This window comes from Clostridium manihotivorum (assembly GCF_004015185.1).
In the GTDB taxonomy this organism is placed as follows: domain Bacteria; phylum Bacillota; class Clostridia; order Clostridiales; family Clostridiaceae; genus Clostridium_AR; species Clostridium_AR manihotivorum.
Genome location: NZ_CP025746.1, coordinates 3,748,233 through 3,863,575, shown reverse-complemented (window position 1 = coordinate 3,863,575; position 115,343 = coordinate 3,748,233). Strand labels below are relative to the sequence as shown.

The window sequence follows — 115,343 nt, the reverse complement described above, 5'->3', positions numbered from 1 at the left end:
AGATAATTTATAAATCTATAAGTAAGTTCAAAAAGCTTATAGAAGGTAAAAAAATATCAATTTATTATGAAATAGAAGATAAGTTGCCAAATATAGTTGGAGACAGTGAAAAAATATCCTGGGTTCTTAATAACATAATTTCTAATGCAATTAGATACACTGAGAAAGGTTCTATAACTGTTGGGGCTTATAAAGATGATAGTAATGTATTTATATACGTTAAGGATACTGGTAGAGGTATACCAAAGGAATTTATTGAAAAGATCTTTGAAAAATTTGTTAGAGTTGAGGGGTTTGAGGTTATGCCAGAGAGCACAGGCTTAGGACTTGCTATCGCAAAGGATATTGTTAAAGCCCACGGTGGAGATATATGGTGTGAAAGTGAGCTTGAAAAAGGAAGTAAGTTTATATTCTGTCTACCAGTAAGAGATACAGAGGATATAGGTTAAAAGAAATTTGTAATATAATTTTATTTCTTAATATACTCTAAATTGCCAAAAACTAAATTTATTGTGGTGGGTCAAGTATTTATTAGACAAATATATGTGTTTTTTAGTTAATAAAGGAGCAATAATGAAAAAAGTTCTAATTATAGATGATACGAAAAATATAAGAAATATGCTAAGGACTTGTTTGGAAATAAGAGATTACCAGGTAGTATTAGCGGAAAATGGAGCAAAGGCTTTAGAAATCATAGAAAGTCAAGGAGAGATAATAGATCTTATCTTTTTAGATATAAGAATGCCTGGCATCAGTGGTACTGAAGTGCTAAAAGAATTAAGAGGTAAAAATATAAACTGTGCTGTTATAATAATGACAGCCTTTGCAACAGTAAAAAATGCCATAGACTGCACTAAACTTGGAGCATTTGCTTATCTTCAAAAGCCATTTTCACCTGAAAGAGTTAACTCTGTCATAGATGAATTCGAAGATAGCAACAAAGCTAATAAAGATGATATAAATTGTGAAAAGATTGATCTTATTGAAGAAGTATATATAAAAGCTGCTAAAGAACAAATAGATATTGGTAGTTATGATGAAGCTTTTAGTAATTTAAAAAAAGCTTTAGCTATAAATCCCTATAATAAAGAAATTTATAAACTAATTAGTAAGGTTAATGAAGGTATAGGTGATTTGGAACAAGCTGTAAGGTTTAATAGTATATATGATATGTTTAAATGAATTATATTGAGCTAGGTTTAGAGGTATGTATGAGTAGTATTAAAAAAGGAAGATTAAAGATATATCTTGGTTATGCACCTGGAGTAGGGAAAACCTATACCATGCTAAAGGATGCCAATGAAATGCTCAAGGCAGGGGAAGACATTATTATTGGATATCTAGAAACTCACGGAAGGCTTGATACAGAAGAACAAATAAATGACCTGCCTATGGTACCAAGGAAAAAGATACAATATAGAGATAAGATATTTGAGGAATTGGATAAAGAGAAGATTATAGAAATAAATCCTAGGTATGTATTAATAGACGAGCTTGCTCATACTAATGTTCCTAGTAGCAAAAATACTAAAAGATATGAAGATATTGAGGAGATTTTAGAGTACGGAATAAATGTAATATCAACTTTAAATATTCAGCATTTAGAGAGCTTGAATGATGTGGTTGAAAGAATAACAGAGATAAGTATTAATGAAACAATACCTGATTATGTATTAAACTCTGCTGATGAAATAGTATTTGTAGATTTAACTCCAGATGCATTAATAAATAGGCTAGCTAGAGGGAAAATATACAATACCGAAATAATAGGTAGAGCCTTAAATAATTTCTTTAGAAAAGGTAATCTTACGGCTCTTAGAGAAATGGCACTAATTGAAGCATCTATGGGGACTAGTAAATACCTTAATGAAGGTATTAACCAGTTTTTTGGAGAAAAAGCAATAAAAAGGGACAAGGTAGTTGTATGCGTAAGCTCCAATCCTAAAGCTATAAATTTAATTAGAAGAGGAGCACGGATCTCTAAGGCTCTTAAATGTGATTTTATAGTAGTAGCTGTAGAATGTACTCATAGGTTTGCTCCAGGGATTAGTGAAAAAGATATAGAAATATTGGAGAAATATAGAAAGTTAACTATATCTGTTGGAGGAAGTTTTAAAATGCTTAAAGGTAATAGCATCTCCAAGGAATTAAGCAAATTTATTAAATCAATTGATGCAACTCAGGTTATAATTGGGAAAAGCAAAAGAACAAAGCTTCAGACTATCCTTAGAGGATCAACAATAAGCAAGCTTCTTAAATATTCAAGAAATGTAGAGTACCATATAATACCTTACTAAAATTCAATTTTATTAGCAAAAAGGTTCATATGTTTAGCGAAAGTTCTAATAACTTTAAGAAATGAAATATATAGGTATCATTTACGAAAACTCAATTTATGTATGTTTGGTAAATCCGGCTTCTGTGGATAAGATGATCCAGGATTCTGTGGATCATCATGCATATATAAATTAATAGTTAAAGCTGTTTCCCTATAGCGCTTGCTATATGAATAGATAAGCAGAAAATTAAAATTTAAGAGGTAATAGAATGTGCAGTAAGTTTATAAGAACAAGTCCGGAGTTAGCTTTAAAGATTGCTGAAGGTTCCTATCGTGGGAAATTGAAGATATTTTTAGGCTATGCTCCAGGAGTAGGAAAAACTTATTCTATGCTAAATGAAGCAAAAAGAAGGATAAAATATGGGCAGAATGTTGTCATAGGATATCTAGAAACTCAAAATAGAGCAGATACAGAAAAAAATAAGGAAGGAATTGAGCAGGTTCCTTTAAAGGAGATTAAATACAAAGGTAAGATATTTTATGAGCCTGATGTAGATAGAATAATACAGTTAAAACCTGAGGTTGTTTTGATAGATGAGTTAGCACATAGTAATCCACCGTCGTCAAAGAATAAAAAAAGATACCAGGATGTGCTAGAGATTCTCAGTGCTGGTATAAATGTTATAACCACTCTTAATGTGCAACATATAGAAAGCTTAAACTTTTTAACTACTAATATTACTAGGGTAGATGTTTCGGAGTTGGTTCCTTATGAGGTTATAGACAAAGCAGATGAGGTTATAGTGGTTGACTTACCACCAGAAGAACTAATAAAAAGATTTAGGGAAGGAAAAGTATTCAAGGAATACTACAACAGTAGAATTGAAAACTATTATAATAAGAATACTCTAAATGCTTTAAGAAGTATTTGCTTAAAAGCAGTAGCTGAGGAGGTTGATACAGATTTATATAATTATATGAAACAAAAAAATATAAATTTAAATTGGCATGTGGCAGAGAGAATAATGGTGATAATAGATTCAGAAGCTGCTTCTAGGAAATTAGTTGTTAGAGGAGAAAAGATGGCAGAAAGATTTAATTCTGAAATATTTGTTATTTATATAAGAGAAACTAACCTATTTAATCTAGGTAGTAGCAAGCTATCTCAACTAGAGCTTAGGCTAAAAACAATATCTGAAAGGGTAGGAGCCAAGTTTTTAGTTGTTGAGAGTAAGTCTTACATTAAGTCATTATGTAAATATATAAGTGAGAATTATATTACATTCGTAATTATAGGAAATAATATTTCGTTCAAGAAAAGATTTAGAAGTTATTTTAGAATGAAGATGCTTACAAGACTTATAAAAAATACAGAAGGTGTAGAATTTCATATAATCCCTAACTAAAGCTGTACCACTTCAATCAGAACACTATTTATAAAAGCTCCTCTGGGTTTTGAGAGGAGCTTTTATAAATATGAACTTAAGTATGAAGTGGTACATATAAAGATGTACCACTTGAATCCATAATAATAAAAAATAATTTGATTCGACAATATTCATGGGAATTTTTATTCAATATATCTTATAATAACCATGATGCACATTTTATGAATTAATATTCATTATAAAACTAAAGAGGATGGTATTTATTAGGGGGATTTAACCATGGGTAGTGGCTTTTTTAATGATGTAGAAAATATGGGACAACTTATAAAGAGAATTGGTATTGGAATATTACTGATATTAGTCTGTTTGTTATATTTATTTGGTATAGAGTTAATGGTAGATAAGCTTGTGGTAAACAATAGGCAAGCCCAAAGCTTCTTAATTTCTAATACTTTTTTAAACACGGCTATATATTCAGTGATTCCTGCAATAGTCATACTAACCCTGGTTTTGTATTTTGTTATTTTACGACTTTCCAAAAGATATGTGGTATATGAAATAAGCTTTGGAACAATAAATGAGATACCTTCAAAGAGTAAGATTGGTTCTTTTAGATACAATGTATGTTTTCTTATGATATTTGTATTTTTATCCACAGCGTTTCTTTATAGCATAAAAAATTATTATGAACTCTCACCTAACAAGATAATAAGGCATAATATCATTCAATCAAAAGAGATAACATATAGTTATAATGATATCGTATCTTGTGATATAAAAGCTAAGACAAGAGGGAGAGGTTATACAGATTTGGTGTATAATATAAATCTTAAAGATGGTAAGTCTTTTAATGCGGCTAGCACCATTTATAATGAAGGTGGTAGGTTAGATGCAATACAGGTTCTTAATGATATAATTACAGAAAAAAAGATTAAGAAGAATGTAGATAAGAATCATTATTATGGGCTTCTAGATGGTAAAAGTGAAAATGATTTAAAGATATATGAGAAAATATTTTCTGAATAAAGATAATGAAGAGGAAGTTAAAACAACTTCCTTTTTATTTTACTTATAGATGTACTACTTCTATCAAAAATCTATAAGATATTTTGATGAAAGTGGCTTATTTGTCTAGTGGATTAAGTGGAATATAATTCAATTCTGCTGGAGATAAAGCTAGTATTTTAATAACCTTATTTTTTGGCTGAACTGATATATATTTAAGGATAATGAAAAATTAGATTTATTAGTTAGAAACTTTACTACTGAATAAGTGAATACCACTTAAACCTATTATGAATGCAATAGTTGAGGATATGATGTCCCATCCAACAGGGATACCAGGAAATACTGCAATGAGAGAACCTAATACAAAACCGATTATTAGCATGTAGGCTTTGTTTGGATACTTATTTAAAAACTTTTCTATAAGTTTAGTGGAGGCTAGTGTACCAACTAATATTCCAAGGCCTATTGGAAGTAGAAAAGCGATATTTTGTGTGTTTATAGCTTTTAAAGTGGTTTCATATAAGCCTAAGGTTAAGAGCATAAAAGAAGCACTGATGCCTGGCAATATAAGTGCTATGGCAATTACTATTCCAGATATAAAAAGAAATAATAAATTTGAAGTTTCTTTACCTGAGGCCATTGTGCTAACTGTGTTTGGATCAGAGCCTAATAGAAAAACTATAGCAAATCCTAACAGAAGAAAAATAAAATCAGCTGTAGATTTTTTCACTTTTGTATTAGCTTTATTGTACAGCACTGGTAATCCACCAATTATAATGCCAATAAAAAGATATTGCATCATAGTAGGGTATCTACCTATAATGGTTTCTAATAATTTGCTTAAAAGACCTATCCCTATAAGTCCACCTAAACCAACCTGTAGCAAAAATAAGGAATGTTTTTTCCAGTCCGTAAAAAATGAACCCATGGCATGTATTAAATCATCATATATTCCTAAGATGATTGCCATAGTTCCTCCGCTAACTCCAGGTACTACCGTGGCTATTCCTATAAAGACACCCTTCAATATACTACTTAAATACTTCATTAAAACACTCCTTATAAAAAATATTTAATATGTTATTAAAGGTTTATATTAAACCTTTAAACAAATAGATTATACGATATACTTTGACTGTATGAAATAAGTTTTACGTAAATTTAACAAAGTAATTATTGGCTGGCATACTCAGCTAAGGTTGACATTAGAAATTTTTAAGAGTAAACTTTTAAAAGTGAACGGAGGTTTTCTAATGCAATATCAAAAGGATGAAATAAGAAAAAGCATAATAGAAGAGGCTATTAAGGAATTCGATTGTAAGGGATATAAATCGGCTTCAGTAAGAAATATAGCTAAGAATGCTGGTACTTCTGTGGGAAATATATATAAATACTTTGAAAGTAAAGAAGAGCTATATGAGAGTGTTATTGGTTCCGTTTACCACAAAGTTATGGATTATATAAGTCAGTTCAAAAAAGTAGAGCTAAATGATAAGGCTGAAGATATTTTTTATGATCTTTTGGAAAAGATAATGGAGATATTTGATGACAATAGACTTGAACTATCAATTCTTCTTAATAAAAGTGAAGGCTCAAAATATGAAAACTGTAAAACAACTTTTATAGATTTCATAACTAGAATTGTAACAGAAGTAATGGAATATGAACTTTCGCTTCAAAATAGGAAAATAAAAGATAATTTTATAATATATCTTCTTTCTTATAGCTTAGTTGAAAGTATAGCAATTATTTTGAAAGAAAAAAGTGAAAGTTATGTGGTTAGAAAGCTTATACTTGATCTGATTGACTTATTTTTCAAAGATGTTTTATCAAAACTTGAGTATGTAGAAATTTGTAGGGAACCTTTATAAAAAGTATAAATTAATAGTTGAAGTTGGTTCCCTATAATATGAAAATTATATAATATGCTTAAGTAAAGATGCCAGGAAAATGCAAAAGATGAAACTTTATATCAATGTATTAGAAGATCAAATTTGTTACTCTTATAGTATCCTTAAAGAAGGTTATTTTACCGAAGTTTTAAGTTAAAAGAGAACAAAGGTTCACAAATGAACATGGAGGGAATTCAATGGGGAATTTTATTGAGTTAAAGAATGTAAAAAAAAGTTATACCATGGGCGAAGTTGTTATTAAAGCAGTAGATGATGTTTCTTTCTCTATTGGAAAAGGAGAATTCGTCATTGTACTCGGTGCAAGTGGAGCTGGAAAGTCAACTATACTTAATCTTTTAGGTGGGATGGATCAGGTTACTGAAGGTCAAATTTTTGTTGATGGCAATGAGATAAGTAAATATAACACCAAAATGCTTACAAAGTATAGAAGAGAAGATATTGGTTTTGTATTTCAATTTTATAATTTGGTTCAAAATCTAAATGCGGTAGAGAATGTAGAACTAGCTGTGGAGATATGTAAAGAACCTATGAATCCAGTAGAAGTACTTAAAAACGTAGGTCTTGAACACAGAATTAACAATTTTCCTTCTCAGTTATCTGGAGGAGAACAGCAAAGAGTTTCTATTGCAAGAGCTTTAGCTAAGAATCCTAAATTGCTCCTTTGTGATGAACCTACAGGAGCTTTAGACTATAACACTGGTAAGTCAATATTAAAGCTTCTTTCTGACACCTCTAAGAAATATAATATGACTGTTATAGTTATCACTCATAACACTGCTATTGCACCTATAGCAGATAAGATAATAACTGTTAAAAGCGGGAAGGTTGAAAGTGTTAAGAAAAATGAGAATCCAGTACCAATAGAAAGTATCGAGTGGTAAATTATGAAGAAAACATTTTTTAAAAACTTATTTAGAGATATTAAAAAGACCCTTTCAAGATTCTTGTCTATAGTAGTAATTATAGCAGTAGGAGTAGCTTTTTATGCAGGTGTAAGAGCTACTAGCCCAGATATGAAAACATCGGCAGATGTATACCTAAATGATACTAACTTCATGGATTTTAAACTTATATCTACCTTGGGTCTTACAAAGGGAGATTTGGATGAAGTAAAGAAGCAAAAGGGAGTAATTGATGCTGAGGGAGCATACTCAATTGATGCTGTTATTGAAAAAGACAATCATGAACTAGTGTTAAACATAAATACTCTTCCTAAGGAAAATTCTATAAATAGCATACTTCTTACTAGTGGTAGAAGACCAACTAGTGCAAATGAAACTATTGTGGAAGAGAACTTCTTAAAGGAATATAAGTTTAAGCTAGGAGATAAAATTAAATTTGCTTCAGGTAACGATACAAATATTGAAGATAATCTAAAAAATGCTGAATTTGAAATCGTAGGGACCGCTAAGTCTCCAATGTACATTTCTGGTCAAAGGCAACTGAGCTCAGTGGGGAACGGCTCTGTAAAAGGCTTTGTGTACATATTGCCAGAAGTGTTTAAGAGTGAAGTATTTACTGAGATTTATGTAAAAGCAGATAAGGAAGTAGGCAAAAACAGTCTCTTAGATAACGACAAATATAAAGCTGATGTTGCTGATATGGATAAAAACTTTAAGGAGCTTGGAGTAGAGAGAAGTAAGGTTAGATATGCCGAAGTTATGAACTCTGCGGAAGATAAGTTGAAAGAAGCAGAAGATAAGCTTAACAGCTCCAAGAAGGAAGCAGCAGATAAATTTGCAGATGCTCATAAGAAGCTTGATGATGGAAGAAATAAACTTGAGCAAGGTAAGGTAGAGCTTAATAAAAATCAAGATATATATAATAAAAAGATTGCAGATGGACAAAAGCAGCTATCAGATGGGAAAAAAGCTATTAGTACTGGTGAAGCAAAGCTAAATGCTAGTGCTGCTGACATAGAAAATGGAAAGAATGCAATAGCTTCTGGCAGAAAGCAGCTAGATGAAGGCGAAGCTAAAATTGTTGCTGGAAAAAACCAGGCAGCAGCTTCTATAGCTTCTTCACTGGAAGCACAGCTTGCCACTTTAAAAACGAGCTTAGATAAAGACCCAAATAATGTGGCACTTTTAGCTCAATACAATGGGCTTAATCAAGCTTATAACACTCAAGTTAAAGGAAAAGATTTTGATTCAATCTACAACTTCCTTATTACCAGTGGTATGCTAAGTCAAATACCAAATTCACAAGCTCTAACTGGAAGCAAAACTCAGTTTGATGCTGGTATGAAAGAAATCTCAAGTAAAAGAAATGAAATCTCTGCTAAGGAGAGAACCCTTCTTGCGGGAGAGCAGCAGCTTATAGCAGGAAGAAAAGAACTTGAAGCTAATAAGATAAAAATATCTAAAGCAGAAGCGGATTTAGAAAAAGGTAAGACAGAAGGTATTACAAAGATAAATGATGCTAAAAAGAAGCTTGAAGATGGGGAAAAAGAGCTAAATGATAATGCTGCAAAGCTAAAGGAAGAAGAAGATAAAGCAAATACCAAGATAAAAGAAGGGGAAGAGGAGATTCAAAAGAATAGAGATAAATTGAAGGATATAAAAAATCCTGAATGGTATGTTCTTGGAAGGTCTCAGAATGTGGGATACGAAAATTACAGGCAAGACAGTGATAGAATCGATAACATAGGAAAAGCCTTTCCACTTATATTTTTCTTAGTAGCTGCACTTGTAAGTCTTACAACTATGACAAGAATGGTGCAGGAAAATAGAATTGAGATTGGTACCTTTAAGGCTTTAGGCTATTCAAGAGCCTCAATAGTTGCACATTACTTGATATATTCACTATCTGCCAGTTTAATGGGAAGTATTATTGGAATATCCTTTGGTTTCAGATTATTTCCTCCACTAATTATGAAAGCATATACCTCACTTTATGCTATACCTAAGGCAATAGCGCCATTTAATTTTAAGTTAGCTATTGAAGCATGCTTAGTAGCAATACTATTCACAACAATAGCGGCAGTTGCCGCCACTTTAGGTGAACTAAGGGAAGTTCCAGCATCACTTTTAAGACCAAAGCCGACTAAGTCAGGTAAGAAAATATTGCTTGAAAGAATTGCTTTCTTCTGGAAAAGATTAAGCTTTACGAGGAAGGTAACTGCAAGAAATATATTTAGATATAAGCAGAGATTTTTTATGACGGTAATTGGCATATCGGCTTGTACAGGACTTATGATAACTGGATATGGACTTAAGGATGGAATCATAGGTGCTGTTGAGAAGCAGTTCAATGAAATCTATATTTATGATATGCAAACTTCCTTGACTCAAAATATAGATAATAGCGAAAAGCAGAGCATAGAAAATAAAGTTATGAGTAATAGCAATATCAAATCTATTTTATTCACTTATTCTAAGAATGCGACAGTTAATAAGACTGATGCTTCTAAAGAAGATGCATATTTAGTGGTACCTGATAAGCCTTCTGAGTTAAATAACTATGTGAAGTTATCTATGAAGGAAAAGAAACTAGAACTTAAAGATGATGGAGTTATAATAACTGAAAAGCTATCTAAGCTTGTTAACAAAAAGGTAGGAGACACTATAGAAATAAGTGTCAACGATAAAGTTATAAAAGCTAAGATTTCAGATATAACAGAACACTACGTGCAACATTATATTTATATGAGTCCTAAGTATTATAGAAACCTTACGGGGGAAGATACAAAGTATAGCTCATTCTATGGACGTGTGAAAGATAAATCTCAAGAAAGTCAAAACAAAATAGCTGAAAGTTTTTCTAACATAGATAAGTTGGGGGCAACAAGTTTTAAGAGCAATACACATCTTGATTTTAACAAGAGTATGGATAGTATAAATTCAGTAGTTTTACTGCTTATTGCTTCAGCTGGAGTTCTTGCGTTTGTGGTAATCTATAATCTTACTAATATAAATATAAATGAAAGAAGAAGAGAGCTTGCAACCATTAAGCTTTTAGGCTTTTATAACCCAGAACTAGCAGCATATATATACAGAGAAAATATGATTTTAACGATTATAGGAAGTTTAGTAGGTATTGGAGTAGGTATATTTATAAACAGTTTTGTGGTATCTACTGCTGAAACCAATGTAATAATGTTTTTAAGAACTATAAAGCCTGTTTACTTTTTATATTCAATTCTGTTAACAATTCTTTTCTCTGTTATAGTAAATCTAGCTATGTATAAGAGATTTGACAAAATCGATATGATTGAATCTTTAAAGAATGCGGAATAAAATTGTTAACTAATTATTCTTAAATTAGTAATACTGTGTTAATAATCTGCTTATATAATAAAATTAATAAATCGATCGACCACACTTACAAATAAAAGAAAGCAGTTGGATTCCCCCATCCAGCTGCTTTTTGCTTTATACCAGATTATAAAAAATTGATGTTAAACTTCTGTATTATGAAAACTTTACTTATAAAACTTTTTATATTTCAAACCACTTTTATATGAAAACTCCCATAAGGTGGTACTTAATTATTTGCTAATGTACTCTTATACTATTGTTATAGATAGCTATATACAAGTATAAGGAGTGAGATTTAAATGAAAATTGGAGTTTTAATGGGTGGAATATCATCAGAAAGAGAAATTTCTCTTTTATCTGGAAATGAAGTGGTGAATAATTTAGATAAAAATAAATATGAGGTTGTTCCAATAATAATAGATTCTAAGGTTGAAATTTATGATAAAGTTAAAGATATAGACTTTGCATTTATAGCTCTCCATGGGGCCTTTGGGGAAGATGGTACTGTACAGGCTTTGCTTGAAGGAATGGGAATACCTTATTCTGGTTGTAATGTGCTAACCAGTGCCTTATGCATGAACAAGAAACAAGCAAAGAGAGTAATGCGAGATGGTGGCTTAACAGTAGCAAAGGAGATAAGCATAAAAAATAATTGTTATGATATAGAAAGTCTAGAGAGTTTAGGTTATCCTATGGTTGTTAAGCCAAACTCAGGTGGTTCTAGTATTGGCACCTTTATAGTAAGAGAAAGAGTAGAACTGGAAAAAGCCATTAAAGAAGCTTTTAAGTTTGATAATGAGTTATTAGTAGAGGAGTATATAAAGGGAGAGGAGTACACTATACCTTTATTAAATGGTCAGGTCTTTCCTATACTTCAGATTAAAGCAAGCAGTACTTTTTTTGATTACAAATCAAAATATTTCGATGAGAAAACTAAAGAAGAAGTAGTAAAGCTTTCTCCAGAGTTACAAGGTAAGATGGAAGTTATAGGGAAGAAATGTTGGGATATATTTGATTGCAAAGCTTATGTAAGAGTTGATATTATAGTAAGTAGTGGTATTCCATATGTCTTAGAATTAAATACTGCTCCAGGAATGACAAAAGGTTCCTTATTTCCAAGAAGTGCAAAAGGTGCCAATATGGAGTATAGTGAGCTTTTAGACAAAATAATAGAATACTCATTAGTTTAGAAGGTGGGATATATTTGATTTTTTCATTCTTTGATTTTAATAAAGAAGAACCAATTTATATACAGATTGAAAAGCATATAAAAGAAAGCATAATCAGGGGGCTGCTTCAAAAGGGAAGTAAGCTCCCTTCTACCCGTGAAGTAAGTGAAATATTAAAAATAAGCAGAAGTACAGTGGTGACAGCTTATGAAAATTTAGAAAGCGAAGGTATCATAGAAAGTATTAAGGGAAAAGGCACTTTTGTCAATACTATAGCTAAAGTTAAAGAGGAAGACTTTGATATAAAGTGGGATTCTAGAATAAATACCTATGCTAGTACCTGTGAAGATTTAGATATAATAAAAACGGAACTTCCATGGGAAAGAGGTATGATTTCCTTTAAGAGCATTGCTCCAGATGAAACTTTGTTTGATATTGAAGAATTTAAAAGAGCTTTTTTAAATACTTGGTCTTTTCAAGGAGAAAAAATCTTGAATTATGGGTATGCTCAAGGTTATAAACCGCTTATAGAGTATTTGCTAGAATATATGGCCAATAAAGGTGTAGATATAAAGGGCAAGGATATCTTAATAACAAATGGATTTACAGAAGCTTTCGATATACTTATAAATTCTTTAACGGAGCCTGGGGATACAATAATATGTGAAAATCCAACTCATAATACAGCTTTAAAAATAATGAGGGCTCATGGACTAAACATTGTAGGAGTTGATATGACAGAAGAAGGTATGGATCTTGTAAAGCTTGAGAATTTGCTTAAAAGTAATAAACCAAAGTTAGGGTTTATAATACCTTCCTACCACAATCCTACAGGTATAGTGATGAAGGGAGAACATAGAAGAAATGTTCTAGAAATATTTAAAAGATATTCTGTACCTCTTATAGAGGATGGTTTCAATGAAGAACTTCTATATTCAAGTTCTCATGTTCCTCCATTGGCAAGCTTATGTGGAAGGGGAAATGGAGTTATTTATGTTGGAAGTCTATCTAAAATACTTTTTCCAGGTCTTAGAATAGGTTGGATTCTTGCAGATAAGAAATTACTTGGTACTTTGGAGAGTGTGAAAAGAGCAAGGAATATTCACAGCTCATTTTTAGATCAAGCACTTCTATACAACTATATGAAAAGCGGAGCCTTTAATAAATATCTAAAAAAGGTTAGAAAGCACTATAGAGAAAAATATAGCTTTACTTCTGCAGAAGTAATGAAAAACATCCCAAATGAGTTTATAATGGGAGAAGGTGGCTTGCATATATTTGTAAAACTTAAAGGCATTGACTCTAGAAAAGTTTTAGAAGGCTGCTATAAGAGAGGTGTGGTTTTTACTCCAGGAGATATATTCTATACAGATGGTAGTGGAAAAGACACCTTGAGAATAGGATTTTCTAAGGTAAGACTTGAGGATATTGAAAGTGGTATAAGAATTATCGGTGAAGAAGTTAAGAAAATCGCTGATAAGTAAGTTCTATTTATATGTAGCTAGAGGTCTTGTTGAGTAAATTTAAATATGAGAGGTAATTATTATGGTGAATATCTTAGTTTTGTGTGCTGGAGGAATGACTTCAAGTCTTTTTGTAAGCAAGATTGTAAGTGAAGCTAATAAGCTTGGATATAATTCTACTATGGAGATATTAAGTAACAAGCATAAAGAAGACTTAGATGATAAAGCTATTAGATTTTATTATGGAGGTGCAAGCCTAAATAAAGTTAATATAAAGGCTCAGGAAGAGTTTTATAAGACTGTTAAATTTGTATTTCTAGCACCGCAGGTAAAGTATGCTTTCAATGACATCAGTGAAGCTTTGAAAATATATGATATACCTTGCAAGGTTATTGACTCCATGGCATTTGGTAGAATGAATGGAAAGTGGGTAATTGATACCCTTGTTGATTGTAGAATATTAGCAGTATAAATTTTGAAAGTAACAGAGAGGAAAAGAATGGACATAGATATAAGAGAAAAACCTAACAAGGTTACAGAAGTAATTGAGTGCTTTTATTACATTGCAAATGAAGAAAATATAAACAGTAGCCGTGCGGAAACCTTAGAAAAGTACAACCTTACCAATAATACTACTTTGAAAAGAATGCATGGGGAAATAGAAAAGTATTTGCAAACCTTTAAAAAGAAATGTACTATAGAGGCTTATGAATTAGATTTGTTTTTTAAAGGTTTTTATGATAAAAATGATAGCAAGCATATTGCTGGTTTACTTGTAAATACTGAAGCAGATGAAGATTTATTAGTGTATAAAGAGAGTATCATTAATAAAAATGAAGAAGAAGTAAAAAGCGAAATCTTTAAAAATATTGTAAATGTATTAGAAGATGCGGAATACGATAATTCAGATGATTTACCTTTAAAAGTTGATAAGGTAGTAGAATATCTTAATAATAAGAATATAAGCAGTGAAGAAAAATGGAAGCTAATAGTAGTATTAAATGACGCTAAAAGTTATATCATAAGGTTAATTGATATAATACTTTCTAATATTCAAGCATATGAGGTTTCGGTAAAAAATGTTTTAACTTTATCAGATAAAGTTGTATTAGAGCTTAAGGATAAAATAAAGCAAGATGATAAGTATATATGTAATCTTATTAGTATAAATATGGACGGCTTAAAGAAAATTATAGTATATCCTGCTATAGCCAACCAATATAGTGTTACTGCAAAGTTTCATGAAGAGAGTTTGTATATTTACTTTGGAGCTATGTTTGAAGTTATGGTTAACCTAACTTCAAAAAGCAAAGATTCCAAGAATAAGGTACAGAACATACTAAGAATATTAAGCGATAAGAGCAAGCTTGAGATATTACAGCTTTTAAAGCAAAAGGAATATTACGGCATAGAAATAGCAGAGAAGCTAAACCTTACTACAGCTACTGTATCCTATCATATGAATAACCTGCTGCTATACGGGTTTATTTATGTAGAGAAAGTAGAAAATAGGGTTTATTATAGATTGAATAAAGATAATATTTTAGAGTTTTTAAAGGATTTAGAAGGAATTTTATTAAAATAATGAAAAGCCAGTGAATAGAGTATTTTGTCTGATTTATGTCAAATTAGATAAAATACTTTATTTATTTTTATGCTTTTATAATAAATAATTAATAATAAGTTGAAGTTAGATATCAATCTAATATCAGTTGACGTTTATCAAATGTTAACTTATAATATAAATAGAAAAAAATAGAAAATGCATTACGGCCGTAACTTTGTGAGTAATAGAATTAAAATATTAGATGATAATCTAATGTTAGGCGTTAATTATATAATTAGGCCATGGTGTAAATAGAATATAGGGGGCTATTATGGAAACAGCACTAGAAAAGAAAATCGGCTATAAACTTGTACTGAAAGAAAAGTCTTATATGCTTTATGGAATTTCAAATTTAATTTCTAGATTTGGGGATTCGATAGATACTATTGCATATGGATGGATGGTATATCAGATTACAGGATCTACAACTTTACTTGCCACTATTTTTGGGGTGAATGCAATCCCTACTATAATATTCCAGCCTTTTTCTGGAGTACTGGTAGAGTATAGAAAGAAGAAACATATAATTTTTATATGCAATATGGGAAGAGGAGTAATGGTGTCTATAACCGCGTTGCTTTTCTATTTTAATTTATTGCTACCTATACATTTGTTTATAATAACTTTCTTAAACTCAACATTTGAAGCTTTTCAGAGTCCAGCTAGTACTGCATCAATACCATATATTTTAGATAAAGAGATGTATTCTTATGGAATGTCGCTTAGTTCTACAGCTTCAAGAATTACTGAAATGATAGGACTTGCTGTTGCAGGAGGAATCATAGCGGTAATAGGTATATCTGGGGCTATCCTATTAGATGCTATAACCTTTTATGTATGTGGGAGCTTAATACTTTTAGTTAAATATAAAGGGGAAGAGATTAAGAAGGATAAGATTGCCTTAGATGGTTATTTTAAAGATTTGAAAGGCGGTTTCGTATATTTAAAGAGTAACAGGTTAATATTTAACATCTGTTTATTTGGTGCTTTAGTTAATATTCTGCTTATTCCAATTAATACTTTAGTTGTGGCTTACGTTAAAGATGTATTAAAGAAGGGAGTAGAAGTAGTTTCTGTAATTCAATTCACTAGTACCATAGGATTAGCCTTAGGAACTGTTATATACCCGAAAGTAAAAGAAAAAGTTAAGGGCATATATTTAGTAATAGTATCAGGTATACTAATAGGTATAGTTTATATACTATACTTCATTGTAGGACAGCTAAAAGTTCAGGTTGCAATCTATCCAGCGTTAGTACTAATCGGCTTGCTTCTAGGAATATCTGCAGGTATATTCTTAATGACAATTAATGTTGCCTTTATGGAAAAGATTGAAAAAGATTATTTGGGTAGGGTAGCAGGAGTATTTAATTCTCTTGCAATGGCAGCTACGCCTTTAGGATCTCTTACAGTAGGAGGGTTGTGCATATTTTTAAATACCTCTAAGTTATTTCTAGTATTTGGGATGTTAACTATAGCTTTGTTTTTATTACAAAAATTCAATAAAAGTTTAGCTAAACTATAATTCTTCGCTAATAAACTTCAAGTAGTATCAACAGATATAACTTGAAGTTTATTTTATTTATTTTCATATGGAAAAGCTGTATTTCCTTTTATTTTATTTAACTTAATTTTATCTAGCGAATTTATTTTTATATTTATTGCTCTATTTGTGTAATAAAATTAAAAAAAAGTAACTATTCAGCTATAGTATATAATTTTATTTTTGATAAAATTTTAGATATGACAAATAGGGGTATCAAAATTCTTAATACCCCTTAAATAATCTTAGCTAAGCTAAGGTCGGATCAACTGGATTTTCTGTAAATGTAGATTTTATACACTTAAGTGCATTCATCCCTTGCTTTCGCACCGTGTATACATATCCACGAATACAAGCAAATGATTTAGCGCCACTACCACTTCTAAAGGTTCCAGAGATTTTTTGTTTAACCTTAGCCATTCGCAGATCTCGTTCTGCTAGATTATTGTCAAAAGGTATATCAAAGTCATACATGAAAGCAAGTATCTGTTCTCTATAAGTACTTAATCTATTTAATAAGTTAAGGCTAGTACTTTTCTTTGCTTTCTTTTTAGCGTAAGACTCACTATTAGCAATATAATCTTCTTTGAAGCCATCATTTAAGATTTGAGTATATCTTTCTTCGAAGGCTTCTATTTTATCTAAGGTTAAAGCATTAGCAATGTTCCAATTTAAATCTACTTCTTTCTTTATCTCAGTTAGTAGATTTTTCATTGGTTCAGCCCATGATTGTTTTTCTAGCTCAGAGATACCATTTAGTTCTCTGAGAATATGGGCGTTACACAGAGAGTGATCGCAATCTGTGTATTGAAGATATGTTTTCCAGCAGTCATGGACTGCTGTTCCGATGAAATTGGGTAAAATGCCTATAGAGTCAACAGCTTCTTTACCACGCTTTTCATGAGCTTCATAATATGTGTACTTATCATTTGAAGCAACATGTAGCCATTTGCGCTTTTTATCTATAGCCACTCCTGTTTCATCAAAATGTACAGCACCTTTAGAATTAATTAATGATGCTTTTATATTTTCTTCAATAGATTTCAAATTTTCATGGCAATAATCATTAAAATTAACCATTGATCCTTGACTTAAATTTATATCAAATAAATCTGAGATTAACTCTGCACCACGTTTATACGGAATCAATTGGTATTGAGTTAAATAAACAGATACAGCCTTTATCTTTTCTCCATATTGTACTGTATTTGTTATTCCCTCTGGGAATTTACCGGTGTTTTTTCTTCTACATCTTGGGCACTTTTTAATTTCTGCTCTATGTTCAACAACTTTAACTTTTATATCTGGGATATCAACTACTTGACGAATAATATTTCTTTCCGCTTTTACATCCTGTAAGGATGTTCCGCATATATCACACGTATCTACACTGTGTGTGATTATTTCGTCAGGATTATCACTAAGTTCAAGAGTCTTTCCTTCATGACCTTCTTGACCACCAGGATTTTTATCGGTCTTTACTCTTAAGCTTTTAGTTTTCTTTTTAAAACCATCAGATGATGGTGGCTTACTGCTGTTATTACTATTTTTATTAGTCTGGTTTTCTAGTGACTTAACACGATTTGAAAGAGATTTATTATCTTTTGATAGTGTCTCTATTTGAGAATTCAAACTTTTGATTTCGTTAGTAAGTTCTCTAATAACACTCATGACTTGAGTTAATCCTTGATTATATATTTCAATTATTTTTCCTTCGCTCATGGACATCACCGCCTTATCATTAGTTTTTTTCAAGACATGCTATATAATATCAAAAACTAAAGATAATAGAAATGGTTTTACGAAAATTAATTTTATATATGTTGCAAGATGAAAATTTCGATATGATATTTAGGTAAGAACATCCATTAATATAAGATAACTAAAATATCCAAACTAGAATATAAAATAAAAATTATAGCGAGGTTTTAAATATGGATATTTTGATTCTTAATAAGATTGCTGGGCATGAAGATGATATAAACGAGTTAAAATCAGCTTTAAAAAAGACTAAAAACACAAGGTTATATAAAAGATATTCTGTTTTACTTAAGCATTTTGATGGATTTACAAATAGAAAAATAGCTGAAATGGAGAATCTAGAAGAACATACTGTTTCTACATATATAAAAAATTATAAATCAAAAGGAATAGATGGATTAAATATTGGCCACGGCGGCGGAGCGCAAAAGAAAATCAATTCACTTCAAGAGAAGCTCATTGTAGAAACTATAACTACAAAAACTCCAGAAGATGTAGGCTTCGAATCTAAAATGAATTGGACTATTGAATTAGTGAGGCAATGGGTTATTAAAGAATTTAATATAAATATGTCACATAGAGGAATAGCATATGTACTTCATAGATTAAATTTAAGTTATACTAGACCTACTTACGTCTTAGCGAAAGCTGATAAAGAAAAAGCAAGAAATTTTTAAAAGTGACTTTAAAGCTTTAAAAAAAATGCCTCAATGGCTTAGTTGATACCATCTTATTTGAAGATGAATCAATGATTAGAGATTATCAAGCAATTCAAAAGAGCTGGTTTATAAGAGGACAACAAAGGAAAATTCCTACGTTCGGTAAAAATGCAGGTGTTAAACTTATGGGAATATTGGATTACGAGACTGGTAACGTATATTGCGAGGAACATGAAAGATATGACGCTAAGATATTTAATGACTTTTTAGAAAACGTACTTAAGCAGTATCCAAAAGGAAAAATTGTTGTGGTATTAGACAATGCTAAGATTCATCATGCAAAGCTGATTCAGCCATTTCTTAATAGAGTTAAAGATAGGCTTGAATTGATGTTTTTACCACCGTATAGTCCAGAAATGAATCTTATAGAGGGGTTATGGGGATGGCTAAAGGCATCTGTTATTAACAATGTCTTTTATAAATCTCTGCCACAAGTTAGAACTGCAATTCAAAAGTTTATAAGTAACATAAATAAGGTTCCTACTCAAACAATAGACAGGCTATGTGTTAGATTGTAGAAACCAATTTGCAATATATATATAATATTTATCAAATTATTTGAATAGCTGAATAGTTACAAAAAAAAAGCATATACATAATATTTACACTTTTGAAATATAGATGTAAAATGAAAAGTGAATATACAAATTATGTAAAAGAATTATGAGAAAACAAGTTGTTTCAATTTCAAATAATAGTATATCTTTAGTGTTTAAGTTAGGAGATTCAAGATGAGAAAGAAGAGGAAAAGATATAGAATAAAAATTGGAAGGTTAGCCTTTAGTTTGTCCGTAATATCAATTTTTATGTTACTTGCTATAAGTGGTATACTTTCTTTATTTAAAAATAAAGATGATAAGATTAGCGAAAACACTCTTTTAGTAAAATCAAAACAGAATTTTGTAGTATGTATAGATCCAGGACATGGAGCCTATGATAAGGGAACTAAAAGTGCTGATGGTATACTAGAAAAAGATGTAGTTCTTAAGGTAGGTTTAAAAGTTGGACAAATATTGGAGAAGAATAATATTAAAGTTGTATATACAAGAAAAGATGATAAGACTATATTAGGCTCAAATGACAAAGAAGATTTAAAGAAAAGAGTTGAAATTTCTCATGATAGTAATGCTGACGTTTTTGTGTCCATTCACTGTAATAGCTTTAAAGACTCTTCAGTACGAGGAATTGAGCTTTGGTGCAATGAACCTAATACAAAAGATGAAATGTTAGCAAAAAATATACAAGATGAGCTTTACAAATTAAAGTATACTGAAAAACGTGATATAAAATATAAAAGTAATTCCCCGTTGTATGTATTAAAGAACAATGATGCAATTTCAGCTTTAGTTGAGATAGGATACCTGACTAATGAAAAAGATTGTAAATTTATAACTTCTAATGATGGACAGGCTAAGTGTGCAGAAGCTATAGCAAAAGCTATTTTAAATTTAAAAAAAGAATTAAAAAGGTAAGGGTATATAAAGACTTTGCTATAATACGGTGTTGAAGTTGGTTGCCTATATATAAGATATTTTAACTCACCATAGGACTAATGCAAATAAAAGTGCAATAGTGTTAGCCAAGCAATGTGAAAGCAGTTAATTATTAGATACATTATCATGCAACCATCAATAGCTAGGTTTGATAAACTCAATTGGCTTGTAGTAGCTTTTTTTATTCGGTGATTTAATATTAATATTAAGGCACCAGGCAACGTTAATTTGAGAAGTATGGCTTCAAAAGGTTTTGTAACTAATGGCGATATAATAGAATTTCCCTCATAAAAGTAGCCGCTATTAATTAAAATCAATGTAAAAAATATATCTGTAACATTTAGTAAATATATGATTATCAGTTTTATTTTAATGGAAGAGAGGGTATAGTTTTTTAAGAATTTTCCCATAAATGCCTCCTTAAAATACGAAAAATTAGAATTTAGCCATATAATTCATGTATATTCTAGATATGTAAAAACAATTAAACATAAATTACAATGCTGATTTAATTTATATGTCATTATCATATTAGTATGCATATAAATGGGAAAAATATAAGTGAACAAATTTTAAATAATAAGTAAAAATATATAGCTTTGATCTGAAAGTAGATATAGCATACCCTGTACAAGCACTTAATCCAATAATTATTCTTAATCATAAACATATGAACTATAGCTATAAAATCAATAAATAAACTTGAGCTTGAAAATAGTTCATCAATAGAATAAAATATAAACTAAATAAAATGAGCCTAAGTAATTATTTGGAATTAGATGCATGATTGCATGATATGGTTCATTCATAAATTTACAGTATAATAGGAGAAATATTATGATAAAACATATTGTTATGTGGAAATTAAAAGAATCTGCAGAAGGAAATGATAAAAAAACAAACGCTGAGAAAATTAAATTAGGTTTAGAAGCTCTGAAAGATAAAATTCCTCAAATACAAGGTATTGAAGTTGGTATAAATAATAATCCTTCCAATGCATATGATGTAGTACTATATTCTGAATTTAAGAGTTTTGAAGATTTAGATATATACCAAAATCATGCTGAACATCTAAAGGTTGCTGGATTTGTTGGCGCTGTAAAGGAAGATAGGACCTGCGTGGATTACGAAGTTTAATATTTCGTTTGTCAAAGAACTTTACTATGTTAAAAAATGCAAATAAATAAAAAGATCACTGAAAGTTATTTTCTTCAGTGATCTTTTTATTCTTTAGGAATCTCATATGAAAGCAAAGTATAATGAAAAACACATTGCCTTCTCGTAGCCTAAGAAATTTTAAATCTGTTTGTGTGCTCATGAAGCTCTTTTGCTATTTCATTTAATTGAGAAGCAGTGCTAAGAACTTGTTCCATGTTGGCACTTTGCTCTTCTAAAGAAGCTGAAATCTCTTCAGTATTTGCAGCGGATTCTTCAGTTACAGCTGCTATTTCCTCAATGGTATTCACAACATTTTCTTTCTTTTCGTTGACAGTATTAATACTTAAAATAAGTCTATCTACTTTGCTTAATATATTATCAACATTTTCCTTAATTGAATGAAAAGTACTGCCAGTTTCTTCTGAAACTTGTCCGGTTTTATGTATCATGTTTGATGCCTCTGTCATGTATTCTTGTGTTTCAGATATCATTGATTGAAAATCTGTTATTATTTTTTCAATCTCTTTTGTTGATTGTTCAGTTTCAGTTGCCAATTTCTTTATTTCATTAGCTACCACTGCAAAGCCCCTGCCGGCTTCACCTGCTCTTGCTGACTCAATAGAGGCATTAAGAGCTAATAGATTTATTTGACTGGCTATGTCATTAATGGTGTTCGTGATATTGCTTATATGATTCGATTGATCCTTTAAATTGCTTATTCTCATAGCTACTTTATCAGAAACAACTTCATTTTCTTTAATAGTGTCTACAAGTTTGTTAATATTTTCAATACCAGTATCATTTGATTTTTTTGTTTTATCAATATAAGTTTTTATTGTTGATGTAGAATCACCTATATCATTAATTTGAGCTGCCAAGTGCTCTAATTTTTCAGTACCCTGTAAGGTGCTGCTAGACAACTCATTTGATGAATTTGCAATTCCATTAACTGCACTGGTTATTGACTCTATTGTGCAGGCATTTTGCTCAACAATTCTATTCATGTCCTCTGAACGAATCTCTACTTTATCTGAACTCTCTACAATAGATGTTATAAGTGTTTTTAGCTCAGTTCGCATATGCGAAACTGCATCTGACATTTGTTTTAATTCATCAGTTCCTTTAATTTTGCTTAACTGAGCATATGCCTTTTCATCAAGAGTAAAGTCGAAATTGGCTGTTCTTTCAAGAATGTGATTTACGACTCTAATGTTCTTAGTCAAAACGTAAGTTATAAAAGATGCAAAGCACATACTTAAAATAACTATTGGTATAGCTATTGCAAATATAGTACTTAAGTGGTCTTTACTTACGTATCCATTAATCACTAGATACATATAAGTTATTGTAAATACACTGCTTATTGCCACTGCACCAAAAGAAAACATGAGTTTTTTTCTAATTGAAGATTTCATTTTATTACCACCTTGCCATAATTTTAATGTAATGTAATAATTGATAAAAAACTTTAACCTCCTATTCATAAGAATTTATACTCTCTGCATATTATACAACTAAAATTTGTCAACTTTCAACAAAATATTTAATATGGCTGTTGCTTTTTTAATATTAAGAAATACTGAAAACTCTATTAAAATATAATCAGGCTTAAATTACATAGAAGTGATAAATTTGCGCTAAAATTGATAATGTGATATTATATTATTATGAAAAATGATAAAAAGACATTTTAATATATTAAAAATTAATAAGGTAGGTGGTTTGTTGAAAAATAAATATTTTGTAATACTTATCAAATTTATATTCATAACATTGGGAGCAGTACTAGCTGCTATTGGACTTGAAATCTTTCTAATACCTAACAATCTTATAGATGGTGGAGTTGTTGGTATATCTATTATGATGAGTCATATCACTGGTATTCAGCTAGGTATATTTACTTTTATATTAAACATACCCTTTTTTATCTTAGGATATAAACATATAGGGAAAACCTTCACAATAGCAACTTTATACGCAGTAATCTGTTTATCTTTCTCTGTTGGATTTCTTCATCCTATTCCAGGAATAACTAAAGATATATTATTGGCAGCTGTTTTTGGTGGAGTTATTATGGGAACCGGAGTTGGTCTTATAATCAGAAACGGTGGATCTTTAGATGGTACAGAAATAGCAGCTATTATCTTAGATAAAAGAATAAGCTTTTCTATAGGTGAGATAGTAATGTTTTTCAATCTTTTTATCCTTGGTGTATCTGGATTGATTTTCGGATTTGATAGGGCAATGTATTCATTAATAGCTTATTTTATAGCCTTTAAGGTAATTGATGTGATAGTAGAAGGACTAGATGAGTCAAAGGCTGTTACTATAATATCTGAGAGGCATAGCGATATAACAGAGGCAATTGTGGACAGGCTAGGACGTGGTGTTACTTTGCTTGATGGTAAAGGTGGTTATAAGGGTATTGAAACCAATGTAATATATGTTGTAGTTTCCAGGCTAGAAATAGCTAAAGTAAAATCTATTGTACAGGGATTTGATGAGAATGCTTTAATAACAATAGGTAGCGTAGAAGTAGCAGGTAAGAGATATAAAAAGAAAGCAATTCATTAAAAGGATTTAAATTCTTCTAATTCCATTAAGATACCTAAATATAATATTAAAAACTATACAAAATAGTATTACAAAGAAACACAAAACATATTTATTTAGGAGGGATTTACAATGGCAAGAAATAATAGAACCTTAGTTCCACAAGCTAAACAAGGGTTAAATAATTTAAAACAAGAATCTGCAAAAGAAGTTGGTGTAAATCTAAAGCAAGGATATAATGGAGATTTAACATCTAGAGAAAATGGATCTGTAGGCGGAAATATGGTAAAAAAAATGATCCAAAGTTATGAAGATGGATTAAAATAATTAATTTGTAAGTATAATAATTTAATAGAATAGATATTGATAAACCACTTGGTATTCTAATTTACTAACAATGAAGTATATAAAACTTTGTTAGTGGATATTAAAATGAACTAAGTGGTTTATTGATTTTAATTTTATTTTTGTGGTGTTAAGGTACTTTGTTGAAATTAAGTAGTGAATAATCAGATGCTAAAATGAACCTGTACAAAGAATTAAAAAGTAAAAATGTTTTTAAATAAAATACTCGTAAATGAGCAATATTATAATATAATAATCTAAGTTGGTGATTAATGTTAGTAAAAACAATAAACTATGTGTTATAGTGTAAATATGATATACTAATTTATACCATAATAAAAAAGTAATACTTCTATTAGAAGTTTACATACGTAAAATAAAAATCTGATTTTAAAAGAAGGATAAGAGGTAGATAAGATGACTATTATAGTTTTTTCAACTAATGACGAAGGTGTAAGTGTTGAACTAACAACTGAAAAGATAAATAAAGCTTTGGATAAGTTTAATGAAGATGCAGAAAACTATTTTGTTGAAATTTGGGAAGAGGACGAAGTTAAACTTGGAGAAATAGTTTTTGATTATGAATCAGAAGAGGATGATTCTGAAAAGTTTTATTACTTTGTAGAGGAAGAGAATGAAACTAAATTTAGTACATTTGAAGAATTAAGTGAATATATATTAAAAAGACTAAAGGCATAATACATGCCTTTTTTCTTTTCGTGCATTTTTATACCATTAATAAAGGAATTAAGTTTAGTGAGGCAAAAAGTGGAAAAAAGTTTTAGAATAATTAATATTTTTCTCCTTAAAATACTATATATGAAAGGAGTGATTATTAATGAGAATAAAAGAAGGAACAATACCAACAATTATAGGTAGTGTAGTAGTTGCCGGAACCGCAGCTTTAAGAGCAAATGAACTTAGAAAACATGGGATGAGAAAAAAAGAAATATTACCTATGGCAGAGACTGCTCTTTTAGGTTTTGGTTTAGCTCACGTGGTTTTAGGAACTATAGATTTAGTTCAACATCATAGATAATAAAAGGAGAACCTATTGGTTCTCTATTTTTCAGTGTATAGTAATCTACTAAAAAAGTACTAAAGATATCACCAAATTATAATGAAAAAGCTATGTTAGATTGCTTTTAATAAAAAGTATAAATAAATTTTTAAATAAGGAGTGTTTTTTATGAAAGTAAAATTTAAGGGAAATGACGTAGAACTTAAGGGAAAACAATTTGCAGTTAATGAAACTATTCCTGACTTTACTGTAACAGATCCCAATATGAATTCTTTAAGTTTTAAGGATACAACAGGTGTAAGAATATTATTAGCAGTTCCATCGATAGATACATCAGTATGTGATCTTGAAGTTGCTACTTTTAATGACAAGGTAAAGGATCTACCTAATATCACCTGTTATACCATATCTATGGATTTACCATTTGCTCAAGCAAGATGGTGTGCTGCTAAGGGTATTGAAAATGTTAAAATATATTCAGATTATAAAGATAGAAGTTTTGCAGATGTAAGTGGTACTTATATAAAAGAACTAGGTTTATTAACTAGGGCTGCTTTTGTTATCGATTCTGGTAACAGAATTGTATATGCAGATTACATGGAGGAAGTATCTAGTCAGCCAAACTTCGATCAAGTATTAGAAGCTGCTAAAAATGCAAAATAAATTTTAAAAGTAAGACTTAAGAGAATATTTTGTTAAGGTATTTTAAGTAAGGCAAATTATAGTAAATATAATTGCCTTATTTTCATTTTTATTGCCTAAGGTGAATATATTTATAAAAAAACAAAGGGGGATAAATTGATGGATAAGTTAGCTAGTATTATTATTTTAGCTGCGGTAGCAGAAGCATTATGGGAAACAATAAAGATGGTATTTGATCATGGAAAGGTGGATTTCAATAAACTTGGAGCGATAATGGTTGGGATTTTGTTATGTCTACTAACAGGGGCAGATATATTGAGCTTAATTGGATTTTCTCCAAAGATAAGTTATGTTGGACAAGTATTGACGGGACTACTTATATCTAGAGGTGCCAATTTCACCCACGATTTACTGACAAGCATATATAATCTTCAGCAAAATACCAGAAATGAAAATACTAATACTAATAAACAGTAGGATGTTAAAATATTATATATATATTCATTTTATGCTAACAATAAAGTATAATAAACTTTGGATATTACACATATCTTTTTTTGAATTTAGTAACTTATTATTCGTAAATTTTATAAATGCTCAGAAGAGTAAAGATTATATACGAGAATAAGTATAATATACGACTTAGGAGGAAAAATGAAAAAGGTAGCAATAGTATTTAATGGTGGAACAATATCAATGAAGGTTGACCCAAGAATAAAAGCAGCAGTACCTGGTCTTACAGGAGAAGAAATAATGTCGATGGTAACAGGTATAGAGAGTTTTGCACAAATAGAATCTTATACATTCTCCAGTTTACCAGGTCCGCATATGACTCCTGATATTATGTTGAATTTATCAGAATATGTGCAAAAAATTATAGATAGAGAAGATATAAGCGGTGTGGTAGTAACTCATGGAACAGATTCTCTTGAAGAAACTGCATATTTACTTGACTTAACTATAGATTCAGAAAAACCAGTTGTAGTAACAGGTGCAATGAGAAGCAGCTCTGAGCTTGGTTATGATGGTCCCTCAAACCTTGCAGCATCAATATGTACTGCAGCCTCAGAAGAAGCTAAAAACAGAGGCGTGCTGGTATGTTTTAATGGAGAGCTAAACAGTGCCTCTGAAGTAACAAAAGTAAATACAATGGCACTAAATGCTTTTAGAACTCCAAACTTTGGACCTATAGGGATAGTTGATAATAATAGAGTAATATTTTATAGAGAAGTTAATAAAGAAGATTCTATAAAAATAGATAAAATAAGCGGAGAAGTGACTTTACTAAAATGCTTTGCAGGTATGGATTCTAGATTGATTGATTTTTCAATAGCTAATGGTGATAAGGGTATCGTAATAGAGGCAATGGGGAGAGGAAATGTACCTCCAGCTATGGTGGATGGAATCAAGAGGGCTATTGATAAAGGGCTAGCTGTAGTTATTGTGTCTAGATGTTTTGAAGGAAGAGTATTTGAATCTTATGGTTACCACGGAGGCGGAAAAGAACTTAGAGATCTAGGGGTAATATTCGGTGATAATATGCCTGGACAGAAGGCAAGAATAAAATTGATAATTGCATTAAGTTATACTAATGACTTGAAATACATTAAAAATGTATTTGAGAGAGATTTATACAAATAAAGTGAATTATAAAAAATAAAAATAAAAAATAATTCGGATGTATTGACAACGATAATTGACGAATATATAATAATATTCGTGCTTATTGCTCGTATAATTTTGACGATATGGGTCGAAAGTTTCTACCAGGTACCGTAAATATCTGACTATGAGGAATCAGAAGTTGTATTACATCAATATGATGTCGCTTTGGTTCTTCACCTTTGCGGCTTTTATTTTTTAGGAGGAAGGTTTTTATGCAAAATATAAAAGCTAAACAAAGAACACTAGCAATATTGGATAACAAAAATGTAGACTATAAGAAAGAAATTGTAGCAGGAATTACTACTTTCTTAGCTATGGCTTACATAATCGCAGTTAATCCGGACATACTTAGTAAATCAGGAATGCCTGTTGGAGCATTAGTAACAGCAACTTGCCTTACAGCTGGATTAACATCAATCTTCATGGGAGTTTACGCAAACTTACCTATAGGACTTGCTTCTGGTATGGGATTAAATGCTTTTTTTGCTTTCACTGTATGTGGTAAGATGGGAATCTCATGGCAGGTAGCATTAACAGCAGTTTTTGTTGAAGGACTTATATTTATAGTATTATCACTATTCAGCGTTCGTGAGGCTGTAGTAAATGCTATACCTCATAACTTAAAGCTTGCAGTAACTGGTGGTATAGGTTTATTCATAGCATTTGTAGGTATGCTCAATTCAGGACTTGTAGTAAAAGATGCTTCTACAACCGTTGCTTTAGGAAGATTTACAACACCTTCAGTAGCTATAACATGTCTTGGAATTTTAATTATAGTAGTATTAGAAAAGAAAAAGGTAAAAGGCGCTATGCTTTGGGGAATATTAGGTGGAACCCTAATAGGATGGGCATATGCACTTTATGATACAGCTGGTGCTGCAGCATTTGGTATTTATCTACCTAATGGAATATTTAAATTCGAATCTCTAGCGCCAATAGCAGGAAAGGTTGATTTTTCATTCCTTTCAGATACTTCAAAAATACTTACATTTGTAGGTGTTGCACTAACATTCTTATTTGTTGATTTCTTTGATACAGTAGGTACTTTGGTAGGTGTTGCTACAAGAGCTAAACTAATTGATAAAGAAGGTAAAGTTCCTAATGCAGGAAGAGCTTTATTAGTTGATGCTGTTGGTACAACAGGTGGAGCTTTAGTTGGAGTTTCTGCAATAACTGCTTATATAGAAAGTGCTACTGGAATTGAGGAAGGTGGAAGAACAGGGGTTACTGCAGTAGTAACTGGAATATTATTCTTATTAGCTATGTTCTTATCGCCAATATTTGTAGCAGTTCCTTCTTGTGCAACTGCTCCAGCATTAATATATGTAGGGTATTTGATGATGGGTACAGTTAAAGATATTGACTTTGGAGATATTACTGAAGCTGTTCCAGCATTTTTAACAATAAGTATGATGCCATTTACTTACTCAATTGGTGATGGCTTAATGATAGGAATTTTATCCTATGTAGCAATTAATTTAATATCCAACCTAATTTCAAAAGAAAAGAAGAAGATTTCTCCAGTAATGTATGTTTTAGCAGTTATCTTCATATTGAAATTAGTATTATAATAGCTTCCTTCAATTTATTATAGCCTTGCTGGTTTATCCAGCAGGGCCTTTTTTAATTTGTAGGAAATCATTTTTTTCTTAGCTCAACCTATCAATATCAACACTTTAGAGTGCTATTTAGGGTAAATAGTGAAAAAATAACATTATGCCGTCTTAAGGAAATTTTTACTTTTAAGGCTAATGAAAAATTAATTTTTTTAAATGTTAACAATTTGTGAACAAAGTATTGACTTTTGATTGTATCATTATATACAATATATATAGTCTCAATCTGGTATTGTTTTAGGAGGATTGACTATGATTAAAAGTATGACTGGTTTTGGTAGAGCTTCAAGTGATGAAGACAGCGCGAGAAGTTTTTCTTTAGAAATGAAGAGTGTTAATCACAGATATTTGGATATAAATATTAGAATGCCAAAGTCTATGATACCGCTTGAGGAGAAAATTAGAAGAATTGTAGGTGAAAGATTAAATAGAGGTAAAGTTGACATCTTTTTAAACTACAAAAATTACGGACAATTTGATACTGTTGCTAAATTAAATACAGAATTAGCAGATAGTTATGTAAATTGTTTAAAGCAAATTAAGGATCGATATTCATTAAAAGATGAATTAAGTTTGAATTTAATATCTAAGTTTCCAGATGTAATAGTGTTAGAAGAACAAGAAGAAAACTTGGAAGAAATTTGGAATGAATTGATGCCTTTAGTGAATAGAGCCTTAGATACCATAATAGATATGAGAGAAACTGAAGGACAAAAGCTTTACGAGGATATTATAATTAAATCAAAAGATATCGAAGAAAATGTAAAGAAGATTGAAAAGAAATGTCCAGAAGTACTTAAAGCTTACAAAGAAAAATTAAAAGAGAAACTCCAAGGAATATTAGAAAATATAGAGCTAGATGAAAATAGACTTGCCATGGAAGTAGCTATATTTGCAGATAAGTCCACAATTGATGAAGAAATAACAAGGTTGTACAGCCACATAAATCAGTTGAGAGGTACTCTTTTACTTAAGGAACCAATAGGTAGAAGACTTGACTTTATTGTGCAAGAAATGAATAGAGAAGCTAATACTATAGCATCTAAGTCTACCGATTTGGAGATTACTAATTTAGTTATCAATATTAAAAATATGATAGAGAAAATAAGAGAACAGATCCAAAATATCGAGTAGGAGGAATAATATGAGTATCAAATTGATCAACATTGGTTTTGGAAATATAGTTTCAGCTAATAGACTTGTTGCAATAGTTAGCCCAGAATCAGCACCTATTAAGAGAATAATTCAAGAGGCTAGGGACAGAGGTATGTTAATTGACGCTACATATGGTAGAAGAACAAGAGCAGTTATCATTACAGATAGCGATCATGTTATTTTATCAGCAGTTCAACCTGAAACAGTTGCACATAGATTATCTACAAAAGATGATGATGTAGAAGAGGTTGATGAATAATGCAACAACACGATAGAGGAATACTTATAGTGATATCTGGACCTTCAGGAGCTGGAAAAGGAACCATTTGTAAAGCATTGGTTGAAAAGAATGAAAATCTTTTTATTTCAGTTTCTGCTACAACAAGAAATCCTAGAGTAGGTGAAGTAGAAGGAATAAACTACTATTTTATAAGTAGAGAAGAGTTTTTAAAACGAGTAGAAAATGATGATTTCTTGGAATGGGCTGAGGTTTATGGTAACTATTATGGAACACCGAAATCAACAGTAGATCAAATGTTAGACCAAGGCATAAATGTAATCCTTGAGATTGATATCCAAGGCGCTTTAAAAGTAAAAGAAAACGCCAAGGATGGTGTTTTCGTATTTATACTTCCTCCTTCAATGGAAGAACTAAAACAAAGGATTATTAAAAGAGGAAGTGAAACTCAAGAATCTTTAATGACAAGATTTAAGTCAGCGTATCAAGAAATAAACTATGTATCAAAATACAACTATGCAGTGGTTAATGATACTGTTGAAGAAGCAGTTATGAAAATTGAAAGTATTATATTAGCTGAAAAATGCAGAGTTGATAGAATTAAAGAGACAATAATAGAATCAAAGGAGGGTTTAATTCATGAGCAACTCTATGATTAATCCATCAATAGTAGACTTATTACAAAAGGTAGACAATAGATATTCATTAGTAATAGTAACATCAAAAAGAGCTAGACAAATAATAGATGGTGCAGAACCATATGTAAAGGTAGACTCAAACAAGCCTTTAACAGTATCTATCAATGAAGTAAATGATGGATTTGTTAAATATGAGCAAGTAAAGGAAGGCCTAAAATAGAATGACTAAAAAGTGTGTTGTTGTTGGCGTTACTGGAGGTATTGCAGTATATAAAGCTTTAGATGTTATAAGTACTTTAAGAAAGAAAGATATAGAAGTACATGTAATAATGACTAAGTCAGCAACTGAGTTTGTAACACCACTTTCATTTCAATCTCTCAGTCAAAACATGGTTGTTACAGATATGTTTGCAGAACCTAAAGCTTGGGAAATTCAGCATATTTCTTTAGCAAAAAGAGCAGATTTAATGCTAATAGTTCCTGCTACAGCTAATGTAATAGGTAAAGTAGCAAATGGAATCGCTGATGATATGCTTACTACCACAATAATGGCTACAAAGGCTCCAGTTGTTTTTGCTCCTGCTATGAATACAAATATGTATGAAAATGTCATAGTTCAAGAAAATATTAGCAAACTTAAAAGATTAGGCTTTGACTTTATCGAACCAGCTAGTGGAAGACTTGCTTGTGGTGACACAGGTCAAGGAAAGCTTGCTGATACTAAGTTAATTGCAGAATATACTGTAAGCAGATTAAATGATCAAAAGGATCTTGTTAATAAAAAAGTTTTAGTAACTGCAGGTCCTACGGTTTCGGATATTGATCCAGTTAGATATATAACTAACAGATCTTCAGGTAAGATGGGATTTGCTATAGCTGAAGAAGCAAGAGATAGAGGTGCAGAGGTAGTTTTAGTAACTGGACCAACAGATCTTGAAGCACCATTTGGGATGAAGGTAATAAAAGTTAGAACAAATCAAGAGATGATGGAAGCTGTTCTTGATGATTTTGATTCTTCAGATATTGTTATAAAATCTGCTGCAGTTGCGGATTATAAACCAAAGCAATATCATGAAAATAAAATCAAGAAAGCAGAAGGAGATCTTTCTATAGAGTTTGTTAGAGATAATGATATTTTAAAAACTTTAGGTGAGCGTAAGAAAGATCAGGTATTAGTAGGCTTTGCAGCGGAAAGTAATGATCTGATAGATAATGCTCAAGGAAAACTTAAAAGAAAGAACTTAGATTTCATAGTCGCAAATGATATTTCAAAATCTGAAACTGGTTTTGCATCAGATGATAATATTGTTACTATAATTTCTTCAAAGGGTGAAAAAGTTACCTTAGAAAAAATGAGTAAAAAAGAAGTGGCAAGAAATTTGTTTGATATAATAGAAAAGCGCTAAGGCGCTTTTTTTACTATATAGGAAAGTATAGAATTTCTTTTTAACTAAACCTATATATTTAAAAGCTTAGAATAGCTTTTAAATATATAGAGTTAAGAGAAATTATAATCTAAGGGTGATGATATTGAGTTTATTTGCAGGTGTAATTGTAAATAGCGATGCCTTGAAGGTAGATAAGTTATTTACATATGAGGTACCAGATAAATTAAGTGCTCTTATTGAAAAAGGGCATAGGGTTAGGGTTCCCTTTGGAAAGGGTAACAAGACCATTGAAGCTTTTGTCATGGAGCTTTTTAGTGAGTTCCAAGGAGAGTTTACAAGGATAAAAGCTATTTCCGAAATATGTGATGATAGCCCATTACTTACAGAAGATGATTTTAGTTTGATAAATTTTATGAGAGAAAAATATTTGTGTAAGTACATAGAAGCTATAAGAGTTATAATACCCACAGGAATCATGAAGGGTAATAAAATAAAAACTAAGAAAGTTATTAGTTATAATGGGGCTGAACTTTATGGGAAGTTCAATAAACCAAATTATGAAGAAGTGCTTCAATTAATTAAGAACAACAGTGGCATTTATACTAAAAGTGAACTTATTGAAAAATACAATGTCTCAGCATATATAATAGGAAAATTAATAGAAAATAAATTTGTTTCTGTTGAGGATGAGCAAGTTAACAGGATAAATACAAGAAAATATGAAACTTATTCATCAAAGGTTTTGAACGAAGAACAGAGAAGTGCAGTAGAAACAATTTTAAATAGTGAAAATAAATTGATATTACTTAAGGGTGTTACAGGTAGTGGAAAAACAGAAGTATACATGAATTTAGTAAGTAATATGCTAAATGAAGAAAAAGCTTCATTGATTCTAGTGCCTGAAATTGCCCTTACTCCTCAGATGATTGAGCGCTTTAAGGGCAGATTTGGCAGGAATGTTGCAGTTTTTCATAGCAGACTTTCTGATGGAGAAAGATTTGATGAATGGTTCAGAGTAAAGACTGGAGACGTGAAACTTGTTATTGGAGCAAGGTCTGCCATATTCCTTCCTTTTAAGGATTTGGGGCTTATAGTAATAGATGAGGAGCATGAAGGCACCTATAAGTCAGAACAAAATCCAAAGTATCATACTAGGGAAGTTGCGGAGTTTAAAAGTAATCTAACAGGCTGCACTGTAGTTTATGGTTCTGCAACTCCAAGTATAGAGAGTTATTATAGGACATTAAAGGGTGAAATGAAGCTTGTGGAATTAAAGAACAGAGTTGATCATTCAAGGCTGCCTATAATGGAAGTAATTGATATGAGGGAAGAGCTTACTAACAATAACAAAAGTATGTTCAGTAAGAAGCTATACAATGCTATAGAGGATAGATTACTAAAGAAGGAACAAATTATTATTTTCCTAAATAGGAGAGGACACTCCACCTTTGTTTCCTGTAGAAAATGCGGATATGTTTTTAAATGTCCACATTGTGATATAGCAATGACTTACCATACCAATGGGTATTTAGTATGCCATTATTGTGGTACAGCAAAAAAGCAAGTTAATGAATGTCCCTCTTGTAAGAGTAAATATGTTAAGTACTTTGGGGCAGGAACTGAAAAGCTAGAAATTGAAATAAAAAGAATGTTTCCAAAAGCAAGAGTTTTAAGAATGGATGTGGATACAACAAGAAAGAAAAATTCGCATGAAGAGATTTATAACTCTTTCAAAAATGGTGAAGCAGATATTCTAGTAGGAACTCAGATGATATCTAAGGGATTAGATTTTCCTAATGTAACTTTAGTAGGAGTAATTACCGCAGATATATCACTAAACCTTCCGGATTTTAGGTCTAGCGAAAGAACATATCAACTTATAACTCAAGTGGGAGGTAGAGCTGGTAGAGGCAGTAAAGAAGGCTATGTGCTTGTTCAAAGTTACAATCCTGAACATTATAGTCTTAGTTATGCTAAAAACAATGATTATGAAGGATTTTTTGCAGAGGAAATAAAGCTTAGAAAATCTATGAACTACCCTCCATACGCTAATATAATGGTGATTAATATGAGTTCAAAAGATCAGCTTGGCCTCCAGAAGCACAGTGAAAATATTGGAGTAAACATAAAAAAAATGCTACAGTATAATGATAAGGTGGATGTTATGGGACCCTGTCCGTGTATAATATCTAAAATAAATGAGATGTATAGATGGCAGATTTTGATAAAAGGTAATTTTGATGCAACATTAGCGCATAATATAAAAGATATGGTTTATGATTTATCAAATGCAGTTTATAATGAAATAAGAATCAGTATGGATGTTAATCCAAATAACTTAATTTAGGAGTGATAGCTTTGGCATTAAGAAATATAAGAACAATAGGCGATGAAATACTAAGAAAAAGATGTAGAGAAGTTGATGTGATAAATGATAGAATTAAAACATTGGCTAATGATATGATAGAAACTATGTATTCAGAAGACGGTGTTGGGCTTGCAGCACCTCAGGTTGGAATATTAAAGAGAATTTTTGTAGTCGATGTATATGATGATTATGGACCAAGAGTTTTTATAAATCCAGAAATAATAGAAACTGAAGGCGAACAAATTGATATGGAAGGATGTCTAAGCATACCAGGAGAGCAGTCAGAGGTTACTAGACCAAATAAAGTAAAGGTAAAAGCCTTAAATTTGGAAGGAAAAGAATTTGTACTAGAAGCAGAAGGTTTGCTTGCAAGGGCAATTTGTCACGAAAATGATCATCTTAATGGAGTGCTTTTTGTAGATTATTCTAAGTAGTAAGGAGAGAATTAAAGTATGAATATAGTTTTTATGGGAACTCCAGAATTTGCAGTTCCATCACTAAAGGCCTTAATATCAGAATTTGGTGTTAAGGCAGTATTTACCCAACCTGATAGACCTAAAGGAAGAGGTAAGAAACTAGCTATGTCTGCAGTGAAAGAGGTAGCGGTAGAAAATAATATACCTGTATATCAGCCAATAAGAATTAAGAATGAACCAGAAACTATAGAGGCATTAAGAGCTATGGAGCCTGATTTCATAGTGGTTGTAGCCTTTGGGCAAATATTACCGAAATCTGTTTTAGATATACCAAAGTATGGGTGTATAAATCTTCACGGTTCTTTACTTCCAAAATACAGAGGTTCTGCACCTATACAATGGTCTGTGATAAATGGAGAAAAAGTAACAGGCAATACTACTATGCTTATGGATGTTGGTGTAGACACTGGTGATATGCTTTTAACAAATAGTGTAGAAATAACTGATGATATGACCTCTGGAGAACTATACGATATACTAATGGAGACTGGTGGAAAGCTTTTAGTTGATACAATAAATGGTTTAGTTAATAACACTATATCACCGGTAAAACAAGATGAAAGTAAATCCTGCCATGCTCCAATGCTAGATAAAAATCTAGCTAATATTGATTGGAGCAAGGGGGCAATAGAAATTCATAATCTAGTAAGGGGGCTTAATCCATGGCCTATAGCTTATACACAATACATGGATAAGCAAATGAAGATTTATGAAACTAAAGTGATAGAAAAAGATAGTGCAAAAACCCCAGGAACCATTCTTTCAGTTAGTAAAGCAGGGGTTGAAGTATCCACAGGAAAAAATGTTTTACTTATAAAGAAAGTTCAATTTCCTAATGGAAAGCCATTGTATATAGAACAGTATATAAATGGTAATTCTTTCGAAATAGGATATATATTTAATAAATAATATATTTGGCTGTTAATAAATTAAAGAGGGTAAAGTGTTTAGCGGTACAATATGATAAAGGGAGTGAATGTTTATGTTTTACTTTGATTCAACTTTTTTATTATTAGTTCCTGCAATGTTAATATCTTTTTATGCTCAGTCTAAAATTTCATCAACTTTTAACAAATACAGCAAAGTTAGAAGTTATAATGGATATACTGGAGCGCAAGTTGCTAGGATGATTTTGGATGATTCTGGACTTCACAATGTACCTATAGAACTAGTTTCTGGTAAGTTATCAGATCACTATGACCCTAAAAGTAAGGTTTTGAGATTATCTCAAGATGTTTATTACAATGATTCCGTTGCATCTATAGGAGTAGCGGCTCATGAAGTTGGGCATGCAATACAACATAAGGATTTGTATTCACCATTAATTATAAGAAATGCCATAGTTCCAGCTGTAAATATAGGATCTAATTTTTCTTGGATACTTTTCTTTGCTGGAATGTTACTGGGCATTAGACCACTTATAACTTTTGGTATAGTATTATTCTCTGCAGTAGTTATATTTCAACTTATAACATTACCAGTTGAGTTTAATGCTTCAAGCAGAGCTTTAAAAATCTTAAGTAGCAGAAATATACTCTATCCTGACGAAGTTAAAGGTGCTAAGAGTGTTCTTAGTGCAGCAGCTATGACTTATGTTGCAGCTACTCTTATGGCTATTTCTCAGCTAATAAGGCTTATAGCTATCAGTAACGATAGAGACAGATAAATTGAGGTAAAAGATGAATAGCAGAAAAATAATAAAAGATATACTTGATAGTATTTTCTATAAGGGAGCTTATTCAAACATAGAATTGAATAAACGCCTTAATGAAAGTGATTTAAATGATAAAGATAAGGGACTTGTCACTGAGGTTGTTTATGGAACAGTAAAGTATAAGAAGACTATTGACTATATAATTACTACTTTAGTGGCTGATTTTAATAAAATAGACAAAAGAATACTAAACATTTTGAGAAGTGCAATATATCAAATAAAATATCTTGATAGAGTACCAGACTTTGCTGTAGTAAATGAGGCAGTTAATCTAGGGAAAAAGATATCTATAAACTCATCAAAATTCATAAATGGAGTGCTTAGAAACTTTATAAGAAATAAAGATGCCGAAATCAAAAGTAATATAAGCGATATAGAGTATCTATCTATTGAATATTCTTTTGAACCTTGGATGGTTAAGTTGTTTTATGAGCAATATGGTAAAGAAAATTGTATAAAGATATTAAATGGACTAAACTCAACTCCAAGTGTTACAGTTAGAGTGAATGCAGTAAAATCAGATTTTGATGAAGTTTTTGATGAGTTAGAAGTACAAGGATATACGGTAGAAGAAGGAAGTATGTGTCCAGAAGCTATTAATATAATTAAGGGAAAAAGTATAGAAAACAACCCTTTATTTTCAGAAGGTAAAATAACTGTTCAGGATGAAAGTGCTATGTTAGTAGCTCCACTGTTAGAACTTGAAGGTGCCCCTAAGGTATTGGACCTATGCAGTGCTCCTGGAGGGAAAACAACACACATAGCAGAAATATTAGAAAATAAAGGCTTGGTAGTTGGTTGTGATATATATGAGCATAAACTTCAGCTCGTTAATGAAAACAAATTAAGATTAGGGATAAATAATATAGAAACGAAGCTTTTAGATGCCGCTAAATACAATAGTGAATATAGAGAGTGGGCAGATAGGATTTTAGTGGATGCTCCATGCTCTGGACTTGGAATAATAAGAAAAAAACCAGAAATTAAATGGACAAAATCTCAAAAGGATCTTAATGACTTAATAAATATTCAAAGGGATATATTAAAAAATGCCTGGCTCTATTTAAAACCAGATGGAATTATGGTATATTCTACGTGTACATTGAATAAAAAGGAAAATGAAGAAAATATTAAATGGCTTAGAGAAAATTTTAAAGATGTTCAACTTGAGAAAATCTATCTAGGCGATAGTGATAATCTGATGTACAACGAAGATGGCTCAGTTACAATATTACCTAATGAGTTTTTAGATGGCTTCTATATTGCTAAGCTTAGAAAATTAAGTAGGTGAAACAATGGATAATATTTTAAACTTAACATTAGATGAATTGAAATTGTGGATGAAGGACAATAATGAGGGTCAATTTAGGGCTAAACAAATCATGGAATGGATATATAAGAAACATACCTTCGAATTTGAAGCTATGACTAATGTATCTAAAAGTCTTATATTTAAGCTAAAAGATAACTTCTATATAGGATTGCCACAAGTAAAAGAGATTTATGTATCAAAAAATGATGATACAAAGAAAATCCTATTAGAGCTTAATGACGGAAATCTAATTGAAGCTGTTCTTATGAAATATAAACACGGGAACTCAATCTGTGTATCTACACAGGTTGGATGTAGGATGGGGTGTAAGTTCTGCGCTTCAACTCTCAATGGTATGGTAAGAAACTTGTCTTCAGGAGAAATTATATCTGAAATATTAATAGGAGAAAAGATTTTAGGTGAAAGAATATCTAATGTAGTTTTGATGGGAAGCGGTGAACCCTTTGATAACTTTGACAATGTAATGAAATTCATAGAAGTTGTTAATGCAGAATATAGTTTAAATATTGGGCAAAGACATATAACAGTTTCTACTTGTGGGTTAGTGCCAAAGATAAAAGAGTTTGCAGATAAAAATACCCAAATTACTCTTGCTATTTCTTTGCATGCCTTCAGTGACGAGAAAAGAAAACAAATAATGCCAATAGCCAACAAGTATTCAATTAAAGAAATTTTAGATTCCTGTGACTATTACATAAATAAAACAAAGAGAAGAGTCACTTTCGAATATTCTTTGGTTAAGGATGTCAATGATTCTAAAGAAGATGCTAAGTCATTAGCTGGGTTATTAAAAAACATGCTTTGTCATGTTAACTTGATTCCAGTAAATGAGGTAGTGGAGAACTCATTTAAAAGATCATCTAAGAAAACAATTGATGAATTTGAGAGCATTTTAAAAAGCTATGGTATTGAGGTAACTGTAAGGAGAGAGATGGGAACGGATATAAATGCCGCATGCGGTCAATTGAGAAGAAGCTATATCGAGTCCCAAGATAAATAGGGGGAAGATTCTATGGTGAGCATTAAAACAGACGTGGGTAACAAAAGAAGTTTAAATGAGGATTTTGCTAGTTATTATGAGGGTGATAGCTATAAGATTTATGTGGTCACAGATGGAATGGGTGGCCACAATGCTGGTGAAGTAGCAAGCAAAATGGCTGCTGAAGGCTTGATTTCCTATTTCACTGAAAACTATGGTACAATAGACGAAGATAAAATTTTAAAGGCTTCTATCGAATACGTAAATAAGAGTTTGTATCAATACTCTTTAAGTGATACCACTTTTAGTGGTATGGGCACTACTTTAACTGCCTGCTTTGCCACTAAAGATTTAATACAGATAGCCAATGTTGGAGATAGCTGCTGCTTAGGGATAGTGGATGACAATATTATTAAAATAACAAGAGATCATTCTTTAGTTCAAGAACTTCTGGATTCAGGGTCTATAAGTGAGGAAGAAGCTAAGCATCATCCTAGAAAAAACGTGATCACTAGAGCTATGGGAACCAGTTTGAGTGTTGAAGTAGATATATTTGATATTACAGCTTCAGGCTTCCATACCTTAATTTTATGTTCTGATGGTCTTACTAATGAAGTTACAAATGAAGAGATAAAAGATTTGATCAAGTCCAGATCTAATTATGATGAAGCTTGCACTGCTCTAGTTGATCTAGCAAAAGATAGAGGGGGAAAAGACAATATAACTGTAATGATTTTTGGAGGAGAGAGATAGCATGGTAGGTAAGGTTTTAGGAGAAAGGTATGAAATCCTTGAAAAGATAGGCGAGGGGGGTATGTCCTACGTCTACAAAGCAAAATGCCATAAATTGAAAAGATATGTAGCAGTAAAAGTTCTAAAAGATTCATTTACAAATAATGAAGAAATAGTAGAAAAGTTTAAAAGAGAAGCTACTGCCATTGCAAATTTGATTAATCCTAATATTGTAAATATCTTAGATGTAGGTACACAAGATAATATACACTATATAGTGATGGAATATGTAAAAGGTAAAAATCTTAAGGAAATAATTAATGAGCATGGAAAATTTGCTTATGAAACTGCTATAAGTATAGCATCTAAGGTTGCAAATGCACTTGATTGTGCTCATAAGAATAATATAATACATAGGGATATAAAACCTCAGAATATATTAGTGACAGAAGAAGGAATTGTTAAAGTCACTGACTTTGGTATTGCTAAGTCAACAGACTCATCAACAATTGCTTATACCAATAGTGTTATGGGATCTGCACATTATTTTTCGCCTGAGCAGGCAAAAGGTAGCTATGTAGATTGCCGAACAGATTTATATTCTTTAGGTGTTGTTCTATATGAAATGGTAACTGGAAGAGTTCCTTTTGACGGTGATTCACCAGTAACAGTTGCTTTGAAGCATATACAAGAACCGGTGATTCCACCTAAAAATATGAATAGTAAGATACCAGATAGTTTAAATGCCCTTATTTTAAAGGCTGTTGAAAAAGAGCCTATAAAAAGATATCAAAGTGCTAAGGAAATTATTGCTGATCTAGAAAAGGTAAAAGAAAATCCTAACGCAGTTATAAATGCTCCTGTTGATTCTTTAGACGATGATCATACTAGAATAATGGAGCCAGTAACAGCAGAAGTTATAAAGCAGGCGGCACTTAAGAATAAAGCCAAAGCTCAAAGCAAAGTTTATGATGAAGATGAAGAAAATGAAGACGATGATGATTATTATGATGATGACGAAGACGATGATGAGAAGCTAACACCTAAGCAGAAAAAGCAAAGAGTGATAAATAGAGTCTTATTAGGTCTTGCTTTTGTTTTAATAGTTGTTGTGGCAATTGCTTCTGCTTCAATGTTCTTCGGAAATAAGATTGGTGCCAAGGAACCTGCTAAACCTGCAGTTACTCAGGTTGATGTACCACAAGTTGTTGGAATGACAAAAGATGATGCTAAAAAAGCTATAGAAAATAGTGGATTAGTATATGTTGAAGATGGTCAGCAAAATAGTGATAAGCCTGAAGGAACTGTAATACAAACAACTCCTGCTTTTGGAGAAAAGGCAAATAAAGATGATAAGGTTAAAGTTGTATTAAGTGCTGGTCCAGCGACAATAAAAGTACCTGATTTAACTTCGAAGCCAATGTCATTAGATGAGGCGAAGAAAGCTATAGTAGGAGCTGGTTTTTCTGTAGGAAATATAAGCCAAGATAATAGTAATACTATAGAGAAGGGGAAAGTTATAAGTCAAACACCATCGGCTAATTCTGACGCCAAAAAAGATTCTTCTATAGATATAGTGGTAAGTATAGGTGTTAAACTTACAAAGGTTCCAGATTTAGTCTCAACTGGAAGTATGAAGGTTGACGATGCTAAAGTTTTGATAGAAGCTAAGAATTTGAAAATGGAAGCTGTGGAACAGTCTACAGATAATTATGATTTGAAAAATAAAGATGGTTTTATCGTTGCTCAGAGCATAGCTAAAGATAGCGATGTACCTGAAGGTACAACTATAAAAGTTTATTATTCTAAATATAATCCAAAACCTATAGATGTTCAAAAGGAAATATCAGGAAGGACAAGAGATTTTGTAGAAAATCAGTGGCCTAATAGAACAAAAGTTTCTTATACTTTTGATGATAAAACACAACCAAAGGACTCTGTAGTAGTTGGTGTAAGTCCAGCTCAAGTAAATCCTGGTGATAGTGTAACAATTACTCTAAAGCCAGCAAATAATCCAGCTCAATAACAATTTTGGTGCCAGTATATTCTGGCACCATTGCATTTTTATCAAAAAAATGCTTATTATATATATAGAATATATTTTATTTGGAGGTTCTATGACTGGTACAATAATTAAAGGTATAGGTGGTTTCTATTACATAAAAACAGAAGATGATATAGTTGAATGTAAAGCAAGAGGCAAGTTCAGACATAATGATCTTAAACCGATGGTTGGAGACAAGGTTGAAATTGAGGTTACTAATGGAAAAGGTGTTATAAACTCAATATATGAAAGAACTTCGGAGCTTATAAGACCTACTGTGTCAAATGTAACTCAAGCATATGTGGTTTTTGCTATTAAAAATCCAGATATTAATTTTGATCTGCTTAATAGATTTTTAGTATTGTGTGAACATAACAACATAAAAGCTATAGTTTGCTTAAATAAAGTGGATTTATGTAGTGAAGAGGAAAAAAGTGAGATAAAGAACAATATAAACAATTTAGGTTATGAGGTTTTATTTATCAATGCTAAAGGACAGATGGGACTTGATGTTTTAAGGGATAGACTTTCTGATAATGTCACAGTTTTATGTGGCCCTTCTGGTGCTGGAAAATCAACTTTGATAAATGCTTTTCTTGAAAGAGTGCATATGGAAACTGGTGAAATAAGTGAAAAGCTTAAAAGAGGAAAGCATACTACAAGACATAGTGAACTAATACCTTTACAGCATGGCTTTTTAGTAGATACTCCAGGTTTTTCTAGCTTGGATCTAGATTTTATAGAAAAGGATGATTTAAAATATTGTTTTCCTGAATTTATGGATTATAATGATAAGTGTAAGTTTACAGGATGCAACCATTATAAGGAGCCTAGCTGCGCTGTAAAAGATGCAGTTGCTGAGGGAATTATTAGTAAACTTAGATATGATTTTTATGTAAGATCATTAGAAGACATAATGAGGAGGAAAGTTAAATGGTAGTATTATCGCCATCAATCTTAGCGGCAGACTTTACAAAACTTGGAGAGCAAGTGAGAAGAGTAGATGAAGCAGGAGCTGAGTTTATTCATATAGATGTCATGGACGGGGTTTTTGTACCTAATATATCCTTTGGATTTCCAATAATAAAAGCAATAAGACCTATAACTAAAAAGGTTTTTGATGTTCATCTTATGATACATGAAGCAGGAAGATATATTGATGAATTTGTATCATCTGGCGCTGACATAATAACAATTCACTATGAGACAGATAGACATCTAGATAGAACTATTTCTTATATAAAAAGCAAAGGTGTAAAGGCTGGTATCTCATTAAATCCAGCAACACCAGTAGAGTTAATCAAGCATCTAATACCTATGCTGGATATGGTACTTATAATGTCCGTTAATCCAGGCTTTGGAGGGCAGAAGTTTATAGATTATAGCATAGATAAGATAAAGGAAGTTAAGGAATTATCTGAAAGATATAATAAAGACCTTCTTATAGAAGTGGATGGTGGCATAGATAAGTATAATATAAAGAGTGTTGTAGAAGCTGGTGCAAATGTTATAGTGGCTGGATCTTCTGTGTTCAGTGGTGGTAATATAGAGAGTAACTTAGCTGAACTAAAGAAGGAGCTGTAGGGATGAAAGCTGTTATAGTTGCAGGAGGAAATGCGCCAAGTAAGGATTTGTTTTTTAAAGAGATTAAGGATGCAAATATATTAATCGCTGCCGATAGTGGCATTAATACCTTTTATAATTATGATATTACTCCTAATATAATCTTAGGTGATTTTGATTCTGCTGACTCTGAGGCTCTAAATTACTATGGTCAGATAAAAAGGATTACCTTTAAACCAGAAAAAGATTTTACTGATAGTGAGCTAGCTTTTAATAATGTATTAGAGCTTGGTGCCACTGAAGTTGTCCTATTAGGATGTACTGGTACTAGGTTAGATCATACCATTGCTAATTTAGGATTACTAAAAAGGGGTTTAGAGAGAAATATAACTACATCCATTAAAGATGAAAATAATTATATTTTTCTAGTTTCACAAAATACTACTCTTTACGGAGTGCCGGGACAAACTATATCTTTCCAGGCCTTTGGAGGAAGTGTAAATGATTTTAATATATACAATGCCAAGTATCCTCTATATGATTATAATCTGACTTTGGGAGATGGCAGAACTGTTTCAAATGAGTTTCAGAAAGATCCTATAGAAATTTCATTTACCTCTGGTATAGTTATGGTTATGTATAGTAATGATTAGTGTAAGCTTTTGCAAAGTGAAATGAAGAACGTATAAGATTTCTACTTTAACTATTAACTTACCCATGTTTTTTCAATTTTAATTTAAATATGGTAATTTAATGGTTCCTAAATTTAAATAAAAATATAGTAAATTAGTAGTCACCAATAAATTGCCTTTTGCATACTATATATTAAAGCAGTTTATTGGTGGCTTTTTATATTTATTTAGGGGGGATTTTAAATGAGGATAGTAGCAATAAAACTACCTAAGTTCTTATCTATATTCTTTAGAATATTTATAAGGAAAGACAGAAAACATACATAAGAAAAGAGATGGCTCATGCAAGTTGTGCATGTTGATGTAAAAAAAAGCTGAAGTAATTTACTTCAGCTTTTTCTTTTATACATTTACCTTAAAATAAAAAGCGTGCATTAAGCACGCTTTTTAGGTAAAAAAAATGCAATTGCTAATACAACTGCATTTCACAAGATTCTTAAACTGCTCTTTGAACCTTACCTGAACGTAAGCATCTAGTACAAACGTGAACAGTTTTTGGTGTTCCGTTAACTACAGCTTTAACTTTTTTTATGTTAGGAGCCCATTTTCTCTTGCTTTGTCTGTGTGAGTGGCTGTATTGTACTCCTGATATTACACCCTTGTTGCAGATTTCGCATTTTCTTGACATTTACAACACCTCCTTAACTCTGAAGATTGTGATCTTCAATAGGACATATAATATATTATCACAAGATGTATAATTTATGCAAGATAAAAATGATATTTATGAGTAAAATATTATTGAGTATTTTTTACTCTATAGAAAGTATAAAATTCTATGAAAGGCAGATGCGCAAAAAAGTGGCTGAAGAAAGTCGCTTCAGCCACTTTTTTATCTCAAGAAGGTTATATATAAGAAAAAAATTGTAGGAATTACTGAAGTTTTATTTAAGCTTGTAAATTAATTTTATTATCTATTCTGAACAATTGTAACCGGTAGTACAAATAAATATGGCGGTTTCACTAAACTATAGTATGTTAATTTTATCAAAATAAATATACTATAGCTAAAAATAGCATATCAGCCTAGAAAATTATGAGTATTGAATAATCTTCCTATTTAATATAGAATATACTTAACGGAAATTAGCAAGGAGGAATTTAATTATGTTAGGAATATCAAATGAGCTTGGAAATATATCATATTCTGATGAAGTTATTGCAAAAGTAGTTGGACTTTCAACTATGGAATGTTACGGCGTAGTTGGGATGGTTTCTAAGAACGCTACTGATGGATTTTGGGAATTGATAAGAGTTGAAAATCTAAGCAAGGGTGTTAAGATAAATTTAAAAGAAGATAAATTAAATATAGAGTTATTCGTTATGGTTGAGTACGGTACAAAGATATCTGTTATTGCAAATAATATAATTCAAAAAGTTAGATATAATGTTGAAAATTATACTGGAATTAAGGTATCATCAATTACTGTTAACGTGCAAGCTGTGAGAGTCTAGGAGGGCAAACTAATGAATTATATTAGAATCAATGGTGAGAATTTTTACAACATGGTTATTAACGCCAGCAATAAGTTGGAAGAACAAAGTGAATATGTAAATTCATTAAATGTTTTTCCTGTTCCAGATGGAGATACTGGAACTAATATGTCAATGACTTTTAAAGCTGCTGTTAAGGAGATAGAAACTTTAAAGGGAGCTTCTTTAGGCGAGATTTCAAAAAAGTTAGCAAAAGGGGCTTTGATGGGTGCTAGAGGAAACTCTGGTGTTATTTTATCTCAAATACTTAGAGGTATATCAAAAGGACTAGACAATAAGGTTGAAGCAGATGCAAAAGAATTTGCTAATGCTTTAGCAGAAGGCGCTAAGTCAGCTTATAAAGCGGTTATGAGACCAACAGAAGGTACTATACTTACTATAATAAGAGCAGCTTCAGAGGCAGCAGCAGAGTCTAATGCCAAAGATATAACTGGATTAATGGATCAGGTTTGTAAGCATAGTAAAGTAATGTTAGACAAAACTCCTGAAATGCTTCCTGCTCTTAAGAAAGCTAAAGTGGTAGATTCAGGTGGAATGGGACTTCTTATAATACTACAAGGTATGTATGAAGCCTTAGACAAGAATTTAGAAGTTACGATAAAAGATTTCAAGCCTGCTTCAACAGGAGTGTCAGCAGCTAATAATTTGGAAGAGCATGATATCAAATTTGGTTATTGTACAGAGTTTATAATTGTAGGAGATAGTTCAAAAGCTAATCAGTTTAAAGCTGATATAGAGCATTTTGGAGATTCAATGATAGTTGTTGGTTATGAAGATGTAATAAAAGTTCATATCCATACTAATGATCCTGGTGCAGTACTTTCTAAAGCAGTTAAGTTAGGTGAATTGTCGAAAATAAAAATCGATAATATGAGAGAAGAGCATAAACATCTTCTTGTAGAGAAAGAATATGAAGCTTCAAATGAAGATTCTGTAGCTGTTGAAGAAGAAGTAGAAGAAAAGAAAAAGTATGCATTTATATCTGTTGCTATGGGTGAAGGTATAAAGAATATATTTAAGGATTTAGGAGTTGACCATGTAATTGAAGGTGGTCAAACTATGAATCCTAGCACGCAAGACATACTAGAGTGTATAGAAAAACTTAATGCAGAACATATTTTTGTATTCCCAAATAATAAAAATATAATAATGGCTGCTAATCAAGCGGCAGAGATTTCTGAAAAGCATATAGTAGTTATTCCAACAAAAACTATACCTCAAGGTATAACAGCTATAACTATGTTCAATCCAGAAGCAGAGGTAGAAGAAAATATCGAAGAGCTAACAAGCTCTGTAGATTTTGTTAAATCAGCTTCTGTAACCTATGCTGTTAGAGATACAGAGATGGATGGAATTGAAATAAAAGAAGGAAATATACTAGGCTTAATTGAAAGCAAGATTAAAAATGTGGGCAGTGATGTATATGAAGTAACTGCGGAACTTCTAAATCAAATGGTTGATAAGGATAGCGAGCTTATAACTCTATTCTACGGCAAAGAATGTGATGAAAAGCAAGTTGAAGCTTTTGTTTCAGAGGTAGAGAAAAAGTACAGTGATTTAGATGTTCAATGTTATGCTGGAGAACAGCCATTATATTACTTCTTAATATCTGTAGAATAAAATATAAGAAAGCCGTACATATACTATTTAGTCATAGAACATTATTTTCTATAGTTGCAGCATATATATTTCAATTAAAGAAATAGTATATGTGGTTACAGTGTTATTTTAAGAAAGAGTACTTTCTATTAGAAAAGCGACATAGTCGCTTTTCTTTTTAACTTTTGTTTTGGGTGATAAATATGGATATATATAGTGAAATTAAAAACTTAAAAGGTGTTGGACCAAAGTTAGAAGAAAAACTTAATAAATGCGGTGTTTTTACTTTGCTTGATCTACTTCTTTATTTTCCTAGAGATTATGAGTTCGTAGACGGTAACCCTGAAATTAGCGATATCTCTGAAGAATTAAAACAGATAATAAGTTGCAAAGTAGTTTCTTTTGATAGAGATATAAGAACGAAAAATGGAAAAAAACTTACCTCTATAAATTTAAAATACTCTGATACAAAGGTTATGGCAAAGTGGTTTAATCAGCCTTATATAAAAAATAATTTTAAAATAGGTGAAAGTTATAATTTAATGGGTAAATACAAAAAGGTTGCTAGTCACCTTGAGGTAATAAATCCTACAATAGTGTTTAGAGATGCAAGTGATAACGAAATTCTTCCGGTATACCCACTTAAGGGAGATATTACTAGTAGCGTGATTTCTAAGCTAGTTAACAGTATACTTTGCTCAATAGTTGTAAGTGAGAATCTGCCACAATATCTGTTAGAAAAATATAATTTGATTTCTTTAGATGAAGCTATAAGGAATATACATTTCCCTTCAACAAAGGAAAAGCTAAAAGACGCTATAACTAGACTGAAGTTTCAGGAGCTATTTACTTATTCAGTAAAGTTAATGATGCTTAAAAATCATTTAAAGAAAGGCAATTGCGGAATTAAATTTACAATGAGCCCAGAATTAGGCGATTTAAAGAAAGCTTTACCCTATGAACTTACTTCTGCACAAAGTAGAGTGGTTAGGGAAATACTGCTAGATCAAAAGTCTAGTATCCCTATGAATAGATTGGTTCAAGGTGATGTTGGAAGTGGAAAGACTGTTGTTGCATTCATATCTATTTTTAATGTATATAAAAATGGTTATCAAGCTGCAATGATGGCACCTACAGAAATTTTGGCTTCTCAGCATTATGCGGAAGCAAAAAAGTTACTGGAAGGCTTTGATATTGATATTGAGCTTCTTACTGGAAGTACACCAAATAAGGAGAAGATAAGGATTAAAGAAAAAATTTCTTCAGGATTGCCTATTGTAGTTATAGGAACTCATGCTATAATACAGGAGGATGTAAATTTTACAAATTTAGGCTTAGTTGTTACTGATGAACAACACAGGTTTGGTGTGGAACAAAGAAGCAAACTTATTAACAAAGGAAAAGAGCCAGATGTACTTGTTATGACTGCAACGCCTATTCCAAGAACTTTAGCTCTTTACCTATATAGTGATTTAGATGTTTCTATTATAGATGAACTTCCACCTGGAAGAAAAAAGATTGAGACTTTATTCTTTCAGGAAAACTCAAGGCAACAGGTATACAATCTTGCATTAGGTGAAATAGAAAAGGGAAGACAAGTTTATATAGTTTGTCCTCTAATAGAAGAAGATGAAGATGGAAAACTGAATTCTGTAGATAAAATTTATAATGAATTGGCAGAAGGTGCTTTTAAAAATTATAATATTGAAAAGCTTCATGGTAAGATGGCGCCTAAGGATAAGGAGTATATAATCAATAGGTTTAAGGAAGGTCATCTGGAGGCTATAATTTCAACTACTGTAATTGAAGTAGGAGTGAATGTGCCTAATGCAAGCGTTATGATTATTGAAAACTGCGAGAGATTTGGATTAAGTCAATTGCATCAACTTAGAGGGAGAGTTGGAAGAGGACAATATCAATCCTACTGTCTGCTTGTTGGAAATGCAAAAAATAATGTGACTAAAAAAAGAATGATGATTATGACTGAAAGTAACGATGGATTTTATATAGCTGAGCAGGATCTTAAGTTAAGAGGATCTGGTGAAATGTTTGGATTAAGACAAAGCGGTGATTCTGGACTTATATTATCAGATATAATAGAAGATATTAATATTTTAAAATGTGCTAGTGAAGAAGCTAAGAGGATATTAAATAGCTCTGATACAAAAAATATAAAATTGATTTCGGAGATAAGCAAAAATCTATCTAGAAGCTCTAAGTATATCTGTTTTAACTAGGGTTCATTGTTATGAGTCAGTGTTTTAAATTATAAATCCAAGTAATTGTTCATTTATTATAGATATTCAAGTTATTATTAGTAAATCAACTATTAACTTATTTAGTTAGGGTGAAACTCAAATATCTATATTAAAAAACTTTGAAAATAATGAGCTATATGATAAAATTTACTTAATTTAGGGAGGACATACAAATGAGAATTATATCAGGAAAAGCAAAGGGACGAAAATTATTATCACCACCTACATATGAAACAAGACCTACTCTAGACAGAGTTAAGGAGGCTATGTTTAGTAGTATTCAATTTTATATACCTGACGCGGTTGTAATAGATGTATTTGCCGGAACAGGAAGTTTGGGGTTAGAGGCTGCTAGTAGAGGGGCTAAAGAATGTTATCTAGTAGATAAGAGTCCTGTAACGTATCCAGTTTTAAGAGAGAATATTCAGAACTTAAAATTTGAAGATTTTTGTTTTTCTTTAAACATGGATGCTTATAGTGCCTTAAACTCAATGGCTGATAAAGGAAAAGTGTTTAATCTCATATTTATAGATCCACCTTACCTAAAGAATATGATTCCAGGTGCGATAAAGATAATAGAGGAAAGAAATTTATTGGATCCAGAAGGAATTATTGTTACTAAGATTGATACTAGTGAAGAGATATATCAAGGAAGTACAAAAATCAAGCTAACTAATGAAAGAAAATATGGAAATACAACAGTATGCTTCTATAAATATAAGGAGGACTAAAATGAAAATTGCCGTATACCCTGGAAGCTTCGACCCAGTAACCAATGGACATCTTGATATCATTGCTAGAGGGGCTAAGGTTTTTGATGAAGTAATTGTAGTGGTTTTGGTTAATGTTGATAAAAAAGGGTTATTCAAAATCGACGAGAGAGTAGAACTGATTAAAAGAGTTACTAAGGATTATCCTAATGTAAAAGTTCAATCTTTTAATGGCTTGCTAGTTGACTTTATGAGACAAAAGAAGGCTACAGTAATATTAAAGGGACTAAGAGCTGTATCTGATTTTGAATATGAATTCCAAATGGCACTTATGAATAATAAACTTGACCCAGAAGTAGAAACTTTATTTATGATGACAAATGCAGAATACTCATACCTAAGCAGTTCTGCTGTAAAGCAAGTTGCTAAGTTTGGAGGCTGTATACGTGGTTTAGTTCCAGATGAAATTATTGTTGATATTATTAGTAGAATAAAGGGGGAATAAGGGTGAGTAAGATGGAGGTTAATGTTATTGAGCTTCTAGAATATCTCCAAGATATTGTTGAAAGTGCTGCTAAGGTACCTATAACAGGTAAAGTTGTAATTGATAAAAAAGAAGTATTGGAAGTTGTAGATCAAGTTATTAATTATCTACCGGATGAATTCAAAAAGGCTCAATGGGTCATGACAGAAAGAGAGAGAATCTTAGGAGAAGCTCAAAAAGAGTATGAAGCAGTTAAGAAACAAACTATGGATCTCTTGAAAAAACAAGTTGAAAATCATGATATTGTTAAAGAAGCCAATCTAAGAGCACAAGAAATAATAGCCTCAGCTCAAAGAGAAGCTAAGGCTATTAGGATTGGCGCAAGAGACTATGCTGACGAGATTTTAAGTCAATTAGAGAAAGAAATAGATGTAAAGACAAATGAAATATTGACTGTAATAAAAACCAATGTTGAAGCTCTAGCTACCAATATGAATAATGATATGGCAAAGGCATCAACTACAATAAGGGAAAATATTAAGGAGCTACGTAGCATCAAATAAGCTTTCTATGCTAAGACTTATTATAGTTATAATCATAAATATTAAGTAAGGTATCCAAAACTGCGTGTAATTAATGCTGTTGTTTGAGCTGAATGTAGGAATAGAGTTTATAAATAAAATACATATAATTAGTGTGATTAGTACTCCAATTAACCCTTGCAAAACTTTAGTTATAAAGTATCGTTTTACTGAAACTTTATATTTATAAAAGAAGGCATGGGTCTGTGCGATTATAGAGAAACCTCCGAAACAGCAGAAAAAACTTATAAGGCATAATTTTATTGTCATAGTTAAAGAACTACTAGTAATTATATTGCAACCGTTAGTAAGATCTAGGCTCCCTAATAATAAGGCAGACAGAAAATCTCTATTGATATTAAAATTTAATGTATTACTTGAAATAATGCTTGTTATGGCATTATTTTTTATTATAGAGATTAAGACTGCAAATATGATGACGTATCCGCCTACCATTAGGGTGCCGTTAATTGCATCATTTATGGATAGCTTAAAAGCTTCTCCAATATTTATAGGAGAGTGTTTAATCTTTAAATCAAATTTTCTTGTTTTTGTTTTATTTCTTGATAAAAGGCCTATTATGAAGAATGATAAATAATTTGCTGCTAGTATTATATATCCGTAGTAGATATTGTTTAACATTGAACTTGCTACTGAGCCTAGGATAAATATTGGTCCTGCATTAGAAGCTATGTTTAAAAGCCTTTTAAACTCAGATTCATCAATATATCCATTGGAGTATAGTTCTGCACTGTATTTTGCCCCTAAGGGATAACCACATAGCATGCTTGCTACAATGGCAAAACTGCAGTTTTTACTTAATCTAAGTGGCTTGCAGAGTATGGGGCCAAGCAGTTTTGAGTAAATAGCTATACCGTCAAAGGCAATGAGAAGGTTACATATTACTAAAAAAGGAAAAAGTGATGGTAATACAGCTTTTATAAAAAGTTCAGCACCTTGTAGGGCTGAATCCATACAACTTCTTGGATTTACCACAAAGTAAAAAATTAGAATAGTTAATGAAAAAGTTATGAAAATGCTTGTCCTACTAAAATGCAGCTTTGATAGAGTATAAAGTAATAATGCTGAGGCTGTGATTAATAAAAATATACTATACATGAGATCCCCCCTTATCTCATATATAGTATATTTTTTTTATTTTTATTCTATTTATAATTGGTTTATTTAATGAAAGTATTTAAATGTTTTCCACAAATGGACTTATTAAATAGTCAGAATTAAACTTTACACTAGGGTTTATCAATGAGTAAATATTTGTGGCATTGATATCTATTTGTAGCATTGTGTCTTCAATTTTTTTAGGTACTTTACTTATTATATTTATGTCAGAAGCTTTTTTTATTTCTTTTATAATCTTAGCGCCTGTTTTGTTTAGCGCAAGTACTCTCAAATAGTTAGGTTTAGTAAGTCTTAGAGTGCCGGTATCATAGTGTTCAAAGCCTAAGAAATATTGGCAAAGTAGCCTTGAAAGTCTAGTGTATGTATAACGTTTGCTTTTTACCTTCATGATCAGTTCATCGATAGAATATACGCTGTTAATTTCTTTTAAAAACTTATTGTCCAATCCCTCTCCGCTATCAGGAAGCTTTGAAAAAGAGTTAGGAGAAGTTAGAAGCTTATATTTTATATAAGACAGAAAATCATTACTAGATGGAAATTTGTCAACTGAAGCAAATGAGTCAATAATAATATTAACTGATGGTTCGGGCATATATTGATATAGTTCATTTAAATCTAAATTTGAGTATAGCAACTCTCTTATTGCTGTTGCACTAGCCAAGTTGCTTGATAGATCTTTATCGTTATAGGAAGAACCAATACGTTTTACTGTTAAAGGTTTAATTGAACTTTTCGATTTAATCATACTCTTGCAATATTCTATAGCTAATATGTTATTTGAAGAGGACAAGAGCTTTTCTAATTGTTCAGTTGAAAACTTGATATCTGTGTAATGATTAAAATATTCAATAAGACTTAATGATCTAGCTTTTACAAAAGAGTTGCCAGATGATAAGTACTTTTTTAAAATTTCCTTAAAAATAGCTGGTTCATCACATAAAATCTCAGCTATACTTCTTATTAGTTTCGTATCTCCAGCTTCACTTCCGAAGCAAAGTGAATTAACTACAGAAGTTTGAGTTAAAATATCTACTGCGCCTTTTGCAAAAAATTCTGCTGAAGATACAGCAAATACTGTTGGCAGTTCAACTACTAAATCTACTCCGTTAAGAACTGCCATTCTTGCTCTAGTCCATTTGTCCAATATAGCTGGAAGACCTCTTTGAACAAAATTGCCGCTCATGACACAAATTATGCCTTCTGCACCAGTTAACCTTTTAGTTTCTTCAAGATGAAGTTTGTGGCCGTTATGGAAAGGGTTATATTCTGTTATAATTCCTGCAATATTCATATTAGACCGTCCTTAATTAAATTATAAATATATAATACAACAATAATAGGATAGAATACATAAAGATTGTTATTTTTTTAAAATTCAGATAATTAATAATTATTCAAATATAAGAATAACTATGTTTTTGGCTTTATATGTTGAAATTAACTGGTGTTTAGGAGTATATTAGTATATGTAGATATTATCCGTTCGACTGAAAGGAGAAATGAACATGGAACTTATGAAGCAAATATGGGATATGGCACAAAAAGATATAAAGAAAATTGTGCTACCTGAGGGTGATGAGGAAAGAACACTCGTTGCATCTCAAAAGATTAGAGAAAATGGATTAGCAGAGGTAACTTTAGTAGGGTCTGAATCAGTTATCAGACAAAAGGCTGCAGATTTAGGAGTTGACTTAACTGGAGTAAATGTGGCTGACCCAGATACTTCAGATAAGCTTGGAATTTATATAAATGAATTTTATGAGCTTAGAAAAAGCAAAGGTATGACTCTTGAGAAAGCGGAAAAAATAGTTAGAGATCCATTGTATTTTGGTACAATGATGGTTAAGGTTGGAGACGCAGATGGAATGGTTTCAGGTGCTGTTCATACAACTGGAGATCTTTTAAGACCAGGTCTTCAAATTATAAAGACTGCACCAGGAGTATCAGTTGTATCAAGTTTCTTTATAATGATGGTACCTGGTTCTAAATATGGTGAACAAGGAATGCTATTATTCTCAGACTGTGCAGTTAACCCTAACCCAAATGTGGATCAACTTGCAGCGATAGCTATTGCAACTGCTGATACAGCAAAGAAATTATGTAAGATAGATCCTAAGGTAGCAATGCTATCATTCTCAACTATGGGTTCAGCTGACCATGAGGTTGTAGATAAGGTAAGAATGGCAACTGAAAAAGCTAAGGAATTAAGACCAGATCTTTTAATAGATGGAGAAATGCAATTAGATGCAGCTATAGTTGAAAAAGTTGCAAGCCAAAAGGCACCTAATAGTGATGTAGCTGGTAAAGCTAATGTTCTTATATTCCCAGATCTTCAAGCTGGAAATATAGGTTATAAACTTGTTCAAAGATTTGCAAATGCAGAAGCAATAGGACCAATCTGTCAAGGATTTGATAAGCCAATCAATGACTTATCAAGAGGTTGTAGTTCAGAAGATATTGTAAATGTAGTTGCACTTACTGCAGTTCAAGCTCAAACAAGATAAATAGGACATTTTAGTCATTTTAGGAGGAATAGAAATGAACATACTAGTAATTAATTGTGGAAGCTCATCTTTAAAATATCAATTAATAGATATGACTAAAGAAGAGGTTCTAGCTAAGGGACTTGTTGAAAGAATAGGAATAGAAGGCTCTATATTAACTCAAAAGGTTGAAGGTAGAGATAAATATGTAATTGAACAAAAAATGGCTGACCATAAGGATGCTATAAAGTTGGTTTTAGAAGCGCTTGTAGATAAAGAGAATGGCGTATTAAAGTCAATGGATGAGATATCAGCAGTTGGTCATAGAGTAGTTCATGGTGGAGAAAAGTACTCTAGTTCAGTGCTTATAAACGATGAAGTTATGAAGTACTTAGAAGAGTGTGTAAAATTGGCTCCACTTCATAACCCACCTAATATAATAGGAATAGAGGCGTGTAAGGCTTTAATGCCTAATACTCCAATGGCAGTTGTTTTTGATACAGCATTCCATCAAACAATGCCTGAATCATCATACCTTTATGCATTACCTTATGAATTATATAAGGAACACAATATAAGAAAGTATGGTTTCCATGGTACTTCTCATAAATATGTATCTGCTAAGGTTGCAGAAGTAATTGGAAAAGATCTATCTGAATTAAAGATAGTTACATGTCATTTAGGAAATGGATCAAGTTTAACTGCAATTAAAAATGGTAAATCAATAGATACATCAATGGGCTTTACGCCATTAGAAGGTGTTGCGATGGGAACAAGATCAGGAGATCTTGATCCTGCTGTGGTAACATTTATTATGGAAGAACTTGGCTATACTGTTGAACAAACAAACGAACTACTTAACAAAAAATCAGGAGTATTTGGCATATCTGGAGTAAGTAGTGACTTTAGAGATATTGAAACTGCAGCTGAAAATGGGAATGCAAGAGCACAGTTAGCTTTAGAGATATTCCGTTACAGAGTAAAGAAATATATAGGCTCATATGCTGCTGCTATGGGTGGCCTAGATGTAGTTGTATTTACTGCTGGAGTAGGTGAAAATGATCCGTTCACTAGAGAAGCATGCTGCAAAGGCTTGGAATTCCTAGGAATTGAAATAGATACTGCAAAGAATAACGTAAGAGGAAAAATTGCAGAAATAAGCAAGGAAAACTCAAGAGTTAAGGTGTTTGTAATACCTACAGATGAAGAAATGATGATAGCTAAAGATACACTTGAGTTAGTTAGAAAATAAAAAATAAAGTTCTTGACTTTTAAAAGTCATGTTTATATAATAAATTGTGTTGTCAGTAAAAATTACTAATTCTGCTGTAAGAATGGCTTGTCCATTCTTAAGCATGATGTGGAGTTGTACATATGATACTACAATTTTCAGATTTAATCAGCAAGAGAGAAAGAGTTAAAGCAATAGACTATGCCTTCGAGATGGGAAGTGTTGACCATGAAGGAGAGAAAATTAAAGCTATTGAGCCTGTAAAGGTAAAGGGTAAATTTTCTTTCGATGAAGGATTGTTAGAGTTGAACGTAGATGTAGATACTGTTTTAGATCTTTCTTGTTCAAGGTGCTTAGAAATCTTCTCATATCCAATACACATTAGTGTTAATGAGAGATTTACAAATAATTTATCAGATGAAGATGATGATTCTATCTTCGTTGATGGTGATACTATTGATATCACTGAAATAATTGCTAACAATATTATATCAGCCTTGCCTATAAAAAGACTTTGCAGTGAAAACTGTAAAGGACTGTGTCAGCAATGTGGAACGAACCTAAACAAAAAGCAATGTAGCTGTGACAACAACGAAATTGACATTAGATTAGCTAAATTGAATGATTTGTTTAGCAAATAAGGAGGTGTAATTATGGGAAATCCTGCTAGAAAAACATACAGAGCAAAGAGAGATTCAAGAAGAGCTCAAACTTTTAAGTTAAGCATACCTGGTATTGTTGAATGTCCACAATGCCATGAAATGAAATTAGCTCACAGAGTTTGTAAGAGCTGTGGATATTACAAGGGTAAAGAAGTAGTTGCTTCAGAACAATAAAGAAAGTCAATTGACTTTCTTTTCTTTATATACAATGAAAAAAACAAAATAGCTTTGTCAATATTGTTAAAGTCAACTTGCTGTATACATTATAGTTCATATCCTATTTCAGTTATTTGATTTTAATATTGTCCTAATGTATCCAAATAATTATAAGTGAAAATAAAATTATTTTAAATATTTAAGTAGAGAAATATAATTTTTGAGTAATATATAAAATTTTTAATTTACAAAGGGGTGATAAGATGAGAATAGCTATAGATGGTATGGGTGGAGATAATGCTCCTTCAGCTATTGTGGAAGGTTGTGTTATGGCACTTAAAGAATTCAACGATGTTGAGATTGTAATAACCGGCCCAGAAGACTTGCTAACAAGCGAATTCAGCAAATATGACTATGATAAGTCAAGAGTTGCAATATTAAATGCTACTGAAGTAATTAGTACAAATGAGCATCCAGTTATGGCTTTAAGAAAGAAAAAGGATTCAAGCTTGAATAAAGCTTTGAAACTTGTAAAAGATAAAGAATGTGATGCGGTTATTTCAAGTGGAAGTACTGGAGCTTTTTTAGCTGGTTGTACCTTAGTTATAGGAAGAATAAAAGGTATTGAAAGACCTGCTTTATCTCCAATAATGCCTGGAATGAAAGGCCCGTTCGTGGTAGTTGATGCTGGAGCAAATGTGGATTGTAAGCCTCAATACTTAAAACAGTTTGCTATAATGGGTAAAGTATATTATGAAAATGTAATAAATGTTCCCAATCCTACTGTTGCTTTAGTAAACATAGGAGCTGAGGAAGAAAAAGGAAATGAATTAACGAAAGAAACTTATAAGCTTTTGAAAAATTCTAACCTTAACTTTGTAGGTAATATAGAGCCAAGAGATATAACTGATGGCAATGTTAATGTAGTAGTATGTGATGGATTTGTAGGAAATACTGTTCTCAAAATGTATGAAGGCGTTGCATCAAATTTACTTGGAACTATCAAAACTGCATTACTTTCATCCTTAGTTACAAAAATAGGAGCATTGTTTATAATGCCAGTAATTAAGACTTTAAAGAATAAGTTTGACTATAAAGAATATGGTGGAGCGCCATTTTTAGGCGTTGATGGTATTTGTATAAAAGCACATGGAAGTTCTGATGCGAGAGCATTTAAGAATGCTATAAAACAATCTAGGATTTTCTATTTAAACGATACCCTTTCCAAGCTGAAAATTGAATTAGAAAATAATACTGATGATGAAAAATAAAAAAAATCAAATTAAATAATATTTTATTATAAATAATGCTTAGAGAGATATTGACGATGTAACGTATATATAATATTATCTAAGTAGATAAATTTTGGAGGTGCATTAAAGTGTTTGAAAGAATAAAAGGAATTATAGCAGATAAACTTAGTGTGAATGAGGATGATATTACACTTGAGGCTTCATTTATAGAGGATTTAGGAGCAGATTCATTAGATATAGTTGAACTTATTATGGCTTTAGAAGATGAACTAGAAATGGAAATCCCAGATGATGTAGCAGAAGGCTTTGTTACAGTTGGCGATGTAGTAGAGTATCTTAAAGAACATAGTGAAGAGTAATATATCCCGCCTAATGCGGGATTTTATTTTACTCTTAAGGAAATAATAAAATTAAGTTTATTCTTGAATGTGTTAAACACTTTATCTAGAAAATTAACATACTGAAGAATAAACCTTAAGGAGTTGAAATTTGTTAAATGTACGAGTTTAATATTGAAAAGATTGAAAGCAAACTTAATATTTATTTTGATAATAAGAAATTGCTTGAAACTGCATTAACTCATAGTTCTTATGCTAATCAGTATAAGGGCATAGATTATAACGAGAGGCTTGAGTTCTTAGGTGATTCGGTACTTCAGATCTGTATATCAGAATATCTGTTTAATAATTGTAAAGATAAGTCTGAAGGAGAGCTTACAAAGATGAGAGCGCTCATAGTTTGTGAAAACTCCCTTTATGAGGTAGCCAAGATTCTTGGCTTAGGAGATCTTATAAGGATGAGCAAAGGTGAAGAACTTACTGGAGGTAGAGAGAGAATCTCTATACAAGCAGACTGCTTAGAGGCTTTACTTGCTGCCATATATTTAGATAAAGGTTTGGAATATGCCCGCGGATTTATAATTGAGAATTTTGAACATGTTATTGCAGATGCAATAAATGATAAGATAGTGTTAGATTTTAAAACAAAGCTCCAAGAAAAACTTCAAGAAAATGGAGAGGTCAATATAAATTACGAGTTGATTAAATATGAAGGCCCACCACATAGAAGAAAGTTTTATACTAAGGTTTTGATTGGTGATAAAACAATAGGCGAAGGCGAGGGCTTTAGTAAGAAGGAAGCTGAACAACAATCTGCTAAAAAGGCGCTAAATTTCTTGGAGGGCAAAGATGAGTAAAAATTATTATATAATCCCTATATTTGTTCCTCACTTAGGCTGTCCTCATAATTGCGTGTTTTGCAACCAAAACAAAATCTCAGGTGAAGAGGGCGTAGTAGATAGTAGCTATGTAGAAAATACAGTAGAAGAATATTTGCAGACTATCAATAAAGTTGATTCAACAGTTGAAATTTCTTTCTTTGGAGGTACATTTACAGCAATCCCTTTATGGAAGCAAAAAGAACTTTTAGAAGTTGCTCGTGAATATAAAGACCTAGGAAAAATAAAATATATAAGGCTTTCTACAAGACCTGACTACATAGATGAAGATATTTTAAATCATCTAAAGGAATACAAGGTTGACATTATAGAACTTGGAGTGCAATCCTTAGATGAGGAAGTATTAAGAAAATCAGCTAGAGGACATTCGGAAGAAGATGTAGAAAGAGCATCAAAGCTTATAAAAGAATTTGGGTTTACTTTAGGTCATCAAGTTATGTTAGGGCTACCAGGCGATACCTTTGAAAAGGATATTTATACTGCAAAAAAATCAATTGATATGAAACCGGATATCTGCAGAATATATCCTGCATTAGTTATTAAAGATACTCCAATGGAAGAAATGCTGAAAAGAGAAGAATATAAGCCATATACATTAAATGAAGCAGTTGAAGTAGCTAAGAAAATATATAGCTTATATATTGAAAACAACGTTAATGTAATTAGAGTAGGTCTTCAGCCTACTGAAAATATTAACAGTGGTGGAGATATAATTGAAGGACCTTTTCATCCAGCGTTTAGAGAACTAGTTGAAGGTAGTATTTTGAATGAGCATATATATGATATATTAAGTAAGAAGAATGGTGAAGCTGTTATAAGAGTAAATAATAGATATATATCAAGGTTATATGCTAATAAAAAACAGTTTTTTAATGAATTAAGAAGTAAATTAAATGGTATTAATATAAAGGTTGTAATAGATAATAATTTACCGATAGGCCAGATAAATATAGATACCAATAATGATACGGAAGTAATTTCTATTTAGATTAACCTTAGAGGCCACTCTAAGGTTTTCTTTTTCCCTACCATTGATATTTTACTTTATTTACTATAAACTAATATAGAATAAGGAGTGGGTAATATGAAGAAGAAAACAAGAAGGACAATAACAAATGTCGTGATGTTTATTATTATTTTATCATTTATTATGGGATTATTTTATCAGTTCGTAGGAAGATAAGGAGTGGACATATGTTTCTAAAGTCTCTTGAGATTAGGGGATTTAAGTCATTTGCAGATAAAACAGAATTAAAATTTAAAAAAGGTGTTACAGCAGTGGTTGGTCCTAATGGAAGTGGTAAAAGCAATATTTCTGATGCTGTAAGATGGGTTTTAGGAGAGCAAAGCATTAAAACGCTAAGAGGCGGTAAGATGGAAGATGTTATATTTGCTGGTACACAATTTAGAAAGCCCGTTGGACTTGCTCAGGTTTCGCTTACCTTAGATAATACTGATGGAGAACTCCCTATCGAGTATAATGACGTTACTGTAACTAGAAGAATATACAGGTCTGGAGAAGCGGAATATTTAATAAATAATTCCCAATGCAGATTGAAAGATATAACTACCTTGTTTATGGATACAGGTATAGGTAAAGAAGGATACTCACTTATTGGACAAGGTAAAATTGAAGCTATACTTAGTGGTCGTCCTGAAGAGAGAAGAGCTCTGTTGGAAGAGGCTGCTGGTATAGTCAAATTCAAATCTAGAAAACATGAAGCTGAGAAAAAGCTAGAAAATACTGAACAAAACTTAATAAGAATTAACGATATTCTATCTACTTATGAGGAAAGAATAGAGCCCTTGAGGATAGAAAGTGAGAAGGCTGCAAAATTTATTGAACTTTCCAATGACTTAAAAGGAAAAGAAATTTCGCTTGTCGTAAGGCATATAGAAAAGTTTGATGAAACAATAAACCTTCAAGGAAATAAGATAGATAATCTAATAAGTGAAAATGAAAAGCTTAAACTTGAATTGGGTGAAGTTAAAAATAAGACAGCTAGTTTAAATAATCAATTAGAAAAGCTAGAAAGTTTGTCTAGCGAAGATAGAGAATTGTATTATAAAAATAAGGAAGCTTCTGGCGAACTTCAAAAGCAGATAGATATTTTAGAGGAAAGAGTTAAAAATATTGAGTTAAATATAGATAACAATGCTAAAGAGATAAATAGCTTATCTGAAAAGGTACTTTCAATTGAAAAAGAAAAAGAAGAACATGTAGCCTATTTAAATGAGAAGCTAAATGAGCAGAAAACTATAGATGAGGAAACAAAAGCTTTAGAAAAAGAACTTTCAGAACTTTCTAATATGCTAAGATCAAAGGAAGATAAGATAAAACTATTAAGAGATGAGGAGTTTGAAAATATTCAAGCAGCTTCAGAACTTAAAAATAGTAGAACAATGCTTGCTAGCCAAATAAAAGCATTAGAAGAATCAATAGATAATTTACATAACAACAGTTCCAATCTGGAAAGTTCTCTTAAGATAAATGTATCTACTAAGCTTATGCTTGAAGAAAAGGTGCTAGCTCTTAAGGAAGAGATTGAAAGATTAGAATATACAGTTAAGGAAAATAATAAAGCTATAGGTATACTTTTAAGTAAGAATACTAAAAATGATGGGAGACTTAAAGCTTTAAATGCTGAAAAAAGCAAACTTGAAGCTAATAAGACCATACTATCTAATTTAGAAAAGCAGTATGAGGGATACAATAAATCAGTTAAGATATTGATGGAACATATCGATAAGGGGTACTTAGGAAACAACTTTTCTAGTTGCTCAGTAATTGGTGAAATTATTTCTGTTGATAAGTTATACGAAACTGCAATTGAAATAGCTTTGGGTAGTTCGATATCTAATGTTGTTACTGAAGATGAAAACAGTGCAAAGAGACTTATTGAGTATTTGAAAGAAAAGAAACTTGGAAGAGCTACCTTTTTGCCTTTAACCATAATAAGAGGTACTAAGCTTCAGCTTGATAGAAGAATTACTGAAGCAGAAGGTTACATAGGAATTGCTTCAGACTTACTTTCTTATGATAAGAAGTATGAGAAAGCAATTAATTATGTATTAGGTAGAACTATTATATGTAAGGATATGAATAGTGCCCTTAGTATTTCTAAAATAAGTGGATACTCTCATAAAATTGTAACTTTACAAGGCGAAATTATTAATCCAGGTGGATCTTTGACTGGTGGAAGCGTGTATCATAAACATACAAGCATAATAAGCAGAAAAAGAGAAATTGAAGATATTACAAATGAACTTTTAAAGGTTGAAGCTTCAATAGAAGAACTTTTATCGCTTATATCTCAGGGAAGAGAAGAGATAAAGAAATTGGATGAAGGTAATCTAAATCTTAAAGATGAAAGTCATTTTAAAAGTATTGAAATAGCGAAGTTAGATAGCGAAATCGATAATATAGAAAAGGATACCTTAAAGCTTAGAAATAATATAAAAATTGCTCAAAGTGAAAGACTAAATATCGAAACAAGATTAAATAATTACAAGAAGGAATTAGAAAATAGTAATTCAAAAAGTGCATCTTTGGATGAAAAATTAATATCCTATAGGGAACAATTTGAGCTTATTTCTAAGGAAGCTGATGAATTAACTTTAAAGACAAATGAGCAGAAGGAACTATTAACAGGTAAAAAGATTATAAAAGCTAAGATAGATGAGTCTATATCAAATGTAAGAAGAGAAGCAGACAGATTAGTTGGTGAAGTTAAAGAGGTAAGAAATAAAATAACTTCTTTAGAAGAATTAAATAAGAATAATATAGTTATAAAAGACAAATCTATATTGAATATTGAAGAAAATAGGAATAATATTGTTATCTATAGTAAGAGTATTGAAGAATTAGAAAATAAATTTAAGGAATATAATGTAGAAAAGATTAAGATTAAAGATAATATAAAGTTATACGAAGGAAACGTAGAAAATCTTACTATTGATATAAATAAAAAGGAAGAAGAAATACATAAATCAGAACTTGTAAAAGCTAAGCAAGAGGTTGAAAAAGAAAATTTATTATTAAAACTTAACGACGAAATGAATCTCACCTTTGCTGAGGCGGTAGATTTGGCTGATAAGGAATTTGACGAAGCTTTATTTAGTAGTGAAGTATCTAAATTAAAGTCAGCAATAAATAGATTGGGTACTGTTAATGTAAGTGCTATTGAAGAGTACAAAGAATTGTCGGAGAAGTATCGATTTATGTCCACAGAAAGAGAAGACCTGGAAAAAGGAAAAGTTGAGCTTATTTCTGTAATTGATGAGATGACAGAAAAAATGAAGGAAGTCTTTAAGGAAAACTTTGTTATCCTTAATGAAAACTTCAATAAGACCTTTATAGAGCTTTTTAAAGGTGGAAGTGCTGAGCTAATTTTATCAGATGGTGATGAACTTACTGCTAATATTGATATAAATGTTCAACCACCAGGTAAAAAACTTCAAAATATTAATTTGATGTCAGGTGGAGAAAAGGTGCTTTCAGCTATCGCATTGCTATTCGCAATACTTAAAATGAAACCTACGCCATTCTGTATCTTAGATGAAATTGAGGCGGCGCTTGATGATGCGAATGTATATAGATATGCAGAGTTTTTACAAAAGTTTTCTTCTAACATTCAGTTTATCGTTATAACTCATAGAAAAGGAACTATGGAAGCTAGTGATATAATGTACGGTGTTACTATGGAAGAAAGAGGAGTATCAAAAGTGGTATCAGTAGATTTAACAAATTAGGAGGCATTTTTATGTTTGGAGGATTATTTGACAAATTAAAATCAGGACTTAGTAAGACAAGAGATGTACTTACTGATAGGATTACAGAAGTATTAAACTTGGCGGTAACAATTGATGAAGATCTTTATGATGAATTGGAGGAAATACTGATAACCTCAGATATTGGTATGGATACTACTGTAGAAATAATTGATAGACTTAAAGCTAGGATAAAAGCAGAAAAAATTAAAGATCCTACAGAAGTTAAGCCATGCTTAAAAAGTGTTATTGGTGATATGCTAAAAGAAGGAGAAAAAGAAGAGAATCTTGATAATAAGCAAAAAGTAATGCTTGTTATTGGGGTAAATGGTGTTGGAAAGACAACTTCTATAGGTAAGCTTGCATCAAAATATAATAATGAAGGAAAAAAGGTTATTTTAGCTGCTGCTGATACCTTTAGAGCAGCAGCAGCTGATCAACTTGAAATATGGAGTGAAAGAGCAGGCGTTGATATTGTTAGACATCAGGAAGGTTCAGATCCTGCTGCAGTAGTATATGATGGAATCCAAGCTGCGAAGTCAAGAAATATGGATATTCTTATTTGTGATACAGCAGGAAGACTTCATAATAAGAAAAATCTAATGAATGAACTTTCTAAAATTAATAGAATAATAGATAGAGAGTTTGCAGAAGCATCAAAGGAAACACTGCTTGTTTTAGATGCCACTACTGGACAAAATGCAGTAATTCAAGCAAAACAATTTATGGAGGCTTGCCCTATAGATGGTATAGTATTAACTAAATTAGATGGTACTGCTAAGGGTGGGGTTGTTATTTCTATAAAAAATTCACTTAACATTCCTGTAAAGTATATTGGGGTAGGTGAAGGCGTAGAGGATCTTCAAGAATTTGATCCTCAAGGCTTTGCAGATGCGTTATTTTAAAAAATAAAATACTGTTAAGTAAAAATACTTGACAGTACTATTTTCTTCTGATAATATATTCTTTGTGAGTAAGGTGATTATATGAATGATAGATTTGAAATTTCTTTGCTTTTAGATTATTACATGGAATTATTAACTGAGAAACAACAGGATATAATGAATATGTATTATAACGATGATTTTTCATTAGCAGAGATTGCTGAGATTAACAATACAAGTCGTCAAGCTATTCATGACTTGATAAAAAGATGCGATAAAACGCTTATAAGTTATGAAGAAAAATTAAAGCTTTTGGAAAAAAGCAATATAAGAAAAACAAAGAAGAATGAAATTGTTGAAAAACTTACTAACGAATATATGTTGTCAAAAGAATTAGTAGATGATATAGATGAAATGCTAGAAGAAATTATTAATTCGTAGGAGGGGTAACATGGCAGCTTTTGAAGGTTTAGCGTCTAAACTGCAAGATACGCTTAAAAAGCTTAGAGGAAAAGGTAAACTAACTGAAAAAGATATAAAAGAAGCCATGAGAGAGGTAAAGCTCGCATTACTAGAAGCTGATGTAAACTTTAAGGTTGTTAAGAAGTTCGTAGCAACTGTCAGTGAAAAATGCGTAGGATCTGAAGTTTTAGAAAGCCTTACACCAGGACAACAAGTTATAAAGATCGTTAATGATGAGCTTACTAATTTAATGGGAACCACTGAAAGTAAATTAAATTATGCAGACAATGGTCCTACAGTTTTCATGATGGCTGGACTCCAAGGTGCTGGTAAAACCACAATGTGTGGAAAACTAGCTCTTCATATGAGAAAGAAGAATAAAAAACCATTATTGATAGCCTGTGATATTTATAGACCAGCTGCAATAAAACAACTTGAAGTTGTTGGTAAGCAAATTGATATACCTGTTTTCTCCATGGGAGATAAAGTTCCAGCAGTGGATATTGCAAAAGCTGGTATAGCTCATGCCAAGGAACATGGTTACAATTTAGTTATTATAGATACTGCAGGTAGACTACATATAGATGAAGAACTTATGCAGGAACTTAAAGATATAAAAACAGCAGTAAATCCTAATGAGATTTTACTTGTTGTAGACTCTATGACAGGACAAGACGCAGTAAATGTTGCTGAAACTTTTAATGCTTCACTAGATGTCACAGGAACAATACTTACAAAGCTTGATGGTGATACAAGAGGTGGTGCTGCTCTTTCAATAAGAAGCATTACTGAAAAACCAATAAAGTTTGCAGGTGTTGGAGAAAAGATGAATGATATAGAAGTATTCCACCCTGATAGAATGGCTTCAAGAATCCTAGGTATGGGTGATGTGTTATCACTTATAGAAAAAGCTCAAGCTGCTATAGATGAAAAGGAAGCAAAAGAGCTCAGTGAAAGAATGATGAATCAAGAGTTTAATTTTAACGATTTCTTAACTGCTATGGATCAGATGAAAAAGCTAGGGCCTATGACTAAAATGCTAGAAATGGTTCCAGGGGTTAATAGTAAAATGTTAGAAGGTTTAGATCTTGGGGATACTGAAAAGCAGTTGGCTAAAACTAAAGCTATGATTCAATCGATGACAGCTAAGGAAAGAAAAAATCCTAATTTAGTGTCGGGATCTTCTTCAAGAAAGAAGAGAATAGCCGTTGGTTCTGGTTCTACTATTCAAGAAATAAATAAGCTTTTAAAAAGTTTTGAAATGATGAAAAAGCAAATGAAGCAATTTAAATCAATGCAAAAAGGTGCTAAAAAAGGACTGTTTGGTAAAATGCCTTTCTTTAGCTAGAATATATATTATCCTTTAAAGGAGGTGAAATTAATGGCAGTAAAGATAAGACTAAGAAGAATGGGATCTAAAAAAGCTCCTTTCTACAGAGTAATAGTAGCTGATTCAAGAAGTCCAAGAGACGGAAGATTCATCGAAGAAATAGGATATTACAATCCAATCACTCAACCTGAAGCAGAAGTTAAGATAGATGCTGAAAAGGCTGCAAAGTGGTTAAACAACGGTGCTCAACCTACTGATATAGTTAAAAAGCTTTTTGTTAAAGCTGGAATAAACAAGTAAAACTTTTAGGAGGTGAATTCTGCTTAGGATTCTCCTAAAGCAGAAGTTTATGAAGACACTAGTAGAAGTTATTGCTAAATCACTTGTTGACGACCCAGATTCTGTTCAGGTTAATGAGATAGCCGGTGAACAATCTATAATAATTGAACTCAAGGTTGCTCCTGAGGATATGGGGAAAGTTATAGGAAAGCAAGGCAGAATTGCTAAAGCTATAAGAACAGTAGTTAAAGCTGCAGCTGTTAAAGACAATAAAAGAGTTGTAGTTGAGATCATTTAATAAGAGTTAGGGTTTCCTAGCTCTTTTTCCACATACTCTTAAAATGTTTTGTTGAGGTGAGCTTATGAAGGATTTTTTAAAAGTAGGTCAGATAGTTAACACTCATGGTATAAAAGGAGAAGTTAAGGTGTTTCCTTTAACTGATGATGTAACAAGATTTGATGATTTAAAAGAAATTTTAATTGATGATAAAGAAGCAGAGATTGAATGGGTGAAATATCAGAAGGATAGAGTAATCATTAAGATAAAAGGCGTAGATTCAATGAATGACGCCGAAAAGCTTAAGCAAAGATATATAAAGGTTTCAAGAGAACATGCAGTGGAGCTTCCAGAGGATACATATTTTATATCAGATCTTATTGGGTGTAAGGTTTACGATACAGAAGGTTTTAATTATGGAGATGTATACGATGTTTTGCAAACTGGTAGTAACGATGTATATTGGGTAAAAGGTAATAAAGAAATCTTAGTACCTGTACTTAAAGAAATTGTGCTAGATATAAATGTTAAAGATAAAAAAATTGTTATTAAACCTTCAGGAGAATGGCAAGATGAAGATTAGTATTCTTACCCTTTTTCCAGAGATGTTCAATGTATTTGAGCATAGTATAATAGGAAGAGCAAGGAACAATGGTATCCTAGATATTAATACTGTTAATATCAGAGATTATTCTACCAACAAACACAAAAAGGTAGACGACTATCCTTATGGTGGTGGTGCTGGGATGGTTATGAGTGCTCAACCAGTAGTAGACTCTATTAAAGCTGTAAAGCAAAATGAGAACTCAAAAGTTATATTTTTAGGACCTAGAGGGAAGACCTTCAATCAGGAGATAGCAAAGGAATTATCAAAGCTTGATGAGCTTATTTTTGTTTGTGGCCATTACGAAGGAATTGATGAAAGAGCTTATAAGTATTTTGATATGGAGTTATCTCTAGGGGACTTTGTGCTTACTGGCGGTGAAATGGCGGCCATTCCTATAGTTGATAGTATATGTAGGTTAATACCAGGAGTATTAAGCAGTGAAGAGAGCTTTACCGAGGAATCCTTCTATAGTGGACTTTTAGAACATCCCCAGTACACTAGACCTGAAGTATTTGAGGGAGAAGCTGTTCCTAGTGTACTTTTATCAGGTCATCACGAGAACATTAGGAAGTATAGAAGACAAATATCTCTTGCAATAACAAAAGAAAGAAGACCGGATTTGTTTAAGTGTGTCAAATTAAGCAAAGAAGATATAAAGCTTCTTAAAGATTATGAAAAACATATTGATTAAATAAATTAGTTATGTTAAAATTACCATTGTGCTAGTACGGGCGGTCCTCTGTCATATTATCATATGGTAAGAACGTCACAATTAACTAAGGAGGGAATGCACATGAACGAAATATTAAGAGCAATAGAACAAGAACAAATCAGAACTGATTTACCTCAATTTAACGTAGGTGACACTGTTAAGGTTCACGTAAAAGTTAAAGAAGGTACAAGAGAAAGAATACAAACTTTTGAAGGTACTGTAATAAAGAGACAAAATGGTGGATTAAGAGAAACTTTCACTGCAAGAAGAATAGCTTACGGTGTTGGTGTTGAAAGAACTTTCCCACTAAATGCTCCAATCATAGAAAAGATTGAAGTTACAAGAAGAGGTAAGGTAAGAAGAGCTAAGTTATTCTACCTAAGAAGCAGAGTAGGTAAGGCAGCTAAGGTTAAAGAAATAATCTAATACTTAAATTAAAAGACAGGGGCTAATTTAGCTCCGTTTTTTATTCTGCAATAAATTATATTTTTGATAAAGCGTATATAAGTATTGGTAGATAGTTTAAATTAATATATGGATAAAGAATAATTACGTCACATGCCAGATTTTCCATATGTAAATTCGTAAAACCTGGCAGATGAGCAAAGAAATTCGTTGAATAATGTCGCTTAAGCGGCTTTTTTATCATATATTAAAATTACATTTTAGATAAATGTATGGATAAGTATGAATAATAGAATTAATAATAGAATTATCAATAATAACGTAAGCAAAATTATAAAGTGGAAGAACATATTGCATATGGAGTTTTATATATAAAAAAGGCAGATGAGCAAAACCACTAATAAAAGACAGATATATGATTTCTTACATAAATTTTAGAGAAAACGAAATGCATATTTTACGGTAATATTTATAAGAAAGGGATGATTTTATGGCTATAAATTGGTTTCCAGGGCATATGGTAAAAACCAAAAGAGAAATAAAAGAAAATCTAAAATTAGTTGATGCAGTTATTGAAATAAGAGATGCCAGAATACCTAAATCTAGTGCTAATCCTGATATAGATGAGTTGTGTAAAGATAAGCCAAGATTAATATTACTTAATAAAAGTGATTTGACTGACAGCAAGGTTACGAGGGCTTGGATTAATTCACTAAAAAGCGAATCTATTAGGGCCATTGAAGTAAACTGTTTAAAGGGTGATGGAATAAAGAATATTAAACCAGCATTAATGGAACTACTCAAGGAGAAGCATGAAAGGTTAAAAGCAAAAGGCCTTGCAAAAATAATTACAAGAGTCATGGTAGTAGGTATTCCTAATGTAGGAAAATCAACCTTTATCAACAAGATGGCAAGAAATAACATAGCTAAGACTGGTGACAGACCAGGTGTTACTAAAAATAAGCAGTGGATAAAGACTTCTATAGGGATAGAGCTTCTTGATACTCCTGGTGTTCTTTGGCCAAAGTTTGAAGATGAAGAAGTAGCTTTAAATTTAGCTTTTACTGGAGCTATTAAGGATGAAATTATGGACACAGAAGAGCTTTCTCTAAAGCTTGTTGAAAGATTACAGAATACTAATCCTGAATTATTAAAAACAAGATATAAGTTAGACGAAGTAGCAGAGGAACCTATTGAAACACTTAATAGAATCGCTAGAAAAAGAGGTGCTATTGTTTCAGGAGGAGAAATAGATTATAACAGAATTGCTGCAATTATATTAGACGAGTTTAGAGGTGGAAAGATAGGTAATATTTCTTTAGAGACGCCTTGGAAAGAGGAAGATGTTGAAGGATAAAATTATCTATCTAAAAGAGAAATTGTCCGAGTTGAGCTTTAATGAGATTAAAGAACTAACTTCCACGATTACAATAAGTTTGAGTAAAAAGGAGGAGCTAGTAGAGTTAATTACTATTCTTTCTATGGACAAGAGGAAAAATGTTCTAGCTCTAGCTAAAAGAATTGAAAATGCGTTACTTAGAGAAGAAGCAGAGTTTAATAGAGTTAGAGAAATGTATTTGTTTGACAAAAGCTTCAGCAAGTTCAGATATGTTGCAGGAGTTGATGAGGTGGGGAGAGGTCCTTTGGCTGGTCCTATAGTTGGAGCTGCCGTAATACTAGATCTAAACAATCTTAATGATGTTATTCTTGGTATTAAAGATTCTAAAGCTTTAAGTGAGCAAAAAAGAGAAGAGCTAGATGTTATTATTAGAGAAAAAGCAATAGCTTTTAGTATTTCTGTTTGCACTAACAAAGAAATTGATACATTAGGGATTGCTCACTGTAATAATAAGATTTTTTTAGATGCATGTAGGACACTTCCTGTAGAACCTCAACTTGTTCTTTCTGATGGATATCCAGTTAGAAATCTAAATAAGCCTAACAAGTATATTATTAAAGGTGATGCTAAGAGTGCCTCTATAGCCTGTGCTTCAATCATTGCAAAAGTTTTTAGAGATAAACTTATGAAGGAATATGATGCTATATACCCTGGGTATGGCTTTAATGATAACGTTGGGTATGGAACTCAAAAACATATTGATGCTATACATAACATAGGTACTTGTGAGATTCATAGAATGTCTTTTCTTAATAATATTTTAAGTAAATAGAAAGCAGCGTAGAAGCTTGCTGTCATAATTTTGAGCAAAAACCTCCTTTTTCGAAAGGAGGTTTTTTTAATGAATATTATATTAGTGTTTTATTTACATAATAAAAAACTCTACAACTGCCACTATTACTATATATTTATATGATTCTATAAATATATATTTGTATGGTGACTATTAACTTTAACAAATTATTTATGAAATTAAGTGCCTATTTTTAAGTATAAATAAACTTTACTTTTTAGATATTTTAAAAGCTGTACTTCAACATAGCCTATTTTTAATAAAATCGTATTTATAAATAATATAGTTTTATTATTTTATAAAATATTGTAAAAGTCATCTAAATGCATCCTTGACTACATTTATTTCCGAAGATGTATTTTGATAATTTAAGTATACCTCTACTACATCAAATCGAATATTTATATCATACAAATAATTTTTTAAAATGTAAAATTGACACACTTTTTTGATTTTATTTGCTTTGGTTATTGATATTGCTTCAATGGGACTACCATAATCTGAAGTATATCTAGTTTTAACTTCTATAAAGCATAATATATCTTTATCCCATCCTATTATATCAATCTCTCCGTTTCTGGAGTTAAAGTTTCTTTCTAGTATTTTATAACCATCTTTAATGAGAAATTCTGCTGCTATATCTTCTCCGGTAGAACCGATTGATTTATTAAAGTTTTTCATAATAAATACCTCTAATTTATTAGTATATCTTTATTCTTGACAAGAAAATAAAAAAAGTTTGCTAAAGCGACTTTCTTTGTTTTTTTGCACATCTGTCATTTCTAAAATATAATTTTTCAAAGAATAAAAAAATGTTATTTAATAGAAAAATGGTCAATAATGACTAAAGAGGTGATAGCAGTGGCTACTAAAATAATAAGTGCTTCTTTCAACGGAATTGATGGAGAAGTTGTATATGTAGAAGTGGATATTAACAAAGGGTTGCCTTCATTTTCTATAGTAGGTCTTCCTGATATATCAGTAAAGGAATCAAAAGAGAGAGTTCGATCTGCCATAATAAATAGTGGATTTAAGTTTCCGCTTGGAAGAGTTGTCATTAACTTAGCGCCGGCAGATATAAAAAAGATAGGTACTTTACTAGACTTGCCAATTGCTGTAGCTATTCTGCTTGAGAGTGGTCAGATTGTCATGGCTGATACTAGTAAGTATATGTTAGTTGGAGAGTTATCTTTAAGCGGCGAGGTAAAAGCGGTGAATGGATGTTTACCTATTATAATAGAAGGAAAAAATCATAGAATAAATAACTATATTATACCAGAGCAAAATGTTGAAGAAACAATGCTGATTAAGAACAATAACATATTTACTTTTGCTAACCTAAAACAAGTGGCAGATTTCTTAATTTATGAAGATCAGTATCCAATAAAACTTACGAAATATGAAAAAATAACTTCTAATCATAATATAAAAGAAAACTTTAGTGATGTATTTGGAAATGAATCAGCAAAAAGAGCTTTAGAAATTGCTGCTGCTTCAAATCATAATATCATTTTATATGGACCAGCAGGATCTGGTAAAACTATGTTAGCAAGGAGATTACCATCTATTTTACCTGATTTAAGCTATGAAGAGTGTCTTGAAGTTACAAAGATATATAGTGTATCTGGCAACCTGAAGGACAAATCAGGAGTAATTAGTTATAGACCCTTCAGAAATCCTCATCATACTACACCTAAGAATACACTTATAGGTGGTGGTAGGGAGCTTACTATTGGTGAAATCAGTCTAGCCCATAGAGGAGTTTTGTTTTTGGATGAGTTATTGGAATTTGATAGAAGGATCTTAGAATGCTTAAGGGAACCCCTAGAAGATAAAGTTATAAGAATATCTAGACTTTCAGGCAAGGTAAGTTATCCTGCTGATTTCATTTTTATTTCAGCTATGAATACATGTCCATGTGGTAAAAGCAATGGAATTGACGGTGGAAGCTGTATATGCACTGATATAGAGAAACATAAGTATAGAAAGAGGCTTTCAAAAGCTATAGCTGATAGAATTGATTTGTATGTGCAAGTTGCTCAAGTGCCTTTCGATCAGCTGATGAAGGAAACTAAGAGAGAGAGTTCTGAAATCATTAAAGAAAGAGTAGAAAAAGCTAGAAAGATACAAAAAGATAGGTATAGTGAACTTGGAATACTTTTTAATTCTCAATTAGATCATAGTGATATAAAAAAATACATTAAACTAGATTGTGCTTGTATAAGTTTATTAGAACAAATATATGATAAATATCATATAAGTACAAGAGGATTAGATAAAATCTTAAAGGTATCAAGAACAATTGCTGATCTAAACAATCAGCAAGATATTAATAAGGCTACAATTGTTGAAGCATTAAACTATAGAAAATTTTTTGATGGAGAAATTATATAAAGGAGAAATAAATTTTGGATTTTTATAAGATTTGGTTTTCAATGCTCCCTGTTAGTGATAACATTAAGTTAAATTTGCTTAATGAGTACGAATCTGAAGAAAATATATTTAGAAATAAAGCTATATTTTCTCAAAGAAAATTTGTGAATAAGAACTTACTAAGTAGAGTTTCGGCTGATGATGCAAAAAGACTTTCAGAATATATGGTGAAAAATAAAATAAAGCTAATAACCTATAAAGAGTCCCGATATCCAACACTTTTAAGTCATATAAATTGTCCTCCTTATAGCCTTTTTTACAAAGGGGATATTGACATTTTAAATAAAAAGATTACTATAGCAATAGTAGGCTCTAGAAAATGTACCGGTTATGGAAGAGAAGCAACTAAGCTTATATGTAAGCAATTAAGCTCTTTTGATACATGTATAGTTAGTGGCGGTGCCTATGGCATAGATTCAGAAGCTCATAAAAGAACTTTGGAGAACAAAGGAGTCACCTGTGCAGTATTTGGTTGTGGTATAGATGTCATATATCCGGCTTATAATAAAATATTATATGAGAATATAGAGAATAATGGATGTATTGTCTCAGAGTTTCTGCCTGGAACTAGACCCTCACCATATAATTTTCCTAGAAGAAATAGGATAATTAGTGGATTATCTAAAGCAATTATAGTTGTAGAGGCTAACGAGAAAAGTGGTTCACTAATTACTGCCGACGTTGGATTAAATCAAGGTAGAGATGTATATGCAGTACCAGGCTCAATTTTTTCGCCTCAAAGTAAAGGAACGAATCAACTCATAGGAGAACATTATGAGGTAATTGCTTATGACATAGATAAATTGCTTGATAAACTGGGTTTATGTAGGAAGAAAAATAAAAAAATTAATGATAGCCTGAAAGCCCAGATTATGAGGTTATTAGATGATAAACCTATACATATCGATGAAATTATAAGAAACACAGATATTGACACCTCAACAATTTATGAGTTATTATTTGAAATGCAATTTAATAATGAAATTATGTGTATTTTAGGAAATTATTATGTTAAAAATAATTAAGACTAAGGGGGTGAACACTCCTAAGTTTTTAAGGAGTAAAAAATGGGTCAAAATCTTGTAATAGTAGAATCGCCTGCTAAGGCAAAAACAATAAGTAAATACTTAGGTAAAAATTATGTGGTTGAAGCATCAATGGGACATATTAGGGATTTGCCTAAGAGTCAACTTGGAGTTGATGTGGAAAACAATTATAATCCCAAATATATAACTATAAGAGGAAAAGGTGATCTTTTAGATAAGCTTAAAAAGCTTGCTAAAAAAAGTGATAAAATATTTTTGGCAACTGACCCTGATAGAGAAGGGGAAGCTATTTCTTGGCACCTTGCAAATATTTTAAAGATTCCAGATAAAGATAAATGTAGAGTTGAGTTTCATGAGATTACAAAGAATGCTGTTAAGACTTCTATAAAGAGCCCAAGAGTTATCAATCAAAACTTAGTTGATGCTCAACAAGCTAGAAGAGTACTTGATAGGCTAGTTGGTTATGAAATAAGCCCAATATTATGGAAAAATGTTAAATGGGGCTTGAGTGCTGGGAGAGTTCAATCTGCTGCTCTTAAACTGATTTGTGATAGAGAAGAAGAAATAAATAAATTTGAATCAAAAGAATATTGGACTGTTGATATTAAACTAGAAAAGAAAGATAAAAAGTTTAATGTGAAGATTGCAACTTTAAAAGGTAAGAAGTTCGAAATTTTCACCGAAGAAGAAGCAAATAAGACAATAGAAGAACTTAAACAGAATGAATTTGTAGTAAGTAAGGTAAAGAAAGGTACAAAGAACAAAAATCCTTTACCTCCATTCACTACAAGTACACTACAACAGGATGCTAGTAGAAAGCTTAATTTTCAAACAAAGAGAACTATGTCTATAGCTCAGCAATTATACGAAGGTATTGAAGTTAAAGGTTATGGAACTGTAGGACTTATAACATATATGAGAACGGATTCTGTTAGAATATCGAAAGAAGCTCAAGATAGTGCACTACAATATATAAACACTAATTACGGTGAAAAATATGCGCCAAAGGTTCCAAGAGTTTATAAGGGAAAGAAGAATATACAAGATGCCCATGAAGCTATAAGACCTTCAGTTATAGATATTACACCAGAAGTTGCAAAGGAAAATCTTTCAGCAGAACAGTACAAACTTTATAAACTTATTTGGGAAAGATTCATAGCAAGTCAAATGGAATCTTGTGTTCTCAACACAAATAGCATTGATATCACAAATGGAGAATATAAATTAAGAGCTAGTGGCTCTACTATAAAGTTTGATGGATTTATGAAAGTTTATGAATATACCACAGAGGAAGATGATGAAAGTGTATTACTTCCTGAAATAGAAGAAAATGAAGCTTTAAGTTATGATAGTATAGTTGGAAAACAACACTTCACTCAACCGCCTGCAAGATATACTGAGGCATCTTTTGTTAAGCTGTTAGAAGAGAAGGGGATTGGTAGACCAAGTACTTACGTACCTACTATTTCAACACTTCTTAGTAGAAAGTATATTCAAAGAGAAAAGAAAAATTTAATGGCTACTGAGCTTGGAATTATAGTAAATACTATAATGAGTGATTACTTTAAGCAAATAGTTGATGCAGACTTTACAGCAGATATGGAAAATAAGCTAGATTATATAGAAGAAGGAAAAGAAGAATGGACAAGAATTGTAGATGAATTCTTCAGTCCTCTTAGTGAAGCTATAGATAAAGCTGAAAAGGAAGTATCTAAAGTAGTAATTGAAGATAAAGTAAGTGATGTAAAGTGTGATAAGTGTGGAAGGATGATGGTAATAAAGCAAGGTAGATTTGGTAGCTTTTTAGCGTGCCCAGGCTATCCTGATTGCCAAAACACTAAACCTATTGTAGAAGAGATTGATGCAAAATGCCCTCTTTGTGGTGGTGGTGTAGTAATTAAGAAAAGTAAAAAAGGTAATAAGTTTTATGGATGTTCAAATTATCCGGAATGTTCTTTTGTAAGCTGGTATGAACCTGCAAAAGAAAATTGCAGTAACTGCGGTTCTCATATGGTTATCAAGTATAATAAAACAAAAGGTAAATTTATGGAGTGTACAAATAAAGAATGCGGTAATAAAGTTCCAATTCAAAACGAAGAAAAGTAGAATTATATGTCGAATTGGCTGAAAAGACTGTTGAAATAAGTGTTTTAGTATGTTAAGATAGACTTGAACAATTTAAACAATTTGAACAATTCAAAAAATTCAAAAAAATGTTTTCGGGGTTTTAATTTAATTATAGTAATGCTTAGTAGATTGCTATTGTGTGTGAGTAAGATGAGCCACTTCCAACATAGAGAAATTAGTATTTCTTTTAAATTAGTTTTTTAGATAATTAAAAAAATATTACATTTTAATAATCAAAGTGGCTCATTTTAAAGGATAGACCCTGTAATATAAACAGCGGTATTATGAGGAGGAATTTAATGTCAACTCTACTTAACAAAACAAGAATGTTAAATAAAATATTACAAAAATCTGGTACAGATCCTGTAGCCTTTGAAGATATTTGTAAATTGCTAAGTGAAGTTTTAGCATGCAACGTGTACATAGCTAGTAGAAAGGGAAAAATACTAGGATATACTTTTTCAGACAGTTTTGAATGTGACATAATGAAGAAAAAGATATTAGATGATAAAAGATTCCCAGAAGAATATAATAATAAGCTGTTGAATATTGGAGATACATTAGCGAACCTTCCAAACAAAGGACAATGTGTTTTTGATGGTGAAGGTGAATGCATGATGTCGGACAAGCTTTCCACCATAGTACCTATAGTAGGAAATAGAGAAAGACTAGGAACATTACTTCTTGCAAGATTTAAAGAACCTTTTACTGATGATGATCTAGTACTTATTGAGTATAGTGCAACTATAGTTGGTTTAGAAATTCTAAGATCTAAGCAAGATGAGATAGAAGATGAGGCTAGAAAAAAAGCTGTTGTTCAATTGGCTATTGGAACACTTTCTTATTCAGAGCTAGAGGCTGTAGAACACATTTTTGATGAACTAGATGGCAGTGAAGGCTTATTGGTTGCTTCAAAAATTGCGGACAAGGTTGGTATAACAAGATCTGTTATAGTAAATGCATTAAGAAAGTTTGAAAGCGCGGGAGTTATTGAATCTCGTTCATTAGGTATGAAGGGAACTCATATAAGAATCTTGAATGAGAAGTTACTTGATGAATTAAAGAAAATAAAATAGTCAATAATTTAAAGGAGGAAATGTCCTCCTTTTTTTACTGCATATAGTGTGATTTTTTGTTATCTATAGTATCCTTTACGGAAACTTAAAATGTTCGGTAATACCGGCTTCTGGGAATTATCGGACATATATATGTTGCAAGATGAAAATTTCGATATGATATTTAGGTAAGAACATCCATTAATATAAGATAACTAAAATATCCAAACTAGAATATAAAATAAAAATTATAGCGAGGTTTTAAATATGGATATTTTGATTCTTAATAAGATTGCTGGGCATGAAGATGATATAAACGAGTTAAAATCAGCTTTAAAAAAGACTAAAAACACAAGGTTATATAAAAGATATTCTGTTTTACTTAAGCATTTTGATGGATTTACAAATAGAAAAATAGCTGAAATGGAGAATCTAGAAGAACATACTGTTTCTACATATATAAAAAATTATAAATCAAAAGGAATAGATGGATTAAATATTGGCCACGGCGGCGGAGCGCAAAAGAAAATCAATTCACTTCAAGAGAAGCTCATTGTAGAAACTATAACTACAAAAACTCCAGAAGATGTAGGCTTCGAATCTAAAATGAATTGGACTATTGAATTAGTGAGGCAATGGGTTATTAAAGAATTTAATATAAATATGTCACATAGAGGAATAGCATATGTACTTCATAGATTAAATTTAAGTTATACTAGACCTACTTACGTCTTAGCGAAAGCTGATAAAGAAAAGCAAGAAATTTTTAAAAGTGACTTTAAAGCTTTAAAAAAAAATGCCTCAATGGCTTAGTTGATACCATCTTATTTGAAGATGAATCAATGATTAGAGATTATCAAGCAATTCAAAAGAGCTGGTTTATAAGAGGACAACAAAGGAAAATTCCTACGTTCGGTAAAAATGCAGGTGTTAAACTTATGGGAATATTGGATTACGAGACTGGTAACGTATATTGCGAGGAACATGAAAGATATGACGCTAAGATATTTAATGACTTTTAGAAAACGTACTTAAGCAGTATCCAAAAGGAAAAATTGTTGTGGTATTAGACAATGCTAAGATTCATCATGCAAAGCTGATTCAGCCATTTCTTAATAGAGTTAAAGATAGGCTTGAATTGATGTTTTTACCACCGTATAGTCCAGAAATGAATCTTATAGAGGGGTTATGGGGATGGCTAAAGGCATCTGTTATTAACAATGTCTTTTATAAATCTCTGCCACAAGTTAGAACTGCAATTCAAAAGTTTATAAGTAACATAAATAAGGTTCCTACTCAAACAATAGACAGGCTATGTGTTAGATTGTAGAAACCAATTTGCAATATATATATATAAATTAATAGTTGAAGTTGGTTCTCTATATATATAAACCTAGCGATATGAAAATTTTAGAGTAGCTGATTAGGGTAAACAGTAAATGATAAGATTTTGTCGTCAGCCAGAATTTTTTCACATATGTCCAGAAAAGACAGATACACAGCAAAGTTACTGAAGAACCTGTCGTTTTAGTGACTTTTTTTCCACATTAATTAATAAATTTACAAATTTATATTGCTTGACATTAAACCTTATGATATACTATCAAAGGTAAGAAAATACACACATTATCTAATTGTAAGAGTGGTGCCCTAATGGGAAGCTCTGAAAATATGATGATAGTGGAGGATACAACCAAATTTAGGAGGGACTTTTATGTCAGTTATTTCAATGAAACAATTATTAGAAGCTGGTGTTCATTTCGGACATCAAACAAGAAGATGGAACCCTAAGATGGCTCCTTATATATTCACAGAAAGAAACGGAATATATATAATAGATCTTCAAAAGACAGTTAAGAAAGTTGAAGAAGCTTATGACTTCATTAAAGAAGTAGCAACAGAAGGAAAAGATATATTATTTGTTGGTACTAAGAAACAAGCACAAGAAGCTATTCAAGAAGAAGGCGTTAGATCAAACATGCACTTCGTTAATAATAGATGGCTTGGTGGTATGCTAACTAACTTTAACACTATAAAGACAAGAATAAATAGATTAGCAGAAATCGAAAAGATGGAAGAAGACGGAACTTTCGACGTTTTACCTAAGAAAGAAGTTACAAACTTAAAGAATGAAATGGAAAAACTAGAAAAGAATCTTGGCGGTATCAGAAACTTAGATGCTACTAACATAGGTGCATTATTCGTTGTTGATCCAAGAAAAGAAAAAAATGCTATATCAGAAGCAAAGATTCTTGGTATACCAGTAGTAGCAATAGTTGATACTAACTGTGATCCAGATGAAGTTGATTATGTTATACCTGGAAATGATGATGCTATAAGAGCTGTAAAACTTATAACTGCAAAAATGGCTGATGCTATTATTGAAGGAAGACAAGGCGAACAATTAGCTGAATAATTATATACTAGGTAGATGAAGATAAACTTCATTTACCTTTTACATTAACATTTTAGGGAGGAATTAGCATGATAACTGCTCAAGCTGTTAAAGAATTAAGAGAAAGAACTGGCGCTGGTATGATGGACTGTAAGAAAGCTCTTACAGAAACAAACGGCGATATGGAAAAGGCTGTAGAAGTATTAAGAGAAAAGGGATTAGCTGCTGCTGCTAAAAAAGCTGGTAGAGTTGCTGCTGAAGGAATAGTTAAAACTTTTATATCAGAAGACAAGAAGAGTGCTGGTATAGTTGAAGTTAACTGTGAAACAGACTTCGTTGCTGCTAATGAAGAATTCGTAGGCTTTGCTGCTAAGTTAGCTGAAATGGCTTCTACTACAACAGTAGCAACTGTTGAAGAATTTGTTGCTCAAAAGTTTAACGAAGAGCAAACTGTACAAGAATTCTTAACTGCATTAATTGCTAAATTAGGCGAAAATATGTCAGTAAGAAGATTCCAAAAGTTCTCAGTTGAAAACGGAATAACTCAAAGCTACATCCATGGTGGTGGTAGAATTGGTGTTGTTGTAGAATTAGGTTGTGAAACTGCTAGCCCAGTTTTAGAAGAAGTAGCTAAGGAACTTTGTATGCAAGTTGCTGCTGCAAATCCTTTATTCTTAGATAAATCTAAAGTTGATACTGAATCTGTAGAAAAAGAAAGAGAAATATACAGAGTTCAAGCTTTAAATGAAGGAAAGCCTGAAAAGATCGTTGACAAGATGGTTGAAGGAAGAATTCAAAAATACTATAAAGAAGTATGTTTAGTTGAACAACCATGGGTTAAAGATGGCGATAAGACTATAACTAAATACTTACAAGAGAAGTCTAAAGAAGTTGGTTCTCCAATCAATATCAATACTTTCGTTAGATATGAAAGAGGAGAAGGTATAGATAAGAAAGAAGAAAACTTTGCAGAAGAAGTTGCAAAGCAAGTTCAAGGGAAATAGAAATACAAAAGAGAACACACCGTGTTCTCTTTTTTTAAAAAAATAAATATATAATACATGGTGGAGGTTGTGTAATGGAAGCTAAATATAGAAGAGTAATACTTAAACTTTCTGGAGAAGCTCTAGCTGGTGACAATGGATTTGGAATCGATTTTAATGTTGCAACAAGAATTGCTAGTGAGATAAAAGAGCTTATCGATATGGGAGTTGAAGTAGGTGCTGTAGTAGGTGGCGGAAACATATGGAGAGGCAGAAGTGGTGAAGGAATGGATAGAACAACTGCTGATTATATGGGTATGCTTGCCACTTGTATAAATGCACTTGCACTTCAAGATTCATTAGAGGGATTAGGTGTGTTAACTAGAGTTCAAACAGCAATAGAAATGAAAGAAGTTGCTGAACCTTTTATAAGAAGAAGAGCGATGAGACATCTTGAAAAAGGTAGAGTTGTAATATTTGCAGCTGGAACAGGTAACCCATACTTCTCAACTGATACAACTGCAGCATTAAGAGCAGCAGAAATTGAAGCTGATGTTATACTACTTGCTAAAAAAGTAGATGGAGTATACGATAAGGATCCTCATAAGTACAATGATGCGAAGAAATATGATACTTTATCATATATTCAAGTACTAGAGCAAGGCCTTCAAGTTATGGATTCGACAGCGACCTCACTATGCATGGATAATAATATTCCAATACTTGTATTCGGCCTAGATGAGCCAGGTAATATTAAAAAAGCCGCATGCGGTGAAAAAATAGGAACTTTAGTTTGCGATAAATAAGGAGGTTTATGATGATTAAGGATATTATAAAGGCTTCTGAAGATAAGATGAAAAAAACTATTGTTGTTTTAGATTCAGAGCTTAAGACTATGAAAGCAGGAAGAGCTAACCCTACTATGCTTGATAGAATTCAAGTTGATTACTATGGAAGCATGTGTCCTCTAAATCAAGTTGCTAATATTTCTGCACCAGAACCAAGAATGCTTGTTATTACTCCTTGGGAAAAACCACTTCTAAAAGAAATAGAGAAGGCTATATTAAAATCAGATTTAGGAATTAATCCTACAAATGATGGTACTATAATAAGGCTTTTAGTTCCAGAACTTACTGAAGAAACTAGAAAGAATTTAGTTAAGAATGTAAAAAAAGCTGGAGAAGAGGCTAAAGTTGCTTTAAGATCAATTAGAAGAGATTCAAATGATAAAATTAAAGCCCTTAAGAAAGATGGAGATGTGTCAGAAGATCAAATCAAGAAGGCTGAGGATGATATACAAAAGGTTACTGATAGCTATGTAAAAGAAATAGATAAAATGGTAGCAGATAAGGAAAAAGAAATTATGACAGTTTAAACCTGCTTCTTTAGCAGGTTTTTTATTCTTTAGGAAACAGGATAACTTAATTTTATAAACCTTTTATAGGAGTGTAGATAGTATGTTTGAGCTCTTTAGAAAAAGAAGAAAAGATATTGATGATAATATCAGTATAGACCATGATAATATTCCAAAACACATTGCAATAATAATGGATGGTAACGGTAGATGGGCTAAACAGAGAAATCTTCCTAGAACAGTTGGTCATAAAGCTGGTGTTGAAACCATAAGAAGAGTAATTAAAGAATGTGATAAATTAGGTGTTAAGTACTTAACGCTATATGCCTTTTCCACTGAAAATTGGAAAAGACCTAAGGATGAAGTTAGTGCATTGATGGATCTTTTAGTTGAATACTTAAAGAAGGAATTTGATGAATTAAATAAAAGTAATGTGGTTATAAATCACATAGGAGATATATCAAAGCTTCCTGATAAATGCAGTAGAGAACTTATAAGCGCATACGAGAAAACTAAAAATAATACTGGAATAGTTCTTAATTTAGCGCTGAACTATGGTGGCAGATCAGAAATAATAGATGGAGTAAAAAAAATAGCACAAGATATTCAAGATGGACGTATTGGAATAGAAGATATTAATGAAAATATTGTTTCGTCATATATGTACACTAAAGATATGCCAGATCCAGATTTAATAATTAGACCAAGTGGAGAGCAAAGATTAAGCAACTTCTTATTATGGCAGTGTGCTTATTCTGAGTTTTGGTATTCAAATATAAATTGGCCTGATTTTTCAGAGTCAGATCTTCATAAGGCTATTTATGATTATCAAAATAGAGACAGAAGGTATGGCGGCATAAAATAACTGAGGTGATATTATGAAATCTAATAATAGATATCTGGGTGCGGTAATAATTGCTCCGATATTAATATTTATATTCTTAGGTGGAGTATATTTAAAATACTTTACTATTCTACTTTCCGCTGTGGGAATGTATGAATTCTATAAGACCATGAAAGCTAAGGATTTTAATCCAATATGGCCAGTAGGCTATGTGCTTTTGATATGCTATTATTTCCTTAATAACGATATTGAAAAGCTGATGTATCTTTTAATAGTAGCTTTATTAGTGTTGCTATGTATTCCGGTTATAAATACAAAATATACATTTATAGATGTGGCGCTTACTATTTTAGGCTTCATGTATGTAGGCGTGTTCTTTAGCTTTATATATCTTATTAATTTGATGCCTAATGGAAAGTTTTTGGTTTGGTTAATCTTTTTAGCTTCTTGGCTTTGCGATACCGTAGCCTATTATACAGGTAAGTATTTAGGGAAAAGAAAACTTTGTCCAAAGGTTAGTCCTAAGAAGACAGTGGCAGGGTCCATAGGAGGGTTATTAGGAAGTACTTTAGCTTTAACGGTTTATGGTTTTGCTATTAACCCATATGTACATACAATTCCTTTATATCATTATATAATAATAGGAATACTATGCGGAGTTTTCTGTCAGTTTGGTGATTTGGTAGCATCATCAATAAAAAGATATGTAGGAATAAAAGATTATAGCAATCTTATACCAGGACATGGAGGAGTACTTGATAGATTTGATAGTATATTATTTGCATCAACCATAATATATTTATATCTTCATATTGTACTTTCAATGTAAAACTTAATATTTAGCAAAGGTCATTTTATTATAGCTTACAATGCATGATTATGTGTTGTAAGCTATTTTTTATTTCTTAAGGAAGTGGAAAAATTAGTGTTTTTATATCTTTTATTAGTTTAAATTTCTAAAACTTAACTGATTAATAAATATTTTAATAATATAAAATTAATCGCATTAATATAATTAAGTAAAGAAATTAAACATGTTAAGAGGAAGCTAAATGTTAAAAGAATATTCTAAACTAATCCAATTGCTTATTTTATTGTTTGTAGTAGTTTTCATATCTTTTGTAATCAAGAATTATTTTAATCCATTTCTTTATATTGTTGTCCTGTATTTGTTGGCCAAGCCTTTACAAAAGTTTTTTTTAAAAGTTACAAATTCATTTAAATTATCTGCAGCTTTTAGTATAATTGTATTAAATTTACTTTTATTTGTTGTTGTTTTTTATTTAAGCAATAATATAATTGTAGTTTTTCAAAAATATGTACTTATAAATATAGACAAGCTACGTTCCTTTTATAATGATTTTTTAAATTTAGTTACGGTTAGTAATAATAATCCTGGGGGGCATATTGGAAACAGTATCATAGACGGTTCCATCATAAAAAAAGGAGCGTTATATACCTCTGAGAGTATTGTATCTTATGTAATAGCTAATATTTGCGTTTATTTTGTTTTAGTAGATGAATTTATGATAAGGAGACTTTTCTATGTCCTTCTGCCAAAAAATATAGTGCTCAATGTTGGACAATCAATAAGCAAATTAAAAAAGCTTGCTGTAATAGAAGTAATGCTTGCTTTATTTAGCACAGTAGAGACATTTTTTGGCTTTATATTTTTTAAGGTACCAGAACCATTTCTGTTAGCTTTAATATGTGGAGCACTTGATATATTACCTTACGTTGGAACTATTATTGTATTTATTCCACTAATAATATACAATATTGTATTAAAGGAATATTTTATAGCCATTGGGCTTGTAATATTATATATCTTAATTCAAATAAATCGAGAAATTCTTGAAACTAAGTTTATTGGAGATAGACTAGATATACATCCTATACTTGCCTTATTGTCAATATATATAGGTGTCAAACTATTTGGTGTTATAGGTATAATATCTGGTCCTCTTTATGTATTACTAGCTAAAAATATAATAATCAGTTCAACTCAGGAGGAATTTACATGAAAAATATAGCTATACTAGGGGCAACTGGTTCTATAGGAACTCAAACTTTAGAGGTGTTGAGATTTCATAAAGATGAATTCAAACTAATTGGGGTTAGTGCAAATAGAAGTGCAGATAGTATTATAACAATAATAAAAGAATTTAATCCGAAGGTAGTGGCTATGACTGACTACGATGCATATAACAAAGTTTTGGATTATTGTACTAAAGAAGGGTATGATATAGAGGTATACTTTGGAATAGAGGGATTAAATAAAGTTGCAACAAACAAAAGTGTTGATACTGTTGTGACTTCAGTAGTTGGTATGATAGGTCTAGAGCCTACTTTAAATGCCATTTGGGCTGGCAAAACTATAGCCTTAGCTAACAAGGAAACCTTGGTGGTAGCTGGTGAGCTAGTTATGGAGGAGGCAAGAAAAAATAACGTTAACATACTTCCGGTTGATTCGGAGCACAGCGCTATATTTCAAAGTCTTCAAGGCAATAGTATGAATAAGATAGATAAAATACTACTTACAGCGTCAGGAGGGCCTTTTAGAGGAAAAGATTTAGAATATTTAGAAAAGGTTTCAGTTGAAGATGCCTTAAAGCATCCTAACTGGTCTATGGGACCTAAAATTACAATTGACTCATCTACACTTATGAATAAAGGACTTGAGGTAATAGAAGCTCACTGGCTCTTTGATTGCGATTATGACAAAATTGAAGTTGTAGTTCATCCTCAGTCGGTGATACATTCTATGGTTCAATATGAAGATGGTGCTATAATTGCTCAGCTTGGAACTCCAGATATGAAGCTTCCTATCCAATACGCATTGAATTACCCAGATAGAAAGAGTAATATAGGAGGAACCTTAGATTTTAAAACTTTGAGTAAAATTACATTTGAAACTCCAGATCTTAAAACTTTTAAATGTTTAGAGCTTGCATTTAGAGCTGGTAGAATAGGTAAGCTTATGCCATGTATACTTAATGCTGCAAATGAAGCATGTGTAAGTTTATTTTTGAATAAAAAGATTAGTTACTTAGAAATTGCGGATATAGTTGAAGAATGTATGAATAATTTTGATTATAATAAGGAAGTAACATTACATAGTGTTAATAATATGGATAAAGAAGTAAGAGACTATGTATTTAATAAGTATGAATAGGAGGAAATGTTGTGTATATAATTTTTGCGATTATAGCATTTAGTTTGTTGATATTGATTCATGAAGTTGGCCATTTTACATTGGCTAAGCTTAATGGTGTAAAGGTAGATGAATTTTCTATAGGAATGGGGCCGAAACTTTTTAGTATAAAAGGAAAAGAAACTGAATACATGATTAAAGCTTTGCCTATAGGTGGATATGTTAAGATGTATGGTGAAGAAGAGACCACCAATGATAGCAGAGGTTTTATGTCAAAATCTCCGTTACAAAGAATATCTATAATATTTGCAGGTGCATTTATGAATTATGTGCTTGCCATAGTTTTATTCAGTATTTTCACTTTTCATTCAGGTTACGCATTACTTACTGTAAATGAAACTGTTAAGGATTCGCCAGCAGCTAAAGCAGGAATGCTTAAAGGTGATGAAATAATTAAGGTAAACAACAAGACCCTGTTAACTAAGGATGACTTAACCTATGAAATAGCAACTTCTAAAGGAAAAGCTGTAGATGTTTTGGTTAAGAGAGGTAATGAGAATAAAGAATTTAGTATAGTTCCTATGAAAAGCGATGAAGGAATGTTGATGATAGGTATTAGTAATCAATATGTGCAGAATCCAAGTATACTTGAAAGTGTTAAGTATAGTTTTAAAGGAACAGCTTCTTGGGTAAAACAGACTTTTTATGCATTGAAGAGTATATTTACTGGTAAAGCTAACCTTAAAACTGATGTTGGTGGACCTGTTACAATTGTTAAAATGACAGGTACAGCTGCCAAAAGTGGAATAATAACACTTATATGGTTTACTGCATATTTAAGCGTACAGCTTGCTGTGTTTAACCTTCTTCCGTTTCCAGCTCTTGATGGAGGATGGATTATTATGTTATTATTTGAACTGATAACAAGAAAGAAAGTTCCGGATAAAGTAGTGGGAGCACTGAACTTTGTAGGATTTTCACTGCTTATGTTATTAATGTTATTGGTTACAGTTAAAGATATATTGTTCCCAGTTAGTTTATAGGAGATGATTATTATGGACAGAATGCAAACGAAGAAAGTAAGAGTGGGAAGTATATATGTAGGCGGAGATGCTCCAGTATCAGTGCAGTCTATGACAAATACAGATACAAGGGATGTAAAGAGTACCGTTGATCAGATAAAAAGACTTGAGGAAGCTGGATGTGATATAGTTAGGTGTGCAGTTCCTGATATGGAAGCTGCCTTAGCTATCAAGGATATAGTTAAAGATATAAATATCCCTTTAGTTGCGGATATTCACTTTGACTACAGATTAGCGCTAGAAGCTATAAAAAATGGTGTTTCTGCATTAAGAATTAATCCAGGTAATATTGGAAGTGCAGATAGAGTTAGAATGGTGGCAGAAGCGGCTAAACTAAGAGAAATACCTATAAGAATAGGAGTGAATTCCGGTTCCCTTGAAAAAGAACTATTGAAGAAATACGGAAGTCCAACTTCGGAGGCTCTAGTTCAAAGCGCATTAGGACATGTGAAAATATTAGAGGATATGGATTTTGATGATATTGTAATTTCTATAAAGTCTGCAGATGTTATAAAGATGATTGATAGTTATAGGCTGATGGCTGAAAAAGTTAATTATCCCCTTCATTTAGGTGTTACAGAAGCAGGAACTATTTGGAGAGGTACCATTAAGTCAAGTATCGGAATAGGAACTTTACTTTCTGAAGGAATTGGAGATACTATCAGGGTGTCTCTTACTGGAGATCCTGTTGAAGAAATAAAAGTAGGTCGTGAAATACTGAAAACCTTTGGCTATGTGAATTCTGGAATCCAATTTATATCATGTCCTACTTGCGGCAGGACAAAAATTGATCTGATTAATATAGCTGAAGAGGTTGAGAGTAAGTTAGCTTCTTGTAAGAAAAATATAAAGGTAGCTATAATGGGATGTGTAGTTAATGGTCCTGGAGAAGCAAAAGAGGCAGATATAGGAATAGCAGGTGGCAATGGTGAAGGGCTTATATTTAAAAAGGGTGAAATAGTTAGAAAAGTAAGCGAAAAAGATCTTGTTACCGAATTGATTAAAGAAATAGAAAATTACTAAAATATAATTATCATGTCTTTGATAAAGATATATATCTTTGAAATAACTTAGAGTTAAATTTGATAATTTATGCGTAATTATATAGATGTTCTAAATATTTATTAGATTATCACTGGTAAAAGGTAATATAAAGTTGGATTTTAGACTAATATAAAATAGTACTTGTAATCCAATAATTACTATGTTATGATTAGAATAGTAGATTATTTACAATGGAGCATGTTAAGAGTGGGCAGAGTAGTCCGCTCTTTCTATTTGTAAACGCAACTTGTTGAAAGTTGCGTTTTTGCTTAATAATCAATACAGATTTATTGATATGGGAATACTAATAAAAATTTGCTAGGTGTTTAAAGGAGGATAGATATGAAAAAAGACGCACTTTTAGAAAATTTAAATAACCTTTGCAAGCCTATTGTAGATGAACTTGGGTATGAACTTTATTATGTAGAGTTTGTGAAGGAAAATAATGAGTTTTACTTAAGGATATATATTGATAAACCAGAAGGTATATCTTTAGAAGATTGTGAAAAAGTAAGTAGAAGAATGAGTGATATGTTAGATGAAAAGGATCCTATAACAGATCCATATTATTTAGAAGTTTCTTCACCAGGTCTAAATAGGCAACTTTTTACCGAAGAGCACTACAATAGATATGTAGGTTCAGAAGTGTTTGTAAAGTTTGCAAAGTCTATAAGTGGTAAAAAGAATATAAAAGGTATATTAACAGAAGTAACTGAGGATGCACTAGTTATAACTGAGAACAGTGAACAATTTACTGTTCCAAAAGATAAAGTAAAGTCTGTAAACATCGAAGGGGAGATTTAGTAAGGAGGGTTCAGTAATGAATGAAGAATTTATAGGTGCATTGAAAGAGATTGTAAAAGAGAAGGGGATAAGTGAAGATCTTATTTTTACAACCTTAGAAGATGCTCTTGTAGCTGCTTATAAAAAGAATTATGCTAATTCTACTACAGCAGCTCAGAATGTAAGAGTAAGTATGAATAGAGAAACTGGTGAAATCCATGTTTATGCTCAAAAGTCAATTGTTGATTTTGTATATGATGAGGTATCAGAAATATCAATTGATGAAGCAAAAGAGATAGATCCTAGATACGAAATAGATGATGTTGTTGAAATAGAAGTTACTCCAAGAAACTTTGGAAGAGTGGCTGCTCAGCTTGCAAAGCAGGTTGTAATCCAAAGGATAAAGGAAGCAGAAAGAAATATTATCTATAATGAATTCATTCAAAAAGAGTTTGACATAATAACTGGAACTATAATCAGAAAAGATAAGGGAAATGTTTTTGTGGACTTAGGTAGAATTGAAGCTATACTAGGACCTAATGAACAAATGGCTGGTGAAGAATATAATTTCAATGAAAAGTTAAAACTTTACATTGTAGAGGTTAAAAATACTTCAAAAGGCGCACAAGTATTAGTGTCAAGAACACATCCAGGCTTAGTTAAAAGACTTTTTGAATTAGAAGTTCCTGAAATATTTGAAGGAATAGTAGAAATAAAGAGTATTGCTAGAGAAGCAGGTTCAAGAACAAAAATTGCTGTAAACACAACTGATGAATCTGTAGATCCTATGGGCGCTTGCGTTGGACCAAAGGGTGCTAGAGTCCAAAACATAGTTAATGAGCTAAAAAATGAAAAGATAGATATAATTAAATGGAGTAAGCTGCCTGAAGAATATATAGCTAATGCATTAAGTCCAGCTAAGGTTCTAGACGTTGCTATAGATGAAGATAATAAATCTGCTAAAGTAGTTGTAGATGATAATCAACTATCTCTTGCAATCGGTAAGGAAGGCCAAAATGTAAGATTGGCTGCTAAGCTAACTGGATGGAAAATTGATATAAAAAGCAAATCTCAGGCTGAATAGCTTAAAAGCTTGGAGGTGCTAAAATGAAACCAAAAAAAGTTCCTATGAGAATGTGCACAGGCTGCATGGAAATGAAGCCTAAAAAAGAACTTATAAGAATAGTTAAAAGTCCTGAAGGTGTTGTCTCTGTAGATTTAACCGGTAAAAAATCTGGTCGAGGCGCTTATATATGTAAAAGTGTTGAATGTCTAGATAAGGCTTTTAAAGCTAAAAGACTTAATAAGAATCTTGAAACAACGATAGATGAACAAATTTATAATAACTTAAAGGATGAGATTGTAAATGAATAATAAGTTTCTTCAATTTTTAGGATTAGTAAAAAAATCTGGTAATTTAATTGAAGGTTACAATCGATGTGAAGAAATATTAAAGAAAAAAAAGATTTATTTGTTTATATTCTCAACTGAGCTATCTATTAATAGCAAGGAAAAGTTTGTCCGCTATTGTAAGGATAAAAACATTCCTTTTTTAGAGAAATACTCTAAAGTAGACTTAGGAAATAGCTTAGGTAGAACTGAAATTAACATATTAGCTATTACAGAAGAAAATATGGCTAAGAAGTTAATAGAGCTTGGTGAGAATATTTGATAAATCCAACGAATTTTGTCGGGGGTGAATCTATGTCAAAAATAAGAGTATATGAATTGGCAAAAGAATTAAATGTAGCAAGTAAGGATCTTATCACTTTGCTTATGGATGAATTTAGCATAGAGGTAAAGAATCATATGAGTGTTATTGAAGATGAGGATGCAGAACTTATAAAAGAACTGTTGGCAGGTACTGGAAATACATTGATACCTGAAGGCTCAGATGATGAAGAAGAAATTTCTAAAACCATTGTAGATGAATACGAAGAAATGGTTGCTGAAGAAGTTAATAAAGCAGGTAAGAAGAGAAAGAAAAAGAGATCAGAGGATGAGTCCTCAGATTCAGAGGATGAAACTGCTGAACTAGATGGTGGAACTATTGAGATAAGTGACACTATAACAGTAAAGGAATTGGCTGAAAAACTAAATAAACCTGGTGCTGATGTAATAAAGACTCTAATATTTACAGGAGTAATGGCTGCTATAAACCAAGAAATAGATTTTGCTACAGCTGAAAAAGTTGCAGAAAAATATGGCTTTGCAGTAACTAAGAAGGAAGAAGAATCTACATTAGAAACTTTTGATGAAGAAACTGATGTTGAAGAAGAAGAAAATTCAGAAAGCAGACCACCAATAATAACTGTTATGGGTCACGTTGACCACGGTAAGACTTCTTTGCTTGATGCTATAAGAAAAGCAAAGGTAACTGAGTCAGAAGCTGGTGGTATAACTCAGCACATTGGTGCTTATACTGTTAATGTTAACAGTCAAAAGATAACCTTCTTAGATACACCAGGACATGAAGCATTTACAGCTATGAGAGCTCGTGGTGCTCAGATTACAGATATAGTTATCTTAGTAGTTGCTGCAGACGATGGTATAATGCCTCAAACAGTAGAAGCTATAAATCACTGTAAGGCAGCAAATGTTCCTATGGTTGTAGCTATAAATAAGATGGATAGACCTGGTGCTAACATTGATAGAGTTAAGCAAGAACTTACTGAATACGGTCTAGTATCAGAAGATTGGGGCGGAGATGTAATATGCGTTCCTGTTTCAGCAAAAACTCATGAGGGTATAGATACCTTACTAGAAATGGTTCTTTTAACTGCAGAAATGTTAGAGTTAACTGCTAATCCATCAAGAAGAGCTAAGGGAACTGTTGTAGAAGCTAAACTTGATAAAGGTAGAGGAGCTGTAGCTTCATTACTTATCGGTAATGGTACACTACATTCAGGCGATTCTATAGTAGTTGGTTCAACTTATGGTAGAATTAGAGCTATGTTTGATGATAAGGGTAAAAAGATTAAGCAAGCAGGTCCTTCAATACCTGTAGAAATACTTGGTTTATCTGATGTTCCTTCAGCAGGGGATAGATTTATAGTTGTTAAAGACGAAAAGACTGCTAGACAAATGGCTGAATCAAGAAAAGAAAAGCATCGTGAAGAGAGCTTTAATAATTCCAATAGAGTATCTCTTGAAGATTTATATAGTCAAATAAGAGAAGGTAAAGTTAAAGAGTTAGCTATAATAGTAAAAGCTGATGTTCAAGGTTCTGTTGAAGCAATAAGATCATCATTGGAAAAGTTATCAACTGATGATGTTAGAGTTAGAGTGATTCACGGAGCTGTCGGTGCAATAACTGAAACTGATATAACTCTTGCAACAGCTTCTAATGCTATAGTTATAGGCTTTAATGTAAGACCAGATAATAATGCTGTAAGTATAGCTGAAAAAGAAAATGTAGATATAAAGACTTACAGAATTATTTACGACGCTATAGAGGATATAAAATCAGCGATGATAGGTATGCTTGAACCAGAATATAAAGAAGTTGTTCTTGGAAGAGCTGAGGTTAGACAGACATATAAGATTTCTAATGTTGGTACTATTGCCGGATCTTATGTTCTAGATGGTAAGTTAGTAAGAAACTCAGAAGTTAGAGTTATCAGAGATGGTATTGTTATACTAGAAGGTAAGCTTTCATCATTAAAGAGATTTAAGGATGATGTTAAGGAAGTAAATGCAGGATATGAATGCGGATTAAGCTTAGAAAAGTTTAATGATATCAAAGAAGGCGATATCGTTGAAGCCTTTACTATGGAAGCTATTCAAAGAAAAGAACTTTAAAAGAGGTGATTTTCATGCCTAATTATAGAGGCGGAAGAATTAACGAAGAAGTGAAAAAAGAAGTTAGTGATATTATAAGAAATAATATAAAAGACCCTAGACTTACAGCTATGGTCAGTGTCACTGATGTAAAAGTTACAAAGGATTTAAGATATGCTAATATATATCTAAGTATATTTGGTAAAAGTGAAGAGGAAAAGGATGCTTCGTTTAATGCTTTAAAAGGTTCTAGTGGATTTGTTAGAAAAGAACTTGGACATAGAATAAATTTAAGACATACACCTGAAGTAATTTTCCAAATAGATGATTCTATTGAAAAAGGAATGCATATAGATTCTCTTTTAGAGAAGATAAAGGAGAAATAATAATGACACTACATGAAATTGCTAATAAAATTTTACAGATGAATAAAATAGGTATTACATTTCATGTTTCTCCCGATGGTGATGCTGCTGGCAGCGTTCTGTCGTTATGTCAAGCTTTAAGAAAAATTGGTAAGGAAGCTTATATGATATCGAAAGATGCGATATCATATAATTTAAGCTTCCTTCCTTTTTCTAATATGCTAAATGGAGAATGTGTAAAACCTAAGGATGGTACAGATTGTGTCATAATACTTGATTGTGGCAATAAAGAAAGAATTTCAGCAGAACTTGATAACTTTAAAGGAACTGTTATAAATATAGATCATCATATGTCAAATGATCTTTATGGTGATTTTAATTACGTTGATGTTAATGCTGCTGCTACAGCAGAAATAATATATGAGCTTATAAATATATTAAATGCTCCAATGGATAGTGATATAGCAAGATGTCTATATACTTCTTTGGTTACAGATACCGGTTCTTTTAGACATTCCAATGCCACTACTACTACACATATAATTGCATCAGAACTTCTGAAATTCAATATTTCTCATTCAGATATTCACAGTAATATATTTGATAACAAGCCATACGAAAAGTTGAAATTAACAGGTTATGTGCTTAGTAACACAGAACTTATGTTTGATGGAAAACTTGCAGTTATGGAGATAAGTAAAGATATATTAAATAAACTAAATATGATTTTAGATGATTCGTCTGATATTATTTCGCAAGGACTTCAGATAAGAGGTGTGGAAGGCTCTGTTTTATTTAGAGAAGTAGACGGCGGTGTAAAAGTGAGTCTAAGATCCAAGAAGTATTTGAATGTAAATAAAGTGGCCTCTGTTTTTGGTGGTGGAGGACATGTAAGGGCCTCAGGAATAACAATGAAGGATATATCTTTAGAAGAGGCAAAAAAATTAGTTTTAAATCAAATTAAAGAAGAGATATAGATATGAATGGGATAATAAATATAAATAAGAGCACAGGGATGACTTCTTTTGATGTGGTTAGGAAAGTAAGATTTTTAACCAAGGAGAAAAAGGTCGGACATACAGGAACCCTTGATCCTGAAGCTTCAGGGGTTCTTCCTGTTTGCATGGGAAAAGCAACTAAGATAATAGATTATATTATGGAAAATCAAAAGTCCTACAGAGTAACCTTTAAGCTAGGCGTTATAACAGATACATATGATTTAGAAGGAACTATTATAAAAACTTCTCCAACTGACCATATCAAGGAAGAAGAAGTTGCTGAGGTAATATCTAAATTTGTAGGCGAGATAGAACAAGTTCCGCCAATGTATTCAGCACTTAAAGTAAACGGAAAGCGATTGTATGAACTTGCTAGGCAAGGTAAAGAAATTGAGCGACAAGCAAGAAAAATATCTATATATGATATAGCAAATATAGATATAAACTTACCTTTTGTATCCATGGATGTAACTTGTTCTAAAGGGACTTATATAAGAAGCTTATGTTTTGATATAGGAGAACAGTTAAAGGTTGGCGCTGTAATGACTGCATTATGTAGAACAGCTAATGGTGCGTTTACTTTAGAGAATGGTGTTACGCTAGAGGAGTTAGAGAAATCCAATATAAGCGATTATATTATTTCAATTGAAGAAGCACTAAAGTTTTATGATAGCATTACCGTTAATGATAAGTTTGCTAAGCTATTAATTAATGGGGTAAGAGTGAGTGACAATAGTATGGTTAAAGAAAAACTTGACTTTGATAGGTTATATAGAGTATATAGTAAAGAGAAGTCTTTAATTGGGCTAGGTAAAATGAATAGGGATGGCTTTAAGTTAGAAAAATTATTATTAGATTAGAGGTACAAAGATGATAATTATTGATGAAAATAGCAAAATCTCTTTAGAAAAAGCTTCTTATATAGCTCTAGGAAGTTTTGATGGTTTACATTTAGGTCACTTAAGCTTAATAAGTAAAACCATAGAGCTAGCTAAGAAGAACCATTGTTCTAGCATGGTATATACTTTTAGAAATCATCCATTAACAGTTGTGAATAAGGAAAGAGCTCCTAAGTTACTTCTTGATAATGAAACAAAGCTTGAAATTCTTGAGGAACTTGGTATTGATGTTGCATGCCTTGTGAATTTTAATGAGAACTTTATGAAGATAGAGCCAGAAGCTTTTATAGAACAACTCTTAACTAACTATAATGCAAAGGGTATTATTGTTGGATTTAATTATAGATTTGGCTTTAAAAATAAGGGGGATGTGGAGCTTCTAAAAACTCTAAGTGAAAAGTACGGATTTGAACTTCATATAATGGGTGCATTGATGAATGAAGAAAATATAATAAGCAGTACTAAGATTAGAAACCTTCTAGCTGAAGGAGACTTAGACAGCGCAAATGCATTGTTAACTAGACCTTACGTTCTTAGAGGTAAGGTTGTATTAGGTAAACAGTTAGGCAGAAAGTTAGGTTTTCCTACTGCCAATATAGAAGTCGATTCAAATGCTGTTTTACCTAAGATAGGAGTTTATTATACTAACACGATTTATAAGAGTAAACTGTTTAAAAGTATAACCTCAGTTGGTTATAATCCTACTGTAGATGGAAAGAATATTACTATAGAAACTTATATTTTAAACTTTAATAAAAGTATATATGGTGATGAATTAAAAGTATATTTTATAGAGAGAATAAGAGATGAAGAGAAGTTTGATAGTTTAGAAGCGTTAACGCAGCAACTGAAAAGTGACAAAAATTTTGCTGAATCGAGAAAAAAACTAAAGGGATTGTAAAAAAATTCATTTACAACGAAAATCAGTTCTGCTATAATACGTTTGAGAACCTAATCCTAAGATCAAAGGTTTGCCATCTTTTTCTTGGAACTAGGGGATAATTTTGGAGGTGTATACAATGGATAAGGCAAGAAAACAAGAAATTATTGCTCAACACGCAAGACATGAAGGAGATACTGGTTCACCAGAAGTGCAAATAGCACTATTAACTGAAAGAATCAACTACTTAACTGAACATTTAAAGGTTCATAAAAAGGATCACCATTCAAGAAGAGGTCTTCTAATGATGGTTGGTCAAAGAAGAGGTCTTTTAAATTACCTATCTTCTCAAGATATCGAAAGATACAGAGCAATAATCGGAAAATTAGGTATAAGAGGTTAATCTGATAAGAGCGGTTATACCGCTCTATTATTTTACTCTCTACAAAATTGTAAAATTTTAAGTAAATAATGAATAATTTCTTAAGATTTAAAGAGAAAATAATATATATTAGTCTATAAAAACCTTCTTATACAAATCTTCAGAGTAAAATACACATATAATAATTTATAAAAAGTGTATTGGACAAATTTTACTCTTAAATCAACTGCGTTTTTTATAAATCAGTGAATAACTATGTTGTATTATATTTAAAATAGTTATGACATAAGAGTAAAGTGAAAAATCCGCCCTTAACTTTAGTTTTAACTTTTTAAAGGCAGATTAGAAAATACTAATGAAACTCGCTTTAGCGATTTTTAAACAATTTAAAGTAAAGTTTTACATAAGTAACCGGAAGGAGGTATTAACACATGAACCATTTTCATGAAACCACTGTAGCTGGTAGAAAGATGAAAGTAGAATTTGGAAAGATTGGAATGCTTTCTGATGCTGCTATTCTTATGAGTTATGGTGATACAGTAATATTAACAAATGCAAATGCTTCAGAAGCACCAAGACAGGGGATTGACTTTTTTCCTCTAAGTGTAGAGTATGAAGAAAGATTATATGCAGTAGGAAAAATACCTGGAGGATTTATCAAGAGAGAGGGTAAGCCTTCAGAAAAAGCAATTCTAAATGGAAGAGCTGTCGATAGACCGCTTAGACCACTATTCCCAAAAGGATATAGAAATGACGTACAAGTAGTTTGTACAGTAGTTTCTGTAGAAAAAGATAACCTTCCAGAAATTCTTGCGATAAATGCAGCATCCACTGCTCTTTGTCTATCAAGCATACCATTTACAACTCCAGTAGCTGCAGTACAAGTAGGTTTAATTGGTGATGAGTTTATACTTAACCCAACATCAAAACAAAGAGAAGAAAGTATATTATTCTTAACTATATGTGCAACTAAAGATAGAGTTATGATGATAGAAGCTGGTGGACATGAAATACCAGAAGAAACTATGATCAATGCTATTAACTTTGGTTTTGAAGCATGTAAAGGTATAGTTGCTTTCCAAGAAGAAGCAATGAAGCTTTATGGAAAAGAAAAGAAGGAACCTTTAATATATAAGGTTGATGCTGAGTTAGAAAAGACAGTACGTGAGTACTCTTTTGAAATGATAAAGAAAGCTATGTACATTATCGATAAGAATGAAAGAAATGTAGAAATGGATGAAGTTAAGAAGAGTGTAATAGATCACTTTGCTGAAGTTTATCCTGATAACATGTCTGATGTTAACGATGTTGTATATAGAATTCAAAAAGAAATCGTAAGAGATATGCTTTTACATGAAAGAAGACGTCCTGATGGAAGAGCTTTTGATCAAGTAAGACCAATAAACTGTGAAGTAGGAGTATTACCAAGAACTCACGGAACTGGTATATTTACTAGAGGTCTTACACAAGTTATGACTGTAGCTACTTTAGGTGCTATAGGAGATGTTCAGATTTTAGATGGTATTGGAGAAGAAGAATCTAAAAGATATATGCATCACTATAACTTCCCTTCTTACAGTGTTGGTGAAGTCAGACCTTTAAGAGGACCAGGTAGAAGAGAAATAGGCCATGGTGCTTTAGCAGAAAGAGCTTTAGAGCCACTTATACCATCAGAAGAAGAATTCCCATACACAATAAGACTAGTTTCAGAAGTATTAAGCTCTAACGGTTCTACATCGCAAGCATCAGTTTGTGGATCAACTTTAGCTTTATTAGATGCAGGAGTTCCAATTAAGAGACCAGCAGCAGGTATAGCTATGGGATTAATCACTTCAGAAGACTTATCAGAAGAAGAAGTATTAACTGACATACAAGGTATTGAAGATTTCTTTGGAGATATGGACTTTAAGGTGGCAGGAACAGAGAAAGGTATAACTTCTATTCAAGTAGATACTAAGATTGCTGGTTTATCAGAATACTGCATAAGAACAGCTATATATGATGCTAGGAAAGCAAGACTTGGAATTCTTGAAAAGATAAAGGCATGTATCCCAGGTCCAAGAGAAGAAGTTTCATTATATGCACCTAAGACTTCTGCAATACAAATTGATCCTGATAAGATTAGAGATGTAATCGGAGCTGGTGGAAAAGTAATTAATAAGATAATTGCTGATACTGGTGTTAAGATAGATATAAAAGATGATGGTAAGGTTTTTGTATCTTCTTCAGATCATGAAGGCGTTAAAGAAGCATTGAAGATAATAGATGGACTTACTCGTGAAGTAAAAGCTGGAGAAATTTATTTGGGTAAGGTTGTTAAGATAGCTCAGTTTGGAGCTTTTGTTGAAATATTACCTAATAAAGAAGGTTTAGTTCACATTTCTAAATTAGATGTAAGTAGAGTAAATAAGGTTGAAGATATTGTATCTGTTGGTGATGAGATATTAGTAAAGGTTACTGATATAGATAATCAAGGAAGAATAAATCTATCTAGAAAAGATGCAATAGCAGAATCACAAGAAGAAAAGCCAAAAGAATAAATATGAAAGGGCAACTTAAAAATTGCCTTTTTATTCTTATACTCAAAAAATCACTAATGAAAGTCGCATTAGCGATTTTTTCGTTTTTAAAACTATATTAAAGGTAAAGCAGATTGGTATATAACATACAATTAAAAGCACAATATAATCGAAAGAATAAAATATAATATGTGGCCTTAAATATTAGTTAAAAATGCATTTAAAAGGCTAATGCTGAAAAAAATTCTTTAAAGAAGGTACCTTTATAGAATTTTTTATTATAAGGAGGTATTTTTATGTATAATCTGTACACATTATCCAATGGTCTAAGAGTTGTAACAGAGTATATAGATCACGTTGACTCTATAAGCATAGGATTACATGTTGAAAATGGGTCAAGAAATGAAAATCTAAATAATAATGGTATCTCACATTTTATAGAACATATGATGTTCAAAGGTACAAAAAATAGAAGCGCTAAGAAGATAGCAGAAGATATTGAGAATGTAGGAGGCCAAATAAATGCATATACAAGTAAAGAATCTACTTGTTATTATTTTAAAGCACTTTCTACTCATGCAGAACTATGTTTAGAAGTATTATCCGATATGATGTTTAATTCCAAATTTAGTGAAGAAGATATTCAAAAAGAGCAAGGAGTTGTTGTTGAAGAAATAAACATGGGTGAAGATACTCCTGAAGATGTACTTTCTGATATTCATGCTAAAGCTGCTTTTGGTGATGATTCATTATCTTATCCAATATTAGGGACACCTGACACGGTAAGATCTTTTAACAGAGAAATTATAACAAAGTATATAGAGTCCCACTATACACCTAAAAATTCAGTATTATCAGTCTGTGGAAAATTCGATTATAAAGAACTTATAAAGTTAGTGGAATGTTATTTTGGTAACTGGTCTGTGGAAAGAGATATTGTAACAGAGTATTCTACGCCAAGCTTTATGAATAATTTTGTTAGTGCAGAAAAAGATATTGAACAACTTCATATAAACTTAGGCTTAAAAGGGGTTCCAATTGGAGAAGATAATGGGTATAATTTAATAGTTCTTAATAATATCTTAGGTGGTGGAGCCTCCTCTTTACTTTTTCAAAAGATTCGTGAAGAAATGGGAGTTTGTTATTCGGTATACTCATATCCTTTATCATATAAGAATGTTGGAATGATGAACATTTATGTAGGACTTAACCCAGTGTATGCTGAGCAAACACTGCAAGCAATAAATGAAGAATTACAGCTTTTTATAACAAAAGGAATAACCAAAGAGCAACTAGATATTAATAAAGAAAAGATAAAAGCAAATTATGTTCTAGGTTTAGAAAGCACAAGCAGTAGGATGTTCAGTAATGGTAAATCAGTGCTATTTTTAAATAAGATAAATAAGCCAGAAGATATAATAAGTAAAATCGATAAGATAAACTTTGAAACTGTACATAGTATGCTTGAAGAATGCTTCAAGCCTGGAATTATAAACGGAGCTTTTGTCGGAAAAGAAATTGATATAGATACGTTGTCCACGCTAGCACAAAAGGATATAGCTGCATACAATACTAGTGAAGGAAATATCTAAGCATAAAATCCTCCTTGGTATCATAACTTGATGTTAAGGAGGTGTGCTATCATGAGTGACAATATTAAGTATTTATCTGAGATGGAAAGATATGAAATAATAAACGTCAATGATGGTGAAAAGTATAATTCTTTATCAAGCAATGATATAGTTATAGATGATGAAGGAAAATTAAAATTTCTTATCATAAATATTAATATATCAAAGTTTAGCCTATTTGGTGGAGATGAATTTCTTGAAATACCATGGGATTATGTGAAAAAGATAGGTGCTAAAACAATTATTCTTGACGTTGAAGAGGAAATGATTAAAAGAACTAAGCTTTAACAAAGGAGTGATATTTTGAAAATCATCATACAAAAGTTTGGTGGGACTTCAGTATCTACATCTGAAAGAAGAGAACAAGTCATCGAAAAAATTAAAGAGGCAATAAACAAGGGGTATTCACCAGTGGTTGTAGTTTCTGCTATGGGCAGAAAAGGTGAGCCTTATGCCACAGACACACTACTTTCGCTATTAAATAGTGATTTTAAAAATGCGAACAAGCATACAACAGATATGTTGATGTGTTGTGGAGAAATAATTAGTTCTACAGTATTATGCCAGGAGCTCTATATGAATAATATTAAAGCTACCCCTCTAACTGGAGGACAAGCTGGTATAATAACTAATAGTGACTTTACTAATGCACGTCTGCTAGATGTGGACACAAAGAGAATTCTTCATTTGCTAAATGATGGTATAGTTCCTGTAGTTTGCGGATTTCAAGGGATGGACAGCGAAGGTAATTTTACTACTATAGGAAGAGGTGGAAGTGATACAACAGCATCTATATTAGGTGTAGCTCTGAAAAGTGAGCAGATAGAGATATTCACTGATGTAGATGGAATTATGACTGCCGATCCAAGAATAGTAGAAGACGCTAATCTAATAGATAAAATAAGCTATAACGAAGTGTTTCAATTCGCAGATCAAGGGGCTAAAGTTATCCATCCAAGAGCAGTTGAAATAGCCATGAGAGGCAATATACCTCTTGTAATAAGAAATACTATGTCTAAGTGCAAAGGTACAGTTATTGACAATGTTGGTGACAGCAGCGATCCTCGTATTTTGACTGGTATTACTCACATGTCTGGAAGGATTCAAGTAACTATAACTGATGCAGATAACGAAAATAAAAATGAATATAAAAAGGTGTTGGATACCTTAGCTGAAAATAAGATAAGTTTAGATCTTATAAATATATTTCCTAAAGAAAAAATATTTACAATAGATTCAGAAGACTTAACAAAGTTGGAGACAATATTAAAAGATAGAAATATTATTTATCATTTGGTTAAAGAATGTAGCAAAATTTCTTTAATAGGTTCTAGAATGAAGGGAATTCCTGGAGTAATGGCAAAGATAATAAGAACCTTAGATGATAATAATATAGAAGTACTTCAAACAGCAGATTCTCATGCTACTATATGGTGCTTAATACATTCCTTCGATGTAGAAAAAGCAATTAACGTACTTCATAAAGCTTTTATGTAAATAATTGAATAAATGCTTACTCTCTTGTACAAAATATAGGAGTACAGGAGGAGTGATCATGAGCGAAATAAAAAATGAAGAAAAAAGAACAGATGATAAAATTGAATCCATAAAAGAACTTGGCAATACGAATTCTACTCAAGATGTGCAGCAAAGAATTCATATATTATCTATAATTGGTCAGATAGAGGGGCATGGTGTATTACCTCCGCAAACAAAGACCACTAAATATGAGCATGTAATACCTCAGTTAATAGAGATGGAACAAAATGAGAAGGTAGAAGGTATTTTAACCATTTTGAACACTGTTGGTGGTGATGTGGAAGCTGGGCTTGCTATATCAGAGATGATAAGAAGTCTAAGCAAACCTACTGTATCTCTAGTAATAGGTGGAGGACACTCTATAGGCGTTCCTTTAGCAACTGCCTCTGATTACTCATTTATATCACCTTCTGCTACAATGATACTACATCCTATAAGAATGAATGGATTAATACTTGGAGTTCCTCAGACTTTTAAGTATTTTAATAAAATGCAGGAGCGTATAAATGAATTTATAATAAGAACCTCTAAGATAAATAAAGAAACTCTTAGAACTCTTATGCTTCAAACTGATGAGCTTTTGAATGATATGGGAACTATCTTAGTAGGAAAAGAAGCAGTGGATTATGGACTTATAGATGAAGTTGGGGGGATAAAAGAGGCACTTGACAAATTGAACTCAATGATAGATAGTGTAAATAAACCATAGGTAAATCCTATGGTTTATTTATGGTTTTTGGAGGAAATTTATCTCTATGTGTAGAAGTAGTAAAAGGGGTGAATAATATGGCAAAGAAGAAATCTACAAGTAAAAAAAATCAGAAAAAGAAGAACTCAGATATTACAGGAATAATACTATTAGCTATAAGTTTGGTTTTAGCTATAAGTATATATAGTGATGCAGCTGGGTATCTTTCATATTTTTCTAAGTATTTTTTTACATCAGCAATTGGAATAGGTACTTTCATATTGCCTTTATACATGATTTATTTATCAATAATATATATAAAATCTAAAGGAAGTATAATACTTTCTAAAACTTTTATAATTATAACTGCCGGTATAATAAATTCATTGATATTTATACAAGTTATTTCAATAACCAACTATTACGATAGTACTAGCTTTACCAACTCTTTAAAAGCTATAATTGGTTCTAAAAGCTATTTTCACAGTGGAGTTATTGGCTTTTCTATAACCTTGCCTATATATAGATTAATAGGTACAATAGGTACCTTTATTCTTAATATGGCTGTATACGTAATACTTTTTATTGTTGGCTTTGATTTTTCTTTAGATTCAATAAACATGAATATTAAGCTATTTCCAGAGAAAAAGGATAAGAATGTTGAAAAGCCTAATAAAGTAGAGCCTAAAGAAGAATTCCTTGTACTTGAGGAAAAAAATAATGATCAAAATGAGTTCATAAATGGTATAAATAATAAAATAAAGATATTGGACTTTATGAAAAATGCATCAATTCATGAAGAAGTGGTGTCAGAAAGTGCTCCAACAAAAGTTGAAATCACTGATAGTACTGCTAATAGCAATAGAGTTTCTGATAAGAAAAAAGCCTTGGATAATGAAGTGAAAGAGGATGTAAACAAGGAATTAACAGAGAGACTACTATCTTCAGAGGAAACTGAATATATAATTCCTTCCACTGAGCTTCTAAATGTAAATTCTGCATCAAAACTAAAGAAGGAAGATAAAAAAGACTTACTTCAAAACGTAACTAAATTGGAAGATACTTTGAATAGTTTTGGAGTAGAGGCAAAAATTGTACAAGTAACAAAAGGACCTTCAGTAACGAGGTTTGAGTTACAGCCTAGTGCTGGAGTTAAAGTAAGTAAGATTGTTAATTTATCTGATGATATAGCTTTAGGTCTTGCAGCTAATGGCGTAAGAATAGAGGCACCTATTCCTGGAAAAGCAGCAGTGGGAATAGAGGTGCCAAACAAAGAACTTACACCAGTGTTTCTTAGGGAAGTCTTGGATTCTGATGAATTTATAAATGCCAAAAGTAATTTGGCTTTTGCACTTGGTAAGGATATAGCTGGTAAGTCAATCGTAGCAGATTTGAGTAAGATGCCTCACTTGTTAATTGCAGGGGCCACAGGATCTGGTAAGAGTGTATGTATAAATACTTTGATAATAAGTATTCTATACAAATATTCTCCAGCGGAAGTTAAGCTTTTAATGGTGGATCCTAAGGTTGTTGAATTGAATGTATATAATGGAATTCCACAATTATTAATTCCAGTAGTAACTGACCCTAAAAAAGCTGCTGCAGCATTGAACTGGGCAGTAAATGAGATGACTAGAAGATATAAATTATTTGCTGATAGCGGTGTAAGAAATATAGAATCTTATAATAATTTATTTGACAAGGGAATCATTACAGAGAAGCTACCTTGGATAGTAATAATTGTTGATGAGCTTGCAGATCTTATGATGGCTTGCCCTAATGATGTGGAAGATTATATAGCAAGACTAGCACAAATGGCTAGAGCTGCCGGTATGCATCTTGTAATTGCAACACAGAGACCTTCTGTAGATGTCATCACAGGAGTTATTAAGGCCAATATTCCATCTAGAATATCCTTTGCTGTTTCTAGTCAGATTGACTCGAGAACCATACTAGACTCTTCAGGAGCTGAAAAACTATTAGGAAAAGGGGATATGCTTTTCTACCCAGTGGGAGAGGCAAAACCTGTGAGAATTCAAGGTGCATTTATCTCAGAAGAAGAAGTGGAACAAGTGGTTAATTTCATAAAAGGTACATCGGAAGAAACATCTTATGAAACTGAGATAATAGACCATATAAATAGCGAGGTTACTTCTTCTTCAAATGCAGCAAATCCAGATGATGGAGATGAACTCTTAGAGGAAGCTATAAGAATAGTAGTTGAAACTGGTCAAGCGTCTACATCCTTTCTTCAGAGAAAGCTCAGGGTAGGCTTTAATAGGGCTGCAAGAATTATGGAACAGCTAGAAGAAAACAATATAATATCGCCAAAGGATGGAAGTAAGCCAAGACAAGTACTTATAACAAAGGAAGAACTTGAGAATATGTAGAAAAAATACTTGTTTTAATAGTAAAACAGTTTTAAAATTAATTTGTATTATTTATTATATTATATTGTATTGAACACAGGAGGAATTACGTTGACAAAATATAAGGTGGGCTTGATAAGCCTAGGATGCGACAAAAATAGAGTTGATTCTGAAATTATGCTGGGTAAGCTAAAAAGAGATTATGAATTAACTAATGACCCTAAATCTGCAGATATAATTATAGTTAATACTTGTGGCTTTATAGAAAAAGCTAAACAGGAGTCTATTGATACAATATTAGAAATGGCAGAATATAAAAATAAATATAACTGTAGGTTGCTTATCGCCACAGGCTGTTTAACTCAAAGATATGGAACTGAGCTTACTGAGCTTATGCCTGAAATTGACATTATGCTTGGAGTTAATGATTATAATAAAATTGATGAGCTTATAAATTCTTTCATAAACAGTGAAAAATCAAAAATAACTAAATTGGAATACAGCAATATAAACATTAACGAAGGTGAAAGAGTTATTACTACTGATAAAGCTACTGCTTACATAAGAATATCAGAAGGCTGTGACAATTTCTGTACTTACTGTATTATACCTAAAATAAGGGGTAAATATAGAAGCAGGCAGTTAGAAGGTATAGTAGAAGAGGCTAAGACCTTAGCTCTTAATGGAGTTAAAGAACTTATTCTTATTGGTCAAGATACAACTAGATACGGTATTGATTTATATGATGCAAACAAACTACATGTATTAATGAATGAATTAAGTAGAATAGATGGTATTCAGTGGATAAGAGTGCTTTATTGCTATCCTGAAGAGATATATGATGAATTAATAGACGAAATTGCATCAAATCCTAAGGTATGCAAATATTTAGATTTACCTATACAGCATATAAGTGATAATATATTAAAGGCCATGGGAAGAAAAACTACAAAACAGGCGATAATAGATAAAATTAATCTTTTAAGACAAAAGGTTGATGGAATAACCTTAAGAACATCGCTTATAGTAGGTTTTCCAGGTGAAACAGATGAAGATTTTAGTGAATTAAAAAATTTCCTAAAAGAATATAAATTAGACAAAGTTGGGGTGTTTAAATATTCTAAAGAAGAAGGAACAGCAGCTTATGCAATGCCAAATCATGTTGATGAGGAAGTTAAAGCTAAAAGAGAAGATCTTCTTATGCTTACTCAAATGGAAGTTTCAGAAGCTATCAACAAAGAAAAGATTGGCAATGTGTATGATGTTTTAATAGAACAACTAGAAGAAGGAAGTTATTTAGGAAGATCTTATGAAATGTCTCCTGAAATAGATGGTAATATCATAATCAATGCTGCGAATAATGAACTAAATATTGGTGACATACTAAAAGTTAAAATTGTTGATTCTACTGAATATGATTTGTTAGGGGTTGTTTATAATGAATCTTGCGAATAGACTTACTATAATCAGGATATTCTTGGTGCCTATTTTTTTGGTTTTTATAGCTTTTAGAGATTTAACATATAGTACTTTTATAGCTACTTTTATTTTTGTATTAGCTTCATTAACTGATAAATTAGATGGATACATAGCTAGAAGTAGAAATCAAATTACTAGATTTGGTAAGTTTATGGATCCTTTAGCAGATAAGCTTCTGGTTACATCAGCACTTATATCATTAGTTGAATTGCATGTAGTACCAAGTTGGGCTGCAGTAATAATAATAGCTAGAGAGTTTGCTGTATCTGGGTTAAGGACTATTGCAGCAGCTGATGGTACTGTTATCGCTGCTAGCTGGTGGGGAAAAATAAAAACTGTAATTCAGATTGTTGCAATAATATTACTTTTATTAAAAGTAAATATTGGATCCTCTAAATACTTAACAAATTTAGTGACTGATAATAGTTTTATGAACAAGTTTTTTGATATAGCACCAACCGTTTCTTTGTATTTAGCAGTAATTGTAACAATACTTTCTGGAGTAGATTATTTTGTTAAGAATAAAGCTGCTATTAATACAGAAAAATAGGTTTAACATTTATGTAAAAGGTAATAATTTTAATATGTAAGTATTTGCCACTTCCTTATGGGAATTATTTTTTAAATTCTTTATTTTTAAGAATTAAAAAATGTAAATTCTATACTGAAGTGGTACATCTATATATTAGATAACAATATAATCATTATTTCCTAAATAATTTTTTTATTTTATAATTCATGTGAAAATTCAGTTTTTATTTTCAATTGATATATGTTATATATTTTTAGGTTGTATTTAGCTATAACTTAGTATAACAGTAAAGTATTGCTTAAATTAAAAAACTATATTGGTGTTGACTTATAAAATAAAGTAATTTATAATAAATATAGAACAAATGTTCGTCAGAGAGGATGTGTTTATCAATGGGTATTGATATGGAAAAACTTAAAGCCATAGAATCAGCTATGGGACAGATAGAAAAACAATTTGGAAAAGGCTCAATAATGAAATTAGGTGAGCATAGTACTTTAAATTTAGATGTGATTTCAACAGGATGCTTAGACTTAGATATAGCTTTAGGAATTGGTGGAGTGCCTAGAGGTAGAATAATAGAAATATATGGGCCAGAAAGTTCAGGTAAAACTACTGTTGCTTTAAATATTGCGGCAGAAGCACAAAGAGTTGGTGGCGCTGTAGCGTACATAGATGCAGAACATGCTTTAGATCCAAGCTATGCTAAGATAATAGGTGTTGACATAGATAATCTAGTAGTATCTCAGCCAGATACTGGTGAGCAGGCATTAGAAATTACAGAAGCCTTAGTTAGATCTGGTGCAGTAGATGTAATAGTTATTGACTCCGTTGCAGCCTTAGTTCCAAGAGCTGAAATAGAAGGAGAGATGGGTGATTCACACGTTGGATTACAAGCTAGACTTATGTCTCAAGCTCTTAGAAAATTAGCAGGAACTATAAATAAGTCAAAGTGTGTTGCTATATTCATTAACCAATTAAGAGAAAAAGTTGGTGTAATGTTTGGTAATCCTGAAACTACAACTGGTGGTAGAGCTCTTAAGTTCTATGCCTCTGTTAGAATGGATATAAGAAGAATTGATTCCATAAAGCAAGGCGAAGGTGTTGTAGGAAGCAGAACAAGAGTTAAGATAGTTAAAAATAAAGTGGCACCTCCATTTAAGCAAGCTGAATTTGATATTATGTATGCAGAAGGAATATCGAAGACAGGTAACTTAGTTGATGTAGGTGTTAAGGATGAAATAATACAGAAAAGTGGTGCATGGTTCGCTTATGGTGATGTAAGATTAGGCCAAGGAAGAGAAAATGCAAAGCAATTCCTTAAGGATAATCCTGAAATAGCCTCTGAGATAGAAAATAAAATTAGAGCGAAGTATGAGTTGCCAATATATAGTGAAGCTAAAGCTGAAACAAAAGCAGAAAAAAAACAAGCTAAAGCTAACGAAGAGCAAAAATAAATCGCTTATGCGATTTATTTTTTTGTTATAAAATACGAACAATTGAGAATAATAATATATAGATAATATTAAATTGTTTATATAACGCTTTAATCTATCAACTTGACATAATTTTAAAATTAATATAAAATAATAACAAATACTGGTTTATCATATTCATTTGTTTACAGTCTGAATTTAATATGACACCTTACTAAGCCTTCATATTTACTAATAATATAAATTGCTAAAATAGTGCGAAGGAGGTGTTATGATGCATTACATTATTGAAATTATAGTTTGTGTACTAGTTTTAATAGTGCTAGGAATTGTTGAGTATTCAGTAATAAAAAATACTTTTAAACGTAGAATGTCCAGTTTAGAACAGGAAGCTGAAGCTAATTTGGAAAACGCTAAAAGAGAGGCTGAAGCTCTAAAAAAAGAATCGATTTTGGAAGCTAAGGAAGAAGTTCATAAATTAAGAAATGATTTTGAAAAAGAATCCCGTGAAAGAAGAAATGAAATTCAACGTCTAGAGAGAAGAATGATACAAAGAGAAGAATCTCTAGATAAAAAAAGTGATGCTTTAGAGAAGAAAGATGAGGGCCTTAACAAAAAGATACAAGAGGTTCATCAATTGGAAGACAGTGTAAATGAATTGTACACAAAGCAGCGCGAAGAGCTAGAAAGGATATCAAACCTATCTAGTGAAGAAGCAAGACAAATTCTTCTTGACGAAATTAGTAAAGAAATCAAACATGATGCTGCTATAATGATTAAAGAAGTTGAAACAAAAGCAAAAGAAGAAGCTGATAAGAAGGCAAGAGAAATAATTACAACAGCAATACAAAGATGTGCCGCTGATCACGTTTCAGAATCTACTGTACATGTAGTAGCTCTACCAAATGACGAAATGAAGGGCAGAATTATAGGTAGGGAAGGTAGAAATATTAGAACTTTAGAGACATTGACAGGAGTTGATTTAATAATTGATGATACTCCAGAAGCAGTAATACTATCAAGTTTTGATCCAATTCGTAGAGAAGTAGCGCGAATTGCTCTAGAAAAATTAATTGTAGATGGTAGAATTCACCCAGCTAGAATAGAAGAAATGGTAGAAAGAGCGACTAAGGATGTGGAAAATGATATTAAGGAAGAGGGAGAACAAGCAACCTTCGAAACCGGAGTACATGGACTACACCCAGAATTAATTAGACTTCTAGGTAGATTAAAGTACAGAACTAGTTATGGCCAAAATGTGTTGAAACATTCAATAGAGGTTTCATATTTGGCTGGGCTAATGGCATCTGAATTAGGTTTAGATGTTACATTATCAAGAAGAGCTGGATTGTTACATGATATCGGCAAAGCTGTAGATCAAGAGTATGAAGGACCTCATGCCTTAATTGGTGGAGACTTAGCTAAGAGATATCATGAATCTCCGATAGTAGTAAATGCTATTGCGGCTCATCATGGTGATGTTGAGATGATGTCACTTGAAGCAGTACTAGTTCAAGCAGCTGATGCAATTTCAGCAGCTAGACCAGGAGCAAGAAGAGAAACCTTAGAGGCTTATATTAAGAGATTAGAAAAGCTCGAAGAAATTGCAAATTCATACGAAGGTGTAGAAAAGTCATATGCCATTCAAGCTGGAAGAGAGATTAGAATTATGGTTAAACCAGATCAAGTTGATGATGCAGGGTCCATTGAAATGGCAAGGAATATTGTAAAGAACATAGAAGAACAATTAGAATATCCTGGACAAATTAAAATAAATGTTATTAGAGAAACCCGTGCAGTTGACTATGCTAAATAAGTACAAAATACATTTTGTGAAAGCAAAATGTATTTTTTTATTCTTTATGTTGACTACAAGATTTTTTTCTTGTTCATTAGGAAAGGCAAATGCTCAAAAAGAGCTAAAGAAGGTTGTTTTAGCTTTCTTTTCTGAAATAGAACACTACATGGATGGATGCTAAAACCTCATAAAATATAATAAAAAAGTATTTAAGCTAGATTTAGAATTATTAAAAAAATAAGGCTATGTTCAATATAGTACTTTAACAGAGCTAAAAATAAAAAATAAAAAAATTTATAAAAAAGAAGGTTTTTCCTAATATGTGTAGAATATATATAGAGTAAAAGATTATTAGAACTTATGTAAACGATATCGTTAATTTCTAGGAGGTTATGTAATAATGGAAGTATTAAAAGTATCAACTAAATCTAACCCTAACTCTGTGGCAGGAGCTTTAGCTGCTATAATAAAAGAAAAAAATATCGTAGAAATACAAGCAGTTGGAGCTGGAGCTATAAACCAAGCTGTAAAAGCTATTGCTATTGCTAGAGGCTTTGTTGCTCCTAGTGGAAAAGATATAGTATGTGTACCAGCTTTCACAGATATTCAAATCGATGGAGAAGAAAGAACAGCAATAAAATTAATAGTTCAACCAAGATAAAAATAAAGGGGGCTTTTGCACTATGAATAGTTTTTCAAGTACAATAGCTCTTTTTGTATACGATTTAATAAAGTATAAGTATTAAATTTGAATTTTTCAACGGACAACCTTATCTATAATATTACATAGATAGGGTTGTTTTTTACTGTCTAAAGATCGCTCATGAGACAAAGGACGTCACAAAGCATTATTATAAGACCTTACTTATTTAGAAGGTAAGTATAAAATTTTGTTGGTTAATTGTGGTGCTATTGTGAGTTTAAAATAGATATTCAGAAAAAAATAAATCTTATTCGCCTGCCAAATTTTCCTTATATAAATTCAGAAAGGTATATGAACATAAGATTGCTTCTTCACAAATATTACTTTGACAGACATAGTAATATGTATTATCATATAATTATGAGGTGATAACATGAGTGAAGGCGTAATAAGTAGTGACTTGATTAGAGGAAATATAGATACAATAATACTTCGTGTACTTTATGATGGAGATAGCTATGGGTATGAGATTATTAAAACTATTTCAAAGAGCAGTGAAGGAAGATACGAATTAAAAGAACCTTCACTTTATACTAGCTTAAAAAGGCTTGAGTCTCAAAAGCTTATAGAGTCCTATTGGGGGGATGAAAGCCAAGGGGGCAGAAGAAAATATTATAGGATTACACAACTTGGAAAAGAAACTTATGAAAGATCATTGGAGGCATGGAAGTTTGCCAAAGACCTGATTGATAAATTAATAGAGAGATAGGAGGTTATTATGGAAACTTTGAGAGAATATGTGGATAGCTTGTTTTGTAAGTATAAAGAAGACAAACAAATACAAGAGCTAAAGTATGAGATTTTTACTAATCTTGAGGCTAAGGTGAAAGATCTAACTGAAAACGGATTGTCCTACGATAAAGCAATAGTTATGGCAAAAGAAAGTATCACAAGTATAGATTATCTTATTGACGGAAATAAGGAAATATATATAAATAAATTTAAGCTAGAATGCCTACAAATAACTTTATTGTATTCTTTGATAATTTGGATAGTGACAATACCAATATCCATTGTTGAAACTGGGAGGCTTTTAAATGCTCTATTGCTTGTTTTCAGTATTGTTTTAGGAGTGAATTATATTGGAGCTAGTAAAGAAAAGAATAAAGAAGTTTTGTTAGTTAAAAAGTTTTTTAACATTAGATCTGCTTATCGAATTAGAAGAATAGCTTGGGTACTATGGGGAGGGGGCTTCATAGCTTCTAGTATATATGTTACAATGGTTAGATTTGGAAGTAATATATGGTTTTCAAGATCGGTGAAGATAACTGGACCATATGAATTCGCATCAATTGTAATAAATTATTGTTATCCATTTTTGCTAATAGTGGTGCCTTTGTTTATAAACTCTATACCTCAATTGCTATTAAAGTATGAAGTAGGTGATTTAAATGAAAACAAGAAATAAAGCTATAATTTTGTTATCTATAGTAGGAGTAATACTATTTATACTAGTACAAGGGGTGGTAATACCTAGGAATAATAGAGCTAAAGAGAATTATATTATGGCGCAGAAGAACCCCACAAGTCATGATCTGAAAAGTATACTAAAATATAAAAGTAAGTATATGGGTGACATAAGTAATGTATCAAATTTATTTCATAACCTTCCTCTAAATGATGGGCAGCTTTCTTTTAAACTTATACCGGAAAATTTTATTTTACAAGTGAATTACAAGGATTTAGAGAAAAGATATAGTACTGAGGATATAGAAAGAGGTTTGATGTATAACTCTACAGCGGCATTTGCATTAATTGATAACTTAAAGCAGATTGACTATAGTGTAGATACTGTAAACTATAAAGTAGCAAGAAATGAATTTGAAAGATTGTATAATGTAAAGTTACCTATGTTATTGGAAGATTCAACTTGGAAAGAGAAAGTACAAGACAAATTGAAAGATAACAGCTATGTGAAGAATTATTCTAGTAACCTACTGAGAAAAATCGAGGAGTTTTAGCTTGTTTTGAATAGTACAATACTTTTATTCTATTTAGGTGAAATGATGCTAATTTATGTCTTTTGAATAACAACTATTATGATGATATAATGTAAAATATATTATATCTAACAGACTTTAAATGCTTTTCTAATACTTTAGTTTAAGAAAAACCAATATTAAACACTAGTATTGGTATAATTTAAAATATATAAGGGGTGGGGCAATGACAGGAAAATGTGGTTTCTGCAGTATCCCTCTTGATTTCGACTTTACCTTTGCTTATCAGCCTATAGTAGATACTAGAAATAAGTCTATATTCGCTTATGAAGCATTGGTTAGAGGAATTAATGGAGAATCTGCGTACTCTGTGTTATCACAAGTTACAGAGGAGTTGAAATATAGTTTTGATCAAAAGTGCAGGTATAAGGCAATAGAACTTGCATCTAAGCTAGATTGTGACTCATATTTATCTATTAATTTTATGCCAAGAGCAGTTTATAAGCCAGAAATTTGTATAAGCTCTACATTAGAGTCTGCCCAAAAGTTTGATTTTCCATTAAATAATATAATATTTGAAGTGTCTGAGCAAGAAAAAACTGATGAATTTGAGCATATTGCAGAGATATTCAAATCTTATAAAGGAATGGGTTTTAAAACTGCTATAGATGATTTTGGTGCAGGAAATTCAGGCTTACTATTATTAGCCAAGTTTGTACCTGATATAATTAAACTTGATCGAGAATTGGTGAAAGATATACACATGGACGCTGTTAAATACAAGATAGTAGCCAACATAGTAAAAATGTGTAGAGATTTAGGAGTATTGATAATAGCTGAAGGAATAGAACAAGCTGCAGAAGTTGAAGTATTAACTTCCATGGGAATAGACCTTATTCAAGGATATTATTTTTCTAAGCCAATGGTTGAGACCTTACCTAAGGTTATGTTTTAATCAAATAATAGAATTAACTATAGG

Annotated in this window: 112 protein-coding genes, 2 pseudogenes and 1 riboswitch (1 of these 115 only partly in view); of the genes and pseudogenes, 106 read left to right on the top strand and 8 right to left on the bottom strand. The window is 31.5% G+C overall.

Annotated features, from left to right (window positions below; all coding sequences use genetic code 11):
• From C1I91_RS17465 to C1I91_RS17445, 5 genes are all read left to right on the top strand, one after another.
• Positions 1-449, top strand: the 3' portion of a protein-coding gene (locus C1I91_RS17465; protein ID WP_164880569.1) for an ATP-binding protein. The gene continues 1,357 nt to the left of window position 1, outside the view; only the last 449 of its 1,806 coding nucleotides appear in the window; its start codon lies beyond the left edge, outside the window; it ends in the stop codon at positions 447-449.
• 124 nt (positions 450-573) lie between these two features.
• On the top strand, positions 574-1,182 hold the full coding sequence (locus tag C1I91_RS17460) for a response regulator (RefSeq protein ID WP_128214020.1): 609 nt from the start codon (positions 574-576) through the stop codon (positions 1,180-1,182).
• A complete protein-coding gene (locus tag C1I91_RS17455) occupies positions 1,179-2,297 on the top strand; it encodes a universal stress protein (RefSeq protein ID WP_128214019.1) in 1,119 nt (372 codons plus the stop codon). Before C1I91_RS17460 ends, C1I91_RS17455 begins: the two co-directional genes overlap by 4 nt.
• 250 nt (positions 2,298-2,547) lie before the next feature.
• On the top strand, positions 2,548-3,684 hold the full coding sequence (locus C1I91_RS17450) for a sensor histidine kinase KdpD (RefSeq protein ID WP_128214018.1): 1,137 nt from the start codon (positions 2,548-2,550) through the stop codon (positions 3,682-3,684).
• A 261-nt stretch (positions 3,685-3,945) separates the two neighbouring features.
• On the top strand, positions 3,946-4,692 hold the full coding sequence (locus C1I91_RS17445; RefSeq protein ID WP_128214017.1) for a hypothetical protein: 747 nt from the start codon (positions 3,946-3,948) through the stop codon (positions 4,690-4,692).
• 220 nt (positions 4,693-4,912) lie between these two features.
• On the opposite strand, the gene C1I91_RS17440 is transcribed toward C1I91_RS17445, so the two are convergent.
• A complete protein-coding gene (locus C1I91_RS17440; RefSeq protein WP_128214016.1) occupies positions 4,913-5,722 on the bottom strand; it encodes a DUF368 domain-containing protein in 810 nt (269 codons plus the stop codon).
• A 205-nt stretch (positions 5,723-5,927) separates the two neighbouring features.
• On the opposite strand from C1I91_RS17440, the gene C1I91_RS17435 reads away from it, so the two are divergent.
• The 8 genes from C1I91_RS17435 to C1I91_RS17400 all read left to right on the top strand — a co-directional run bounded on the left by C1I91_RS17435 (position 5,928) and on the right by C1I91_RS17400 (position 16,609).
• Positions 5,928-6,545 carry a TetR/AcrR family transcriptional regulator gene (locus C1I91_RS17435; RefSeq protein ID WP_128214015.1) on the top strand — a complete coding sequence of 206 codons (618 nt, stop codon included), beginning with the start codon at positions 5,928-5,930 and terminating at the stop codon, positions 6,543-6,545.
• A 218-nt stretch (positions 6,546-6,763) separates the two neighbouring features.
• The gene (locus tag C1I91_RS17430) at positions 6,764-7,468 is read left to right on the top strand and encodes an ABC transporter ATP-binding protein (protein ID WP_128214014.1); all 705 of its coding nucleotides are present in this window, start codon (positions 6,764-6,766) and stop codon (positions 7,466-7,468) included.
• A 3-nt stretch (positions 7,469-7,471) separates the two neighbouring features.
• Positions 7,472-10,825, top strand: coding sequence for an FtsX-like permease family protein (locus tag C1I91_RS17425; RefSeq protein WP_128214013.1), 3,354 nt, complete (start codon positions 7,472-7,474; stop codon positions 10,823-10,825).
• Between the two features lie 320 nt (positions 10,826-11,145).
• Positions 11,146-12,036 (top strand): D-alanine--D-alanine ligase, encoded by an 891-nt coding sequence (locus C1I91_RS17420; RefSeq protein ID WP_128214012.1) that lies wholly within the window; start codon positions 11,146-11,148, stop codon positions 12,034-12,036.
• Positions 12,037-12,050: 14 nt separating this feature from the next.
• Positions 12,051-13,499 (top strand): MocR-like pyridoxine biosynthesis transcription factor PdxR, encoded by a 1,449-nt coding sequence (gene pdxR, locus C1I91_RS17415; RefSeq protein ID WP_128214011.1) that lies wholly within the window; start codon positions 12,051-12,053, stop codon positions 13,497-13,499.
• Positions 13,500-13,560: 61 nt separating this feature from the next.
• The gene (locus C1I91_RS17410; RefSeq protein ID WP_128214010.1) at positions 13,561-13,950 is read left to right on the top strand and encodes a PTS sugar transporter subunit IIB; all 390 of its coding nucleotides are present in this window, start codon (positions 13,561-13,563) and stop codon (positions 13,948-13,950) included.
• 3 nt (positions 13,951-13,953) lie between these two features.
• Positions 13,954-15,063 (top strand): ArsR/SmtB family transcription factor, encoded by a 1,110-nt coding sequence (locus C1I91_RS17405; protein ID WP_128214009.1) that lies wholly within the window; start codon positions 13,954-13,956, stop codon positions 15,061-15,063.
• A gap of 292 nt (positions 15,064-15,355) precedes the next feature.
• A complete protein-coding gene (locus tag C1I91_RS17400; protein ID WP_128214008.1) occupies positions 15,356-16,609 on the top strand; it encodes an MFS transporter in 1,254 nt (417 codons plus the stop codon).
• Positions 16,610-16,876: 267 nt separating this feature from the next.
• On the opposite strand, the gene tnpC is transcribed toward C1I91_RS17400, so the two are convergent.
• Positions 16,877-18,349, bottom strand: coding sequence for an IS66 family transposase (tnpC, locus tag C1I91_RS17395; protein ID WP_128214007.1), 1,473 nt, complete (start codon positions 18,347-18,349; stop codon positions 16,877-16,879).
• Between the two features lie 212 nt (positions 18,350-18,561).
• On the opposite strand from tnpC, the pseudogene C1I91_RS17390 reads away from it, so the two are divergent.
• Positions 18,562-19,625 (top strand): annotated as a pseudogene (locus C1I91_RS17390) (IS630 family transposase).
• 213 nt (positions 19,626-19,838) lie between these two features.
• The gene (locus tag C1I91_RS17385; protein WP_128214006.1) at positions 19,839-20,579 is read left to right on the top strand and encodes an N-acetylmuramoyl-L-alanine amidase family protein; all 741 of its coding nucleotides are present in this window, start codon (positions 19,839-19,841) and stop codon (positions 20,577-20,579) included.
• A gap of 77 nt (positions 20,580-20,656) precedes the next feature.
• On the opposite strand, the gene C1I91_RS29815 is transcribed toward C1I91_RS17385, so the two are convergent.
• Positions 20,657-21,010: a DUF5658 family protein gene (locus C1I91_RS29815; RefSeq protein WP_420808432.1), complete on the bottom strand. Its 354-nt coding sequence runs from the start codon at positions 21,008-21,010 to the stop codon at positions 20,657-20,659.
• Between the two features lie 427 nt (positions 21,011-21,437).
• Between C1I91_RS29815 and C1I91_RS17380 the strand changes: the two genes are divergently transcribed.
• Positions 21,438-21,737 carry a Dabb family protein gene (locus C1I91_RS17380; RefSeq protein WP_128214005.1) on the top strand — a complete coding sequence of 100 codons (300 nt, stop codon included), beginning with the start codon at positions 21,438-21,440 and terminating at the stop codon, positions 21,735-21,737.
• Positions 21,738-21,886: 149 nt separating this feature from the next.
• On the opposite strand, the gene C1I91_RS17375 is transcribed toward C1I91_RS17380, so the two are convergent.
• Positions 21,887-23,173, bottom strand: coding sequence for a methyl-accepting chemotaxis protein (locus C1I91_RS17375; protein WP_164880568.1), 1,287 nt, complete (start codon positions 23,171-23,173; stop codon positions 21,887-21,889).
• 310 nt (positions 23,174-23,483) lie between these two features.
• Between C1I91_RS17375 and C1I91_RS17370 the strand changes: the two genes are divergently transcribed.
• The 25 genes from C1I91_RS17370 (at position 23,484) to spoVM (ending at position 45,187) form a co-directional block, all read left to right on the top strand.
• Positions 23,484-24,332, top strand: a complete 849-nt coding sequence (locus tag C1I91_RS17370) for a YitT family protein (RefSeq protein ID WP_420808482.1) — start codon at positions 23,484-23,486, stop codon at positions 24,330-24,332.
• 111 nt (positions 24,333-24,443) lie between these two features.
• Positions 24,444-24,638 (top strand): alpha/beta-type small acid-soluble spore protein, encoded by a 195-nt coding sequence (locus tag C1I91_RS17365; RefSeq protein WP_128214002.1) that lies wholly within the window; start codon positions 24,444-24,446, stop codon positions 24,636-24,638.
• Between the two features lie 435 nt (positions 24,639-25,073).
• Entirely contained in the window at positions 25,074-25,355 is a 282-nt protein-coding gene (locus tag C1I91_RS17360; RefSeq protein WP_128214001.1) for a hypothetical protein, read from the top strand.
• Between the two features lie 139 nt (positions 25,356-25,494).
• On the top strand, positions 25,495-25,695 hold the full coding sequence (locus tag C1I91_RS17355; RefSeq protein ID WP_128214000.1) for an asparagine synthase: 201 nt from the start codon (positions 25,495-25,497) through the stop codon (positions 25,693-25,695).
• A 150-nt stretch (positions 25,696-25,845) separates the two neighbouring features.
• Positions 25,846-26,340 carry a thiol peroxidase gene (tpx, locus tag C1I91_RS17350; protein WP_128213999.1) on the top strand — a complete coding sequence of 165 codons (495 nt, stop codon included), beginning with the start codon at positions 25,846-25,848 and terminating at the stop codon, positions 26,338-26,340.
• A gap of 138 nt (positions 26,341-26,478) precedes the next feature.
• A complete protein-coding gene (locus C1I91_RS17345; RefSeq protein WP_128213998.1) occupies positions 26,479-26,796 on the top strand; it encodes a hypothetical protein in 318 nt (105 codons plus the stop codon).
• A gap of 177 nt (positions 26,797-26,973) precedes the next feature.
• Positions 26,974-27,960, top strand: coding sequence for an asparaginase (locus C1I91_RS17340; protein WP_128213997.1), 987 nt, complete (start codon positions 26,974-26,976; stop codon positions 27,958-27,960).
• A gap of 69 nt (positions 27,961-28,029) precedes the next feature.
• A riboswitch (purine riboswitch) is annotated at positions 28,030-28,129 on the top strand.
• Between the two features lie 67 nt (positions 28,130-28,196).
• Positions 28,197-29,555, top strand: coding sequence for an NCS2 family permease (locus C1I91_RS17335; protein WP_128213996.1), 1,359 nt, complete (start codon positions 28,197-28,199; stop codon positions 29,553-29,555).
• Between the two features lie 297 nt (positions 29,556-29,852).
• Entirely contained in the window at positions 29,853-30,734 is an 882-nt protein-coding gene (locus C1I91_RS17330) for a YicC/YloC family endoribonuclease (RefSeq protein ID WP_128213995.1), read from the top strand.
• Positions 30,735-30,744: 10 nt separating this feature from the next.
• Positions 30,745-31,014 carry an extracellular matrix/biofilm regulator RemA gene (remA, locus tag C1I91_RS17325; protein ID WP_128213994.1) on the top strand — a complete coding sequence of 90 codons (270 nt, stop codon included), beginning with the start codon at positions 30,745-30,747 and terminating at the stop codon, positions 31,012-31,014.
• Complete coding sequence (gene gmk, locus C1I91_RS17320; RefSeq protein WP_128213993.1) at positions 31,014-31,652, top strand: guanylate kinase; 639 nt, start codon at positions 31,014-31,016, stop codon at positions 31,650-31,652. Before remA ends, gmk begins: the two co-directional genes overlap by 1 nt.
• The gene (gene rpoZ, locus C1I91_RS17315; protein WP_128213992.1) at positions 31,633-31,851 is read left to right on the top strand and encodes a DNA-directed RNA polymerase subunit omega; all 219 of its coding nucleotides are present in this window, start codon (positions 31,633-31,635) and stop codon (positions 31,849-31,851) included. The genes gmk and rpoZ overlap by 20 nt, the downstream gene beginning before the upstream one ends.
• A 1-nt stretch (position 31,852) precedes the next feature.
• A complete protein-coding gene (gene coaBC, locus C1I91_RS17310; protein WP_128213991.1) occupies positions 31,853-33,037 on the top strand; it encodes a bifunctional phosphopantothenoylcysteine decarboxylase/phosphopantothenate--cysteine ligase CoaBC in 1,185 nt (394 codons plus the stop codon).
• A gap of 124 nt (positions 33,038-33,161) precedes the next feature.
• On the top strand, positions 33,162-35,366 hold the full coding sequence (priA, locus tag C1I91_RS17305) for a primosomal protein N' (RefSeq protein ID WP_128213990.1): 2,205 nt from the start codon (positions 33,162-33,164) through the stop codon (positions 35,364-35,366).
• 11 nt (positions 35,367-35,377) lie between these two features.
• Positions 35,378-35,821, top strand: a complete 444-nt coding sequence (gene def, locus C1I91_RS17300) for a peptide deformylase (protein ID WP_128213989.1) — start codon at positions 35,378-35,380, stop codon at positions 35,819-35,821.
• Between the two features lie 18 nt (positions 35,822-35,839).
• Positions 35,840-36,772, top strand: coding sequence for a methionyl-tRNA formyltransferase (gene fmt / locus C1I91_RS17295; RefSeq protein WP_128213988.1), 933 nt, complete (start codon positions 35,840-35,842; stop codon positions 36,770-36,772).
• A 73-nt stretch (positions 36,773-36,845) separates the two neighbouring features.
• Entirely contained in the window at positions 36,846-37,529 is a 684-nt protein-coding gene (locus tag C1I91_RS17290) for a zinc metallopeptidase (protein ID WP_128213987.1), read from the top strand.
• A 13-nt stretch (positions 37,530-37,542) separates the two neighbouring features.
• On the top strand, positions 37,543-38,868 hold the full coding sequence (gene rsmB, locus C1I91_RS17285; protein ID WP_128213986.1) for a 16S rRNA (cytosine(967)-C(5))-methyltransferase RsmB: 1,326 nt from the start codon (positions 37,543-37,545) through the stop codon (positions 38,866-38,868).
• 4 nt (positions 38,869-38,872) lie between these two features.
• Complete coding sequence (rlmN, locus tag C1I91_RS17280; RefSeq protein ID WP_128213985.1) at positions 38,873-39,910, top strand: dual-specificity RNA methyltransferase RlmN; 1,038 nt, start codon at positions 38,873-38,875, stop codon at positions 39,908-39,910.
• Between the two features lie 12 nt (positions 39,911-39,922).
• The gene (locus tag C1I91_RS17275) at positions 39,923-40,642 is read left to right on the top strand and encodes a Stp1/IreP family PP2C-type Ser/Thr phosphatase (RefSeq protein WP_128213984.1); all 720 of its coding nucleotides are present in this window, start codon (positions 39,923-39,925) and stop codon (positions 40,640-40,642) included.
• A gap of 1 nt (position 40,643) precedes the next feature.
• On the top strand, positions 40,644-42,647 hold the full coding sequence (pknB, locus tag C1I91_RS17270; RefSeq protein WP_128213983.1) for a Stk1 family PASTA domain-containing Ser/Thr kinase: 2,004 nt from the start codon (positions 40,644-40,646) through the stop codon (positions 42,645-42,647).
• Positions 42,648-42,738: 91 nt separating this feature from the next.
• Positions 42,739-43,605, top strand: coding sequence for a ribosome small subunit-dependent GTPase A (rsgA, locus tag C1I91_RS17265; RefSeq protein WP_128213982.1), 867 nt, complete (start codon positions 42,739-42,741; stop codon positions 43,603-43,605).
• On the top strand, positions 43,599-44,249 hold the full coding sequence (gene rpe / locus C1I91_RS17260) for a ribulose-phosphate 3-epimerase (protein WP_128213981.1): 651 nt from the start codon (positions 43,599-43,601) through the stop codon (positions 44,247-44,249). The genes rsgA and rpe overlap by 7 nt, the downstream gene beginning before the upstream one ends.
• A gap of 2 nt (positions 44,250-44,251) precedes the next feature.
• Positions 44,252-44,881: a thiamine diphosphokinase gene (locus C1I91_RS17255; RefSeq protein ID WP_128213980.1), complete on the top strand. Its 630-nt coding sequence runs from the start codon at positions 44,252-44,254 to the stop codon at positions 44,879-44,881.
• A gap of 222 nt (positions 44,882-45,103) precedes the next feature.
• A complete protein-coding gene (gene spoVM / locus C1I91_RS29810; RefSeq protein WP_128216028.1) occupies positions 45,104-45,187 on the top strand; it encodes a stage V sporulation protein SpoVM in 84 nt (27 codons plus the stop codon).
• Between the two features lie 169 nt (positions 45,188-45,356).
• On the opposite strand, the gene rpmB is transcribed toward spoVM, so the two are convergent.
• Positions 45,357-45,548, bottom strand: coding sequence for a 50S ribosomal protein L28 (rpmB, locus tag C1I91_RS17245; protein ID WP_128213979.1), 192 nt, complete (start codon positions 45,546-45,548; stop codon positions 45,357-45,359).
• Between the two features lie 479 nt (positions 45,549-46,027).
• On the opposite strand from rpmB, the gene C1I91_RS17240 reads away from it, so the two are divergent.
• The 6 genes from C1I91_RS17240 to C1I91_RS17215 all read left to right on the top strand — a co-directional run bounded on the left by C1I91_RS17240 (position 46,028) and on the right by C1I91_RS17215 (position 52,028).
• Positions 46,028-46,375, top strand: coding sequence for an Asp23/Gls24 family envelope stress response protein (locus C1I91_RS17240; protein ID WP_128213978.1), 348 nt, complete (start codon positions 46,028-46,030; stop codon positions 46,373-46,375).
• A 12-nt stretch (positions 46,376-46,387) separates the two neighbouring features.
• Positions 46,388-48,034, top strand: a complete 1,647-nt coding sequence (locus tag C1I91_RS17235) for a DAK2 domain-containing protein (protein ID WP_128213977.1) — start codon at positions 46,388-46,390, stop codon at positions 48,032-48,034.
• 182 nt (positions 48,035-48,216) lie between these two features.
• A complete protein-coding gene (gene recG, locus C1I91_RS17230; RefSeq protein WP_128213976.1) occupies positions 48,217-50,250 on the top strand; it encodes an ATP-dependent DNA helicase RecG in 2,034 nt (677 codons plus the stop codon).
• 194 nt (positions 50,251-50,444) lie between these two features.
• Positions 50,445-51,002: a 16S rRNA (guanine(966)-N(2))-methyltransferase RsmD gene (rsmD, locus tag C1I91_RS17225; RefSeq protein ID WP_128213975.1), complete on the top strand. Its 558-nt coding sequence runs from the start codon at positions 50,445-50,447 to the stop codon at positions 51,000-51,002.
• A gap of 1 nt (position 51,003) precedes the next feature.
• The gene (coaD, locus tag C1I91_RS17220) at positions 51,004-51,486 is read left to right on the top strand and encodes a pantetheine-phosphate adenylyltransferase (RefSeq protein WP_128213974.1); all 483 of its coding nucleotides are present in this window, start codon (positions 51,004-51,006) and stop codon (positions 51,484-51,486) included.
• A gap of 2 nt (positions 51,487-51,488) precedes the next feature.
• Entirely contained in the window at positions 51,489-52,028 is a 540-nt protein-coding gene (locus C1I91_RS17215) for an ATPase (protein ID WP_128213973.1), read from the top strand.
• On the opposite strand, the gene ylbJ is transcribed toward C1I91_RS17215, so the two are convergent.
• Together ylbJ and C1I91_RS17205 are read right to left on the bottom strand one after the other, a co-directional pair.
• The gene (ylbJ, locus tag C1I91_RS17210; RefSeq protein WP_128213972.1) at positions 52,011-53,165 is read right to left on the bottom strand and encodes a sporulation integral membrane protein YlbJ; all 1,155 of its coding nucleotides are present in this window, start codon (positions 53,163-53,165) and stop codon (positions 52,011-52,013) included. The two genes, C1I91_RS17215 and ylbJ, sit on opposite strands and share 18 nt — an antisense overlap.
• Positions 53,166-53,244: 79 nt before the next feature.
• Positions 53,245-54,477, bottom strand: coding sequence for a nucleotidyltransferase (locus C1I91_RS17205; protein WP_128213971.1), 1,233 nt, complete (start codon positions 54,475-54,477; stop codon positions 53,245-53,247).
• A gap of 214 nt (positions 54,478-54,691) precedes the next feature.
• On the opposite strand from C1I91_RS17205, the gene pta reads away from it, so the two are divergent.
• The 19 genes from pta (at position 54,692) to C1I91_RS17110 (ending at position 72,105) form a co-directional block, all read left to right on the top strand.
• Complete coding sequence (gene pta / locus C1I91_RS17200; RefSeq protein WP_128213970.1) at positions 54,692-55,690, top strand: phosphate acetyltransferase; 999 nt, start codon at positions 54,692-54,694, stop codon at positions 55,688-55,690.
• A 34-nt stretch (positions 55,691-55,724) separates the two neighbouring features.
• Entirely contained in the window at positions 55,725-56,921 is a 1,197-nt protein-coding gene (locus tag C1I91_RS17195; RefSeq protein WP_128213969.1) for an acetate/propionate family kinase, read from the top strand.
• A 122-nt stretch (positions 56,922-57,043) separates the two neighbouring features.
• Complete coding sequence (locus tag C1I91_RS17190; RefSeq protein ID WP_128213968.1) at positions 57,044-57,541, top strand: YceD family protein; 498 nt, start codon at positions 57,044-57,046, stop codon at positions 57,539-57,541.
• 12 nt (positions 57,542-57,553) lie between these two features.
• On the top strand, positions 57,554-57,736 hold the full coding sequence (rpmF, locus tag C1I91_RS17185) for a 50S ribosomal protein L32 (protein WP_128213967.1): 183 nt from the start codon (positions 57,554-57,556) through the stop codon (positions 57,734-57,736).
• A 245-nt stretch (positions 57,737-57,981) separates the two neighbouring features.
• The gene (gene plsX / locus C1I91_RS17180; protein ID WP_128213966.1) at positions 57,982-58,989 is read left to right on the top strand and encodes a phosphate acyltransferase PlsX; all 1,008 of its coding nucleotides are present in this window, start codon (positions 57,982-57,984) and stop codon (positions 58,987-58,989) included.
• A 110-nt stretch (positions 58,990-59,099) separates the two neighbouring features.
• Entirely contained in the window at positions 59,100-59,330 is a 231-nt protein-coding gene (gene acpP / locus C1I91_RS17175) for an acyl carrier protein (protein ID WP_128213965.1), read from the top strand.
• A 137-nt stretch (positions 59,331-59,467) separates the two neighbouring features.
• Positions 59,468-60,166, top strand: coding sequence for a ribonuclease III (gene rnc, locus C1I91_RS17170; RefSeq protein WP_128213964.1), 699 nt, complete (start codon positions 59,468-59,470; stop codon positions 60,164-60,166).
• The gene (locus C1I91_RS17165; RefSeq protein ID WP_128213963.1) at positions 60,159-61,196 is read left to right on the top strand and encodes an elongator complex protein 3; all 1,038 of its coding nucleotides are present in this window, start codon (positions 60,159-60,161) and stop codon (positions 61,194-61,196) included. Before rnc ends, C1I91_RS17165 begins: the two co-directional genes overlap by 8 nt.
• 206 nt (positions 61,197-61,402) lie before the next feature.
• Positions 61,403-64,960 (top strand): chromosome segregation protein SMC, encoded by a 3,558-nt coding sequence (gene smc / locus C1I91_RS17160; RefSeq protein ID WP_128213962.1) that lies wholly within the window; start codon positions 61,403-61,405, stop codon positions 64,958-64,960.
• An 11-nt stretch (positions 64,961-64,971) separates the two neighbouring features.
• On the top strand, positions 64,972-65,883 hold the full coding sequence (gene ftsY / locus C1I91_RS17155; RefSeq protein ID WP_128213961.1) for a signal recognition particle-docking protein FtsY: 912 nt from the start codon (positions 64,972-64,974) through the stop codon (positions 65,881-65,883).
• 81 nt (positions 65,884-65,964) lie between these two features.
• Positions 65,965-66,303: a putative DNA-binding protein gene (locus C1I91_RS17150; RefSeq protein ID WP_128213960.1), complete on the top strand. Its 339-nt coding sequence runs from the start codon at positions 65,965-65,967 to the stop codon at positions 66,301-66,303.
• 10 nt (positions 66,304-66,313) lie between these two features.
• Entirely contained in the window at positions 66,314-67,672 is a 1,359-nt protein-coding gene (ffh, locus tag C1I91_RS17145) for a signal recognition particle protein (protein ID WP_128213959.1), read from the top strand.
• Between the two features lie 33 nt (positions 67,673-67,705).
• Positions 67,706-67,954 (top strand): 30S ribosomal protein S16, encoded by a 249-nt coding sequence (gene rpsP / locus C1I91_RS17140; RefSeq protein WP_128213958.1) that lies wholly within the window; start codon positions 67,706-67,708, stop codon positions 67,952-67,954.
• A 49-nt stretch (positions 67,955-68,003) separates the two neighbouring features.
• Positions 68,004-68,231, top strand: coding sequence for a KH domain-containing protein (locus C1I91_RS17135; protein ID WP_128213957.1), 228 nt, complete (start codon positions 68,004-68,006; stop codon positions 68,229-68,231).
• 64 nt (positions 68,232-68,295) lie between these two features.
• Positions 68,296-68,793: a ribosome maturation factor RimM gene (gene rimM, locus C1I91_RS17130; RefSeq protein ID WP_128213956.1), complete on the top strand. Its 498-nt coding sequence runs from the start codon at positions 68,296-68,298 to the stop codon at positions 68,791-68,793.
• Entirely contained in the window at positions 68,783-69,508 is a 726-nt protein-coding gene (gene trmD, locus C1I91_RS17125) for a tRNA (guanosine(37)-N1)-methyltransferase TrmD (protein WP_128213955.1), read from the top strand. The genes rimM and trmD overlap by 11 nt, the downstream gene beginning before the upstream one ends.
• A 102-nt stretch (positions 69,509-69,610) precedes the next feature.
• On the top strand, positions 69,611-69,955 hold the full coding sequence (rplS, locus tag C1I91_RS17120; protein ID WP_128213954.1) for a 50S ribosomal protein L19: 345 nt from the start codon (positions 69,611-69,613) through the stop codon (positions 69,953-69,955).
• A gap of 469 nt (positions 69,956-70,424) precedes the next feature.
• Complete coding sequence (gene ylqF / locus C1I91_RS17115; RefSeq protein WP_128213953.1) at positions 70,425-71,291, top strand: ribosome biogenesis GTPase YlqF; 867 nt, start codon at positions 70,425-70,427, stop codon at positions 71,289-71,291.
• Positions 71,281-72,105 carry a ribonuclease HII gene (locus C1I91_RS17110; RefSeq protein WP_238475814.1) on the top strand — a complete coding sequence of 275 codons (825 nt, stop codon included), beginning with the start codon at positions 71,281-71,283 and terminating at the stop codon, positions 72,103-72,105. The genes ylqF and C1I91_RS17110 overlap by 11 nt, the downstream gene beginning before the upstream one ends.
• A 336-nt stretch (positions 72,106-72,441) precedes the next feature.
• Here the strand turns inward: C1I91_RS17110 and C1I91_RS17105 are convergent, their stop codons facing one another.
• Positions 72,442-72,807: a YraN family protein gene (locus C1I91_RS17105; RefSeq protein WP_128213951.1), complete on the bottom strand. Its 366-nt coding sequence runs from the start codon at positions 72,805-72,807 to the stop codon at positions 72,442-72,444.
• A gap of 180 nt (positions 72,808-72,987) precedes the next feature.
• Between C1I91_RS17105 and C1I91_RS17100 the strand changes: the two genes are divergently transcribed.
• The 40 genes and pseudogenes from C1I91_RS17100 to C1I91_RS16905 all read left to right on the top strand — a co-directional run bounded on the left by C1I91_RS17100 (position 72,988) and on the right by C1I91_RS16905 (position 115,319).
• Entirely contained in the window at positions 72,988-74,520 is a 1,533-nt protein-coding gene (locus tag C1I91_RS17100; RefSeq protein ID WP_128213950.1) for a YifB family Mg chelatase-like AAA ATPase, read from the top strand.
• A 14-nt stretch (positions 74,521-74,534) separates the two neighbouring features.
• A complete protein-coding gene (dprA, locus tag C1I91_RS17095; RefSeq protein WP_238475813.1) occupies positions 74,535-75,584 on the top strand; it encodes a DNA-processing protein DprA in 1,050 nt (349 codons plus the stop codon).
• A 42-nt stretch (positions 75,585-75,626) separates the two neighbouring features.
• A complete protein-coding gene (topA, locus tag C1I91_RS17090) occupies positions 75,627-77,711 on the top strand; it encodes a type I DNA topoisomerase (RefSeq protein WP_128213949.1) in 2,085 nt (694 codons plus the stop codon).
• A 320-nt stretch (positions 77,712-78,031) separates the two neighbouring features.
• Positions 78,032-78,808 (top strand): GTP-sensing pleiotropic transcriptional regulator CodY, encoded by a 777-nt coding sequence (gene codY / locus C1I91_RS17085; protein WP_128213948.1) that lies wholly within the window; start codon positions 78,032-78,034, stop codon positions 78,806-78,808.
• Between the two features lie 246 nt (positions 78,809-79,054).
• Positions 79,055-80,117: pseudogene (locus tag C1I91_RS17080) on the top strand (IS630 family transposase).
• 384 nt (positions 80,118-80,501) lie between these two features.
• Complete coding sequence (rpsB, locus tag C1I91_RS17075; RefSeq protein ID WP_128213947.1) at positions 80,502-81,203, top strand: 30S ribosomal protein S2; 702 nt, start codon at positions 80,502-80,504, stop codon at positions 81,201-81,203.
• A 68-nt stretch (positions 81,204-81,271) separates the two neighbouring features.
• On the top strand, positions 81,272-82,186 hold the full coding sequence (gene tsf, locus C1I91_RS17070; RefSeq protein ID WP_128213946.1) for a translation elongation factor Ts: 915 nt from the start codon (positions 81,272-81,274) through the stop codon (positions 82,184-82,186).
• A gap of 74 nt (positions 82,187-82,260) precedes the next feature.
• Entirely contained in the window at positions 82,261-82,971 is a 711-nt protein-coding gene (pyrH, locus tag C1I91_RS17065) for a UMP kinase (protein WP_128213945.1), read from the top strand.
• 11 nt (positions 82,972-82,982) lie between these two features.
• Positions 82,983-83,540 carry a ribosome recycling factor gene (frr, locus tag C1I91_RS17060; RefSeq protein WP_128213944.1) on the top strand — a complete coding sequence of 186 codons (558 nt, stop codon included), beginning with the start codon at positions 82,983-82,985 and terminating at the stop codon, positions 83,538-83,540.
• 82 nt (positions 83,541-83,622) lie between these two features.
• A complete protein-coding gene (locus C1I91_RS17055) occupies positions 83,623-84,384 on the top strand; it encodes an isoprenyl transferase (RefSeq protein ID WP_128213943.1) in 762 nt (253 codons plus the stop codon).
• A gap of 13 nt (positions 84,385-84,397) precedes the next feature.
• On the top strand, positions 84,398-85,192 hold the full coding sequence (locus C1I91_RS17050) for a phosphatidate cytidylyltransferase (protein ID WP_128213942.1): 795 nt from the start codon (positions 84,398-84,400) through the stop codon (positions 85,190-85,192).
• A gap of 223 nt (positions 85,193-85,415) precedes the next feature.
• Positions 85,416-86,387, top strand: a complete 972-nt coding sequence (locus C1I91_RS17045; protein ID WP_128213941.1) for an AI-2E family transporter — start codon at positions 85,416-85,418, stop codon at positions 86,385-86,387.
• Positions 86,384-87,538: a 1-deoxy-D-xylulose-5-phosphate reductoisomerase gene (dxr, locus tag C1I91_RS17040; RefSeq protein WP_128213940.1), complete on the top strand. Its 1,155-nt coding sequence runs from the start codon at positions 86,384-86,386 to the stop codon at positions 87,536-87,538. Before C1I91_RS17045 ends, dxr begins: the two co-directional genes overlap by 4 nt.
• Before the next feature lie 11 nt (positions 87,539-87,549).
• A complete protein-coding gene (rseP, locus tag C1I91_RS17035) occupies positions 87,550-88,560 on the top strand; it encodes an RIP metalloprotease RseP (RefSeq protein WP_128213939.1) in 1,011 nt (336 codons plus the stop codon).
• Between the two features lie 12 nt (positions 88,561-88,572).
• A complete protein-coding gene (ispG, locus tag C1I91_RS17030) occupies positions 88,573-89,622 on the top strand; it encodes a flavodoxin-dependent (E)-4-hydroxy-3-methylbut-2-enyl-diphosphate synthase (protein ID WP_128213938.1) in 1,050 nt (349 codons plus the stop codon).
• Positions 89,623-89,985: 363 nt separating this feature from the next.
• Positions 89,986-90,447 (top strand): ribosome maturation factor RimP, encoded by a 462-nt coding sequence (gene rimP, locus C1I91_RS17025; RefSeq protein ID WP_128213937.1) that lies wholly within the window; start codon positions 89,986-89,988, stop codon positions 90,445-90,447.
• Between the two features lie 16 nt (positions 90,448-90,463).
• Positions 90,464-91,510 (top strand): transcription termination factor NusA, encoded by a 1,047-nt coding sequence (nusA, locus tag C1I91_RS17020; protein ID WP_128213936.1) that lies wholly within the window; start codon positions 90,464-90,466, stop codon positions 91,508-91,510.
• Between the two features lie 23 nt (positions 91,511-91,533).
• Complete coding sequence (gene rnpM / locus C1I91_RS17015; protein WP_128213935.1) at positions 91,534-91,800, top strand: RNase P modulator RnpM; 267 nt, start codon at positions 91,534-91,536, stop codon at positions 91,798-91,800.
• Positions 91,793-92,098: a ribosomal L7Ae/L30e/S12e/Gadd45 family protein gene (locus C1I91_RS17010; RefSeq protein WP_128213934.1), complete on the top strand. Its 306-nt coding sequence runs from the start codon at positions 91,793-91,795 to the stop codon at positions 92,096-92,098. Before rnpM ends, C1I91_RS17010 begins: the two co-directional genes overlap by 8 nt.
• A gap of 32 nt (positions 92,099-92,130) precedes the next feature.
• Positions 92,131-94,227: a translation initiation factor IF-2 gene (infB, locus tag C1I91_RS17005; RefSeq protein WP_128213933.1), complete on the top strand. Its 2,097-nt coding sequence runs from the start codon at positions 92,131-92,133 to the stop codon at positions 94,225-94,227.
• Positions 94,228-94,241: 14 nt separating this feature from the next.
• Positions 94,242-94,592: a 30S ribosome-binding factor RbfA gene (gene rbfA, locus C1I91_RS17000; RefSeq protein ID WP_128213932.1), complete on the top strand. Its 351-nt coding sequence runs from the start codon at positions 94,242-94,244 to the stop codon at positions 94,590-94,592.
• A gap of 2 nt (positions 94,593-94,594) precedes the next feature.
• A complete protein-coding gene (locus C1I91_RS16995) occupies positions 94,595-95,548 on the top strand; it encodes a DHH family phosphoesterase (protein WP_128213931.1) in 954 nt (317 codons plus the stop codon).
• A 2-nt stretch (positions 95,549-95,550) separates the two neighbouring features.
• Positions 95,551-96,429: a tRNA pseudouridine(55) synthase TruB gene (truB, locus tag C1I91_RS16990; protein ID WP_128213930.1), complete on the top strand. Its 879-nt coding sequence runs from the start codon at positions 95,551-95,553 to the stop codon at positions 96,427-96,429.
• A 10-nt stretch (positions 96,430-96,439) separates the two neighbouring features.
• Positions 96,440-97,369, top strand: coding sequence for a bifunctional riboflavin kinase/FAD synthetase (locus tag C1I91_RS16985; RefSeq protein WP_128213929.1), 930 nt, complete (start codon positions 96,440-96,442; stop codon positions 97,367-97,369).
• Between the two features lie 118 nt (positions 97,370-97,487).
• A complete protein-coding gene (gene rpsO / locus C1I91_RS16980) occupies positions 97,488-97,751 on the top strand; it encodes a 30S ribosomal protein S15 (protein ID WP_128213928.1) in 264 nt (87 codons plus the stop codon).
• Between the two features lie 410 nt (positions 97,752-98,161).
• Positions 98,162-100,270, top strand: a complete 2,109-nt coding sequence (locus C1I91_RS16975; RefSeq protein WP_128213927.1) for a polyribonucleotide nucleotidyltransferase — start codon at positions 98,162-98,164, stop codon at positions 100,268-100,270.
• 275 nt (positions 100,271-100,545) lie between these two features.
• Positions 100,546-101,841 carry a M16 family metallopeptidase gene (locus C1I91_RS16970; RefSeq protein WP_128213926.1) on the top strand — a complete coding sequence of 432 codons (1,296 nt, stop codon included), beginning with the start codon at positions 100,546-100,548 and terminating at the stop codon, positions 101,839-101,841.
• Positions 101,842-101,892: 51 nt separating this feature from the next.
• Positions 101,893-102,168, top strand: coding sequence for a YlmC/YmxH family sporulation protein (locus tag C1I91_RS16965; RefSeq protein WP_128213925.1), 276 nt, complete (start codon positions 101,893-101,895; stop codon positions 102,166-102,168).
• Between the two features lie 15 nt (positions 102,169-102,183).
• Positions 102,184-103,377, top strand: coding sequence for an aspartate kinase (gene dapG, locus C1I91_RS16960; protein ID WP_128213924.1), 1,194 nt, complete (start codon positions 102,184-102,186; stop codon positions 103,375-103,377).
• A 58-nt stretch (positions 103,378-103,435) separates the two neighbouring features.
• A complete protein-coding gene (locus C1I91_RS16955) occupies positions 103,436-104,128 on the top strand; it encodes a ClpP family protease (RefSeq protein ID WP_128213923.1) in 693 nt (230 codons plus the stop codon).
• 77 nt (positions 104,129-104,205) lie between these two features.
• Positions 104,206-106,497 carry an FtsK/SpoIIIE family DNA translocase gene (locus C1I91_RS16950; RefSeq protein ID WP_128213922.1) on the top strand — a complete coding sequence of 764 codons (2,292 nt, stop codon included), beginning with the start codon at positions 104,206-104,208 and terminating at the stop codon, positions 106,495-106,497.
• 90 nt (positions 106,498-106,587) lie between these two features.
• Positions 106,588-107,931 (top strand): 30S ribosomal protein S12 methylthiotransferase RimO, encoded by a 1,344-nt coding sequence (gene rimO, locus C1I91_RS16945; protein ID WP_128213921.1) that lies wholly within the window; start codon positions 106,588-106,590, stop codon positions 107,929-107,931.
• Positions 107,915-108,505 carry a CDP-diacylglycerol--glycerol-3-phosphate 3-phosphatidyltransferase gene (gene pgsA, locus C1I91_RS16940; protein ID WP_128213920.1) on the top strand — a complete coding sequence of 197 codons (591 nt, stop codon included), beginning with the start codon at positions 107,915-107,917 and terminating at the stop codon, positions 108,503-108,505. The genes rimO and pgsA overlap by 17 nt, the downstream gene beginning before the upstream one ends.
• 374 nt (positions 108,506-108,879) lie before the next feature.
• Positions 108,880-109,944, top strand: a complete 1,065-nt coding sequence (gene recA / locus C1I91_RS16935; protein WP_128213919.1) for a recombinase RecA — start codon at positions 108,880-108,882, stop codon at positions 109,942-109,944.
• 253 nt (positions 109,945-110,197) lie between these two features.
• Positions 110,198-111,739 carry a ribonuclease Y gene (gene rny / locus C1I91_RS16930; RefSeq protein ID WP_205694343.1) on the top strand — a complete coding sequence of 514 codons (1,542 nt, stop codon included), beginning with the start codon at positions 110,198-110,200 and terminating at the stop codon, positions 111,737-111,739.
• 382 nt (positions 111,740-112,121) lie between these two features.
• Entirely contained in the window at positions 112,122-112,382 is a 261-nt protein-coding gene (locus tag C1I91_RS16925; RefSeq protein WP_072991331.1) for a stage V sporulation protein S, read from the top strand.
• Between the two features lie 415 nt (positions 112,383-112,797).
• A complete protein-coding gene (locus C1I91_RS16920; RefSeq protein ID WP_128213917.1) occupies positions 112,798-113,133 on the top strand; it encodes a PadR family transcriptional regulator in 336 nt (111 codons plus the stop codon).
• 9 nt (positions 113,134-113,142) lie between these two features.
• A complete protein-coding gene (locus tag C1I91_RS16915; protein ID WP_128213916.1) occupies positions 113,143-113,832 on the top strand; it encodes a hypothetical protein in 690 nt (229 codons plus the stop codon).
• Positions 113,816-114,385 carry a DUF4825 domain-containing protein gene (locus C1I91_RS16910; protein ID WP_128213915.1) on the top strand — a complete coding sequence of 190 codons (570 nt, stop codon included), beginning with the start codon at positions 113,816-113,818 and terminating at the stop codon, positions 114,383-114,385. The genes C1I91_RS16915 and C1I91_RS16910 overlap by 17 nt, the downstream gene beginning before the upstream one ends.
• A 205-nt stretch (positions 114,386-114,590) precedes the next feature.
• Positions 114,591-115,319 carry an EAL domain-containing protein gene (locus tag C1I91_RS16905; protein WP_128213914.1) on the top strand — a complete coding sequence of 243 codons (729 nt, stop codon included), beginning with the start codon at positions 114,591-114,593 and terminating at the stop codon, positions 115,317-115,319.
• The last annotated feature ends 24 nt before the right edge of the window (positions 115,320-115,343 follow it).

Coding starts and splice junctions, on each gene's coding strand:
- rny (WP_205694343.1), top strand. CDS start 110,198: ATGCATTACATTATTGAAATTATAGTTTGTGTACTAGTTTTAATAGTG.
- rpmB (WP_128213979.1), bottom strand. CDS start 45,548: ATGTCAAGAAAATGCGAAATCTGCAACAAGGGTGTAATATCAGGAGTA.
- fmt (WP_128213988.1), top strand. CDS start 35,840: ATGAATATAGTTTTTATGGGAACTCCAGAATTTGCAGTTCCATCACTA.
- C1I91_RS17205 (WP_128213971.1), bottom strand. CDS start 54,477: ATGAATATTGCAGGAATTATAACAGAATATAACCCTTTCCATAACGGC.
- pgsA (WP_128213920.1), top strand. CDS start 107,915: ATGAATCTTGCGAATAGACTTACTATAATCAGGATATTCTTGGTGCCT.
- C1I91_RS17340 (WP_128213997.1), top strand. CDS start 26,974: ATGAAAAAGGTAGCAATAGTATTTAATGGTGGAACAATATCAATGAAG.
- C1I91_RS16915 (WP_128213916.1), top strand. CDS start 113,143: ATGGAAACTTTGAGAGAATATGTGGATAGCTTGTTTTGTAAGTATAAA.
- C1I91_RS16920 (WP_128213917.1), top strand. CDS start 112,798: ATGAGTGAAGGCGTAATAAGTAGTGACTTGATTAGAGGAAATATAGAT.
- rsgA (WP_128213982.1), top strand. CDS start 42,739: ATGACTGGTACAATAATTAAAGGTATAGGTGGTTTCTATTACATAAAA.
- rsmB (WP_128213986.1), top strand. CDS start 37,543: ATGAATAGCAGAAAAATAATAAAAGATATACTTGATAGTATTTTCTAT.
- C1I91_RS17365 (WP_128214002.1), top strand. CDS start 24,444: ATGGCAAGAAATAATAGAACCTTAGTTCCACAAGCTAAACAAGGGTTA.
- rnc (WP_128213964.1), top strand. CDS start 59,468: ATGTACGAGTTTAATATTGAAAAGATTGAAAGCAAACTTAATATTTAT.
- C1I91_RS17045 (WP_128213941.1), top strand. CDS start 85,416: ATGTTAAAAGAATATTCTAAACTAATCCAATTGCTTATTTTATTGTTT.
- codY (WP_128213948.1), top strand. CDS start 78,032: ATGTCAACTCTACTTAACAAAACAAGAATGTTAAATAAAATATTACAA.
- pta (WP_128213970.1), top strand. CDS start 54,692: ATGGAACTTATGAAGCAAATATGGGATATGGCACAAAAAGATATAAAG.
- rpe (WP_128213981.1), top strand. CDS start 43,599: ATGGTAGTATTATCGCCATCAATCTTAGCGGCAGACTTTACAAAACTT.
- C1I91_RS17235 (WP_128213977.1), top strand. CDS start 46,388: ATGAATTATATTAGAATCAATGGTGAGAATTTTTACAACATGGTTATT.
- C1I91_RS17435 (WP_128214015.1), top strand. CDS start 5,928: ATGCAATATCAAAAGGATGAAATAAGAAAAAGCATAATAGAAGAGGCT.
- C1I91_RS17450 (WP_128214018.1), top strand. CDS start 2,548: ATGTGCAGTAAGTTTATAAGAACAAGTCCGGAGTTAGCTTTAAAGATT.
- C1I91_RS16910 (WP_128213915.1), top strand. CDS start 113,816: ATGAAAACAAGAAATAAAGCTATAATTTTGTTATCTATAGTAGGAGTA.
- C1I91_RS17345 (WP_128213998.1), top strand. CDS start 26,479: ATGGATAAGTTAGCTAGTATTATTATTTTAGCTGCGGTAGCAGAAGCA.
- rpoZ (WP_128213992.1), top strand. CDS start 31,633: ATGAGCAACTCTATGATTAATCCATCAATAGTAGACTTATTACAAAAG.
- dxr (WP_128213940.1), top strand. CDS start 86,384: ATGAAAAATATAGCTATACTAGGGGCAACTGGTTCTATAGGAACTCAA.
- C1I91_RS16995 (WP_128213931.1), top strand. CDS start 94,595: ATGACACTACATGAAATTGCTAATAAAATTTTACAGATGAATAAAATA.
- trmD (WP_128213955.1), top strand. CDS start 68,783: ATGAAGATTAGTATTCTTACCCTTTTTCCAGAGATGTTCAATGTATTT.
- C1I91_RS17190 (WP_128213968.1), top strand. CDS start 57,044: ATGATACTACAATTTTCAGATTTAATCAGCAAGAGAGAAAGAGTTAAA.
- coaBC (WP_128213991.1), top strand. CDS start 31,853: ATGACTAAAAAGTGTGTTGTTGTTGGCGTTACTGGAGGTATTGCAGTA.
- gmk (WP_128213993.1), top strand. CDS start 31,014: ATGCAACAACACGATAGAGGAATACTTATAGTGATATCTGGACCTTCA.
- plsX (WP_128213966.1), top strand. CDS start 57,982: ATGAGAATAGCTATAGATGGTATGGGTGGAGATAATGCTCCTTCAGCT.
- C1I91_RS17385 (WP_128214006.1), top strand. CDS start 19,839: ATGAGAAAGAAGAGGAAAAGATATAGAATAAAAATTGGAAGGTTAGCC.
- smc (WP_128213962.1), top strand. CDS start 61,403: ATGTTTCTAAAGTCTCTTGAGATTAGGGGATTTAAGTCATTTGCAGAT.
- C1I91_RS17290 (WP_128213987.1), top strand. CDS start 36,846: ATGTTTTACTTTGATTCAACTTTTTTATTATTAGTTCCTGCAATGTTA.
- C1I91_RS17430 (WP_128214014.1), top strand. CDS start 6,764: ATGGGGAATTTTATTGAGTTAAAGAATGTAAAAAAAAGTTATACCATG.
- remA (WP_128213994.1), top strand. CDS start 30,745: ATGAGTATCAAATTGATCAACATTGGTTTTGGAAATATAGTTTCAGCT.
- rplS (WP_128213954.1), top strand. CDS start 69,611: ATGAACGAAATATTAAGAGCAATAGAACAAGAACAAATCAGAACTGAT.
- C1I91_RS16950 (WP_128213922.1), top strand. CDS start 104,206: ATGGCAAAGAAGAAATCTACAAGTAAAAAAAATCAGAAAAAGAAGAAC.
- rpsB (WP_128213947.1), top strand. CDS start 80,502: ATGTCAGTTATTTCAATGAAACAATTATTAGAAGCTGGTGTTCATTTC.
- C1I91_RS16970 (WP_128213926.1), top strand. CDS start 100,546: ATGTATAATCTGTACACATTATCCAATGGTCTAAGAGTTGTAACAGAG.
- ispG (WP_128213938.1), top strand. CDS start 88,573: ATGGACAGAATGCAAACGAAGAAAGTAAGAGTGGGAAGTATATATGTA.
- C1I91_RS17135 (WP_128213957.1), top strand. CDS start 68,004: ATGAAGACACTAGTAGAAGTTATTGCTAAATCACTTGTTGACGACCCA.
- rlmN (WP_128213985.1), top strand. CDS start 38,873: ATGGATAATATTTTAAACTTAACATTAGATGAATTGAAATTGTGGATG.
- topA (WP_128213949.1), top strand. CDS start 75,627: ATGGGTCAAAATCTTGTAATAGTAGAATCGCCTGCTAAGGCAAAAACA.
- C1I91_RS17440 (WP_128214016.1), bottom strand. CDS start 5,722: ATGAAGTATTTAAGTAGTATATTGAAGGGTGTCTTTATAGGAATAGCC.
- C1I91_RS17355 (WP_128214000.1), top strand. CDS start 25,495: ATGAGAATAAAAGAAGGAACAATACCAACAATTATAGGTAGTGTAGTA.
- infB (WP_128213933.1), top strand. CDS start 92,131: ATGTCAAAAATAAGAGTATATGAATTGGCAAAAGAATTAAATGTAGCA.
- C1I91_RS17010 (WP_128213934.1), top strand. CDS start 91,793: ATGAATAATAAGTTTCTTCAATTTTTAGGATTAGTAAAAAAATCTGGT.
- C1I91_RS17165 (WP_128213963.1), top strand. CDS start 60,159: ATGAGTAAAAATTATTATATAATCCCTATATTTGTTCCTCACTTAGGC.
- C1I91_RS16925 (WP_072991331.1), top strand. CDS start 112,122: ATGGAAGTATTAAAAGTATCAACTAAATCTAACCCTAACTCTGTGGCA.
- pknB (WP_128213983.1), top strand. CDS start 40,644: ATGGTAGGTAAGGTTTTAGGAGAAAGGTATGAAATCCTTGAAAAGATA.
- pyrH (WP_128213945.1), top strand. CDS start 82,261: ATGGAAGCTAAATATAGAAGAGTAATACTTAAACTTTCTGGAGAAGCT.
- spoVM (WP_128216028.1), top strand. CDS start 45,104: ATGAGGATAGTAGCAATAAAACTACCTAAGTTCTTATCTATATTCTTT.
- ylbJ (WP_128213972.1), bottom strand. CDS start 53,165: ATGTATAGTATATTTTTATTAATCACAGCCTCAGCATTATTACTTTAT.
- ffh (WP_128213959.1), top strand. CDS start 66,314: ATGGCAGCTTTTGAAGGTTTAGCGTCTAAACTGCAAGATACGCTTAAA.
- rnpM (WP_128213935.1), top strand. CDS start 91,534: ATGAAACCAAAAAAAGTTCCTATGAGAATGTGCACAGGCTGCATGGAA.
- ylqF (WP_128213953.1), top strand. CDS start 70,425: ATGGCTATAAATTGGTTTCCAGGGCATATGGTAAAAACCAAAAGAGAA.
- C1I91_RS17375 (WP_164880568.1), bottom strand. CDS start 23,173: ATGAAATCTTCAATTAGAAAAAAACTCATGTTTTCTTTTGGTGCAGTG.
- C1I91_RS17445 (WP_128214017.1), top strand. CDS start 3,946: ATGGGTAGTGGCTTTTTTAATGATGTAGAAAATATGGGACAACTTATA.
- C1I91_RS17275 (WP_128213984.1), top strand. CDS start 39,923: ATGGTGAGCATTAAAACAGACGTGGGTAACAAAAGAAGTTTAAATGAG.
- C1I91_RS16975 (WP_128213927.1), top strand. CDS start 98,162: ATGAACCATTTTCATGAAACCACTGTAGCTGGTAGAAAGATGAAAGTA.
- frr (WP_128213944.1), top strand. CDS start 82,983: ATGATTAAGGATATTATAAAGGCTTCTGAAGATAAGATGAAAAAAACT.
- C1I91_RS17255 (WP_128213980.1), top strand. CDS start 44,252: ATGAAAGCTGTTATAGTTGCAGGAGGAAATGCGCCAAGTAAGGATTTG.
- C1I91_RS17410 (WP_128214010.1), top strand. CDS start 13,561: ATGGTGAATATCTTAGTTTTGTGTGCTGGAGGAATGACTTCAAGTCTT.
- tpx (WP_128213999.1), top strand. CDS start 25,846: ATGAAAGTAAAATTTAAGGGAAATGACGTAGAACTTAAGGGAAAACAA.
- rpsO (WP_128213928.1), top strand. CDS start 97,488: ATGGATAAGGCAAGAAAACAAGAAATTATTGCTCAACACGCAAGACAT.
- C1I91_RS16985 (WP_128213929.1), top strand. CDS start 96,440: ATGATAATTATTGATGAAAATAGCAAAATCTCTTTAGAAAAAGCTTCT.
- C1I91_RS16905 (WP_128213914.1), top strand. CDS start 114,591: ATGACAGGAAAATGTGGTTTCTGCAGTATCCCTCTTGATTTCGACTTT.
- coaD (WP_128213974.1), top strand. CDS start 51,004: ATGAAAATTGCCGTATACCCTGGAAGCTTCGACCCAGTAACCAATGGA.
- recG (WP_128213976.1), top strand. CDS start 48,217: ATGGATATATATAGTGAAATTAAAAACTTAAAAGGTGTTGGACCAAAG.
- rsmD (WP_128213975.1), top strand. CDS start 50,445: ATGAGAATTATATCAGGAAAAGCAAAGGGACGAAAATTATTATCACCA.
- recA (WP_128213919.1), top strand. CDS start 108,880: ATGGGTATTGATATGGAAAAACTTAAAGCCATAGAATCAGCTATGGGA.
- C1I91_RS17360 (WP_128214001.1), top strand. CDS start 25,074: ATGACTATTATAGTTTTTTCAACTAATGACGAAGGTGTAAGTGTTGAA.
- tnpC (WP_128214007.1), bottom strand. CDS start 18,349: ATGAGCGAAGGAAAAATAATTGAAATATATAATCAAGGATTAACTCAA.
- C1I91_RS17240 (WP_128213978.1), top strand. CDS start 46,028: ATGTTAGGAATATCAAATGAGCTTGGAAATATATCATATTCTGATGAA.
- C1I91_RS17400 (WP_128214008.1), top strand. CDS start 15,356: ATGGAAACAGCACTAGAAAAGAAAATCGGCTATAAACTTGTACTGAAA.
- C1I91_RS17455 (WP_128214019.1), top strand. CDS start 1,179: ATGAATTATATTGAGCTAGGTTTAGAGGTATGTATGAGTAGTATTAAA.
- nusA (WP_128213936.1), top strand. CDS start 90,464: ATGAATGAAGAATTTATAGGTGCATTGAAAGAGATTGTAAAAGAGAAG.
- C1I91_RS17050 (WP_128213942.1), top strand. CDS start 84,398: ATGAAATCTAATAATAGATATCTGGGTGCGGTAATAATTGCTCCGATA.
- rimP (WP_128213937.1), top strand. CDS start 89,986: ATGAAAAAAGACGCACTTTTAGAAAATTTAAATAACCTTTGCAAGCCT.
- rpsP (WP_128213958.1), top strand. CDS start 67,706: ATGGCAGTAAAGATAAGACTAAGAAGAATGGGATCTAAAAAAGCTCCT.
- C1I91_RS17460 (WP_128214020.1), top strand. CDS start 574: ATGAAAAAAGTTCTAATTATAGATGATACGAAAAATATAAGAAATATG.
- tsf (WP_128213946.1), top strand. CDS start 81,272: ATGATAACTGCTCAAGCTGTTAAAGAATTAAGAGAAAGAACTGGCGCT.
- C1I91_RS17330 (WP_128213995.1), top strand. CDS start 29,853: ATGATTAAAAGTATGACTGGTTTTGGTAGAGCTTCAAGTGATGAAGAC.
- C1I91_RS17195 (WP_128213969.1), top strand. CDS start 55,725: ATGAACATACTAGTAATTAATTGTGGAAGCTCATCTTTAAAATATCAA.
- ftsY (WP_128213961.1), top strand. CDS start 64,972: ATGTTTGGAGGATTATTTGACAAATTAAAATCAGGACTTAGTAAGACA.
- C1I91_RS17105 (WP_128213951.1), bottom strand. CDS start 72,807: ATGAAAAACTTTAATAAATCAATCGGTTCTACCGGAGAAGATATAGCA.
- rbfA (WP_128213932.1), top strand. CDS start 94,242: ATGCCTAATTATAGAGGCGGAAGAATTAACGAAGAAGTGAAAAAAGAA.
- rimM (WP_128213956.1), top strand. CDS start 68,296: ATGAAGGATTTTTTAAAAGTAGGTCAGATAGTTAACACTCATGGTATA.
- C1I91_RS17425 (WP_128214013.1), top strand. CDS start 7,472: ATGAAGAAAACATTTTTTAAAAACTTATTTAGAGATATTAAAAAGACC.
- truB (WP_128213930.1), top strand. CDS start 95,551: ATGAATGGGATAATAAATATAAATAAGAGCACAGGGATGACTTCTTTT.
- C1I91_RS16965 (WP_128213925.1), top strand. CDS start 101,893: ATGAGTGACAATATTAAGTATTTATCTGAGATGGAAAGATATGAAATA.
- C1I91_RS17420 (WP_128214012.1), top strand. CDS start 11,146: ATGAAAATTGGAGTTTTAATGGGTGGAATATCATCAGAAAGAGAAATT.
- C1I91_RS17380 (WP_128214005.1), top strand. CDS start 21,438: ATGATAAAACATATTGTTATGTGGAAATTAAAAGAATCTGCAGAAGGA.
- C1I91_RS17150 (WP_128213960.1), top strand. CDS start 65,965: ATGAATGATAGATTTGAAATTTCTTTGCTTTTAGATTATTACATGGAA.
- C1I91_RS17055 (WP_128213943.1), top strand. CDS start 83,623: ATGTTTGAGCTCTTTAGAAAAAGAAGAAAAGATATTGATGATAATATC.
- C1I91_RS29815 (WP_420808432.1), bottom strand. CDS start 21,010: ATGGGAAAATTCTTAAAAAACTATACCCTCTCTTCCATTAAAATAAAA.
- C1I91_RS17335 (WP_128213996.1), top strand. CDS start 28,197: ATGCAAAATATAAAAGCTAAACAAAGAACACTAGCAATATTGGATAAC.
- rpmF (WP_128213967.1), top strand. CDS start 57,554: ATGGGAAATCCTGCTAGAAAAACATACAGAGCAAAGAGAGATTCAAGA.
- C1I91_RS16955 (WP_128213923.1), top strand. CDS start 103,436: ATGAGCGAAATAAAAAATGAAGAAAAAAGAACAGATGATAAAATTGAA.